We start from the raw sequence: 115,343 nt of genomic DNA, 5'->3' as shown, positions 1-115,343 counted from the left end.
ACATTTTCTAATCTAGCTAATACAGAACGTAATCTATCATCCAAGGGTGCAAAATTTTCATTAATGATTTGGGCAAAACCACCTGAAACGTTATAGCTTGAAGGATCCCACTGCCAAGACTTAAAGCTATTAATTTCCCACGCCATGCTACCAAGCAAGTTATCAATAAGATGATAATCAATCAGTTCATTCGGTGTTAGCGACTTCTGCTCGAACTGCGTCAGTTGCGCTTGCTGTGCTTTAACAAAATCGAGGGTTTTTATACGACCTGCAGCATCAGGAATTTCAAGATAACCGTCATTGACGTGCTTGCCGCTGTATAAAGCCCAAGTGGGCGATAATTCCCACAAAGAATCAATAAAATTCGCTGAAAATTGCGAAAATGAAGCCGCTTTGACGTCAGCTGCGACCACTGGCGTTGTTTGAACAGTTGGTGATTGACAACCAGCAAGGCCGGCTAGCGATAATATTATCGCAAGGGAAATAGCAGTTTTCTTCATTATTATTAATCCTTTTTATATTAAGTAGGCGCACAAAAACTACCTAAGTTAAGCATATTGTTCCAACAATTGCAGCAGTGTTACTTGTTAATACACGCGCAGTTACAAATTTGTGAGATATTAATGTACGCAATATCTATCCTCTAGATATTACGCATCAATACGGACAAATATCCTAATAAACTCAAAACAGAATTTGACGATAATGATAATCGCCTATTTTGTTGCACCTCCTGCTATAATATTGCCCAGCTCCGCTGTTAACGCTTTAGCGTTCAGTTTGTTTAACAATGATTGACCTGACCCTTTACCTGAGACATTCAATGCCATTTTCCAAACTTGGATTAAGCGATCCGATTTTAAGAGCCATCACAGAGCTCGGCTATACAACACCGACTCCTATTCAAGAAAAAGCCATTCCAGTGATCTTGAAAGGTAAAAACCTGCTCGCCGGCGCGCAAACCGGTACAGGTAAAACAGCGAGCTTTGTATTGCCGCTACTGCAAATGTTCGCCGATGAGCCAAAAATCCGCGCTAAACGAGTGCGTGCACTAATCCTGACGCCGACCCGTGAATTGGCCGTTCAGGTAGAAGACAATATTGCTAAATATGCTAAATATCTACCCTTAACATCGATGGCCATGTATGGCGGTGTTGATGCAGCACCTCAAAAACAGCGCCTCATCGAAGGCGTGGACATTTTAGTGGCGACGCCGGGCCGATTGCTCGACATGTATACCCAAAGAGCGATTCATTTTGATGAAATATCGGTCTTAGTGTTAGACGAAGCCGATAGAATGCTCGACATGGGTTTCATCGAAGATATCAATAAGATCATCGAGCGCCTGCCTGCTGAGCGACAAAATCTATTGTTTTCGGCAACCTTATCTAAGCAAGTACGCTTTTTAGCGAAAACTGCCGTTGAAAACCCCGTCGAAATTGAAATTGCCCGCGATAGCGCCAACGCGCCGCAGATTGATCAATGGTTGATCACCGTTGATAAAGACAAAAAATCAGCATTGCTGAGTAAGCTCATTACAGAGCAAGCTTGGGAACAGGCTCTAATTTTTATCCAGACCAAACAAGGCGCTGCCAAACTCGTCAGCCAACTCGAAAAACGCGGTATTGCCGCCGAAGCGATTCACAGTGGTCGTAGCCAAGCAGTGCGCGAACAGCTATTAGTCGATTTTAAATCCGGAAAATTACGCTTTTTAGTTGCCACTGGCGTTGCCTCACGCGGCATCGATATTGACGCCCTTACTCGCGTAGTTAACTACGACTTGCCCGATGAAGCCGATGATTATATTCACCGTATTGGCCGAACCGGTCGTGCTGGTGCCTGTGGTGAAGCTATCTCTTTTGTATCTAAAGATGATTTTAGAAACCTGTGTGCTATTGAGCGCCGTTTAGGCCACATTATCGTACGCAAAGAAATAGAAGGTTTTGTACCTAGTAAAGAGGTGCCAATTTCAATCCTCGATTTCGTGCCGAAAAATATCACACCAAAAACCTTTAAGCCACGTGCACCTGAAGCTAAACCGCAGCGTCCAGCTAAAGAAGGCTCCTTTGAAACTGCTCATGCGAAAAAACATCGTAGTGCTAAAGCCAAGCCTGAAGCCAAAGCCACACTCAGTCGCGCAGCATCGGTGCCAATAAGTGATGGTGAAACGGGTCGCAGTGCACCATTTAATCCTTGGACTAATGGCCCTAAAACAAAGTAATGACTCTATAAAAGTCTTAACTTATAAACGTGATAACTCACTAAGACAGAAGATATTCGTATGATTACATTCAGCACCAATTTAGGCGACATCAGTATAGAACTCGATTTTGAGCATGCGCCAGTTAGTTCAAAAAACTTTGTGCGTTATTGCGAAGAAGGTTTTTTTGAACACACGATATTTCATCGAGTGATCAAGGGCTTTATGATCCAAGGTGGCGGTTTTACTGCAAAAATGAAAGAAAAGCCGACCCATGAGCCCATCGTCAACGAAGCCAATAAAGGCTTAAGTAATACCTTAGGCACTATCGCCATGGCACGTACTGATGCACCTCACTCTGCTACCGCTCAATTTTTTATTAATACTGCTAATAACGACTTTTTAGATCACACCGCCACCACCAATAATGGTTGGGGCTATGCGGTATTTGGTAAGGTCACGGCGGGAATGGACATTATCCAGCAGATTGAGAAAATCAAAACCACCACAGTGGCTGGTCACGAAGACGTACCTCGCGAGCCTATTGTGATTGAAAAGGTAACGATTAACCTCTAAGGTCTGTTAGATAATTTATCGCGCGATAATGTTACCCTTATTAAGAATATAGCCCTTATTAGGCCAGATTTATGACCTAATAAGGGTTAAGCCAGCAGTAATACCCCTTCACTAATCGCTTTACCCACGATTATTATCATCTCAATTGCTAATAAACCTGAACTCGGGATAACGAGTGTCGAACAATCTAAATTTAACAATCTAAATTTAACAAACTAAATTTAACAAACTAAATCAATGCTATAAATAATTATTTTGAAACGAAAAATCTATTTTATAACTGAATGCGCAGATTTTTGCACATATCAAGGCGCTCTGTCGTACACCATAGCCAGTTATGGTTAGACAGACCAACGCAGAGAGGCCAAGCAACTTCCTGCCAGATTTGGTAATAACCAAGGCAAAATTTAATAATCAAAAAGGATTTAGGATGGTAATTTTTAATTAGAGGGGGGTAAATCATTTAATATTAGATCTGATGATAAAAGGAGATTCTGTATAAAGCATCCATCATATCAATAGATATTTCATTCTTACCATACTAAATAACCTAGAAAAGCCACACTAATAAACAATAAAAAAACGCAGAACGCACAAATCATTTACATATGCATATTTGAGGTAATAGGTTTAAGGTTATGCATAAAATGCGTTATTAAAAAGCGCTGTAACTCTAAGCATTAATATTTAAGAGTACTAGATTAAGAGCACGGGGTAAGAGCATAAGTTAAACATTATCGTCATGCACAATAACTATATATAACTATGCCGCAACCACATGACGCTGTGCACGCAGCGGATGTAAACGATTATGCATCACTTTGATGGTTTCAAACTGTTGCATGATTTTCGCACTCGACAAGACACATTCAGGTGACAATAACATCACGAGCGCCGACTGTAGGGTATTTTCAATGACTAAGGCGAGCACTCGTTGCTTTTGGCATTTAAGCTCAAATACTTTACCGACATCGCTATAAACACACACATCACTGTTATCAAAAAACCAAGATTTAGGCATTTGTGGCGTTAACATAAAATGTGCAGCAGTTGCATTAAGCGCAATTTGGACAATTGCAGCATCAGTCAAAGATAAGGCTTTAGGTAGCTTATCAATCAAGGTCATATAAAATTTGGCGTGCTCAATACTAAACTCCATACCAGATAATGCATCGGGTATGAGTGATCTCGCTTTATAAGCCGTCAGAAACTCTATCTCGGAACCTAACGATACGCCTAATAAACCATAGGAATCGTTATATTTCCATTGCCAATCCTTTTGAGGCATTAATAACATAACATTGACCCAATATTTGAACACTGTGACATATTAGTAGATATTTTATCCAATATCAAAATAAATATAATAAAATACAAATTATTTAACAAACACTTAGTTTAAATGTTGCAGGATCCTAACAGCGATCTAAGGATCTTTTTAGATCGCTATTATTAAAAAGATCTTATTGAGATCGTTATATTGATCATAAGATGATTATTTCAGGCGATAAGCGTCAACGATTTCTTTAATTAGTTTTGGACCTTGATAAATAAAACCAGAATAAATCTGTACCATAGTTGCACCCGCATCAAATTTTGCCAGCGCATCTTCTGTGCTATTAATTCCTCCAACACCAATGATCGGGATCTGTCCTTTTAAACAGCTCGCTAATTGTTTGATCACTTTAGTCGATAGCTCTGTCAACGGTTTACCACTTAAGCCACCACTTTCATTCGCATTAGCAAGACCGCTAACACCATCACGTGTTAACGTCGTATTGGTCGCAATGGCACCATCAAATTTATTATTAATTAAAGCTTGTGCAATATTTTCTATTTCTTCGCTGGTTAAATCAGGTGCAATTTTAAGCGCGATAGGCACGTATTTTTTATGTTTTTCAGCAAGCTCAAGTTGCTTAGTTTTAATCGCACTTAACAGTTCATCTAATAGATCGCCATACTGTAGCGATCGTAACCCTGGAGTATTGGGAGATGAAATATTCACCGCAATATAGGCGGCATGCAAGTATACTTTGTCCATACAGATCAAATAATCATCTTTGCCTTGTTCAACAGGCGTGTCTTTGTTTTTGCCAATATTAACGCCAACCATAATATCAGTCTTTTTAGCGAGCAAATTTTTGACTAGATTATCGACACCTTTATTATTAAAGCCCATGCGATTAATAATACCTTTAGCAGGTTTTAATCTAAATAAACGCGGCAAATCATTGCCCGGTTGTGCTCTTGGTGTCACGGTGCCCACTTCAATATGACCAAAGCCCATCGCATGAAAAGCATCAATCGATTCACCATCTTTGTCCATACCCGCAGCAAGTCCTACTGGATTAGGAAACGTTAATCCCATAAAGGTAACTGGTGCTGGTGTAATATGTTGGCCATAAAAACAAGTTAGTGGGCTATTGCTGGTCATGTGCAAACCACCAATGGCGAGATTATGCGCTCGCTCAGGATCCATCTGAAACATGATTTTCTGTGCGATTTTATAGAACATAGATTTTCCTCAGCCTAAAAAAAGCCCCGGCTATCGCCAGGGCTTTTTATAATAATAAAAGTTTACTTTTGACCTTCACACTGAAGGATCATCAGATTAAGTTCACGTAGGGCGACGGAGAACTTAGCAAACTCATGGTTTTGCGATGTTTTGAAATCAGCCAGCATATGCAACCATCTTTCAAGCAGCGTTTGGTTGGTTTCAACCCACTGTGAAATCACGGTTTGCGCATCACAGCTTTCGCTACAGGTTCTTAATACCACTGAACTTAGTGCGCGTTGCTGCCAATCTAACTCTTCTCTAAAGGCTGCACGGGCAAGTGCTTGCCAATGGTTAGCGACTGGTTGCGCGCTAATTTGTTCTAGGAACCAATGTAGCTCAATACGCGCACCCAATTTAAAGTAAGTTTCAGCAACAAGCGCAACACTGCGGTCTTCAGCTTGCGCAATTTGTGCAATATCAAGTGCGGAGAACAAGGTGCTCATGTTAGCAACAACCGTAGCAAGATCTTGCGGTACATTCTCTTTGACCAACGCATTGATCTCAGTTTGAATACCCGCAGCTTCATCTTCTGCTAGATATAAATGCACATTAGCTTTTAGTTGTTCAAATACCGGCTTGAAGAAAGCAACAGTTTGTTCAATGCTCGATGCGCGATTACGATGACGTAAGAACCAGCGACATGCACGACGCATATTTCGACGTAACTGGTGCAACATCTCGCCTTGAACAACGGCTGGAACAATACCATTTAATTGGCTAATCGATTCAGTTAACTCAGCTAAACCAAACACTTCGCGAGCCATAGTGTAACAAATCGCCGCATCAGCAACTGAGGCACCCGTCTCATCTTGCATACGCTGAACAAAGTTAAGCCCCATATCATTAACAATTTCATTGGCTAATGAAGTTGCAATAATTTCACCGCGTAATGGGTGTGTAGCCATTCTATCGCTATACTTTTCCTGAAGTTTTTTAGGGAAGTAAGCAATTAATAATTGACTTAACAAGCTATCTTCAGTGATTTCAGGAGTGACTAATTGCTCTTTCAACACCATCTTAGAATAAGCACCTAGTACCGCTAGCTCAGGGCGCGTTAATGAACGACCATTGGCTAAACGTTCAGCAAGCTCGTCATCAGATGGTAAGAACTCTAATGCTCTATCTAACTTACCTTCTTTTTCAAGGTATTGAATAAAGCGTATTTGTTCTTTTAACTGCTCAGCACCGCGTACTTGGGTAACAGAAAGTGTGCGAGTTTGATCCTGACAATCCTGTAACACGATTTGACGAACTTCTTCCGTCATTTCTTCCAGCAAACGGTTACGCTGTTTCAGCGTCATTTCGCCATCATGCACTAACGCATTTAATAGGATTTTGATGTTAACTTCATTATCTGAACAGTCAACGCCACCGACGTTATCCACAAAATCGGTGTTAATACGGCCACCGTTCATCGCGTATTCAATACGGCCTAATTGAGTACAACCTAAGTTACCGCCCTCACCGACTATCTTAGCGCGCAGTTCTCCGCCGTTAACACGCAGAGCATCGTTAGCACGATCGCCCACTTCAGCATGTGTTTCGCGAGACGATTTAATATAAGTACCAATGCCGCCGTTCCAAATAAGATCAACGGGCATTTTCAGCAGTTCTTTCATCAGCTCAGTGGGGGTCATAGAGGTTTTCTCTGTGGCCAACATCTGCTGTATTTCTGCCGATAATGGAATTGATTTAGATGAACGTAGGAAAATACCGCCACCTTTTGAAATCAACTTACTGTTGTAATCTTCCCAGCTTGAACGGGGTAGTACAAATAAACGCGCTCGTTCAGCGTGGCTTAGCGCTGCATCTGGATTAGGATCAATAAAGATATGCATGTGGTTAAATGCAGCCACTAACTTAGTGTGCTCAGACAACAACATACCATTACCGAATACGTCGCCCGCCATGTCACCAATACCAATACAGGTAAAGTCTGTGGTTTGACAATCAATGCCCACTTCGCGGAAGTGGCGCTTAACCGATTCCCATCCACCTCTAGCGGTAATACCCATTTTCTTATGGTCGTAACCGTTACTGCCACCCGATGCAAATGCATCACCTAACCAAAAACCGTATTCAATGGCGATTGAGTTAGCGATATCAGAGAAGGTCGCGGTGCCTTTATCGGCTGCCACCACTAAATATGGGTCATCTTCATCGTGACGGATAACATCAAGCGGATGGACGATTTCACCATTAACGATGTTGTCGGTAATATCCAGTAATGCACGGATGAACAAGCGGTAGCAATCTTGACCTTCGGTGAAAAAGGCTTCACGCCCGCCTTCAGTAGGCAACTGTTTACAAACGAAACCACCTTTTGCCCCCACGGGTACAATAACGGTGTTTTTCACTTGCTGAGCTTTAACCAAACCTAATACTTCGGTACGGAAGTCTTCACGACGATCTGACCAGCGCAAACCACCACGAGCCACTTTGCCGTAACGTAAATGCACACCTTCAACCCGTGGCGAATAAACGAATATTTCGAATTTCGGCAATGGACGTGGCATTTCAGGGATCATTGAAGGCATGAATTTGAACGAGATATAACTCTTCGCTTCGCCTTTTGCATCCTGTTGATAGAAGTTAGTACGTACAGTGGCATTAATCAGGTCTAAATAACGGCGAATAATACGGTCATCATCTAAGCTAGATACTTCGTCTAAACGTAGATTAATTTGTTCCATAAACTTGCCCAGAGTGCGGGTTTTTAGTTTAGGATTAAACTTACGGACGAACATTTTAACTAGCAAATCAGCGATTTGTGGGTAACGTCCGAAGGTTTCTTCGATATAGGCTTGGCTAAATGTTGCATCAATTTGGCGCATGTATTTAGCATAAGCACGTAATACTGACACTTCACGGCCCGTCAAACCTGACGCCAGAATAATACGGTTGAAACCGTCATCTTCTAATTTCTTTTGCCACACTTGTGACAAGGCAGTTTGGAATCTATCTTGGCTATCGGCGATGTTGTCTGTGTTGACGACTTTAACTGTCATCAAGAAGTCTAAAATCCAGAAAGTAGAACCATCAGAGGTTTTCACTTCATATGGACGCTCGTTAATCACACGCAGACCAAAGTTTTCGAGCATTGGCAGCACGTCAGACAGATGAATAGGCTCATCTTTGTGAAATAGTTTCAAGCGTACTTTGTTGTCATTTAACGCAGCTTCCTGCGGTTGATAGAACAACATGCCCAGTTTGTGTTCGTCATCCAGCGCTTCAAGCTGTTGCATGTCAACAACAGCTGAGCTTGGCAATACGTCTTCTTTATAACTTTGCTCAAACGCATTGAAATAGCGTTTAGTCAGATGTGTGCCGGCTTCTTCGCCCAGTGCACTATTAAGCGCTGTGCTTAACTTATCTTCCCATGAACGCGCCGCTTCGATTAAATTGTTTTCTATGGCAGCCACATCTACATCCATATTATTGTTATCAACTTTGACAATGTAGTGAGTACGAGCAAGCGTTGACTCAGAAAAATAAGTCGTAAACTCTACATCTTCTTTGCTGTTAAAATGTTGAGCCAAAATACGTTGAGTATCTTGACGAAGTTTAGTGTTGTAACGATCTTTGGCAACATACACTAAGCAAGATAAGAAACGACCAAAACCATCTTTGCGTACAAAGAGTTTCAATTTATCTCTGTCTTGCATTTCTAACACGCCATACGCCATGTGCGCTAAATCATCCATATTGGCTTGAATTAGCTCGTCACGAGGTAGATTCTCCAAGATGTTTAGCAGGGCTTTATAGTCGTGCGAACGTGGAGTTAAGCCAGAACGATCTAATACACGCTGCACTTTCTCATTCAGCAGTGGGATTTCTCGTGGGCTGCGGTTATAAAGATTTGATGCATATAAGCCGATGAATCTATCTTCACCAACCACATTACCTTGCTTATCAAAACGCTTGATGCCGATATAATCAACATAGGCTGGACGATGAACACGGCTCTTGGCACTACTCTTCGTAAGGATTAGCAAACTGTGATCTAACGCTTCTTTACGAGCGCTATCAGAGAAGCTAGATAGCAATAAACCTTGTTCTGGTTGAGCTTTAGTGTGCTTGTTCATCAAACCTAAACTAGAGGCGATATTTGGCACTAACTCAACGTCACCCTCGATACGCTTTAAATCGTATTGACGGTAACCTAGCAGGGTGAAGTGATGATTATTCAAGTAGGTTAAGAAGTTAATCGTTTCTTCTAACTCTTGCTGATCACCTGGGAACGGGCGGGTTGGCAAGTCCTTGATGGTCTCACTCAACTTAGCCGACATAGCTTCCCAATTGTTGACTGAAGCAGCAACGTCGGCCAGTACTGACTGAATTTCGCGCTCTAATGCTTTAATGTCAACGGTACTGCTTTGACGGTCAATTTCAATCAGAAAAACGGCAACATGCTCAGTGCTTTCAGGGCTCTGATTAAGATAAGCCACATTGCTCACACTGCTTTCTGAGCGCTCAATGGCCAGAGGTGTATGCAACATCATGTGTGCCGTAATACCCATACGATTCAATGCCATACCAACTGAATCTACCAAGAATGGCATGTCAGGTTGGATTATTTCAATGATTGAGTGAGTAGATTGCCAGCCGTGTTTGGCCTGGCTAGGGTTGAACACTCGTAGGTGAGTGTTACCTTTGGGCGTTTTATTTAGGGCGTTCCATAAACTCAGAACCGCACCATATAAATCACTGTCATTACGCGCATTGAGATCATCTTTCGACATGTGGGCATAAAGGCAGGTGGCAAACTGTTCAACTTGCTTGACGTGTGAATTAGGGACTTTAGCGTGAATTAAACTGACTACCTTTTCAAGTAGTACTGAAGGCATTGCATCTTTCAAGGCCATGTTGCTGTTTCCTTAAGCGTCTATGGCAGCGCTTTTTTTCATTATTTGGATGCTTCGGCTTAATAATCTCAGATTAATTTAGTGTGATCTGGATCATCGGGCAAAGTCTATTACTAAACTCACTGTAATTCGAGCAAAATTTTAGTGGTACATCCTGTCTAAAGTCAGTATTGACGTAAACCCATAATAAGATATGACCAAATAATCGATAAAGCAGACTAAGTATTCAAAAGCAAATGGGGAGCTCATGCTCCCCATTGATAGTATCTACTTAGGTTGGCGCCAGAAAACAGCGGACAATGCCGGCAATATAATGATTGCACCGAGCATATTTACCACAAACATAAATGTTAACAATATACCCATGTCCATTTGGAATTTAAGTGCGGAGAAGAACCAAGTGCTCACACCAATTGCTAATGTGAGGCCAGTAAAGATCACTGCACTACCCCGCTCAACCAATGCCTCATAATAAGCCTGCTGTACTGGCATCCCTTCTGACAATTTAGGCGACATGGTCGAAAGGATATAAATACCATAGTCCACACCTATGCCTACGCCAAGCGCAATAACGGGTAAGGTGCTGACAGCTAAGCCAATATCAAGCTGAGTCATCAAGGCTTGTGCCAATGTCGACACCACATAAAGTGGAATAATCACCGCCACCGTCGCTTTAAAAGATTTAAAACTGATTAAGCACAGAACAAACACAGCACCATAGACGTACAACATCATAGGTAACTGCGCCTGCGCAACCGCTTCATTGGTTGCAGCCATAACGCCCACGGGTCCAGATGCCAATTTAAACTGTAACTTATCGTTATCCATTTTAGCCGCAACCGTTTTGACTTTCGCGACCACAGTTTCAATGGTTTCAGCTTTGTGATCTTTCATAAATAGATATACGGGCATCACAGAACAATCACTATTTAATAAACCCGAAGTGGTAGGAATCTGACCAATGGCCTGTACTAAGCTTGCTGTTGTGCGCGGCAACACTTCCCATCTTGGATTACCTTCGTTAAAGCCGGCATTCACTTTTTTAGCCACAGAGGCCAAACTCACTGTTGATTCAACTCCGGGAGCATTACGCACTAACCATTCAAACTCATCAATTTGTGTCAGTACATCATGGTAAGTACAAGCCTCAGGCGCCGCCTCAACAATCACAGTCATAACATCTGTGGTAATCGAGAAATGATCGGTAATAAAGAAGGTGTCTAAGTTATAGCGTGAATCCTGATGTAACGCTGGCGCCCCACCTTGTAAGTCACCAATCTTCATTTTATTAGCTTGTTGTAGGCCAATAAAATACAGCACCACGGTGGCAATAATGACTACCACTGCATATTTAGGTGTTGCAAACCGTGCTAAGAAACGCCAAATGGCATCACTGCGAACTTCTTCAGTCGTCGGCACAGCATGTTTGTTGACTTTGATTTCAGTAAAGGAAATGACTAACGGTAATAGAATAAGGTTAGTGAAAATAATCACGCCCACGCCCAGTGATGCCGAAATTGCCAACTCACGAATGATACCAATATCAATAGATAAAAGAGTAATAAAGCCAACAGTGTCAGACAGCAATGCTACGCCGCCAGGGACTAATAAACTGCGAAATGCCGAGGCAGCTGCCGCTCTTGTAGTTTGCCCATCGATAACGCGATGCCTTACCGCATTGATGATCTGCACTCCATGGCTCACCCCAATGGCAAACACCAAAAACGGTACCAAAATTGACATAGGATCAAGGCCAAACCCTATCACAGTCAACAAACCGAGTTGCCATACTACAGCCGTTAAGCTACAGACGAGGGGTAAAATAGTCAGGATCAGTGATTTAGAAAACAGGTAAACCATAACGGCTGTAATCAAAATGGCGATCACAAAAAACAGCAATACACCCTTAGCGCCATCGGCCACATCACCGGCCATTTTAGCAAAACCGATGATATGAATTTTAACTTTATCTGTTTCGAACTTGCCCCGAAGTTCTTTTTCAAGTTGCGCCGCAAAGGCAATAGTATCGAGCGGTTTTCCCGTTTGTGGATCAAAATCCATTAACTGTGCCGATACCATAGCCGCACTATAATCGTTGGCAATTAATCGGCCGACAATGCCGGCTTTTTCGATATTATCGCGAACGGTTTCTAAGCCCTCTACCGAAGTTGAAAAATCAGCGGGGATAACCGGCCCGCCAGCAAAGCCGTCTTCAACAACCTCGGTAAAGCGAGTCGATGGCGAAAAAACGGATTTCACCTGCGCACGATCAACACCTGGAATAAAAAATAGCTGATCGTGCACATTTTTTAAGGTATCAAAATAATTAGCATTAAAAATATTGCCGCTAGTATCTTCTACCGCCACCATAATGCTGTTAGCCCCGCCAAAATCTTTTTGGTGTTTAAGATAGGTCTGCATATAACTGTGATGCAGTGGAATATTTTTAATAAAAGCAGCATCCATTTTGAGTTGACTGGCTTGATAGCCTAGAAACAACGTCAAAAATATAAAAATACCAACAACCCACGCGCGGTTGCGAAATAAAAATGATTCAAATCCGTTGACCAGTTTCTCTAACATCTTCTCGGCCCTGTTATTGTTGTTTTAAAATTTTATGGCTTAAGAATAAACAATCCTTGACTACCAGATAACCAAATATCACCTTGCTTATCCTTCGCAATTGAGACTAAGTTTTCCCCTTGGCGACGAGTGACAATACTGCTGCTATCGTCCTTATTCAGTTTTATAACGATCCCCGCATTGCCAACTAAATATAGTGTATCGTCAGCGGCAGACATGACGCCATTGATTGAGGATTGCACTGGTAAGGCGATTTCAGTCCACTGGTTTAAACTCACGTCGGCCTTAAATACATGCCCGCGAAGCCCCATCACATACACAGTATCTTGAGTTTCTATGGCATTAAACATCGAACCATCGTAAGCAAAACTGGTACGTGCAAATGTTTTGCCTTGGTCGCTAGAAACAGCCACTAAGCCCAACTCACCAACCAGCAATAAACGTCCATCGGTTAACGTTAAAACGCGATTAAAATGTGGCAATAAAGACGTGCGCGCACTTAAATAAGCAGAGGGGTCGCTATCCTTTAACTCTGCTAAATAAGATACGTCTTCTTCAGCTAAAAGTTCTTCATGGAACTCATCGTTCCAATGAGCGCCACCATCGCTAGTGCGATAAAACAAACCATAAGCGCCAACAGCAATACCATTGTTTTCACTTAAAAACATCACATCGAGGAAGGGTTTTTCTATCTCGGGCGAATGCATCTGTAATTGCCAAGTTTGGCCGCCATCTTGAGTATGCAAAATCGTTGCATCATGGCCAACAGCCCAACCCAATTTCTGATTAATAAAAAATACTTTCGTTAACTGCGAGCTAACGGGCGTCGCTACTTGCTGCCAACTACCGTCATACACTAATACATGACCGCGTTCACCAACAGCAACTAAACCATTGCCAACGTTAGCAATATCCAAAATCAAGGACGATGCAGCAAGAGGTTGAATTTGAGAAAAAAGCAGATCTGATGAAGTTGCTGATAGCGTAGAAGGAAAAAAAGTACTACCCAAACAAAATACAGCAACACACTGAAGGATGCGAAACGGCATACAAACTTCCTTAAAACGGATGAGGGGCGCAAAGCGCCCCTTTATACATGGCTTATTAACGAATACCTTCACGACGTAATGCATCGGGGGTAAAGTTAGCTTCTGGCAATTTGGCATCGAAGTTATACATACCACTTTGATTATCTAAGCCCATAGCAAGATAGCGACGAGATTGCAAATCATGGAATACTTCTAAGGTGTCCCATTGAGTCGGAACTTCGTAGTAGTTCAAGCCATGTGCAACGGCCACACGATACATCTGATCTCGGTTATCATAAAGATCGGCAATCGATACTTGCCAAGAATCTTCATCAAGATACATGTCGCGTACTTTATAAATGTGGCGCATACCTTCTTTCAGCGTTGCCCTCACCTGCCATACACGGTGTTTTTCCCAGCGCACATATTCAGGATTCACATGACCCGGTTTTAATATTTGGTCATATTTCAGCTTGTCTGAATGCAATTTATAGTCGTTATACGGAATATAAATTTCTTTCTTACCCACAAGCTCCCAGTTGTAACGCGATGGTGAGCCGTTAAACATGTCTAAGTCATCTGTGGTACGTAAACCATCGGACACTGTACCAGGTGTATCAAATGCTACGTTTGGCGCTTTGCGTACACGTCGCTGTCCGGTGTTATAGGTCCAAGCTTGACGAGGCAATGCCTCCTGATCCATGGTTTCTTTGACTAACAACGCGGTTCCAGCGAGACGCGCAGGCTGGGTTACCACTTGCTTAAAGTAAAATAAGGTATTGTTAGCTTTCAGTTGTTCTAAGGTGATTTCAGGGCGAGAATATTCAAATCGAATTTCTTCGGCTGTTTCGACTAAGCTGTAACTCCCATTGGCTGTCGGGGCAGCTTGGCTACGTGAAGTCGAAATTTCAACACCGCGAAAACGTAAAATATGGTTCCAAATCGCTTCTAAACCATTTGCAGGGATCGGGAATGGAATACCAATGGTGGCACCTGAAATTCCATTACCTTGGGCAATCAATTCTGCACGGGTAGCATTCACCTTAGTCGCATCATAGACATATTGCGGCACAGAGGCGCTACGGCGAGTTTGATACACATTCATTTTGTAGGTTTCAGGATAAAGCTCGAATAACTTTATCTGACCCGGCGTTAAAAAGTCTTTATATTGCTCTTTATTAGCATTGGTGATGGTAAATTCAATCTTATCTTCAGGGAAAGGATCGGGATGATGCATCCCCTTGGTATAACCCGCTACAGGTTTAGTAATGCCCCCATCCCACGCAGGAATAGAACCGTCAGCATTACCAGCTTTTTCAGCCCCTAAAGGCGTTAACTCATTGCCAAGTTTAGCGGCATCGGCTTCAGAAATTTTCGCCGTAGCCACTGGCACCACAAGCGCCATCATTACCGCGCTCGCCAATATCGTCAGTTTCTTCATTGTTTGAGTCCTTTTAGATCGAATACTTGATATTGAATGAAACATAATCACGATCTGCCATCGCATTTGTCGTCCCGACACCACCAAAGAAATTATTATAGGAGATATCTGCACCCCAACGGTTTTGATAGTCGAAGTTAACACCTAACGCGACAGACTTACGTCCTTCCGTGAACAGGAACATAGGATCGGGCGTAATACCGTCAACGTCATGGGAGAAAATCATTCGTGGTGACATGTTGACCCCAGCGAATATATTATTGAAATCGGCTTTAGCCACTACGCGGTAACCCCAGGCAAAATCAGTAGGGAATGGATTAGTTTCAGGGCCGTTATGCAGAGCTTGAATAATCCCCGGCATATCTGGATTGCCACCAGAACGAGATGTACCTGGACCATTAAGACGCAATTCATCAAAACCAGGCATATCGTGGATCCATACACCACCGACTTCGGCCAGCATTGTCAAATTATCGAGTCCCAAAGTTGGGCCAAATAAATGGGTCAATGTCACCTGTGCCTGTGTGGTGTCAAGGCGAATAAAGCCATCGACGGTTTCACCCGGTTGAACATCTTTAATCTGTGAAATACCATCAAGATCGGGACGAATTCCTGCATTGGCTAACTGCTGCGGCATACCTGCAAACAACAATTCAACGTCATCGATTTGCAGTGGTTCATCTTGACGATGAGCAATTTCGCCCGCGACAGAGGTATCACCAACAAGCGTGTTAAAGCTAAAACCATAAAGTTTAATATCTTCTGGATAGACGACTTGCGCTTTAGAGAAGCTCTTCAAACTCAATAATAGTTCGCGGTTAATATCCCCCGCGCTTTGACCAAGTGCTGCCATATCAGATAACAGCGCACCCGTACTAAAATCAGCAGCTGTACCACTAATAAGTGGGCGACGGCTATGGTAATTCATAAAATAGAACCCAAACTCGGTTTCACCAAGTTGTGGCGCGTAATAACCTAACTTGATACCGTATTGACCATCATCACTGGGTTTTTGCTCATCCTGTACCAGTGTTAATTTAGTTGGATATGCTAAAGCCATAGCCACTAACTGCTGTGTTGGAATTGATTGACCGCTGGCTATCATGCCCGCTAGAAGTTCATATTCCTGCGTCATAAAATCTAAATTGATATCAGGGTTAGAATTAAATCCTAGCTGCGCATTTTGTGCGTAACCGCCATAGCCAACAAAATCATTCGTTGCGAAGATAGAACCCGCTGTAGGCACCCAAATAGGTTCCCAGTCATACTGATAGAAAGCCTCAACGGTTAACGAATCTGTCAAACCAAGAGATGCCCACACCATACCTTGAGGTCTGAATGCTTCTTTTAGTTCAGCACCTGGCGCGTTAAGTATGTTCAAATCAACCGCGTTGATTTCACTGATCCCGTGGGCAATTAACGTACTTTCACCCCACGACACCACTTGATTACCAACACGGATTGAAAGTGGGTTAGCACCATTGTTTAAATCAAAGTTGCCATACACAAATGCATCTAATAAACGAATATCTTTACATTGTACTTCTGAGGCGCGGCTATCTTCACACGGGTCAAACTCTTTACCCGTTATTGGATCGCTGTAGTCATAGTTGCCATCGTTCAATTTGCGATCGTAAAAATACATACCACGTGCGAATAAACCGAAGTTTTCGTATTTCAATGATAACTCATGTAAACCTTTGACGATTTCAGAGGTAGTGTCACCTTGAGAATAGAGTAAATTACTTAAATCGTTGTTGCTTGAATAGGAACCTGGTTGAGCCCAAATTTCAGCTGAAGTATATTTATTATTGTTAAATGCACTGTAATTAGACCAATCGAATTGAGGTTGATTCACCTTACCAATTTGACCTTCCCAATCACGTTCCCCTACACGCCAGCTCGCACCAGCAGTCCAAGTTGAGTCAAATGTACCCTCAACTTCTCCCCAATCAAATGATATAGCATTAACACTTGGGATCATTAATAAACTCAATGCCGACGCCACCCCCAAAGCAAGTGCCGACTTGTTAAAACTATTTTTAACAATTTTCATTTTAGCTCTCCGTACCCTGCTGGATTTTTGTTTTAGGAATTACGCTCAACATCTTGTTATCTCACAGGCAACAATATTGTTACAGCAAATATTCTCCTTGAGCAAGACACTGTTAGAGATAATTTTCTAAAGAATTAAGCATGTAGGTACATTTGTGCTGTAGATTTATCAGAAGTGATTTAAATTAGGGAAAAGAAGGATATAAATTAAAGCATTAAAAGTTTAAAAAACACTTTAAATTCATGTGCATACTTTTAAGCTAAGTATTCAAGAAGGTGTGTAATAATCAATCGCCCGTTTAAAGTAATTACTCTAAGTTAAAATAAACAAATTATCGTTAAATACGATTTAATGAAACAAACTGACCCTTGTTATCTAAAACTAATTTGAAATAGCCCTGAATACCATTTTCAGTCAAGAAACGTCTAAAATGCCGACCATTAATCCACAGAATTCTTCCTTGAGTTTCATGGACCTCTATTTTATCAGCAACACCTTGATAATAAGGTAAAAAATCTCTATAGCTTATAGAAAGTTTGAAATGTAATTCCATAATATTAGGGCGGCATTCACTGCCACCCTCCTCCCACAAACGGTTAGCTTGCTAACGTCTTCGACACTTTCTCGTACATATCCTTGGATAAATCAGGTAAGGCTAAAAGTTGTTCTAAACACGCTTTAATCAAGGTTTGACGACCTAAATCAAACTTATGGAACTGAATTAATGGCGTCACCAATCGAGCGGCAATCTGTGGGTTTAAGTGATTAAGGGTAATTAAACATTCGGTTAAAAACGCATAACCTTTACCATCTTTACGGTGGAACTGATAAATATTGCCCGCCGCAAAACTCCCAATTAATGCCCGCACTCGGTTTGGATTGTTCATACTAAAACTCTTGTGTTGCTGTAATTGACGAAGACATTCAATGACCTCATCTGAATCACGGTTAGCCTGCAGCATAAACCATTTATCCATGACTAAAGGTGTATCTTGCCAACGCAATTCAAATGCCGACATTAGCTCATCACGGCAAGGTAAATCGCCCATATTCGCCGCCGTCAGTGCGCCGAGTGAGTCTGTCATATTACTCGCGTTCTCAAACTGAGCTATCACTAAATTATTAGCCTCATCCGATACCTTTGCTAGCCAAATAAGACATTGATTTTTTAACGCTCTTGCCTGATTTGTATCCTCTCCAATCAATGAACGATATAAGGTAACTAACTCATCTTCACAATATGAGGCTAACTCTGTTAACACAAATTCACGGGCTAGGGCTAAGGCATCTAAATCAACACACTCTGTTTGCTCAATCAGAGCAGATGCTGTCGGTATCGCTAATATTTCAGCGATTAACGCAAGGTCGAGTTTGGTATCTAATAATACGCCTTTAAAGCTATCGCGCACTCGAAGGTCGAGTGTCATGGCTTGTTGCTGTTGTAAACTCGCCACATTTTGCCAAATAGCTTGGCTCACTAAAGTGACAGAGGCTTCCCAGCGCGCGACTTCACTGCTGGCAAAACGCATTAAATGAACCAGTTGTTCAACATCAAAGTCATAATGTAATTTAACAGGCGCAGAGAAGTCTTGTAGTAATGAAGCTACCGGTTTGCGGGTTAATCCCTCAAAACTAAACACTTGCTCAGCTTGAGTAAAGTTAAGCACTTCAGTCACTAAAGACTGTCCATTGGCATCTAAAAGTTCAATACTGAACGGAATATGTAAGGGTGATGGGCAGTTTGCGAGACTTTGTTTAAGGGTTAATTGATAGGTGCCTGTTTGTGCATCGAAATTATCCATTGCAGTCACAATTGGTGTACCTGCTTGGCTATACCATAAACGGAATTGGGTTAAATCTACGCCGCTGGCATCTTCCATTGCTGCCACGAAATCATCGCAGGTAACGGCTTGGCCATCGTGGCGTTTAAAATACAACTTCATCCCCGCCTGAAACTTTTCTTCGCCTAGTAAAGTGTGCATCATACGGATCACTTCAGCACCTTTGTTATACACAGTCACAGTATAAAAATTATTCATCTCTATCACCGATTCTGGACGAATCGAATGAGACATAGGGCCTGAATCTTCGGCAAATTGCTGATTTTTTATGACTTTAATTGCATGAATTCGATTCACTGCACGTGAACCCACATCGGAACTAAATTCTTGGTCACGAAATACCGTTAGGCCTTCTTTTAGGCTTAACTGGAACCAATCACGGCACGTTACGCGGTTACCGGTCCAATTATGGAAATACTCATGGCCAACGACAGACTCAATACCGTGATAATCATCATCAGTAGCGGTTAAGGTATCTGCCAGCACATATTTAGTGTTAAAAATATTTAAGCCTTTGTTTTCCATAGCGCCCATATTGAAAAAATCGACCGCGACTATCATATAAATATCTAAATCGTATTCGAGATCAAAACGGCTTTCATCCCATGCCATTGACTTTTTCAGTGACGCCATTGCATGGTGGGCTTTATGTAAATTCCCTCTATCGACAAACACTTGCAAAATTACTTTACGGCGGCTGCGGGTAACAAACTCATCTTGTAATAAGTCAAAATCGCCAGCGACCAAGGCAAACAAATAGGCTGGTTTTGGAAACGGATCTTGCCAGCAAACATAATGGCGTCCTCCTTCTAATTCACCTTGATCGATTAAATTACCGTTACTCAGTAAAAATGGAAACGCAGCATTATCAGCTTCAATACGCACTGTATATTTAGCTAATACATCGGGACGGTCGAGAAAATAAGTGATACGTCTAAAACCTTCGGCCTCGCATTGTGTGCAATAGGCACCATCAGACATATACAGCCCTTCAAGGCTCGAATTAGCCTCAGGATCGAGCTTAGTAATGATGTTAAGCTCAAACTCATCAAGCGTCGTTTCTAAGACTAACTGGCCCGCACTCACATGATAAGGCACAACCTCACCATCGACAGTTAACGATACAATGTTTAAATCATCGCCATCTAACACTAACGCTTGTTCATGTTTAGCAGTGCGCTTTACTCGGCTTATCGCCTGTACTTGAGTTTCGTTACCCGCCAAATTAAAGGCTAAATCAATGGTTTCTATCGTAAAAAGAGGGGCTTGATAATCTTTTAAGTATTTTGCTTGAGCTGTCATTTTGATCCCTTTAACGCTGATCTAAATAAGAAAAAACGCGCCATAAGCGCGTTTTAATATTGGATAAATCGATTTGACTAGCGCCTATTTAGTAGCACTGGTTTTAGCCAGTTTTTGCACATCAGCCATATCTAGAGTGATATAGGCTGTTTCATCTAAAAATGCGTCTGGTAATTCGGCGTCGTCTTTAATGTCTTCCATTGATTTAACCGGAGCTAGACCATTGGCAACGCGGCGCTCATTAGTTCTATCGAGGGCTTTTTTCTCGTCTGCTTCACGAGAAGCAATACGTTCACTTTCAACCAGAGAAACCGTTTTCTCTTTATGATGCTTTTTAAAGTCGGCAATATCTTGATTGATATAAGCAAATTCTACACTATTTTTAATACGGTTTAAGTGCTTAGTCTCAAGACTCGCTACGAGCTCGGGTGTAACATCATTAAGAGTACCATATTGCGCCATAGGCACCTTATCCCAAGGTAAGGCATTCTTCTCTTCCGCTTCACCGTATTCACCTGGCTCTAACGCACTCGGGAAAGCTACATTAGGCGTAACACCCTTAAGTTGAGTGCTGCCACCATTAATACGATAGAACTTTTGAATCGTATATTGCACATGACCCAATGGTTTTTCATACATATCATAGATACGACCTAGGCTCTTATGTTGCTGCACGGTGCCTTTACCAAAGCTTGATTCACCAACTATCAGCGCGCGATCATAATCTTGTAGCGCGGCGGCAAAAATCTCAGAGGCAGAAGCACTATAACGGTCAACCATTACCGTCAATGGTCCAGCATAACTGGTTTTACCATCGTTATCGCGGTGCGCAGATACTCGGCCATCTGCATCGCGAATTTGTACCACTGGACCCATATCGATAAAGAGACCCGTCAGCAATACGGCTTCGGTTAATGCACCACCGCCATTACCGCGTAAATCAATTACGATACCTTCAACTTTGGCTTCATTTAACTTCACCAGTTCTTTTTCAACGTCCTGTGACAAATTCATGTAGAAACCAGGAATATGGATCACGCCGACTTTGCGATTAGCGTACTCACCGTCTTTAGGTTCAATCACTTTAGAGGTTGCCGCTCGGTCTTCCAGACGAATTTTATCGCGAATTAAGGTGACATTGAATGGCTTAGCATTCGAGCCACCTTTCTTAGGTAAAATTTGCAGCACAACTTTACTGCCCTTTGGACCCTTGATCAGTTCGACAACGTCATCTAAACGCCAGCCGATAACATCAACTATCTCTGCACCTTCTTGACCAACGCCGACAATCTTGTCTTCCGGTGACAGTTTTTCACTGCCAGCCGCTGGGCCGCCAGCAATTAAGCTTTTAATAACCGTGTAATCATCTTCCAGTTGCAGCTGTGCACCAATACCCTCTAGGCTTAAATTCATTTCCATTTGGAAACGTTCAGCATTGCGGGGCGAAAGGTAACTAGTATGCGGCTCAATGCTACGTGAAAAAGCGTTCATTACGCCTTGGAATACGTCTTCACTGTTAGTCTGAGTCAAACGTTTAATGGCATTGTTGTAACGCTTTTGCAAAACTTCTGCAATTTCAGGCCATTCTTTACCTGTGAGTTTTAGATTTAACGCATCGTATTTAACTCGTTGGCGCCATAACTCATTAATTTCTGTTTGATCTTTTGGCCATGCCGCTTCGTCACGGTCGTACTCATAGACATCACCGGGGACGGAGAAATCGATCGGTTTATCCAATAGCGATAAAGCGTAAACAAAGCCTTCGTAACGACGCTTTTGAACAATATCAAACATTTTATAGGCTGGTTCAAGTTCACCAGAACTGAGCATGTCATCAAATTGAGTCGCGTAAGGCTTAAAACTATCGACATCAGCTTGCGTTAATACATTGCGACGATAATCCAATTGCTGCAGATAACGATCGAAAATTTGCGCAGAAAAGGCATCATCAAGGTTAAATCGGTGATAATGCGAGCGAGTATATAAATCCGTTACCCGTTTGCTAGCAACCTTATGTTGCGCTTCCTGCTTGAGAGTGGGTAACTCGCTGATTTGAATAGTAGGTGGTACGGCCCAAGCCGAAAATCCGACAAAAACTGTGGCGATAGAGGTAGCCAAAGTGAGGTTTCGCATCAACAAGTTACTCCGTTTTAATAAATGATTACAGCAGGATATGTTCTGCTCTAACTTTGATCGTTAGGCCACTATCAAGCTGAACATGAATATCTTCCTTGTTAATATCAGTAATGACGCCGGCTACGGGAGTCATACCTAATTTAACATTGACGCGTTGTTTTTTCGTTAAATCAGTCAATTGAGCCTGAACATAATTAATCACTGGCGCAGCTTTAGGTGCTGGCTTAGCTGGACGTTCAGTTTTAGGGCGTTGAGGAGTCGTCACCTTTTTAGGCGCTTTCTTTGCCGCAGGCTTTGGTGCTTGTGCAGCACGTTTTGCTTTGGCCTTCTCTTGGCTCTCTTTCAACATAGCTTGAGCATGGTCAATATGCTCTTGCTCTAACTCACCGCAAGGTTCGCCATCCAGATTAACGCGTTGTGCGCCTGTTTTAACAGACTTCAAATAGCGCCAGCTACTGGTGTAACGTCTTAAGGCAACTCTGAGCTGAGTTTTACTGACTTTAGAATCATCAGCCAACCTTTCAGCCAAATCTTGAAACAACCCGATTTTTAATGGCTTAGTTTCACCTTCAGCAATAAAGCACAAAGGAAATGTTTCATACAAATACGCCAAAATTGCATTGGTGTCGGTCAACTTTTCTGTTGATTCCATCATTACTTCCACAGTCAAAAAATAGACATCGATTCGAGGTGATATTGATCAACTTCTTACGAGTCATTTATCTTCGTTAAACTCAATAGTGAGTCAACGTACAAATTAGCATCCTAGCTGCGTTTACTAAAGTTAAAAAATAGACCTTAACAAATTTTTTACAGCTCAAAACACTAAGCTTATTTATTGCATGCTAATCAAACCAGCTTAATGCGTGCAGGCACATATTATAAGGCGCACGCCACCGATTGCGACTATGAATTATGCATTATTGTACGCAAATTAATCAAATAGGCAGTTTTCAAAACTTTTAACCAATAATTCGAGCCCTTTTTGGTCTTCTTCATCGAAACGATCCAAGATAGGGCTGTCAATATCCAGCACTGCAATCACTTTGCCTTGTGCTCTAACCGGCACAACAATTTCTGAATTACTGGCAGAATCACAAGCAATATGACCATCAAATTGATTAACATCGGCCACTCGCTGAGTTTGATTGGTCAATGCTGCCGTACCACATACCCCTTTTCCGAATGGAATACGCGTGCATGCGACTTTGCCTTGAAACGGACCAAGCACCAGTTGTTCGCCACGCATCACGTAGAATCCAACCCAGTTAAGCTCAGTTAAGTTATCATTAAGTAAGGCTGAAAAATTTGCCATGCCCGCGACAAGGTCATCTTCACCGTCCAGCAAAGCTAATACTTGACGATTAAGTGATTCATAGAATTTCGATTTCATTACATTTCCTAACACTTTTATTCTGCTGCTTCGGTCTTTTTAGCCGCTTTTTTCGCAGTAGATGGATTCGTTGGCGTACTATTAACCTGAACGACCCCTTTAAGCAAGTTCGTCAGCTCATCTTTATTATTAGCGAAGTAAAATGCGAGCTTTTCGCTCACACTTTCATCTATACCCAAATCGGCTTGTTGAATAAAAGGGATCAAGTTATCGGCGATATCGAGCATCTTATCGTAGGCATCAGCCTCCCTCTTAGATGTGAATGTCATCTTTTCAACCCCTTCTCTGACCACGACAAACTGTGTTATTACTGCCATGACTGCCTCGCACTGTTTTTATATACAGTGGCTAGAGTGACATAGATTGAACTTGTGATGCAAGTGTTCTGATTAATCTGATATTATTGGTCTACTTTCGTTGCCAAAATAATATAAACGTTAGCGTGTGTTAAACGATCATTAACACGACATCACGTATGAACCTCGCTGTTACTACTCAACATTAGGTTAATAATATTTTTATATGCATGAAAACGCAGCAGAAAATTCAATAACCTTATGCCGTTCCTGTGATTTGGCAATTCGCAAGCGAGCTTTGCCTAGCGGCGTAAGAGCACTTTGTCCACGTTGTAGCACTGCACTTTATGACACACCCTATTGCTCTGTAAATGGTATGTTAGCCCTGTGTATTACAGCGTTAGTATTTTATTTTCCAGCAAACTTCCTGCCTGTGCTTGAGATCCATTTTCTTGGCAGCATTCGCACCACCACGGTGTTTCAAGGGGCATTTGCCGTATTTGATCAAGGTTATTGGTTAGTAGGATTAGCCGTACTCACCGCCGCAGTGGTTGGTCCGGGCTTATTACTGTTATCTATTTTGGCACAAATTTTAATTGTCAAATGGGGTTTGAATAGTGTTTTTTGGCGTAAATCTTTAAAACAGTTATTAAAATTTCATGGTGCACTATCGCAGCTTTCAATGTTAGAAATTTATGTGATCAGTTTTTTGGTGTCTTCATTCCAGCTTTCTGATTTTTCAGATATTTACTTTGGAATGGGTACGTTTTGCTTCACCATGCTATTTCTTGTCACCTTGTTCTTACAACGAGAATACCACTTAGAACACATGTGGACATTATTAGAAGGTCATTGCTGATATGAAGCAACAAGGTAAAGATATCGGCCTATGTTTATGCAAGATGTGCCGACAACTAAACAGTACTGAGCTCACTCACTGCCAGCGCTGCCAAGCAGAGCTGCATATTAGGGACTATTCCAGCCTACAAAAAAGTTGGGCACTACTGATCACTGCCGCTATTTTGTTAGTGCCTGCCAATATTTATCCTATCACCATACTGACAAACCAAGGGCAAGTGCGGCACGACACTATTTTTTCAGGCATTTTACATTTAGTAAATTCTGACATGCTCCCCATTGCCATGATTGTCTTTACTGCCAGTATTTTAGTGCCATGGATTAAAATTATCGGTTTATCCATTTATCTGTGTGCAATTAGTTTCGATATTCCCATTTCAAAAAAGAAATTGATGGTGGGCTTTCATGCTATTGAATGGATTGGCCGCTGGTCTATGCTCGATTTATTCGTTATTTCCATCACAGTGGCATTAGTGAACATGGGGCAACTACTCGACGCAAAGCCCGCCCCCGCCGCAACTGCATTTGCCTTGGTTATTCTGTTAACTCAGCTAGCCGCCAAAGTGTTAGACACTCGTTTACTCTGGGATCGATTGGAACCTCAAGATGACACAAATTGAATCGCCAAAAGTTGTAAAGAAAAAACTCTTCTCGCCTATTTGGCTACTGCCTATTGTCGCGTTGGCATTAGGGGCTTGGCTGGGTATTAAGAGTATTAAAGAATCGGGTATTGAAATTCAAATACATTTCCCGAGTGCGACTGGGATTGATGTCGGTAAAACCTTAGTCAAATACCAAGGCTTAACTGTGGGTAAAGTGAAAGACATCGGCATCGATGAGGATTTAAAAGGCGTGAACGTCAAAGTCATGATGGACTATCGCGCCAAACCTTTTTTAAATAAAGAAACCCTATTCTGGCTCGTTACCCCTAAAGCCAGCATAACTGGTGTTGAAGGTTTAGATGCATTGTTCTCGGGTAACTATATTGCAATTCAGCCAGGAAAAGGCAGTGACGCCACTTTCTTTGAGGCCGAGCGACAACCGCCACCAATGCTAATTGGTTCTGAAGGTGTGATGGTTGAACTCTCTTCAGATAAACTCGGGTCACTCGATGTTGGTTCGCCAATATTCTTCCGCCAAATACCTGTGGGTAGCGTAGCGAGCTATCGTTTAGACGGTAATCAAAGAGTACTGATAAGCGTCTTTATTCAAGAACAATACGCTCGATTAGTGAAGAAAAACTCACACTTTTGGAATGTCTCTGGCGTAAAAATTGATGCTTCGCTTACGGGTATTCAAGTCAACTCTGAAAGCTTGGCATCAATCCTTGCTGGCGGTGTAAGTTTTAGCTCTGACGATGCAGCACCTATCGCCCAAAATGGCGATACGTTTACGCTTTTTGACTCAGAAACCACCGCCCTTGGCGGCATTGAAGTCAACCTAACAATGGCCGACGGTAGTGGTGTTAATAAAGGCACTCGCATCGTTTATCGCGGTATCAATATTGGTAGTGTGTTAAATAAACAACTTAGTCACGATGGCATAACGGCTGTAGCTAAATTTGAACCTCAATATGGTTCGCTCTTAACCAACGATGGCGTGTTTTGGCTTGAGGGTGCCGATATTTCACTTTCTGGAATTAAGAATCCAGAACGGTTACTGACGGGTAGTGTGATCAACTTCTTACCGGGCATCAAGGCTCAAACAGCTATGCCAACGAGCTTTATTTTGCAATCGAAAGCGCCTGATTTACTGCAATCAAAAAAGCGTTTATTAACCTTAACCTCTAGTGAAAACATGGGCATTGCACCAAGTGCTGAAGTACGTTACAAACAAATTCCTATTGGTAAGGTGCTTAGCGTTAAGTTAACTAAAGATTTATCCGCGGTGGAATACCAACTGGAGCTACAACCTGAATTTGCCAGTCTGCTACGCAGTGATAGCTATTTTGTGCCTGAATCGGCTTTAACAGTAAATGCCTCTTTAGACGGTATATCCGTTAAAACCAGAGATTTCACCACCTTCACCCAAGGTGCTATTAGTTTATTCCAAGGTCACGGTGATACTCCTTTAACCGCTAACAGCAATCTTACTCTGTTTAGTTCTGTGGATGCTGCGACGGATTTTTATGATCGCCAACAGCAAACGCATGTAACATTAGTCAGTCAAGATGGCGCCGATGTCAGCCAAGGCTCACCGATTTACTATAAAAAAATGCAAATAGGGTTAGTTGAGTCTGTGAACTGGCAAAGCAAAACCGAAGACTTTGCCATTAAGCTCGCGATTGATAAACAGTTCCAATCCTTGCTGAAAAAGCCCAATGTATTCTGGCGTAACAGCGCCATGGACATCAGCGCCAGCCTTGCTGGTATTGATGTGGCGGTTGCGCCGCTTCAAGGAGCATTGAAGGGCAGCATTAGTCTGGGATTACTTGATGATAGTGACAAAACTAGCAGTGCAGCCCACTTAAAGCTCTATGAGAGCAAGCAACTGGCATTAGCGCAAGCCCAGGCGATTCGCCTCACCTTACCCGCATCATCAAAACTTGCAGCAAAGGCCGCGATCCGTTATCAAGGGCATCAAGTGGGTGAAGTATCGCAGGTGAAGCTTAATGCCGATCTAAATACCCTCACCGCGACTGCCTATCTATATGGAGAATATGCCGAACATTTCAGCCGCAGTGATTGTGAGTATCATTTAGTAGACGCGCAAATTTCCCTTGCGGGAATTAAAGCGCCAGCAACCTTAATAACGGGCCCCTATATCGGTGTGCTGCCAGGTAAAAGTAATCAGAAATCGACACAGTTTGTTGCCAACCTCACAGCCAGCAGCTATGCCAATGTTGTCGAAGATGCGCTTAAGTTTACCTTAGAAGATAAAAACTTAGGCTCGATGAAAATCGGCACGCCGATTTTCTTCCGTGGTATCAAAGTCGGTCAAATTGATGGCTACAGCCTATCGACACAGGGTAATAGCGTGCTGATGCAGGCGCATATTGAGCCGCAATACAAACACTTAGTGAATCAAAGCAGTCAGTTCTGGGATGCCTCAGGCATTAAAGTTGATGTGGGCTTGTTCTCTGGTGCGCAAATCGAAGCAGGCTCGCTAGAAACCTTACTCGCGGGCGGCATCAATGTCGCGACTAAGGATACGACTCAAGCGAATAATCGCTTAGCAGCAGGGGCAATATTAACGTTACAACATAAAGCCGAAACTGAATGGCAAGATTGGACTCCTAGTCAGTAATAGTACCAAGTTAAACCTTTATAAAAAAATCAGGCACATTAGCGCCTGATTTTTTATTACTACTATCTCAACCCTTCTCCACCATACATGGCATAAACGCACTTATCTTAAAACGCTAAGCTTTTTAACCATAAAACCAATAACAGACAGCGATGGCAGCACTTATACCCGCAAAATCGGCGGTTAATCCACAGGCTAAGGCATGTCGTCCATGACGAATACCCACAGATCCAAAATACACCGCTAAAACATAAAAAGTAGTTTCAGTACTGCCCTGAAAAATCGCCGCTAATCGGCCTGCAAAAGAATCGACGCCATGGTGATCCATGGTTTCTAACATCATAGCTCTGGCGCCTGAGCCACTAAAAGGTTTCATCAGTGCAGTTGGCATAGCATCGACAAAACGAGTATCGAAACCTAATAAACGCACGCCAGTGGCAATCAGTTGCAACAAATAATCCAGAGCGCCAGATGCGCGCAGCAAACCAATGGCCAATAACATAGCGAGCAGATAAGGAATTAGCTGAATTGATTGAGCAAAACCTGCTTTTGCCCCATCAATAAACTCATCATAAACCGCCACTTTGCGAATACCAGCAACAATCACAAAGGTAAACACCAGTAACAGTAAAATGCCATTACCCATTACTGTCGATACAGTGCCTATCGCCTGTGCACTTAAGGTCATTAAATAAAACCCACTCGCCACTAAGCCAGAGAGCATCAAGGCGCCATAACCGAGCACGACCGAATTCAATAGCGAAATCCGCTGCACTAATGCCACCACCAGCAAGCCCGCTAGTGTTGATGCTGAGGTTGCCAGTAAAATCGGCAGAAAAATATCCGCAGGGGCAGTAGCACCTTGCTGGGCGCGGTAAAGAAATACCGTTACTGGCACTAAAGTGACAGAGGAAGTATTGAGTACTAAGAATAAAATTTGCGCATTGGTCGCCACGGTTTTTAATGGATTTAAACTCTGCAAATCATGCATAGCCCTTAAACCAAGCGGCGTGGCTGCATTATCCAAGCCAAAAATATTCGCGGTTAAATTCATGGTAATGCTGCCAAAGGCAGGATGTCCCTTAGGGACTTCTGGCATCAAACGGCGCAGTAATGGCTCAAACATAAAGGCGATAGCACCAACAACACCGGCCTTTTCACCGACCTGCATCAATCCCATCCACAGAGAGAGTACGCCAATCAGCCCAAGGGATATTTCAGCGGCAAGCTTAGCGCTAGCAAATAATGCAGCTACCGAAACCGATAAAACGTCAAAGTGACCATTTAACAACTGCACCGCAATTGCGAGCAGTGCCGTGATAAAAAAAGCTAACCACACACGATTTAGCACACCTATCCCCTTTATTTTACTTATTTTTATTCTATTAAACTTAACGCTGCAGTGCGTTAACTTTGGTGGTTCAATTCAATATCTGTACGATTGTCAGTGCCTATCGCGTTAAGTGGCCACATCCACAGAGTATCAAAGGAGAAAATCTCAGCCCTAATAAGGGATTATGATATACTTGCGCCCGTTGAAACACAGTCTATTTCCCTCTCGTGCAATGAAATCAATGGTCCAATAACGTCAATGGTTCAATTAAATCAAAATTTTATCAACACAATCACCCAAGAACTCCCCGCCCATTTATCCATGGACGAGTTTATTGCCGCCTGCGACAGGCCGCTTAGACGCTCCATTCGAGTTAATACCTTAAAAATCAGCAGTGACGATTTTAAAACGCTGATGCAGCCTAAGGGTTGGAGGTTCGAGTCGATTCCTTGGTGCGCTGATGGTTTTTGGATAAGCTACGACGAAGAAGAACAACTCGGCAATGCTTTAGAGCATATTCAGGGCTTATTCTACATTCAAGAAGCCAGCTCTATGTTGCCGCCAACAGCACTTTTTACACACAATGCAAATTGGCAATGCGTACTCGATCTCGCATCAGCGCCAGGTTCAAAAACCACTCAAATGGCTGCACTAATGCAAAACCAAGGTTTATTGGTGGCCAATGAGTATTCGGCAAGCCGCGTGAAAGTCTTACACGCCAACGTACTGCGTATGGGCGCAAGCCACTGCGCACTGACCCATTTTGATGGCCGTGTGTTTGGTGAATACTTGTATGAAAGTTTTGATGCTGTGCTCATCGATGCGCCATGTGGCGGCGAAGGCACAGTGCGTAAAGACGTCGATGCGCTAAAGCATTGGAGCCTAGACGATGTGGTGGCGATTAGCGAAACTCAAAAAGCCTTAATAGAATCCGCTTTTCTCGCCCTGAAACCCGGCGGCAGTTTAGTTTACTCGACCTGCACCTTAAATCGCCTCGAAAACCAAGGCGTATGTGAGTATTTAAAACAAGCCTACGGCGATGCCGTGCAATTTGAATCCTTACATGATTTATTTGATGGTGCAGAAAAGGCCACAACTGCTGAAGGTTTCTTACATGTCTGGCCACAGATTTACGACAGTGAAGGTTTTTTCGTCGCAAAATTAACCAAAACCGCCTCAGTGCCGCGTTTACTGCCCGAGCCTAAACAGCAAAAAAACTTTCCTTTTACGCCCGCTTCAGCAAAACAAGCTCAAGGAATTAAAGAGTATTTTCAGCAAGATTTAGGCATAAACTTGCCGGACGAACTCATTATGATTCGCGATGACGAATTTTGGTTATTTCCGCACGTGTTCAACAACTTTATCGGTCGTATGCGATTTCAGCGTATTGGTATTAAACTCGCCGATAACAGTAAGCACGGCTTTAAAGTGCGCCATGAAGCAATTATTGCATTAGCGGGAAAGCAGCTTAGCCCAGCGGCAAAAACGGTTGATGTAAATGATGTTGAAGCCAAAGAGTATTTAATGGGACGAGATATTCCTTTAAATACAGCAGTAAAAGCCCAAGGTGAAGTGATTGTTTGTTATGGCGGCGCCCCATTAGGCATGGCGAAACACTTAGGCAATAAATTAAAAAACAACCTGCCCAGAGACTTAGTAAAAGATAAAGTGTTACTGCTGCCAGAACAGATAAAATCGTTATAGTATCGCTGTTTTTTAGCGATAAATAACCTAAAAAAGGGGAAGGATAAAAAACTCGAGGATAAAAACTCAGCTACACTGAATCTATTGTAAAGCGTGCTGTATGGCGCTTTCATCTGTAGCGCACGGCTCTTCAATGAGCCATTCCCCTAGGCCCAAACAGCTTTAATCGTTTTGGGCCTTTTTTTATACCTGTATAGGGCAAACACGCCAACATATCGCCTTGGGTAAAGCACACTACTATCGGCCAACCAAACGCGCCGCATCTTTGAATAAATTAAAGAAGTTATTGCTGGTGTACTCTGCTAGCTCTTCGTAACGCTCACCTCTAAGCTCGGCTACGAACTCCGCGACATCACGCACATAGGCAGGCTGGTTCTCTTGTCCACGGTGCGGAATAGGTGCCAAATAGGGGGAATCCGTTTCAACTAGCAGGCGATCCTGAGGCACTTTACGAATCACGGTACGCAGTTCACCAGCATTTTTAAAGGTGACTATGCCTGACACTGAAATATAAAAGCCCAAATCAATCGCCGCTTTCGCCATTTCCCAGTTTTCAGTAAAGCAATGCAACACACCGCCAACTTTATCTGCGTTGCCCTGCTTTAACATATTGATGGTGTCTTCACGTGCATCACGGGTATGCACAATCAAAGGTTTATTTACTTCTACTGCTAGGGCTATTTGTTGTTCAAAACATTGTTGTTGCAGTAATTTTGTATCATCAGCATAAAAATAATCTAAGCCAGTTTCACCAATCGCAACCACTTTAGGATCAGTAGCGAAGCGACGAATTTGCTCAACATCGAGCCCTTCTTTCACATCTAAAGGATGCACACCCGATGATAAAAATACCTGTTCAAAGGCTGCCACCTTATCTCGCATCGACTCAAATCCTTGCTGACGCACATTGACGCACAACATATAATCGACGCCACGAGCTTTAGCACTAGCAAGAATATTTTCTAAGGTTTGTTGATCTGGCGCCGCTTTGAGGCGATCAAGATGACAGTGTGAATCAATAAGCACAGAGATTTCCAAGCAGAGTAATAAAAGGACGACAAGGATACCCAGCCAAAGGATCGAGGTCAAATTCCATAGACATTAACAACAGGTTTTGACCGCGAGTAAGCGTTAACAAATGAGTTATAGACCTACATAGTGCAGGTTAAATCGCCAGATGCGAGTTCACGGGAAAGTAACTTTTCGATATGATGTTTATGACTATCGGGCTCAGATACTATTTTAATACCAATGCCCACAGGACGGCCGCCAGAAGCGCCTAAAGGATTTATCCAGACCACGATACCGCGAAATTCATTCATGAGTGTTGCGCCCGGCAAACGATATGAAATCGTCAGTGGCTGACCGAGATAATGGCTTTCACTGGTTGCAATGAACAATCCTGCCGGCTTAATAAACGGCATATAGGCGCGGTATAGCTGATGTAAGGTATCAAAATTAACGACGAGATCTACCATGGTATATTTCTTATTTTATTATCTCTCTATATTCTAAGACATAACTTTGACACAAGGCCAGATAATTGACGCTCGGCATTGTACTCAAACTATGACACATTCCCATGATCTTCGCCGCCAAGTTCCCGATCTGCGCTTGGATAAACGCATCTTGATGGCTGTTTTTTAATAAAACTTGTCGCATCAGTAAGTATAAAACCTTAAGAGCATCAATTATTTGTTGTTCACTTATTATTAACAAACTAGCACACAGATGACCCGACGACAAACTTTGAGCCCAATCTTTGCGAAACTGTAGCAAAGATTGATAGCGACTTTGCTGCACGTCGTTAGTTAGCAAACTCTCTGCCAGCTTTAATGGCCCACCCACTACGCTAAGGCACCAAGTCACATCTTCTTGGATGGCGCACTGTTGCGCTAACCAATTTTTAATCGTTTCTCTGTTCGGTACCACAAAAGGAATCCGCTGACAGCGGCTGCTGACAGTCGCCATCAAACGTGCAGGCGTATCTGATTGCAATATGAGTAAAGTGTCTTTACCGGGTTCTTCAAGGGTTTTAAGTAGCGCATTGGCAGCGGCGGAGTTAAGTCGCTCACTATGATGAATAACAGCGACACGTCGGCCATTTTGCTGTGCAGTGGCGGTTAGGCGAGTGCACAGTTCACGAATTTGATCGACCTTAATTTGATTACCATCAGCGGCAATATGGTAAAAATCGGGATGATTACCCGCATCAAACAGCTGGCAAGACTTACAAAAACCGCAGGCTCCTACTCGCGTGGGTTGCACACACATGGCCGCACGCGCCATAAAAATAGCCAGTAATTCGCCGCCATAGGCAGAATCAATACCGACGAGCTGAGCATGGGGGATTTTTTGTCCGATTAATTGCGCTAAAAATGCTTGCCTTGGCGTTTCAAGCCAAGGCAATTGCTCAGCCGTATATGCTAACTCGGCTACCATGTCATCGCCTGTAGCACGGCTAAAATATCCTTATGAACTTCGGCCATGGTTTGACTCGCATCAATAACAATAATGCTGTCATCTTCGCTGGCAAGTTTAAGATACGTGGCACGAGCCCGCTCGAAAAAATCAATCGCTTGTTGCTCAATTCTATCCAGTTCACCGCGCTTAGCTGCGCGTGCGAGCCCAAGCTTAGGATCTAAATCTAGGTACAAAGTCAAATCAGGTTTAAATCCTTTTAACGTGGCATGGCTCACCGCCTCCACTAACGGCATTAAGCCCCTGCCACCACCTTGATAGGCCAGTGACGATAAATTATGCCGATCGCCCAACACCCACAGTCCTTGCGCGAGCGCAGGTTTAATCACATTAGCAATCAACTGTGCTCTAGCGGCATAAATCAATAAACACTCGGCCTCATCACATAGTGGATCGCTAGCATCGGCTATTTTGACTAAATCGCGGATGCGTTCAGCGAGCGGCGTACCGCCTGGTTCGCGGGTACAAGTTGGCGCCTGACCGCTATGTTTTTCAATAAAATCACGAATGAGGGCAATGGCGCTCGACTTACCCGCACCTTCTAACCCCTCAATAACAATAAACTTTGCATGAACTGACATGGGATTTCTCTGTTTTTACTTAGGTGACTTTACTGGCGCTACTGGTTTTTTCTTGCGCTGGTATATATCAACGGCATTATTGTGTTCTTCAAGCGTACTGGAAAACACATGGGTGCCATCGTTGCGCGATACAAAATAAAGATAACTCACGCTGGCAGGTTTAGACACTGCAGCTAGTGACGCTTTACTCGGCGCTGCAATCGGGGTCGGTGGTAATCCAAAGATACGATAAGTATTAAACGGCGTTTCTTCGACTAAATCTTTACGGGTAATATTACCCTTATAGCGCTCACCCATACCGTAAATTACAGTCGGATCGGTTTGTAGGCGCATGCCTTGATTAAGACGATTAACAAATACTCCCGCTATTTGCTCCCGTTCATGGGCCTGACCAGTTTCTTTTTCAACTATCGATGCCAAAATTAACATTTCGTAGGGTGATTTTAACGGTAAATTGGGCGCTCGTTCTGCCCACGCTTTGGCAAGCTCCTGCTCCATCATTTTATAACTTTGAGTCAGTAGGACTTTAACATCTGCCTCAGCAGTATAATGGTAAGTGTCGGGGAAAAATTTACCTTCGGGCAACGCGGAGTCATCACCCTGCTCCATCAATACCGCCACAAAGACCTCTGGCGACATTTTTAAATGCGGAGCACTGGCTAATTGTTGTTCCCACTCAGCGATAGTTTTCCCTTCAACTAAGGTTAAACTGAAGGTTTTAACCTTGCCGACAATCAAATCATTAAGTAAATCAGTAACGGTTTGTAATGGTGACATTTCGTAAAGCCCGCTACGAATATTCGCCAGCTCAGGGCGAAACTTTAGTAACCATTTGAGTTTCCAAGTATCTTGGATCACGCCGTCATCAGCGAGTTGTTGTGCCAATTGATTCACACTGGTACCGCGGGCAACAGTCAACTCTCTAGGCTCACTTAAACTTAGCGGTGTTTGGCTGTATTCAATCACTGTTTGATAGCCCCAAAAAGCTCCCACACAGGCTAACGTCAGCAAGGTCAACAGGGTTGAACTGGCAATAATAATGATTTTTTTCATAGGATAAGTGAAAGTGTCTGTCTAAGTTGCGCAGTAATAGGAGTACGAGTGAATGTGAGCGAATCAATCGCTAGCACATCCACTATGCCTAAAATGCTGTTAGTGATAAACGCTGAGTCAAATTCGATTAAACGCTCGGCGCCAACGGGCAAACATTCAATATTGATGTTCTGTTCAAGCAAGGCGAGCATAACCTGCTCACGCATCACGCCCGCCACGCCACACAGCGCTAATGAAGGAGTAAATACGCAATTACCTTTGATAAAAAATACATTCGCCATTGAAGACTCAATCACATTATCTTCAATATCAGTCACTAGCCAGTCGTCAAAGCCCTGCGGTAGCGGATGAGATTTTATCAACACCTGCTCGAGTCGATTTAAGTGCTTTACTCCAGCCAATAAAGGCTGCAAACCTAAGCGTATCGACGAGGTTTTAAGGCAAATACCCCGTTGTTGCCACTGGATATAATGGCTCGGAATAGTATGCACTGAAACAATTTCAGTAGGTTTAACTGTTTCTGGTGGTGTGTAGCCACGGCCACCAACACCACGGGTAACGATTAACTTAATACAATGCTGTGGATACTCAATGGCTAAAGCCTGAAGCTGTTGTTGCAATGCTTCACTCATTTGCCATTGAAATCCAAGTCTTGCGGCGCCTGCAGTTAAACGAGCTTGATGGGTTTCAAAAAATAAAACCCCCTCAGCGCCGGTTCGCATGGTCGCAAACAGGCCATCACCGTAGGCAATGCCTCGATCGGTAGGATCGATATTCGCCTGCGCTACGCCGTTTACCCAAATCACCAGACTTAGTCCTGACTGATACGGCTAGCCACCGCTTCTTGTTGATCTTTGTATTTAGCATTCTTGCGAGTGTTATAAGGACGGGCGACCGCATGATTTAGGCGTTCAAAATTAAGCGCGCCTATGGTCATACGCGGGCGTAGGGCTAAAGGTAACTTGCCGCTGTTAAAAAACTCGAGCACAATTTTCCCCTGCCAACCCGGATCGATTCGGTGCGCAGTCACATGCACCATTAAGCCTAAACGTGCCAGTGATGAACGGCCATCAAGCCAACCGACGATATCGGCGGGTAACGTCACGCTCTCATAGGTGACGGCCAGCGCTAATTCGCCAGGATGCAAGAAAAAGGCTTCTCCATCGGGGATTTCGATAATCTCACTCATCACCCGATCGAGCGCCGTTTGCATTTCAGCACTAGGGCCACTCAAGTCGATAAAAGGCGCGGTATGATCTTTAAAGACTCGAAACTGTCCACCTAAGCGCACGTCAACACTGACGCCTGAAATAGCCTCAATGCCGGGGCGAGGTTCTATTACAATAGTGCCGTTATCAAGGGCTTGTTCAATTTCGATATCAGTTAAGCGCATCTTGCCTATTACTCCTTGAGTTGCTATTTCGTTATTTCGCCAGTAAATGTTGAATACGCGTTTTTAAAATATCGGTCGCTATACGATTTTTACCGCCACGGGGCACGATAATGTCGGCGTATTGTTTCGATGGATCAATAAACTGTAAGAACATTGGGCGCACGGTTTTTTTGTATTGAGAAATCACCGATTCCATAGTACGGCCGCGCTCTGCCACATCACGGGTTAAACGACGTAAGAAACAAATGTCTAGTGGTGTATCCATAAACACACTCGCATCCATCAGTGCACGTAACTTAGGGTCAGTCAGTAACAAAATACCTTCTAAGATAATGACCTTTTTAGGGGTCATAGTAAGCGTTTCTGCGGTGCGGGTGTGTTCAGTATAACTATAACAAGGGATATCAACAGCTTCGCCAGACTTAAGTAACTGTAAATGGGTACACAGCAGTTGGTGGTCTAGCGCTTTGGGATGATCGTAATTGGTTAATATCCGTTCATCCATGGATAAATGACTCTGATCGCGATAATACGCATCTTCATTAATTACCCCTATTTGATCTGTGCCTAAATCGCGACGTAATTCGTCAAAAATCGTTTTGGCAATTAAACTTTTGCCCGATGCTGACGCGCCTGCAATTGCAATAACGACACACTGCTGAGAATTCATACCCTTAAACCTTACTCGTCGTCTGACATGCTGATAGAAACTGCTTTTTGGCTCTGTTTGAGTGCCAATTCGGCGCCCACTTTACGGGCAATTTCCCGATAAAGTGCGGCTACTTCGCTGTCAGGATCCGCTACCACTGTAGGAGAACCGATATCCATTGCTTCACGAATATTAATATGTAGCGGCAAAGCCCCTAACAATGGCACGTTATAACGCTCGGCCATTTTACTGCCACCGTGCGTACCAAATGGGTGTTCTTTATGGCCACATTCAGGACATAAATGAAAACTCATATTTTCGACAATACCCAGCACTGGAATGTTCACTTTTTGGAACATGTTGATGCCTTTTTGGGCGTCAGCCAGCGCGATATCTTGTGGCGTTGTAACAATAACTGCGCCACTTACAGGCACTTTTTGCGACAACGTTAATTGAATATCCCCAGTACCTGGCGGCATATCAATCACTAAATAATCCAGCTCTGGCCATTGGGTTTCGTTCAGCAATTGTGCCAGTGCGCCAGCAGCCATAGGACCACGCCATACGGCGGCCTCATCACCACTGAGCATAAAACCAATCGATTGCGCGGCAATGCCATGGGCACTGGCTGCGGTCATATGTTTGCCATCGGGTGAAACCGGTTTGAAATTAGGAATGCCTAACATCATAGGCACGGACGGACCGTAAATATCCGCATCGAGGATACCGACTTGTGCGCCTTCTGCTGCTAACGCTAAAGCAAGGTTAACCGCAGTAGTTGATTTACCTACACCACCTTTACCTGATGCAACTGCAATCACTTGTTTTACATTAGCAATAGGCGCAATAGCAGATAAAGCGGAATAGACTTTAGGTTGAAAATCAATTTCGCATTCAACCTCATCGATAGCATCAAGAACGGCTAACTTGTTCGTCAACGCCATCACAGTATCGCGATACTGTGTCATGCAAGGGTACGGATAAACTAAGCCAAGCAACAAACGCTTACCTTCCAACGCAAGTTTGTTTACGCATCCTGCGCTCACTAACCCCTTTGATAAATACGGGTCAACAAATGAATCGAGAATAGCCAGAACAGGCTCGAGAAGATCGTCATTTAGACGATAATCGGTTTGTATTGAAGACAAAAGAATTACCCCCACTGATAAATTTGTGCAAGTGTACCAGATAATGCTGAAAACATTAGCGCAGTTTTAGCTCAATCGACTCAGGTTTTGATGAAAATCATCCTGTAATCAGTTAGTATCTCTACCAATATTTTTGGCCCACCACGATATTTGAGAACAGATGGCAACTTCACAACGTAAAATTCTCGTGACCAGCGCACTTCCCTATGCAAACGGACCGATACACTTAGGTCACATGTTGGAATACATCCAAACTGATATCTGGTCGCGTTATCAAAAACTTCGTGGACATGAGTGCCACTATATTTGTGCCGATGATGCCCATGGCACGCCAATCATGCTCAAAGCACAGCAATTAGGCATCGCGCCTGAAGATATGATTGCCCAAGTGAACACTGAACATCAGCAGGATTTTGCTGATTTCAATATTGCTTTCGATAACTATCACAGCACCCACAGTGAAGAAAACCGCGTATTGGCGAACGATATTTATCTTAAACTACGTGCCAATGGTTACATCAAGAGCAAGAGCATTTCTCAGTTGTTCGATCCTGAAAAATCCATGTTCCTGCCCGACCGTTTTGTTAAAGGGACATGCCCTAAGTGTAAGTCGCCTGACCAATACGGCGATAACTGCGATGCCTGCGGCGCAACTTATAGCCCAACCGAACTGATAAACCCTAAATCAGCGGTATCGGGTGCAACGCCAGTAATGAAAGATTCTGAGCACTTTTTCTTTGACCTACCCGCCTTCGAAGGCATGCTAAAAGAGTGGACCCGCTCGGGCGCTCTGCAAGTCGAAATGGCTAACAAACTCGACGAATGGTTTGAGCAAGGTTTAAAACAGTGGGATATTACCCGTGATGCACCGTATTTTGGTTTCGAAATCCCCGATGCGCCGGGCAAATATTTCTACGTTTGGCTAGATGCGCCAATTGGTTACATGGGTTCATTTAAAAATCTATGTGACAAACGTCCAGAGCTGAGCTTCGATGAGTTTTGGGGTAAAGATTCTACAGCCGAGGTTTATCACTTCATTGGCAAAGATATTGTTTACTTCCACAGCTTGTTCTGGCCCGCCATGCTGCACGGCTCAGGCTATCGCCAGCCAAATAGCGTCTATGCCCACGGCTACGTGACAGTCAACGGCGCGAAAATGTCAAAATCCAAAGGCACTTTCATCAAGGCGCGCACGTATCTAGAACATTTGGATCCTGAATATTTACGTTACTACTACGCCGCAAAACTCAGCAGTCGTATCGACGACTTAGATTTAAATCTTGAAGATTTCGCCCAGCGAGTTAACTCAGATCTAGTCGGTAAATTAGTGAACTTAGCCTCACGTACCGCCGGCTTTATCACTAAACGTTTCGACGGCAAGCTCGCAAAAATTAGCGATACCAGCTTAACTGAAGTGTTTTTAGCCAAACAAGACGTGATTGCCGAATTTTACGAGACTCGCGAATATGGCAAAGCCGTGCGCGAAATCATGGCACTGGCAGATATTGCTAACGGTTTTGTGGCTGATGCCGCGCCTTGGCAAATGGTGAAACACGATGACCAACAGGAAGCCGCCCATCAAGTATGTTCAAACGCCTTGAATCTGTTCCGTATTTTGGTGACTTATCTAAAACCTGTATTGCCACGTTTAGCGCAAGATGTGGAAGCCTTCTTCCAATTGCCACTGACTTGGGATGCATTGAGCCAAGATTTAGCGGGCCATGAAATCGCGCCATTCAAAGCCATGATGCAGCGTGTTGAGTTAGATAAAGTTAATGCTATGGTCGCTGATTCTAAGGATAACTTGCAAGTCACGGCCGATGCGCCAAAGACAGCAGTAGCTGAAAAGACGGCTGAGGCTTCAGTTGTTAGCGGTGAGCCGCTGGTTGACGATCCTATCAGTGAAACCATCAACTTTGATGATTTTGCTAAAATCGACCTGCGTATCGCTCGCATCGTTAAAGCTGAACATGTTGCTGATGCCGATAAACTGCTGAAGTTACAACTCGATATTGGTGGCGAAACACGCCAAGTGTTTGCAGGCATTAAATCAGCCTATTCGCCAGAAGATCTCGAAGGCAAACTGACGGTGATGGTAGCGAACTTAGCACCACGTAAAATGCGTTTTGGCATGTCAGAAGGCATGGTACTTGCCGCAGGGCCAGGTGGCAGCGACCTTTGGATTTTAGAACCCCATGAAGGCGCCCAGCCTGGCATGCGCGTTAAGTAATCCGCATTAGACCATACTCAAAAAATCAGTAAGGCCGCATTTTATGTGGCCTTATTTGTTGTTATCGTTCGTGGGCACTGAGTATCTCTTATTTCTTAAGCTGTTGAATGTAAAGATTGAGTTTAAGATACCAAGTTTACAACACATAGTTTAAGGGATTAAGTTGATGCGCGTATCTCTATCACCACAACATTTGCTGCAGTGTGGTATTCATATTTTTGACAAGTCTAAAATCGACAGGATTTTAAGTGAATAATTCAAGGAATAACTATGGAAATGATCATTGAGCAGTTACTGTTTTCTGCATCAATAACAGGTCCTATTTGTTTAATGTTAGCACTCGGCGTGCTCCTAAAACGCACCCAAATCATCAATGAAAACTTTATTGATGTCGCATCAAAATTAGTCTTTAACGTAACACTGCCGGCGTTACTGTTTCTCAGTATCATCAGCTCCAATCACAGTCTTGCCTCCAGCGCTCACTTGATTGGCTATGGTTTGGTAGCCAATCTATTGTTTTTTATACTCTCCACTTATGCAACTGGGCGGCTTTTTCCCAAGCACAAAGACCAAGGTGTGATCATTCAAGGGGGATTTAGGGCCAATACCGCCATTATTGGCTTAGCTTATGTTTCTAACGCTTATGGGAGTTCTGGCGTTGCCTTAGCCGCGGTCTATGTCGCCTCGATGACACTGCTGTATAACATTCAAGCGGTTATTTGCCTAAGCCCTAAAGGCGAAGAATCCAGCCAACGTGCATTTGGCGTGATCATCAAGACCATCACCAAAAACCCACTGATCATTGCTATTATGGTCGGTATGTTGTTCTATTTACTTGCTATTCCAGTACCGAAAATGGTGCTCGATGCGGGACACTACTTTGCCAATATGACCCTGCCCTTAGCACTACTGTGCACTGGCGGTTCGCTCGATATTGGTTCACTCAAGCATGAAAAACATTCGACTTGGTTCTCGACCTCATTAAAACTGATCTTTGCCCCATTTTTTATCACGATTGGAGCCTTGCTGTTGGGCTATCGAGAAATTGAGTTAGCACTGGTCTTTTTAATGAGTTCTGCGCCCACCGCAGCCGCAAGCTACGTGATGGCGCGTGCCATGGGTGGAAATGCGCCCCTTGCGGCCAATATTATAGCCCTAACCACAGTCTGCTCGCTGGTCACTTGCACTTTAGGCATCTTTATATTATCCGCTTTGCGGCTGATTTAGTTAACTAGTTACCTAGTTACCGCTAATCTTGGCCAATAGCAGTTTGTATAAACTGCTAAATAGGTTTTAGTGACAATAAAAGAAACCAAGCCAAACCAGCTTTTCTACTAAAGATCAACTAGTTAGATTGGTATCGTAGCCGTCTAAAGATATGCGTTAAACTGGATTAGTAATATCAACAAAATGATGCACTAAACCAAACTCGCGGGCGAGATGGCGACCTAAGGCTTGAATACCGAAACGTTCAGTCGCATGGTGTCCAGCCGCAAAATAATGTATGCCTTGCTCCACCGCACTGTGGAAAGTGCGTTCGGACACTTCACCACTGATAAACGCATCCACGCCTAAACTTGCCGCAATATCGATATAGTCCTGCGCGCCGCCAGTGCACCAAGCTAAATGTTGAATTTTACCATCACCATTACCGATATGCAGTGGTGCTCTGCCTAAAGCATTTTCGAGGGTTTTAGAAAATTCGCTAGCACTAACGGCAAGATCAAGTTTGCCACGCCACAACAGCCCCTGAGCCACCTCTTCGATGGCTTCTGCATCGATGATCCCAAGTTGTCTGCCTAACGTCGCGTTATTACCCAGCATGGGATGAGCGTCTAAGGGTAAATGGTAACCCAATAGGTTGATGTCATACTTGAGCAGCGCTTTGATTCGGCGTTGCTTCATCCCAGTGATCACTTCCGGCTCGTTCTTCCAAAAAAAACCATGATGGACCAAAATCGCATCGGCATTTAAACGAATCGCTTCATCTATCAAGGCCTGACATGCCGTCACCCCTGTGACTATGGTGCGAATTTCATCCTTGCCTTCTATTTGCAACCCATTAGGTGCGTAATCTTTAAAAGCCGACACATGTAAAAAATCAGCTAAATATTGGATTAGTTCTATCCGTGTCATTGCAGCACCACTTATTTTTACTGAAGATAATAATTTTTTACTAAGGATGATAATTGAGCCTACATGGCCAAGTCGACACGCACACCACTTTGCAGATAGACCACTCGCACTCTGTCACCCGCATTAAAGACCATGCCAGAGTCGTAATCTTGAATCACCATAACTTGCGTACCATCTTCTTGATTAATCATTAATTCAACCAGCTTTAACGATTGCGTCGTGGTGCCGCTACCATATCGATTACCAATGCCACCACCAATTAACGCGCCTAGAATGGTTGCCACATCTTGGCCTGAACCACCGCCAAACTGATGGCCTATCACTCCGCCCGCCAACGCGCCACCGAAGGTTTTCCAACCTTGATTGCGATCTTCAATTAACTGGGGTTCAGTAATATTACGCACTGAAGTAATATCGCCATAGAGCACTTTCTCAACAGGTACAGCTTGATTACGCTCATAACCCGCAATAGCGGGGTTGATGAGAAAAGCAAAAATAAACATAAAGCTTGCTAGAGTAGGTTTCCACATATCTGAATTTCCGCTAACGTAGTAATAAGGCCAATAACTAAATCATACTCAATTGTGAAGTCTCTGTCTTTTTTGAATCACGAATTTGAAGCTTTTCCTTCACCCGAACTCGCCTTAACTGATCCTAATGGTTTATTGGCTATCGGCGGTGACTTGCGTCCAGAACGTTTACTCTCGGCTTACTATAACGGTATTTTCCCTTGGTTTAATGAAGACGATCCCATTTTATGGTGGTCGCCCGATCCCCGCGCAGTGTTCATTCCCGATGAAATCCACATCAGCACCAGTCTGCGCAAGTATTTAAAAAAGCAACCTTGGCGCATTACAATCAACCAAGCGTTTACCGATGTGATGGCCGGATGTGCTCAGCCCCGCCTAAAACAGGACGGAACGTGGATCTCTCAAGAAATTCAAATGGCCTATCGCGAGCTGCATAACACCGGTCACGCCCATTCCATTGAAGTCTGGGAAGGTGAAGGTTTAATCGGTGGACTTTACGGCTTAGCAATCGGCCAAGTGTTTTGCGGCGAATCGATGTTTCACCGTAAAACCAATGCTTCCAAAGCCGCTGTTGCAGCACTGCAACAGCATTTAGTTAAAATGGGGTTTAAACTAATAGATGCGCAAATCATGAATCCCCACCTAGAAAGTTTGGGGGCGAAAGCCATTAAACGCATTGATTTTATAACGTTACTGAGCGAACTGAGAAACAACCCCGTGAACCCAATGACTTGGACCACTAAAGAGGTCATTCTTGAACTCGAATAAAGCATCGATTGCTATTGGTATCAGCCAAGTATTTCCCTGCAGCTACCTCGATGGTCAACAAGAGCAATTATTGGTTATCCAAGAAGAGACCCTCGACCCACTTTTATTTGAGCGTTTACTCGCGGTGGGGTTTCGCCGCAGTGGCAGCTCCATTTATAAACCTCGATGCCCACATTGCAGTGCGTGTCAGCCTATCCGTGTGCCAGCGTATGAATTTGTGCCATCTAAGCGCCAAAAACGGACTTTAGCCAAAAACCAAGATCTGACATGGCGGGTGACCTCTGAGCAAACTGCTGCGCAATACGCACTGTATGAACATTACATTCGTGAGCGACATTTTGACGGCCCTATGTTTCCGCCAAGTGAAGATCAATATAACCACTTTCTCTTTTGCGACTGGCTGCCGCCCACGTTTATCGAAGTCTATGAAGGTAATAAATTATTGGCAGTGGCTGTCACGGATACATTACCCCAAAGTCTGTCGGCGATTTATAGCTATTTTGACCCTAATGAAGAGCATCGCTCACTTGGCGCACTGTTAATTTTAATTCAGTGTCGGCTGGCAAAACTGATGGGCAAAGAATTTGTTTATCTCGGATATCAAATAGATGAAAACCGTAAGATGTCTTACAAGCGTTTATACCGTCCTTATCAAATTCTGACTCCTAAGGGCTGGGAGTATTCCCAAGTTTGCTAAGTACTTCCCCTTTACAGCAAGGTGAATTTGGGGCATGATACGCCCGTTTTTTATATTCGAAGGCTAATGGGATAATTATTAATGGCGAAAGAAGACAACATTGAAATGCAAGGCACTATCCTTGAAACCTTGCCAAACACAATGTTTCGTGTAGAGCTTGAAAATGGTCATGTGGTGATAGCCCACATTTCAGGCAAAATGCGCAAAAACTACATCCGGATCCTCACTGGCGATAAAGTTACCGTCCAGCTGACTCCTTATGATCTGACCAAAGGTCGCATTGTCTTCCGCGCACGCTGATATAGCCTCTTAGATTTAAAAACCCGGAAAGACCGGGTTTTTTTGTTTGCGAAAGATGAAAAAATGGCTGCAATTGCAGCCATTTTTATGCCTAAAAATAATGATTAATCAATTACTAAGCTTTTGTCGTCGTTTTTTCAAGGCGTTCAGTGCGAATAACAATCTCGCCCTCTTTCACATCCACATGTGCAACACCGCCAGACTCTAACGCACCAAATAAGATCTCGTCTGCCAATGGACGTTTGATCAATTCGGTCACGACTCGTGCCATAGGGCGCGCACCCATGTTCTTGTCGTAGCCTTTCTCGGCAAGTAAGGTCCTAGCTTCGTCGCTGACATCTAAAGTAACGTGCTTAGCATCTAATTGAGCCTGTAGTTCCACCACAAACTTATCAACCACTTTAGCGATAATCGTCATATCCAAATGATTGAACCACACGATAGAATCGAGACGGTTTCTAAATTCTGGTGAAAATACCCGATTAATTTCAGCTAATGCATCTTGGGTATGATCTTGCTGAGAAAAACCAATCGATTTACGAATGGTCTCTTGTACACCCGCGTTAGTGGTCATCACTAAGGTGACGTTTCTAAAGTCCGCCTTACGACCGTTATTATCGGTCAATGTACCGTGATCCATTACCTGCAATAGTAAGTTATAGACATTAGGGTGGGCTTTTTCGATTTCGTCTAGTAACACAACGCAATGCGGATTTTTAATCACTGCGTCTGTTAGTAATCCACCTTGGTCATAACCTACATAGCCTGGAGGCGCACCAATCAAACGTGACACTGTGTGGCTTTCCATGTACTCAGACATATCAAAGCGTATCAGTTTCATCCCTAGGCAGTTAGCCAGTTGATTTGTGACTTCAGTTTTACCCACACCAGTTGGGCCAGCAAACAAAAAACTGCCTACTGGTTTTTTATCTGTACCTAAACCACTGCGCGATAAGCGAATCGCCGAACTCAAACTCTCAATGGCTTTATCTTGTCCAAAGACCACCATCTTCAAATTACGCTCAAGATTACGCAGTAAGTCTTTATCCGTAGCCGATACCGATTTTTCAGGAATTCGTGCCATTTTTGCCACAATGGATTCAATTTCAGCTTGGCCTATAGTCTTTTTGCGCTTACTTATCGGCAACATCACCATACGCGCACCCGCTTCATCAATTACATCAATGGCTTTATCAGGTAAATGCCTATCATTGATATGCTTCGCCGATAATACCGCTGCGCTACTGATAGCGGCTTGAGTATAACGAACCCCATGATATTCTTCGTATTTAGACTTAAGCCCCATCAAAATCTTCGTGGTTTCTTCCACTGAAGGCTCATTGATATCCACCTTTTGGAAACGACGGGCAAGCGCGCGGTCTTTCTCAAAAATACTTTGATATTCTTGGAACGTCGTCGAGCCCATACAGCGCAAATTACCGCTAGATAATAAAGGCTTTAACAGGTTGGAGGCATCCATTACCCCGCCAGAAGCTGCGCCCGCACCGATAATGGTGTGAATTTCATCGATAAACAAAATGGCATGTTTATCGGCGGCTAACTCTTTTAGTAGGTTCTTAAAGCGCTTTTCAAAATCACCGCGATATTTTGTCCCTGCCAGTAGTGAGCCTAAATCTAAGGAATAGACCGTCGCTTCTAACATTACATCGGGCACTTGTTTATTAACGATACGATACGCTAGGCCTTCAGCAATCGCAGTTTTACCTACGCCAGCCTCACCCACTAACAGCGGGTTATTTTTACGGCGACGGCATAGGGTTTGAATAGCGCGCTCAATTTCTTGATCGCGACCAATTAAAGGGTCGATATCCCCTTGTTTAGCCAGCTGGTTTAAGTTGGACGCAAATTGTGACAACATGCTGCGCTCTTCACTGCTTTCGCCCTGTTCTTCGACACGTTCTTGATCTTGTGGCGATTCAGCATCGTCATTTTTCGCAAAACCATGGGAAATAAAGTTCACCACATCTAAGCGACTGATATCACAGCGGCGTAATAAATATACGGCTTGGGATTCTTGTTCACTAAAAATAGCGACTAAAACATTAGCACCATTCACTTCATTGCGGCCCGATGACTGCACATGGAATACTGCACGTTGCAGCACTCTCTGAAACCCAAGCGTTGGCTGAGTTTCTTTGTCATCGTCAATATCGGCAATGATTGGCGTTGTTTGTTGGATAAAGCTTGCCACTTCATCTCTGAGTTTATCTAGATTTGCGCCACAAGCGGTTAACGCTTCTTGAGCAGCAGGATTATCGATCAGCGCTAATAACAGATGTTCCACTGTCATATACTCGTGACGCGCGTCTCTGGCTTGCTGAAACGCCAGATTCAAGGTGACTTCCAGATCTTTGTTCAGCATAAGCACCCCCAAAAAATTAACAACAGACTACAGAGTTAAGCGATTTTATGCTTTCTCTAATGAACACAGTAACGGATGTTGGTTTTGTCTTGCAAATTGATTTACTTGTATCACCTTAGTTTCTGCAATCCCAAAAGGGAAAATTCCGCAAATACCTTTCCCTTGGTGATGGATCATTAACATAATATCGGTCGCTTCCTGCTCATTCTTGCGAAAAAAAACCTGTAAAACTTCAATCACAAAATCCATTGGTGTGTAATCATCGTTATTGAGTACTACCTTATACATCGAAGGTGGCATCAACTCTGATTCGATACGTTCTTCAACGTGTTCAATATTTCCTATCTTCGCCATTTTTAATACTAGCCTCTCGTGTTGGCCTCTTCCAATTTGTTCCGATCAAATTAATTAGTTGTTGCTTACTTGTTAATTTTAGCTTGACTTCCGCTTTTACTCCTTACATTCTGTTGTTCTGACGGTGAAAGAATAACCGTCTACAGCAGTTTTACTATCTTACTGGTAAGTAAACAACAGAAGGAAGTTGAAGTATGGCAAGCGGAACTGTTAAATGGTTCAACAACGCCAAAGGATTCGGGTTTATTTGCCCTGATCAAGGTGGTGAGGACGTTTTTGCACATTATTCTACCATTGAAATGGAAGGCTATCGAACTCTAAAAGCAGGCCAGCCAGTTCACTTTGAAGTAGAAGCAGGCCCAAAAGGGATGCATGCGTCAGCCATTTCACCAACAAAATAACGTTTGGTGAGGCCAATGATCTAAAAGGCAGGGATATATCCCTGCCTTTTTATTAGTGCACATAATATTCCACTGCGGCTTCATCCGGTCATATAAAAAAGGATCTGCATTACAGATCCTTTTTCGTTATCTTCGCAGTTAAAATTAACCCACTAACAGTTTGTTCAACGTTTCGCTTGGACGCATGGCCTTTTCAGCTTTTGCCGCATCTAAACGGTAATAACCGCCTAAATCGACAGGTGCACCTTGTGCCGTCGCTAACTCGGCGACAATCACTTGCTCCTCTACCGCTAACGCGTGCGCTAATGGAATGAAATGCGCTTGTAACTGCTCATCACTCGCTTGCGCTGCTAGGGCTTGTGCCCAATACATGGCTAAGTAGAAATGACTACCACGGTTGTCGAGCTCGCCCACTCTTCTTGATGGTGATTTGTTACTATCTAAGAATTGGCCAATGGCTTGGTCTAAGGTATCGGCCAATACTTGTGCTTTAGGATTACCCACTGTTTGGCTCAAATGCTCTAAAGACGCCGCCAGTGCTAAAAACTCACCCAATGAGTCCCAACGCAAATGACCTTCTTTCTCAAATTGCTGCACGTGCTTTGGTGCACTGCCGCCCGCGCCAGTTTCAAATAAGCCACCACCGTTCATTAACGGAACAATTGACAGCATTTTTGCACTGGTGCCCAGTTCGAGAATAGGGAATAGATCGGTTAGGTAATCACGTAAAACGTTACCTGTAACAGAGATAGTATCTTGGCCATCTTTGATACGAGTCAAAGAGAAACGAGTCGCTTCTTCAGGTGACATAATGCTGATATCTAAGCCATTAGTGTCATGTTCTGGCAGATATTGCTGCACTTTAGCTATGATTTCTGCATCGTGGGCACGCTTGCTGTCTAACCAAAATACGGCTGGAGTATTGCTTAAACGAGCACGGCGCACGGCCAGTTTTACCCAGTCACGAATTGGCGCATCTTTAACTTGGCACATTCTCCAAATGTCACCCGCCTCAACGTTGTGAGTCATTAATACTTTACCGCTAGCATCAACAACGTTCACCACTCCGTCAGCTGGGATTTCGAAGGTTTTATCATGGCTACCGTATTCTTCTGCTTTTTGCGCCATCAAACCCACGTTAGGCACGCTGCCCATGGTTTTAGGATCAAAAGCACCGTGTTCTTTACAAAACGCAATAGTTTCTTGGTAGATACCGGCGTAACAACGATCGGGGATCATGGCTTTCGTGTCATGCAGTTGACCGTCTGGTCCCCACATTTGACCAGATGAGCGGATCGCAGCAGGCATAGAGGCATCAATAATGATGTCACTTGGTACGTGTAAGTTAGTAATGCCTTTATCAGAATCCACCATAGCCAATGCTGGGCGCGCAGCATAAACGGCGGCGATATCGGCTTCAACTTCAGCGCGGCTATCTGCTGGTAATGTGGCTATTTTGGCATACACATCACCAAAACCATTGTTAACATCTACGCCTAATTCAGCAAAAAGCGCGGCATGTTTGTCAAATACTGGCTTGAAGAATACCTTCACAGCATGACCAAACATAATAGGATCAGACACTTTCATCATAGTGGCTTTCAGATGTAGCGATAACAACACATCTTCTGCTTTGGCATTTTCGATTTCACGCTCATAAAAGCTCACTAAGGCTTTTTTACTTAATACTGCCGCATCGATAATTTCGCCAGCCAATAACTTAAGGCCTGATTTAAGCACGACTTCTTGACCATCTTTTTGCGTCAGCACGATATTCACGCTGCCAGCATCTGACAAAGTCACTGACTGTTCGCTACCGTAGAAATCACCGTCGGTCATATGAGCAACGTGTGACTTAGAATCGCTAGCCCATTTACCCATAGAATGTGGGTGCTTTTTGGCAAAGTTTTTAACTGATAACGGTGCACGGCGATCTGAGTTACCTTCACGCAGCACTGGGTTAACTGCACTGCCTTTGATCTTGTCGTAACGGACTTTAATTGATTTTTCAGCGTCGGTTTTAGGCTCATCCGGATAGTTAGGGATGTCATAACCTTTTTGCTGCAGTTCAGCGATACACGCTTTTAATTGTGGAATCGAAGCACTGATATTAGGTAATTTAATAATATTGGCTTCAGGCTGATTAGCTAACTCGCCAAGTTCAGCCAAATGATCTGCAATTTTTTGAGCGTCGGTCAGTTGCTCAGGAAAACTGGCAATAATACGGCCCGACAACGAGATATCACGGGTTTCAACCGCAACCCCTGCAGCGTTAGTAAACGTTCTGATAATAGGTAAAAGTGAAAGGGTAGCCAATGCTGGCGCTTCGTCTGTTTCAGTGTAAATAATTGTTGATGAGTTATCTTTCATGTTACATCCTACATTATTGTAAAATTTAATATTTTTTTATAATAATTTTATAGCATGGCAATCAAATTGGGGCACGGTAAAAATATCAATCAAGGCAATCGAGTACGCCTAAAACGATTGAATTTTCAATGCCCGTCAACTAATCGCTCACGCTAAACGTGTTACAACGACTCATTAAAAGCGATATACCCAAACCACCACTGAATACTAGATGAGGGAGTTTGGCTATAAAACTTTAGGCACAGATCACATTTTCTGGCCGACATCATAGAGCATTCGCAACAATATTCAAATTCCACTAAGGGCGAATGCCAAGTACACTAGAGCGACATTAACCGCCAATCAAGTTAGGTAAGCGTGTCTCAACCTCCTGTTAGCAAAAGTATCAACAAAAATAAGTTATCACCTAAACGTGCCAATACTGGTGCAGGCTCCCCTGCTAAGCCTTCGGCAAAGCCGACTAACAAAAGCTCAGCTAACAGAGCCACTGTGGCTGAAAGTAAAGTACTTCCGGCGCGTAATGCTAATGGCAGTTTAAAGAAAGAACCGTTCAAAAATCCTAATCGTCGTGCGGTTGCCGCTGCTAAACCGGTCGTAAATCAAACTATTGCGCCAGTTATCGTGCTGTTTAATAAGCCTTTTGACGTACTTTGCCAGTTTACCGATGAACAGGGCCGTAAAACGCTAAAAGATTATATTCCTATCGCTGATGTATATGCCGCAGGCCGCTTAGACCGAGACAGTGAAGGCTTATTACTGCTCACCAATGATGGGCAATTACAAGCAAGACTGACTGAGCCGAAAAAGAAAACCTTTAAAATTTATTGGGTGCAAGTAGAAGGTGTTCCAAGCGAAGATGTGCTAACAAAATTACGTCAAGGTGTTGAATTAAATGATGGTATGACATTACCCGCTAAAGTCAAAATCATGGACTCGCCCGATATTTGGCCACGTAATCCTCCAGTAAGAGAACGTAAAAATATCCCAACCACTTGGTTAGAGATTCAAATCCATGAGGGCCGTAACCGTCAAGTTAGACGCATGACCGCACATATCGGTTTTCCGACCTTAAGATTAATCCGTTATAAAATAGGTCAATGGAGTCTAGATAATTTACCGTCAGGTGAGCACAAGTGTATTCGCCTCGGTGATCAAGTCTAAATATCTGTCATATTTTTGCTGCTGAAATCCACTCAAAGGAGCCACTATGAGTCAAAGATATAAACCCAATGTGACTGTCGCTTGTATTATTCATGCAACGTCACAGGACAAATATCTCATGGTAGAAGAGTGGATTGATGGCGAGCAGCGCTTTAATCAGCCAGCGGGTCACTTAGAAGCGAATGAAAGCATAATTCAAGCCTGTGAGCGTGAAGTATTTGAAGAAACGGGGTTATCACTCAAGCCCCAAGGGCTCGTCGGTATCTATCAATTTAGCGCCAGTGAAGACTTAGCCTTTGTGCGCTTTACCTTTTTCGTGCAGCTTAATGATATGCCCTCACCCACACCGCAAGACAAAGCTATCCATAGTGCACATTGGTTGAGTTTTACTCAAATTGAAGCGCAGCAATCTTTACTACGCAGTCCCTTGGTACTCGATTGCCTAAAAGACTATCTTAATAACGTGCAAATAGGCCAAAGTTACCCCCTCAGCTTACTTAATAGTGACCGCCTCACGATAGCCCAAGCGAGTAAGGCGTGATAGAATACTGCCCCGCATAAAGTGCTCGTTAAACTTATGCATGTGCTAGTGCCTGTCGGTCTCAACGTGACTAAATAGTCAGCCAAAAATGTGAGTCGTCGGCCGTAAATGCGGATTTTAATAACTGCTCGCACTACATACATTTTTCACCCATATTTTTCAGTTAGGTTAAGCATTTTTGTTACACGTGCTATTGCGCAGTTTAAATTTAGCCACCTAACCAACACACATACTCAATGGTTTTAGGATTTATGACATCAATCGAACCCACTCATACAGGAAAAAAAGTCATTGTCGGCATGTCTGGCGGTGTAGATTCATCTGTTTCAGCTTATTTGCTTATGCAGCAAGGCTATCAGGTTGAAGGCCTTTTCATGAAGAACTGGGAAGAAGATGATAATAGCGAGTATTGTGCCGCCGCTGATGATTTAAAAGATGCCCAAGCCGTATGCGATAAACTCGGAATTAAGCTTCACACAGTGAATTTTGCTGCCGAATATTGGGACAATGTGTTTGAGTATTTCCTCGCCGAATACAAAGCGGGCCGCACACCAAATCCCGATATCATGTGCAACAAAGAAATTAAATTTAAGGCATTTTTAGAATTTGCTGACGAAATCCTCGACGCCGATTACATCGCCATGGGCCACTATGTGCGCCGCCGAGACAATAGCGATGGCAGTACGCAAATGCTGCGCGGCGTTGATGGCAATAAAGATCAAAGCTATTTCCTTTACACGCTCAGCCACGAGCAAGTGGCTCGTAGTCTGTTCCCTGTGGGTGAACTCGAAAAACATGAAGTGCGTGAGATTGCTAAAAAAATGGGCTTAATTACCCATGATAAAAAAGACAGCACTGGCATCTGCTTTATCGGTGAGCGTAAATTTACTGAATTCTTAGGTACTTATTTACCAGCGCAGCCGGGCAATATCGAAACCCCAGAAGGCGAAATCATCGGCACCCACCAAGGGCTGATGTATCACACCTTAGGCCAACGTAAAGGCTTAGGTATCGGCGGTATGAAAGATAGCAATGACGACCCATGGTATGTGGTTGATAAAGATCTTGAACGCAATGTATTGATCGTGGGTCAAGGCGGACACCACCCTCGTTTAATGTCTACGGGTATGACGGTTAATCAACTGCATTGGGTAGATAGAACCGGCCCCGTCGATGGCTGCCATATCGTAGTGAAAACCCGTTATCGCCAACAAGACGTGCCTTGTACACTGACCTACAGCGATGAACACACCTTAAAAGTCATATTCGATGAGCCTGTTGCGGCGGTAACGCCTGGGCAATCTGCGGTATTTTATGATGGTGAAGTCTGCCTAGGTGGCGGCATCATAGATCAACTGATCCGAGGATAAAGCGTGAACGAACAACTCGTTAATCGGACTATGGCTTTTGCAGGTATATTGCAAGCCATTGCCCAAGTTCAACATTTAGCACGTCATGGCGAATTAGATAAAGCCGAGCTTGCGGCGAGCTTAAATACCATTCTGGTCACCAATCCAGACAATACTGCTGATGTCTATCAAGACAAAATGCTATTGCAAAAAGGCTATAAACTGATCTTGAATCAGCTCGGTGACGGCAGCCAAAAAGATGTAGAAATCACTCGCTATTTAGTTGGCGTATTAGCCTTAGAGCGTAAATTAGTTCGCTCAAGCAGCGGCTTAGCTATGCTAGCCGAGCGCATTAACCAAGTGAATCGCCAGCTACATCATTTTGAAATCACTGATGAGCAAGTGATCGCCAATCTTGCCAGCATATACAGCGATATTATCAGTGATATAGGGCCAAAAATTCAAATAACTGGCAACCCGGTGTGTTTGCAACGCCCTATTGTGCAACAAAAAATTCGCGCTCTGCTGCTTGCAGCCATGCGCAGTGCTGTCTTATGGCGCCAACTGGGCGGAAAGCGTAGACACTTAGTTTTCGCCCGCAAAGCCATCATAGATACAGCTCAGAAAAGTCTTACCCTATAATAAAATTAGCGTTCATCAAGGAGCTTCACATGGATCTTTCCGCACTAACGGCAATCTCTCCGGTAGACGGCCGTTATGGTAGTAAAACCGCATCATTGAGAGGGATTTTCAGCGAGTTCGGTCTTACCAAGTACCGTGTTCAGGTTGAAATCAATTGGCTAAAGCTGTTAGCCAATTGCCCTGATATTAAAGAAGTACCAACATTAAGCGAATCAGCTATCGCTGTGCTTGATGGTATTAAAGATAATTTCAACGAACAAGATGCGCTGCGTGTTAAGGCTATAGAAAGCACCACTAACCACGATGTGAAAGCAGTTGAATACTTCATCAAAGAAAAAATCGCGGGCAATGCTGAATTAGCCGCTGTAGGCGAGTTTGTTCACTTTGCCTGTACTTCTGAAGATATCAATAACTTAAGCCATGGTTTAATGTTGACTGAAGCCCGTGAGCACGTATTGCTACCCTACTGCAACGAGCTGCTAACTGCGATTAAAGAGCTGGCGATTGAATATCGCTCTGTGCCATTAATGTCACGCACCCATGGCCAGCCCGCTTCTCCATCAACACTGGGTAAAGAGATGGCAAACGTAGCAGTACGTCTTGAACGCCAAATCAAACAAATCGCCAGTGTTGAAATCATGGGCAAGCTGAACGGCGCAGTAGGTAACTACAATGCCCACATCTCAGCTTATCCTGAAGTTAACTGGCATGAACTGTCTGAACGTTTTGTGACTAGCCTTGGTCTGCATTGGAATGCGTACACCACTCAAATTGAGCCACATGATTATATTGCTGAGCTATTTGATGCGGTTGCCCGTTTCAACACTGTGCTGATTGATTTTGACCGTGATATTTGGGGTTACATTGCCCTTGGTCACTTCAAACAACGCACTATCGCTGGTGAAATCGGTTCATCAACCATGCCGCACAAAGTAAACCCCATTGATTTTGAAAACTCTGAGGGTAACTTGGGTATCGCTAACGCAATAATGCAGCATTTAGCGTCTAAGCTGCCGTTATCAAGATGGCAACGTGACTTAACTGACTCAACGGTACTGCGTAATTTAGGTGTGGGTATTGCCCATGCGTTGATCGCTTATCAAGCGACCTTAAAGGGCATCAGCAAGTTAGAAGTAAACGAAGCGCACCTGCGTGATGAGTTAGATCATAACTGGGAAGTGTTAGCAGAACCCGTGCAAACGGTAATGCGTCGTTATGGTATTGAAAAACCATACGAGAAATTAAAAGAACTGACGCGCGGCAAACGTATCGACGCGCAGCAACTGTCAGTATTTATTGACGGACTGGAATTACCAGATTCAGTGAAAGCTGAACTGAAGAAAATGACGCCAGCCAATTATATTGGCCGCGCCGAAACGTTTGTCGACGAACTGAAGTAAGTTTTTAACTGAAATTGGCGATGGACAATACTCTTTCATAAACAGAAATAAGGATTAAGGCGACTCACATCTTCGCGATGTGGTCGCCTTTTTTAACACTATGTATACACTTAATCTCGATATCGCCCAGTTTCTTAGTGAGTACTGGCAAAAGAAACCTCTGCTAATCAAAAATGCTTTCCCGCAGTTTGAAGATCCGATCAGCGCCGATGAATTAGCAGGTCTGGCCTGTGAAGAAGAAATCTCCTCACGTATCGTTGTCACTAAAGATGATAACTGGGAAGTGGTGCAAGGCCCGTTTGAAGATTACGACAACTATGGTGAAACCCATTGGCAATTATTAGTGCAAGCGGTCAACCATTGGTATCCCGATTCCCAGCCATTGGTTGAAGCGCTACGCTTTTTACCAGACTGGCGCTTTGATGACTTGATGGCATCTTTTGCCACCCCAAGTGGCGGTGTGGGCCCACATGTTGATAACTACGATGTATTTATTATTCAAGGCGAAGGTCAGCGTCGCTGGACTGTGGGCGACAACACGCCGCAACAACGCCGTGGTGGCAATCCCAACTCGCCGCTGGTTGAAGACTTCACGCCAATTATCGATGTGGTGCTAGAAAAAGGCGACATGCTTTATATTCCGCCTGGTTTCCCGCATTGCGGTGAAACTCTGACAGTAGCAATGAGTTACTCGATTGGTTTCCGTGCACCAAGCCAGCAAGAATTGGTCAGTGAAGTCGCCGATTACCTGCTCGATAATAACTTAGGTCAGCAACGTTTCACCTCGCAAACTGAACCGAGTTCAGCCGGTATCGTCAGCCAAGATCATCAAGTGGGTATCATGTCACTCTTGAGCGAGCTGAGCCAAGATCCCAATAGCTACCAAATCGTGTTAGGTAAACTACTGAGCCAGAACCGTTTCGAGCTTGATTTGTGTGAAGGCGAAGAAGCTTACAGCATTGAAGATTTGCAAGATGCGTTTGCCCAAGGTGCAGGCGTCAGCCGTATTGGTGGTTTGAAAGTATTGCGCCTTGAAAATGACTCCGTGCCGCGATTATTCATCAATGGTGAAGTGTATGAGCTGCTAAATACACCAGCAGATATCATCACGCTATTAAGCGATAAAGTGAGCTTAAACGCCGATGAAGCAACAGAGCTATGTCAGCACGAAGAGGTCCAAACCTTACTATTGAAACTCATCAATCAAGGTTTTTATTACTTAAGTGATAGCGACTTAAACGATAGCGAAGAGTAATACACATAGCGCATTCGTCTGTGACAAGTTGAAAATAAAACAGCATTAAAACAAATGCCGCTCACTATTCTGAGCGGCATCTTTGTTAATTATTTGCAACTGATTTGATTTAATTACTCATCAAAGCTTTGTTTTTGCGTGCGCATAAGATGAGTTTTTTAGCATACGATTATCGGGCTAGCCAAGATTGTATTATTGTCTTAGCAAATTAACGGCCAGCTTGAAGCCACCTGATGAGAAAAAGCCGACACCCTGCCCCACCGCACAAACCTAACCATATATATCTAAAGGTAAAACAGAAAATCCATTAACCGTGTTTAGTTACCCGCCATCAATCCCTCTGCATTATTGACGATAAAAAATCTTGCTTAACCGAACATTTTATAAAAAGGACGATGCCAACATCTTAACTTGGTATTTTGAAGTCAAAACCGTGTTCCTGTATGCTGTAGCCAAATTGTTATATACGGAGTAACACGATTGAGTGCTTGTTTTGATCGCCCCATAATTATTCTGTCTGCGCCTCGCTCTGGTAGTACCTTGCTCTTTGAAGTGCTGTCCCAGAATACCGCTCTATGTACGATAGGCGGCGAAAGCCATGCTGTTATTGAAACGATTCCTGAATTAAATGTAGCAATACGTGGTTTTCACTCCAATGCGTTAAATCAAGAAGATGCAACGACAGATATTATTCAACAGTTGCAAGAAGGGTTTACTGCACAACTGCGCCACGCAGACGGCTCTGGTGTTTCATTGTCTGATGCGCCCATACGCTTTTTAGAAAAGACCCCTAAAAACAGTTTACGTATCGACTTTTTAAACCAAGTATTTCCTGATGCCTTGTTTATCTATTTAGTCAGAGATCCTAAAGAAAATATCAGTAGTATCATGGAAGCATGGCGCTCTAATCGCTTTGTAACATATCCCCAATTACCAGGATTTGGTGATTGGTCTTTATTACTGCCAGCGAATTGGGCGCAGCAAAAAGGCAACACGCAACAGGAAATCGCCGCGTTTCAGTGGCAGCAGGCAAATGATGCCATCATGGCAAGTTTGCTCAAGCTGCCTAAATCCCGTTGGCACCTATTAACTTATGCTGATTTAGTGGCGAAACCTAGCCAGCAACTGGCCGCGATTTGCCAGTTTTGTGATATTCCCTTTGATAGCTCATTCCAGCAAATTTGTGCAACTAGCTTACCCTACTCTCGATATACCGTTTCAGCGCCGACACCCAATAAATGGCTTACTAATGCAGCTGCAATACAACATGTATTTCCCAAGATTAAATCGACTTTAAGACAAATTAATCAATTACTAGTAGAGCGAGCAATTGAACCATTATCTGAGGAAGGCATTACGCTAAAGGACCATCAAGAGTCAATTCATCCCAAAGTGTTATATCAGGACATAAGTCGAAATGCGTTGTGCCCATGCCATTCGGGCAAGCGTTATAAACATTGCCATGGCACATTTATTTAACCGGTAAGATGACGAGATAATAATAATGAAACTTAAACGTGAATTTTACCGACTTCCGCTGCAGTTTGATGTAGCAAGAATGCAACAAGAAATAGCACAATTTACCGATGCTGAATGGGTACCACACCATGAAAATTTTGCGGGAAATTCGGCAATACCACTAATTTCCGTCAATGGTGAATTCAACAATGATTTTAAGGGTGCCATGTTACCAACATCGGCATTGCTGCGGTGCGAATACCTGCAGCAAGTCATTGCCTCATTTGGCGAGGTGATTGGCCGCACTCGATTAATGCGATTAGATTCAGGATGTGAAGTGCCTTTACATTCAGATATTAACCATCACTGGTATAAGCGCGTCAGAGTGCATATTCCCATCGTAACGACTGAAGATGTAGTGTTCCAATGTAATGATAAGCGCGTACATATGGCGGCAGGAGACTGTTGGATTTTTGATTCATGGAAATTTCATAAAGTTGAAAACAACAGCGACCAAACTCGCATTCATTTAGTCGTAGACTTTGCGGGTTCAAGTCGTTTTTGGGCCATGGTTGAGCAAATGGATGAACAGATTGCGACGTCAGCTAAGTTCACTCACTATCAACCGCAGCACACCGTTAATATTCGTACTGAAAAACATAATTACCAAATCATCATGTCACCAGGCGAAGTCGAATTGTTAGTCAATGACTTAGTAGCTGACGTGCAATCTTGTCAGCTAAATACTACGCCAATAAAAGCATTATTTAGCCAATTGTTAAAGGGATTTGTCGCTGATTGGCGCGAGTTATGGTTCTTATATGGTGAAGAAAACACTGGCTGGCCTTTATTTCATCATTTACGAGATGAAACACTGAAGCAAGCAAGTCAGTATGACAAAGAAGTGTTTATTTCAAATGGTACTTCAGCAGTTAAAATTTTGGCGCAGTTAATAATAGGCCCATCAATGAATGTAGCACTGGCGCCACAACATACTATTAGTGTTGAAAAATCGATGGACACGCCATTACCCGACAAGCGGATTGGTACAACTACTGGGATCCCTATCGGATTAACTCGGAATAGCCCATGCCACTGTGGTTCTGGCGATAAATATAAAAACTGCCATGGAAAAATAACCTAGTTTTGGATTAAGAAAAGGGCGTTAACAAGCCCTTTTCTATTAGTTTTACTGACCTAATAAACGATGGCGAACGTTAATATTAATCTGTTCAAAATCGAGATAATCTTGCCCCATAAATGCTTGATATTTTTCGCATTGACCTATTGCTTTAGTATTCATGGGTTGTCTAACTTGGCTTGCACTCGGGGTTAAAACCGGCCGTGTCGATTGATAAAAATGCAGGCAAGCAGTTTCAAAATCAACACCACAATAGCCGAGTAACTTAGGTATCTCATCATCAGGCTGAATGACCAGTTTCTCAAAACTGAGATGATAAATATCCTGCGGAAATTGACTATCCCAATGTTCCATTAGTGTTAGGTAATTCTCCCAATAGACTTTGATGTTCTCTAACGAGTAGGAATAATCATGTCCAAAGCTAAAGTATTGTTTAAACACACTCAACGCATTATCCGTCGTATGTCGAATCACATTAATAATTTTAGCTTGTGGAAAAAGGGTTTTAATTAAACCAATATGGAGAAAGTTATTAGGGTTTTTATCAATAACATAATCAGGAACTGTTGAAAAATACTGCGCCGATTGTTGCAAATATTCTTGCTGATATTGATTGATTTTCTCTTGGCTCAAATGTGCCAACTGCTTGGCGTAGCCGCCAGTTTGTTCAAGTGTTAACGCAATTCTTTCTATATAAGGTAGCTCGTCCGTAGCACCTATTAAGCTATGACACGCAAGGATCTGCTCGACTAACGTGGTACCAGAACGAGGCATGCCGACAATAAAAATAGGCACTATTTGTTCAGCAACAACTTTCCGTGCCGTCAGTTCTGTATGTCGCAGTGACTGCACAATATTAATAAATGAAGATTTTTTAAATGGCTTTAGTGGCGCCAACAATTTATTCGCGTGTGCCATCGCCTCAAACGCTAATTGATGCTGATTTGACTGCTCATAAATCCGATTCATGGTGTACAGCAATAACGCTCGACTCGCATCTGACAGCGATGGAGAATTTAAGGCTGAGATAACTACCGATTTATCACTTTCTGAAAATGTATAATTTTTTAGATCCGCTAGACTCCAAAATCCGGTAGCCATTTTATCTGGGTTTTCGATGATAAATTGGTGATAAAAATCCGTAGCGAGCTGCGTATTACCGGTTGCTTTATAAATATGCCCTAAATTTAATTTTACCGCAGAATGGTTATAATGGCTCACGGTACAAAGCGTTAACTTGTCGATTGCCAATGCCATATTGCCAGTCTGTAATGCTGCCATACCTTGCTTAAATTGCAGCTCTAACTCATCAGGAAAGAGAGTAATAAGACGATTAAGCATATCAACTTGTTCAAAATAACGTTGTCTTACTTCGAGTAAATGCAATTTACCTCTCAGCGCACGCTCAAAGTTGGGATCGAGTGTTAAAATAGCATCAAATTTATATTCTGCATCTTTGAAATCACTGGCTTTAAATGCAAGCTCCGCCAAAATCAATAATGCATCTAGGTTATGAGGTTGGCGACGAATAACCTTACGCGCATACATACCCGCGGATGAAAATTGCTGTGAAGCAAAGTAGGCCTTGGCATTTTGTAGATATTGTTCTTCTCGGCTCAAGGAACACGCCCCTATTTTGTTGGTTAGTATTTATCGCAATGTAAAATAATTTAGATAAATCCAGTATAAACAGGTTTGTCTTTAGGATGAAGTCTTAACTGATTTGGATCTAATACAGTATGTTTTAACATCATTATTTAATGTGCAGAACTATTTCAGTGCGAATAATCATTCGTTTAGATTATCGGTAGCACTTAAAGCTTGAGAAATATCCATAAAAAAAACCGAATATATAATCACATTCGGTTTTAACGTATTACGCTGTTAATTTCACTTAATTTGTCAACTGTAACAACCTGACTATAAACGCATAATAGCTAAGTTTAAACGATAAAACAGTGGCAACCTTAAGCTTCTACATTCCATAGTTTATCGTCATTGTGCACAAGATATAAACTTTCAGCGCGCGATACCAGCAACTGTGCAAATTTAGCCTGAGTCGCATCACGGGTAGCACCAGAACGGGTTAAGTTTTCCGCTTGCATTTGCCACATCATAGAGAAATGGCGCACCGCATCACGGGCAGTGGCTGCGACCTTGACATCAACGAAGTCGGACGGTAAATCACCCGACATCACCCAGTAGGTTTTATTGGTTGGGCGTTTTGATTCAATTTTCCAAATTGCCATATAAGGCACAAGATAGCGGCTTTCATCGGCCAACACTTTACTTGGGATCACCCCTTTTTCAGCCAAGAAACGATTCGCTTTTTGAAATTGAGTTCTGACCCACTCTTGACGTCGTGCTTCCATTTCTTCTGCAGAAACATGTTGCTGAGTCTGGTCGACAGCTTGTTCAGTCATACTTCCATCCTATCTTATTGTTATAACGCGAAACCCGCTCTTGGGCCAGTGCGCGATTTATTCTATTGATTGCGGCAAAATTAATGCAATTCATCTGGATCACAAAGCTTACGTTTACGTAAGGTGGAAAGCTAAATTGCCACATATAATGTATTTATTCATTCATTATGCGTGGTTGAGAGTATCGCTAAATGCTATGGTTCTGCAATAAATATAACAAACTGTCGATGGGACTGTTCTCGTCGGCTTTTTCATTGTGTATAGCGGAGAAATTCACGTGGCTGTATTTAATCATGTATCCTTTGACGAGCATGAACAGGTTGTATTCTGTCATGATAAAGAAAGTGGCTTAAAAGCTATTGTCGCCATTCATAACACCAACTTAGGTCCTGCTGTTGGTGGCTGCAGAATGTGGAATTACCAATCGGATGATAAAGCCCTGACTGACGTGTTACGCCTTTCTCGTGGCATGACGTACAAGAATGCGCTTGCAGGTTTGAAGATGGGCGGCGGTAAATCAGTGATCATCGCCGATCCCAAAAGACAAGACCGCGAAGCGCTATTTCGCGCCTTCGGCCGTTTAATTAATAGCTTAGGTGGCTGTTACTATTCAGCTGAAGACGTTGGCACCACGACTGCTGATATCATGATAGCCCACGAAGAAACCCCTTATATGGCAGGTCTTGAAGGCAAAAGTGGCGATCCATCCCCCTTCACCGCCCTTGGTACTTTTTTAGGCATAAAAGCCGCTGTTAAACATAAGCTAGGGCTAGACAGTGTAAAAGGGCTTAAAATTGCTGTTCAAGGTGTCGGTCACGTAGGTTATTACTTATGTAAGCATTTACATGAAGAAGGTGCGCTACTCACGGTTACCGATATTCATCAAGCTTCATTAGATAAAGTCGCTACAGACTTTGGTGCAACCGTTGTGGCACCACAGGATATCTACTCACAGGATGTTGATGTATATGCACCTTGCGCGCTTGGTGCCACATTAAATGATACGACACTGCCTCAATTAAAAGCCAAAATTGTAGCTGGCTGTGCCAACAACCAATTAGCCGAAGTTCGCCACGGCGAACAACTGAAAGAAATGGGCATATTATATACGCCTGACTACGTGATCAACGCTGGCGGCATTATTAATGTCTCGTTCGAGAAAGATTACGACGTAGCTAAATCAACCGCTAAAGTGAAAGAAATTTACAATACATTATTGAAAATTTTCAACCAAGCCGATGCCCAAAACCGTACTACTGGTGCAGTAGCTGATGAAATGGCTAAGGCCATTATTGAAGCGGCTAAAAAATAATTTTAACGCTCTTCTTTATATGCTAAAAGCGACCTTAGGTCGCTTTTTTATTATCTAAAACTCAATTTATCTGCTTGAATTAGTCAGGTCTGGTACCGGCAAAAGATAACGTTGAGACGCATTTAAAGCACTATATCAACCACCAGGTAGTAGAACGATAAATACCAGCCAAACTCATTTTATCTATAATGGTTCTAGGTTAATCGATTGATTTTATTTAGCAGTAAAATGAATTGCTGCTGCTCATCATCACTAAGGGTTGAGAGAAATTTTTCATTGACTCGTTCAGCCTCACACACTAGATCTTGCTCTAACGCTTTGGCTTCATCGGTTAGAAAGATTTGAAAGGCACGGCGATTATCAACTTCTTGATGACGGGTAATAAGGCCTTGTACCTGCAACTGATCGAGCAAACGCGTCATAGTGTAGTTTGCCACATCACAACGTTTTGATAATTCAGTTTGGCTTATCCCCTCTTCTTGCCATAAAGCAAACAACACAGGCCACAGCTTTATATCAAGGTGATAACGCTTAAGTTGCAGGTCAAGCTCGTTTTGCAGCTCAATATTTAAGTGGGATACTAGATAACCTAAGCTTTCATAACGATTCAAACTGCACCTCCTACAGCAAAAATTTACTGTTTTGGGGTTAACTTAAAACACTAATAACCTAACCCAAAGCCTGTTTTAATACTATCACCTAACCCTAATAAACTCGCTAACACAAAAACAGATGATGATGCTATTAATCTACGAACTTATTCTTCATCTAGATCAGATAAATTAAATTCATTCACAAAATTATAGTAACAAGCGCGGCCTAGTTTTCCCCATAAGCCACGTTCAAGCGGCAAATAAATACTGTTTTCGGTGAGTTTCATCTGTTTGATATCAATATGATGGTGCTCAGTTTCAATACTGGTTCGCACATCAAGCCATGTATGACATTGCGAAAGCTCAAAATCGATTATCAACAACGGCGCGTCTTCTACTTGCACTCGCACTTTTTCAACTGGGGTAATTAAGAAATACTCGCTCTCAATACAATGTAAAATGCTGGCGAACAACTTAGCAAATTTTGTCGGCAACGATGTGCCTAGATAGGTCCAATCACCCAAGGCGTTAATATTAAACAATGGCACTTCACTACACAATGGTGCTGTCGTTAACACGCTATCGGAGGCCAATTGTGTAAGTGTGTGTTGAATGCTTTGCGTTATTTGTTCCATCCGCTGTCTCCGTCATCCATAAAAAAACCAGCCTTGCGGCTGGCTTTAGTGTGACATTCCTCACTGGGATATACCAGCAAGGATAATAACGACCTTGAGGGTAAATTTAAGTGGTTAACCCCCTTATATATTCGCTAACTCGAGCAGTGCTTCAAGCGGATGCTTTGGTTTATAACCCGCAAAGCGCTTTACTTGGCTGCGACAAGAATACCCAGAGACCAACACTTGTGGCTGCTCAATTTTTGCCAAGGTTTGCTGCCAAGACATATCAAATAATGCCTTAGAACGCTCGAGATTTTCGGCCTCATGGCCATAGGTCCCTGCCATGCCACAACAACCTAAATTAACTGCGGTTAACTTAGCGCCAAAGTGAGCAAATATTTTAGTCCACTCATTGGCGGTATTTGGCTTGGCCGTCGATTCAGTACAATGACTAAACCAAGTGTATTGCTTATCTTGCTCAGCTTTTGCGGGTAAATCCTTGATGATATTAAGTAACCACTCATTGGCAAGCTTCACCTCGAAATTACCGCGATTGCCCCCTAATACTTCACGGTATTCATCGCGATAACACAAGACTAAGGCAGGATCGATACCGACCATAGGCATGCCTAATGTATGCACTTGATTTAAAAAGTCAGCACTCGACTGCGCCGTTTTTGCAAACTTATCTAAAAAACCTTTAATATGCGTTGGCTTACCATTGGGTTTATAGGGTAACAACACAGGTTTTAAACCAAGCTTTTCAATTAACTGAATAAATCGATAAACAAGGCCTGAGTCATAAAAACTGTTAAAGGGATCTTGCACCACCAGCACAAACTGCGCGCGCGCTTCTTCTGGAATCGCTTGTAATGCTGCTAAGTCATACCCACGGCTCGCATGACCATCGAGTCTTTGCTTTAAGGTTGGCACCGATAACGCGGGGGCATCCACATAGCCAATAGCTTTTTTAATCACCCATTGGCTTAGTGGATTTTGCGCAGCAAAGTTAGTCAGGCGCGGCGCAGCGGCCATCAATGGCAAGCTGTCTTCTATACCCGCAACGAGATAGTCCTTCGCTGGCCTTAAATAGCGTTGATAGTAAATATTAAAAAATTGCGCTCTAAATTTTGGCACGTCCACTTTAACCGGACACTGCCCAGAGCAAGCTTTACAGGCTAAACAACCCTTGAGCGATTCCATTACTTCATGGGAATAATCATAATCACGTTTTGCATTAAAGGTATTTTGCACGCGCTGCAACAAGCCTAGAGGCTTGGCTTTTGCCAGTGCGTTTACATCTACTCCTTCACCCTCAAGTAGCCTTAGCCACTCTCTCATGAGCCCTGCGCGCCCTTTGGGAGATTGGACTCTGTCACCTGTCACCTTAAATGACGGACACATGGGCGAATAACTGCTGTAGTTAAAACACAGGCCGTTACCGTTACAGTTCATTACATCGGGAAATGCATCGCGAATTTCGATAGGAATTTGTCGGTCAAACTTACCGCGCTTAACACTATCGATATCGTAGTAAAGCGCGCCCACCTTTTTAGGTGCTACCAGTTTACCTGGGTTAAGACGATTATCGGGGTCAAACCAGCCTTTGATATCTTGCAATACACTATAAAGTTCATCACCAAATACCGATGGACCGTATTCACCGCGCACACCTTTACCGTGCTCGCCCCACATCAAGCCGCCGTATTTAAGCGTGAGCGCCGCAACTTGATCTGAAATCACTCGCAGCAATTTTTCATCTTCAACATCGCACATATCAAGCGCGGGCCTAACATGTAATACGCCCGCGTCTACATGACCAAACATACCGTATTGCAGATTATGCCCATCTAATACTGCGCGAAATTCCATAATATAATCGGCGAGTTTTTCGGGCGGTACAGCGGTATCTTCGGCAAAGGCGATAGGTTTACGTCGGCCTTTTGTCGCGCCCAATAAGCCAACGGCTTTTTTACGCATGCCATAGATTTTTTCAATACTGGGCTTATCTTGCGTTACTTGGTAACCCAATACGCCGCACTCACCATTACTGATTTGTGCCGTTAAAACGGCTTCAAGACTCGCCAGCCTTTGCTCAACGTCCGCGGTATCACCCGCAAACTCAACCATATTAAGGCCATCGATGACTTTACCTGGCACTTCTTGAATTAAGTCAGCAACGGAATGCCAGACAATGTCTTCACGGGCTAGGTTAAGCACTTTTGAATCGACAGTTTCAACCACAGTCGCGCGCGCAGCCACTAGCGATGGTGCATGACGTAATGCTGATTGAAACGAATCATACTTAATATTCACCATGGCACGCTCAGTCGGCAGTGGGGTGATATTCAGTTTCGCTTCGGTGATGACGGCAAGTGTGCCCTCTGAGCCGGTCAAAATTCGAGATAAATCAAATTGAGTTAGGCTATCGTTCCACACGTGTTTTAAGTCATAACCCGTGAGGAAACGATTGAGCTTAGGAAATTGCGTTTCAATCTGGGCTCGTTTTTCGTGGCATACCGCCGCTACTGCAGAAATCAGTTTTTGCCCAAGGGGATTTGTACTCACTTCATTGAGGTTAGATAGTAATTGCGCATCTAAAGGCTGAGTATCGAGCACACTGCCATCAATTAATACACTGCGCAGCGCCAGCACGTGATCGGATGTCTTACCATAAACCAGTGAACCCGCACCCGAGGCATCGGTATTGATCATTCCGCCAATCGTGGCACGGTTTGAGGTGGATAAATCGGGACTAAAAAAATAACCATGGGGACGCAATGCATCATTGAGCGCATCTTTAACCACGCCCGCTTCTACTCGCACCCAACCTTGCTCAGCATTTACTTCGAGCACACGGTTCATGTAACGCGACACATCCAAAATCAAACCATGGGTTAACGACTGTCCATTTGTGCCTGTACCGCCGCCCCGCGCACTAAAAGTTACACTGCGATACTCATCGGTAGCAGCAAGCGTTAAGGCAATTTGGATATCCAACTGGGTTTTAGGATACAGCACGGCTTGAGGCAGAAATTGATACACTGAGTTGTCCGTTGCTTGCACTAAACGGGCACTGTAACGTTTGTCTATGTCACCGGAAAAGGTGCTTTGCTCTAGCGCATCAAGGTACGCCAAATACACGGGCTCTAATGTTTGTTGATGTGATAGCAGGGGTAACATGGCTGGCTTCTGTCAATTATAGTTATAGCGCCATTATAAACAAAAAAAAGCCGCTAAAAAGCGGCTTTTTTAACATCTTTATAAAATTACGCTACAGATCACCCGTGTGCTTCAGCCAAATATAGCCAAGTATCAATCACGGTATCAGGGTTAAGTGACACAGTATCAATACCCTGCGCGACTAACCAAGCTGCAAAATCGGCGTGATCTGAAGGACCTTGACCACAAATACCAATGTACGCGCCCTTTGCTTTAGCCGCTTTAATCGCTAAAGAAAGTAACATTTTAACCGCTTCATCACGTTCATCAAACAAATGGCTGATAATACCTGAGTCGCGATCAAGGCCGAGTGTTAGTTGAGTTAGATCGTTTGAGCCGATAGAGAAACCATCGAAGTGCTCAAGGAATTGCTCGGCTAATAGCGCGTTTGAAGGCACCTCACACATCATAATGACGCGTAAACCATCTTTACCGCGCTCTAAACCTTGTTCTTTAAGCAGGCCGATCACTTGTTCAGCTTCTTTTACTGTGCGTACGAACGGGATCATCACTTCAACGTTCGTCAAGCCCATGTCATTACGGACACGTTTGATCGCTTCACACTCTAGGGCAAAACAGTCACGGAACGATTCAGAGATATAACGGCTTGCACCGCGGAAACCCAGCATTGGGTTCTCTTCTTCTGGCTCATATCTGTCACCGCCCACCAAGTTGGCATATTCGTTAGACTTAAAGTCTGACATACGCACGATAACTTTCTTAGGATAGAAAGCCGAGCCGATAGTCGCGATACCTTCAACTAAACGAGCAATGTAGAATTCAACTGGAGAATCATAACCGGCGATCATCTCGTTAATTTCAGTCTGCAGCGCAGCATCTTGTTGATTGAAATCAAGCAGTGCCTTCGGATGAATACCAATCATACGGTTGATGATGAATTCTAAACGCGCTAGACCCACACCTTCGTTTGGCAAACGGGCGAAATCAAATGCTCTGTCTGGGTTACCGACGTTCATCATGATTTTCATTGGCAGTTCAGGCAACGAATCAACACGATTTGAAATTATTTCAAAATCTTGTTTACCTTCGTAAATAAAACCTGTGTCACCTTCAGCGCAAGAAACCGTCACAATTTGACCGGTTTTGATACGGTCAGTCACATCACCACAACCTACTACCGCTGGCACGCCTAATTCACGAGCAATAATTGCCGCGTGACAGGTACGGCCGCCACGGTTGGTAACAATCGCGCTAGCGCGTTTCATGATAGGTTCCCAATCGGGATCGGTCATGTCAGTCACTAACACATCGCCAGGTTGTATTTGATCCATATCAGCAATAGACGTTAATACTTTAGCAACGCCAGTACCCACTTTATGACCAATAGCGCGCCCTTCACAAATCACAGCGCCGCGGCTCTTTAAGTGATAACGCTCAATCAATTGTACGTCTTCACGGCTACGTACCGTTTCTGGACGCGCTTGAACGATATACAGCTTGCCGTCATTACCGTCTTTTGCCCATTCAATATCCATGGCGCGACCGTAATGTTTTTCGATAATCATGGCTTGTTTTGCTAACTCTTCAACTTCGGCGTCGTTGATAGAGAATTGACGACGCTTATCTGCAGCGACATCTTCAATTTTGACTTGTTTGCCGTGAGCAACGTCATCTGAATACACCATTTGGATGAGCTTGCTACCGATATTACGGCGCACAACAGCCTTATGACCTAAGGCTAAAATAGGTTTGTGAACATAAAATTCATCAGGGTTAACTGCACCTTGAACAACCATTTCACCTAGGCCAAAAGATGAAGTGATAAATACCACATCGTTATTGCCAGATTCAGTGTCCATAGTGAACATCACACCTGAGGCCGCTTTGTCTGAACGTACCATACGTTGTACGCCAGCAGATAAAGCCACACCGTGGTGCTCGTAACCTTGGTGAACACGGTAAGAGATAGCGCGATCGTTAAACAGCGATGCAAATACGTGTTTAACAGCAACGAGCACAGATTCATAACCTTTCACGTTTAGGAAGGTTTCTTGCTGACCCGCAAAGGATGCGTCTGGCATATCTTCTGCAGTAGCTGAAGAACGAACGGCAAATGAAGCTTCGCTCGTTTCTGCGGCAAGTTTATCGTAAGCTTCACGAATGGCTTGCTCGAATGCAGGTTGGAATGGCGTGTCGATAACCCACTGCCTGATCTGTGCGCCTACTTTAGCCAACGCATTGACATCATCTACATCCAATGTGGCTAGAATGTCATAAATCTTCTGGTTAACTCCGCTTTGTTCAAGGAACTCATTGAAAGCATAGGAAGTTGTCGCAAATCCGCCAGGTACTTGAACGCCGGCATTAGCCAGATTGCTGATCATCTCGCCTAGAGAAGCATTTTTGCCGCCAACCAAGTTGACGTCACCCATGCCTAATTCTTGATACCAGAGTACGTATTGCTGCACAGTTCTATCTCCGCAAGTTTATTTCAGTGGCCCCTTCACACGAGGGCAGCGGCATTTTACACTCCAGCTCAACACGCGTAAATCTATAATTTTATTTGTAATTTTATTACTACAAGAGGTCAGTATGGCACCAAAAGTATTCTATATTTCTGATGGGACAGCAATCACTGCTGAGGTCTTTGGTCATGCGGTTCTCTCGCAATTTCCACTAGAATTTGAGTCACTTACCATTCCTTTCGTCGAAACCCCGACCAAAGCCGAGCAAGTTAAGCGCCAAATTAATGATTGTTTTATTACAACAGGTGAGCGGCCGTTAGTGTTCCACTCGATCGTAAAACCTGAAATTCGCGACATCATCTACTCCAGTGAAGGCTTAGATTATGATTTTTTAAATACCTTTGTCGCACCTCTGGAGCAACATTTAGGGGTTAGCGCCTCTCCAGTGCTACATCGAACTCATGGAAAAGCCAATCACGGCTATGAGGCACGTATCGATGCGATTAATTTTGCGATGGATAATGATGACGGCCAAACCATGAAACATATGGATAAAGCCGATTTAGTGCTGCTTGGCGTGTCGCGTTGTGGCAAAACGCCATCGAGCCTGTATTTATCGATGCAGTTTGGGATTAAGGCGGCTAACTATCCGTTTACCGAAGATGATATGGATGATCTTAAATTACCTGAAGCGCTTAAACGCAATAAGAAAAAACTCTTTGGCCTGACAATCGATCCCGTGCGTTTACATGAAATCCGCCAAAGCCGTATGGAGAACAGCCGCTACTCATCGCTCAAACAGTGCCGTTTAGAGGTCAAAGAAGTGGAAATGCTATTTAAACGCGAACGTATTCCCTATATCGACACCACCAATCATTCTGTCGAAGAAATAGCGACCAAGATATTGGATGTCACGGGCCTTGAACGGCACATGTTTTAAGATAAAAGAACAAAACTCACCCCGATAATCCGAGTGAATTTAACGTAAAGAGGTCTAACTTAAATTAAATTCATTGCACGGTTGCCGATAATTAACGCAATTGGCACTGTGCAACTCGGTTCGATTCGTTATAATCCGAGGCAATCTGGCGAAAAAGCGCCGCACGCAAGCTCGGTATTTTGAATGACCATTAAAACAGACGAACTACGCACTTCCTTATTAGCAAAAGTCATCTCACCTGCGCAACTGGCATCTGAGTTCCCATTAACTCAAGATGCGGCCGATTATCTAGTTCAACAACGCCGTGAAGTCGAAGCCATTATTAGTGGTGAAGATCAGCGTTTATTGGTCATCATCGGCCCATGTTCAATCCACGATACTCAAGCAGCGTTAGATTATGCGCAGCGCTTAGCAGCGTTACATCAAGAATTGAAAGATGATTTGTGTATTTTAATGCGCGTCTATTTTGAAAAACCGCGCACGATAGTCGGCTGGAAAGGATTAATTTCAGATCCTGATCTTGATGGCAGTTTTGAACCCAATAAAGGTCTACGCATTGCCCGCGAGTTACTGCAGCAAATCACCGAATTAAAATTACCGATTGCCACCGAATTTTTAGATATGGTGAACGGTCAATATATTGCAGACCTTATAACTTGGGGCGCGATTGGTGCACGCACCACTGAAAGCCAAGTTCATCGTGAAATGGCTTCTGCATTATCGTGTCCAGTTGGTTTTAAAAATGGTACCGATGGCAACATCAATATCGCCGTCGATGCCGTACGTGCTGCACAAGCACCACATATTTTTTATTCACCGGATAAAGATGGCGTAATGGCCGTTTATCGCACCCACGGTAACCCGTTCGGACATATCATTTTACGTGGCGGTAAAAAACCGAATTACCATGCTGCCGATGTTGAAAAAGCACGCCAGCAACTCGAATCCGTTGGCATAACTCAACGTATGATAGTCGATTTCAGCCACGGCAATAGCGAGAAAAACCATCTTAAACAGCTCACGGTTGCCGATGAAATCATGGCGCAAATGCGTACCGGCAGTAGCGCCATTGCCGGCATTATGGCCGAAAGCTTTATTGAGGAAGGCAATCAAAAAGTCATTGCTGGCGAGCCATTATGTTATGGCAAGAGTATTACCGATGCCTGCTTACATTGGGACGACTCTGAAAAACTGCTACGCAATTTAGCCAGCGCCTCACGTGACAGACGCGCCTTGCTTAACAACATCTAACTGGCGATAAAGCAATAAAAATGGCCATAAAGCTGCTATTAATCAGCGACTTTATGGCCATTATTCTTTTTAGTATTGACTCAGTATTTTTGAAGCTTAGGACAATAATGACATAAACCGCCACAGCCCTTTCAACTCAACTAGCAACTCAGTCTTAGCTCAATCAACATGACTTGTATCCACCAGCGCTAACGCCATAATCTCATGCAAAAAGTCATTCAAACAATAATTAAGGACAAACATAAGCGCCTTTATCTGCCCAAGCAGAGCTTGCACCCGGCACTTCATTACGGCTCCACCACTTAGCTTGCCATAATTTGTCTTGATAACTCACCTGTGCGCCCTGCGGATAACCCATGCTCGCCGACCAAGGTTGAGTCACCACACTCACCAGCTGCCACGCCTCATTATTGCTGCTTGGCTCACTACCTTGTTGCCACCATTTGGCCTGCCACACCAATTGTGCATGAGCGACTTTATCACCCATTTGATAGGCATTACTGGCATTCCAAGCTGCATGTGGATCGCTTATCCCACAGGCCGTTGGCGGCGTTGTCGCCTCAGCATTCACTTTAAAAGCAAACTGCTGCGCTTGACCGCTAACAGCTTGGTTAATGTGCAGCACATAATCGCCCGCTTGCGTCAGTGAAATAGCCAGTGCTTGCACTGTTTCGCCGACGTTCAGATTTTGCTCAAACACCCAAGTGCCCGCTGGCGCGCCAAGGGTTTGCACCCTAACTTGGGTTTCAATCGCTTGGCTAGGACTATTAGTGGCACTTAAGCTCAGCTGTAATTGTGCTTTTCCTTCGGCCAAAGTGTATTCACTGGCTAACCCGGTCAACGCAACGATGGCGCTTGGCGCGGATTTAAGATCTAAGCGATAGCTTTGATCTGCCGCTTGCAGCCACACTTGGTTGGTCACGATGTCGGTGGCCGAAAACACGATTGCGCCACTGGTTTGCTTCACGCCGACTTGTACCTGCACACTGTGACTTGCGGCAATCACGCCCGCCAATTCCTGCGCCCAATTTGCCACATTGCTTGGCGTGATGGTTAACCGCTCAAACACGCGCTCATCGCCTTGGGCCGAAAATACCCTAAACCATATTTCATCGCCAGCCTTAGGATTAACGCCTGTGGGCACATACGCGCCAGCGGCTACCCAAGCATCGGGAGTCGGTGTTGGGATTGGATCAGGTGTGGGATCAACTGTGCCCGCTCCAATACGGATATCGCTACAATTATAAAATCCCTCGCCCACCACATCATCACGCTGCCAGCGAGTATATAAGGTCGCATCGCCGCTACGACTCGCAGGTAATGTCACCATAATACGATAGAACTTTTTACCATTGATAATCACAATCGGCTGATCTTGCAGTTCATCGACTAAAGTGAGTTTTTCCCAACTTAACGATTCATTGGCGCTGTTGAAGTCGCTATTGGATAAAAAAAACTGCCAAAAGCTCGGATTGTGCGGCGTATGAGCATCAAACAAGAGTTCAATTTGGTTATTCGCGTCGGGCGTAACTGTGCTGCGCTGGTAATGCGCCGAGGGTAAATCAAGCCCGCGTTTAGCAGTGTCGCCACCTGCACATAACAAACCGTTAGGGATCGCAGCTTTAACGGCGGCTAAATTGTTATAATCGCTCACATTGATTGAAAATTCATTATTTTGCACAAATTGCACTGTGCCGGCTTCGGTAAACGCTTGGCGACAGGCAAGGTTTGGAATACCTGAGCCGTCGGCTGGCCACCAATAACCGCCATCGTTAACACAAAATTGCTGTCTGGCTTTAGGGAACTCGACAAAACCATGGGCTAGTGCTTGCTGGCTAATGCCGATTAATATGGCCGCGCTGACAAGGCTACGCACTGAAAAAATTGCTGACATAACAAGATTCCTTCTGTTATTCATATAATAAATGGTTGTTCTAAAAAAATGCGCCAGTCGCAAACTAAGTACGACTGACGCAGACATTCATCCTATCGCGCCGCGTTAGAATGAACAATTTGACGAATGTTTACAGACTGCACAAAGACTTCCAAGAGCTTGTGCTGCCAGGTTTATCCTGCGTCCACCACAGCGCTTCAAACACGCTGCTGGCATCCTTCATTTTATCGCCCGTGGCGGCATGGCTTGGATTGCCCTGCCAGTCCTTTTGTGGGAAATCAGGATACGCTGCAATTGTGCTGGCATTAATGCCCTTGGCTGCACAGCTATTGCCAACAGGTGGCGTAACGCATTCTGGCAGGCTTGGATTAAGTTCGCAGGCAGTAGGGTCTGTTGGCGTTACGCTCACACTGTCTTTATTGGCAAATGCATAACGTTGGCCATTAAAGCTTACTGTGAAGTTAGACGGCATAGACACAGGTAAATAGTACTTGATCACGCCTTCAAAATTCGCGCCAGGTGCGATGTTCTTCCACGTCGGCAAAGTAAACTTGATGTGATGGAAATCGTTTTCCAACCCACCAATATTATTGCCCGCGGCGTTAGAGCCATCGACCATCACAGTTAAGCCCATACCCGATTGATCGCTAATTTCAGCTGAGGTTGAGGTTGAAATATCAAACTCAAACACCGCGCCGCCAGGAATGGTGACGCTGCTGTTGTTGGTGATAACCAAATCAGGCGTAATTGGATAATTACTGTCGCCCACTTTAAAGCCTTTAAGTTCAGCACTTAAGGCTAACGTTTGTGTTGGCGCCGCGCTGTTGCTAATGCGATTACCGTAAGGCGTTGCCGTCGCAAAACCGTTATAGGCAATAGTTGTCATTGTGTCGCCGATGAAATATTCACCTTGACCGTTGTTACGGCTTGGATACCAATCAAAGTCACCCGCCAGTTCCCAGAACATCACGCCGCCAATGCCTTTATCGACAACGTATTGCACTTTACGCGCCATGGCTTGCTCATCTTCTGTCGATAAGAACACTTTTTTAGTTGGGTTCCATAACCAAGATGATTCCGCAACGCTATCGTAATGACGCTCATATACGCCCACTAATGCATCAGCAGGAGCGGTATCAGGTTTTAAACCGTAAGCGGCAAGATAGCTGCCGCTAATACCTTGCTCAAGGTTTTTGGCATGCCACATGGGGTTAGAACCGGCGAACATTTCGTCACCGCGAATATCCGAATCATGCCATAGGTTATCAATGCCTTGTGCGCCATTACCACAGTTTGATGTACCATCGCCCGTACCTGTAGGGCAAGCACTTTGATTAGGATAAGCCGCTAAGCCCCACAAACCGTTAGTGCCGCCTTGTACGTTTTGCCAACCGCGGGTGTAATACGGAATACCTATGTTGATACGACCGGCAGGCATAGCGCCGCGGAAATAATGGTAAGCCCAATCGGTATTGAGGTAACCAATATTGCCGTATTGCACTGTGCTGTACACATCCCAAAATGCCAGTTCGGCATCGCTACCTGTGTCGAACAGCGCCGCGTTATGGCCAACAAAGTCATTCCACGCACCGTGTAAGTCGTAGCTCATGATGTTAACGTAATCCAAATAACGGGTCATTTGGTACGCTTCCATCCCGCGCAGTAAATAGCCTGAAGCCGGTGACGCCACGGTTAACATATAATGTTTACCATCGGCAACACCCGCTGCATCGAGTTTTTCACGCAGAGTTTTCATCAATACATCGTATTGTTTGAATAAGCTCGCGCGCAGTGGCTCGGAAACCGCAAAGTCATCTGGATTACCCGATTTGGCCATAGATGTTGCATATTCATAATCGATATCTGCGCCATCAAAACCATAGGTACGAAGAAAAGTCACCACAGAATCGGCAAACGTATCCATGGCTTGCTGTGTTTTGGTCATTTCATAGAAACCACCCGACGCCACACGCGTACCATCATCGGCAAAGAAACCACCAGTTTCTGCCCAGCCGCCAATCGAGATCAGCGTTTTGACATTAGGATGTTGTTTCTTGTATTTGTTCAGTAAGTTGAAATGCCCTTTATAGGCAAATTGCGGATCCATTTCGGCGCCCGCAATCCCTTCCCATGTCATGCCAGTCGCAGCATTATTAGGATTGGTTGGATTGCCAATAGACACTTTGTTGCTAGCATCAACATGCGCAAACGCATAGTTAATGTGGGTGATTTTATCCCACGGGATATCGTTAGCTAAATAGGCAGGTTGATTGTTTTTACCCGTACGCCAAGACGTAAAGTAACCGATGATACGACGCGCATGATCAGCGCCCATTTTTTCACGGCCTTCAGAATCATACACTTGGCAATAAGGTGAATTACCCAATAACCCTTCTGGACGACAGCTTTCATCATCTGTGCTTGGCGTGCCAGCAAAACCTGTTACCGCGCCAGACATCGCGCTCAAGCCTAAATCATCAATTGCTTCAACCTGTAAACGTACAGGTCCATCAATTACAGCGCTATATTCAGCGCTGTAGGGTGCTGTGGTGTCTTCGCTAACGAGTTCACCATTGGCCCAAAAGCGCACACTGCTGATGCTGCCATCGGCATCACTCGCAGTGGCATTGAGCGCCAGTGGCGTATTGAGCGCCATTACAAAGCCTTGCTCGATACCGCTTAAACTCACCGTTGGCGCTACGTTGGCGGCATTAACAACAAGATTTATTGCTGCTGATGTGCCTACTCCGCCGCGGGTATCATAGGCTTTGGTCGCCAGTTGATATTGTCCCGCCACACTTGGCGTAAAACTTAATTGATATGGCGCGCTGTTATCGCTCACCTTGAGCTGACCATTCACCCACAACTCCACTCGTGACACGCTATCACCAGCATTACTGTCACTCGCTTGTGCTTGTACTAATACGCTCTCCCCCACATTGACAACGCTGTCATTTGTTGGTGACAAAATAGTCGTCACAGGTGCTACGTTTGCCTCCTGCGTATCAGCAACTAACACACTGATATTTTGCAGCGTTTCGGCGCCTTTATCGTCCACTGCACGCACTTGAAATACCACTGTGCCTGCCGTTGTAGCCGCCCAAGGGCTTGCAACCGCCACGCCATTAATCGACCAAACTAAACTTGCGACTGTGCCATCGGCATCTGTTGCACTGGCCGCTAATACGACGCTGTCGCCAACGTTAACATTCGCGCCTGCGACAGGAGATGTGACGGTAATAACAGGTGCTTGATTCACGACGCCCGAATCACAAGTACCAAGGTTCTTCCACACATTTCCCTGCGCAGCCGTAGATGGCGATTCATTGGTGGTCCACCACTGGTTTTTATACAGCGCATTTTGGTGGGTGACTTGGGTTGGTGTGGCATACACTTGACCTGCTGACCAAGGCGCAATGCCTTCGCAGCTAACCGCAGCTGCTTGCGCGTGCAAACTCACGCCAAACAGTGATAGACCAATTGCCATCGCAAGCGGTGCTCGCGTAGACAATCTGGATGTAACGTTACTCATGGGTAAATTCCTTATGACTATTTTTATTGTTTTATATTGATGTCAACTACCCAAAGTGAGTCCAAAATCAAACTCCCCAACTGCAAGGCAACAGCCGTGACATTGACAACCTATACTCATGTTTCATTTTTGTTAACCCATTGGTTATAACTATTTTACATATGATATATCAAATGTCTAATTTATATTTAATCCGAAAAAATAGTCACTTACTGTATTCACAATCTAGCAATGAAGAGAACACGCTTTTTTTTCACACTATCAACTGTATTAAATTTAGGCTACATAAGCGTTTCAGCATATTGCTAAAATGTTATTTTCAGGGGCGTAAAAGTGCGATTATCGATAAGTTTTGGCTAATTCTAGGCAAGTTTTATTGATGTCGTTATACTCCGCCCCTCTTAGACTTTTATCGTATAACTTTAGGTTAATGTATGTCGAACGCACTAGAACAAACCCAAACTGATTATTCTGATATTATCGAACAACGGATAAATCAATCAGAAGCTCGAGTCATTAAAGCGGTTTTCCCAGCAATAACTAACCACCACAATACGCTATTTGGTGGCGAGGCATTAGCTTGGATGGACGAAACCGCTTTTATTGCCGCTACACGCTTTTGTCGCAAAACATTGGTTACCGTCAGTTCAGATAGAATCGACTTTAAAAAACCGATTCCTGCCGGCACATTAGCAGAGCTTATCGCTCGGGTGATCCATGTAGGTAATACTTCTCTAAAAGTAGAAGTTAATATTTATGTCGAAGATATGTACCAAGATCATCGAGAGCATGCAATACGAGGTGTATTTACCTTTGTTGCGGTTGACGAACAACGAAATCCTACTCAAGTGTGGCCTAACAGATAGTTTTTAAGCCTTATAAAGATACAGATTAGTCCGTTATCCTAGGCTTTTTATGGCTACGTTACGCTGCGTATGTTGCTTAGCAATATAGCGATCGAAATCTAACAACCAGAAACATATCAAAATTTTGTTCTTCTTGGCGAATAAAGCAATAGGATCCTTGATTACTTTTCTGTTACATTGAGTTCAATCTTCACGCGCAACGAACATAATCATAAAAGCCATGAAGCTAGAAAACTTAAATATAATTATCGCAGATGATCATCCATTGTTCAGAAATGCACTACGTCAAGCACTCACAAGTGCCTTTGAGCATGCACAATGGTTTGAAGCCGACAGTGCTGATGCACTGCAAGTAGTACTTGATGATCGTCATGTTAATTACGATCTCGTGTTACTGGATCTGCAAATGCCTGGTTCACACGGCTACTCTACCCTTATCCATTTACGCTCACATTACCCTGACTTACCGGTTGTGGTAATTTCAGCTCACGAAGACATTAATACTATCAGCCGTGCGATTCATTACGGTAGTAGCGGATTTATCCCCAAATCGTCCTCCATGGAAGCCCTTAAAGAGGCTCTCACAGCGGTATTATTCGGCGATATTTGGCTGCCCAAAGGCGCTGAAATTATTCCAATTGAAGATGATGCAGTTGATAAAATGGCCAGTAAATTATCTGACTTAACACCACAACAATATAAAGTACTGCAAATGTTTGCTGAAGGTTTATTGAATAAACAAATTGCCTATGATTTAGGCGTATCAGAAGCGACAATTAAGGCACATGCCACTGCAATTTTTAGAAAACTCGGCGTTCGCAATCGTACACAAGCCGTTATTGCACTGGCACAGTTGGAAATGTTAGATAAAATGGATATCTCTTAACTCGGCCATAATTCTTTATCTTGAGCTGATGGCGAAGAATTTATTCTGTCGTAAAACAATCCATAAATATCCAATCTATTATAAATATCCATCCATAAAAAATGCCGCTTATTCAGCGGCATTTTTTATGGATTATTTTTGTTAACTGCGAGAACGATATTTACCTTACTATCGCATCGGTAAATTTTTATCCGCAAACATTTCATCAATAAGTTGTTGATCCCGTAACGCTACAGCTTTTTCAACTACATCGCGGGTTAAATGTGGTGCAAAATGTTGAATAAAGTCATACATATAGCTGCGTAAAAAACTGCCTTTTCTAAAGCCAATTTTAGTCGTACTGTGCGCAAATAAATGTCCCGCATCAATAGCGACTAAATCTTTATCAACAATAGGGTCAATCGCCATTGAGGCAATCACACCAACACCTAAACCCAAGCGCACATAGGTTTTAAGCACATCGGCACTGGTTGCACTAAATACAACACGAGGTTCTAAATTAGCATGGTTAAAGGCTTTCTCGATTTCAGAAGCGCGGTCAAAACCAAAAACATACGTGACCAGTGGAAAACGTGCTAACTCTTCAATACTTATTGGAGAATTTTGATTTCGCGTCGCAAGAGGATGATCTTTAGGTACGACAATAGAACGATTCCAGTGATAACAAGGCAACATAATTAAATCTGAATACAAATGCATAGCTTCGGTTGCTATGGCAAAATCGGCATCACCACGAGCCGCTTGTTCGCTGATCTGCGACGGTGTGCCCTGATGCATATGCAAGTTCACTTTAGGATAGCGATCAATGAACTGACGAATGATCGTCGGTAATGCATAACGCGCCTGTGTATCGGTAGTAGAAATATTTAACTCGCCTTGATCAGGCTTAGTGTATTCTTCAGATACTTTTTTAATGCTATCAACTTTTCCCAAAATGTCATTGGCAATACTGATCACTTGTAGACCCGCAGGTGTGACATGGGTTAAATGTTTACCGCTACGACCAAATATTTGGATCCCCAACTCATCTTCTAGCATACGAACTTGTTTGCTGATCCCAGGCTGGGATGTATACAAGTTTTCAGCTGTTGCCGATACATTAAGGTTATGCTTGACGACCTCGGCAATATATCTGAGTTGTTGCAGTTTCATTTTATTTCCTTGTATCTAACCACGAAAAATGCCATTAACAACTGAGTCATAAATGAGCTCAGCTATAATCAATCGTTATAGTATATAGTAAAAACTAAAGTAAATTGGAATATAGCGCGCAAGTCTGCAGATTCATACGACAGAAATGATAACCTAGGCTAAGATAACTATGCTAGTTTATTGATTTATTGTAGCATTAGTTCAATTGGATAAATAATGGAACATCTATGTCATTCACCTTGGTTCTGATCCTTATCGGTGCACTTTTATTACTTGTTATCGGAATTAACGTTTTACAACAACAGAGAGAACGTGCGGAAGCAGAGCGGCGCACCGAATTTGCTCGCCAAAGGGCAATTATTGATGAAACAGAAGTTGTTTTATCAAACACAGGTATGATGCCCTGCAGCACCAATATCGTCTTAGTATTGTACCGTCGAGTGCAAGATGCGTTGCAAGCTGCTACGGCAACAAGTAATGGTCAGCAGCAAGCGGATTATCAACGACGCCTAGCCGATATCAACAATCAAATAACGACTTTGCAATCTGGCCAACCTCAAACGCCACCGATTGAAAACTTTAAATTACCAGATAATGACAAACAGATTTTAGCGTTAGTACAAACCTTAAAGAAGTTAAAAGCCATACTCAGGGCTGAACATAATAAAGGCAAAGTTGATCCGAATATTTTTGCTCAGGAAGAAAGCCGCATTGATAGCTTGCAGCTCAGAATTAACGTTGACTCAATGCTTTCTCGCGCACGAGCTGCCAGTTTCATGAAGCAATATGGCTCATCAAAACAAATGGTTACCAAAGCTCTGGCAACTTTACATGCTATCAAAGCACAGACACCTAATGATCCTTTTATTGCTCGTAAGGTAGATGAAGCCAAGCTATTACTCGACGAAATTATGGGCGCCCAGAAACAATCTGAACCCCGAGTAGCGAAATCTAAAAATGAAGATGATGATATTGATATGCTGTTTCAACCGAAAAAGAAATGGTGATCGATTGGCATGTTGTGGTTGTATAAGAAGCATCAGCGCTCTATCGTCAACAAGCTCAAGTTAGTGTTTCATTTGTTAGTAATCTAATCTTGTTTATCATTACAATAACGATAAAAAAACGTAATTACAAAAAAAGCCAAGTCACATGACTTGGCTTTTTTCATTTTAAATCTGAGCTCATAGAAGTTAGCTTTTCTTGGCCTTCTTCGTTGTTGCTTCACTTACCCACTTACCATTGACATAATGTGCGGACCAGCCTGTCGCTTTACCGTCAACTTCAGTGGCAACATATTGCTCTTTAGTCTTACGGCTAAACTTAACGACCGCCTTATTACCCTCATCATCGGTAACAGGAGCATCGGCTAAATATTGATACTTAGGCCACAGTAGTTCACGGTATTGAACGAGCTCTTCAACCAGAGGTGCCCGAGTTTCCCGTGATTTAGGGAACGTACTGGCTGCCAAGAAAATGCCTGCCGCGCCATCACGTAACACAAAATGGGCATCAGACTTAGTGCATTTAAGATCTGGCAAATAGATAGGATCTTCTTTTGGTGGCGCAGCTTCACCGTTCTTTAATAATTTACGGGTATTTTTACATTCGCTATTCGTGCATCCAAAGTACTTACCAAAACGACCATTTTTAAGCTCCATATTGCTACTACAGCGATCGCACTCAATCAGCGGGCCTTCGTAACCTTTTATCTTAAATTGGCCTTCTTCGACTTCATAGCCTTCACAAAGAGGGTTATTACCACAGACATGTAGCTTACGCTTCTCATCAATCAGGTAACTATCCATCGCCGTGCCACAGATACTACAACGATGCTTTGCACGTAGCGCATCGGTTTCAGCATCTTCACTGTTTTCGCTAATAGCCTCAACGCCAGGCGTTAAATTCATCGTCGTTTTACAGCGCTCTTTTGGTGGTAGCTCGTAACCAGAACAACCGAGGAACACACCCGTTGTACCGGTGCGAATACCCATTGGACGACCACAAGTGGGGCATTTAATATCCGTCATCACCATTTGGTTAAGACGCATGCCGCCTTCTTCAGGATCGAGCTCTGCTTTTTCTAATTGCTTAGTAAAATCGGCATAGAAACCATCAAGAACTTTCTTCCAATCGAGTTCACCGCGAGCCACATCATCTAATGTTTGCTCCATACTGGCGGTAAAATCATAGCTCATTAAATCAGCAAAACTACTGACTAAACGTTCACTGACTATTTCACCCATTTTTTCAGCATAGAAACGACGATTTTCAACCTTCACATAACCACGGTCTTGAATAGTTGAAATAATTGTTGCGTAGGTCGATGGGCGGCCAATACCACGTTTTTCTAATTCTTTCACTAAAGACGCTTCGCTGTATCGTGCTGGCGGCTTAGTAAAGTGCTGCTTAGGCTGCAACTCTTTTAATGCTAATACATCGCCTTGTGCTACAAATGGCAAAGTACTATCTTCTTCATTTTTCTTTTTAAGTGCAGTTTGCACGCGAGTCCAACCATCAAAACGTAAGGTACGTCCGGTGGCTTTAAGCTCATAGTCACCCGCTTTTACAGTTAACTTAGTTGCATCATATTGCGCTGGTGTCATCTGACACGACACAAACTGGCGCCAAATCAACTCATACAGACGCTGAGCATCACGTTCCATGTCTGATAATGTGGCAGCTTGCACATGCACATTAGATGGACGAATCGCTTCGTGAGCTTCTTGTGCACCTTCTTTAGAACCATAACGAATAGGCTCTGCAGGGAGATACTTATCACCAAACTCTTTGGCAATCATCTCACGTAGGTTCTCTACCGCCTCTTGACTTAAATTAGTCGAGTCAGTACGCATGTACGTGATATGACCAGCTTCATAAAGTCGCTGGGCCATCATCATGGTTTTCTTCACACCAAAACCAAGACGTGTACTCGCAGCCTGTTGTAATGTAGAGGTAATAAAAGGAGCTGATGGTTTACTTTGGGTCGCTTTATCTTCACGGGCAAGCACTGTGTAACTTGCTGCTGATAACGCTTGAACCGCGGCCATTGCTTGTTGTTCATTGACAGGGTTAAAGGCAGCATCTAAATGCTTAACCACTTCCATCCGCAAGGCTTCTTGAGCGGGCGTGCTGAGCTCAGCATGGACATCCCAGAACTCTTCTGGCACAAAGGCTTTAATTTCACTTTCGCGTTCAACCACTAAGCGAACAGCTACCGATTGCACTCGTCCTGCAGATAAGCCGCGGGCGACTTTTTTCCACAACAAAGGTGACACCATAAAACCCACCACTCGGTCTAAAAAGCGACGAGCTTGCTGGGCATTAACCATGTTGGTATCGAGTGTTGACGGTTTACTAAAAGCATCTTGAATTGCTGTTTTAGTGATCTCATTAAAAACGACGCGTTGATACCGCGAAGGGTCGCCACCAATCACCTCCTGCAAATGCCAGGCGATAGCTTCTCCTTCACGGTCTAAGTCGGTTGCGAGATAGATGGTGTCAGCAGAATCCGCCAGCGCCTGTAACTCTTTAACTACTTTTTCCTTACCAGGAAGTATTTGATACTTGGCCGCCCATCCCTTTTCGGGATTTACGCCCATGCGAGATACCAGCGCTTGCTGATCTTTCACCTTTTTATATTGAGCTTTTTCTTCTGGCGACATTTTCTTTACTTCGGCAGCGGATTTAACCTTTTCATTGCCTTCGGAAGTCGATGATGTCGGCAAATCACGGATGTGACCTACGCTCGATTTAACGATGAATTCTTTGCCAAGATATTTATTAATAGTCTTAGCTTTGGCCGGTGATTCGACAATTACTAGCGATTTACCCATAGTTTACTTTGCGCCAAAAAATCTCAAGAAGGTGGAAATTGGCACCATATATAGAGGGTTGTGTGAATAGTTTCAAGTTAATCCCTCTTTTATATGTGCCAGCGAGTCACTTTTTAATCAAAGTTGAAAAAATGTAAAAATATATATGCGTAATTAAAAACTAATATTTCATTATTGGCCAGCAAGCAAGAAATAGTTATGCATTTATGGCCAAAAAGCTGCTTTAAGCACAAAAACCTGCGCTTGTGCGCCCAAAAAGCTTCACAGTATACTGGCCCCCTCAGGGACACTAAACAAATAATAACCTTCCCTATCACAAGGATAAGCAATGAAGCACTTTGAAGCGAATTTTGATGGACTCGTTGGACCAACACACAATTACGCAGGATTGTCTTTTGGCAATGTTGCGTCACTGAGCAACGCCGCTTTAGCCTCTAATCCCAAAGCCGCTGCGAAACAAGGGCTACAAAAAGCCAAAGCCCTTGCTGATATGGGTATGGTTCAAGGTATGTTAGCCCCTCAAGAGCGCCCAGACCTTTATACATTGCGCCGAATTGGATTTTCTGGCTCAGATGCTAATGTTATACAACAAGCCGCGAAAGAAGCGCCTATGTTGCTTAATGCCTGTTGCAGTGCATCCAGTATGTGGACAGCCAATGCCGCAACAGTCTCACCGAGTGCCGACACTCGTGACGGAAAACTGCATTTTACCCCAGCCAACTTAGTTGATAAGCTGCATCGCAGCATCGAGCCCCTCACAACGGGGCGCATACTAACAGCAACTTTCAATGATCCCCACTATTTTCATCACCATAGTCATCTACCTGAGCATAATAGCTTCGGTGATGAAGGTGCGGCAAACCACACAAGGCTTTGTAAAGAATATGGTCATGCTGGCGTAGAGCTATTTGTTTACGGGCAGGAAGCCACCAACCCCAGTGCACCTAAACCACAAAAATATCCAGCAAGACAGACCTTAGAAGCGTCGATGGCTGTGGCGCGTTTACATCAACTTGAAGAGGATAATTGTGTCTTTATTCAGCAAAACCCCGATGTAATTGACCAAGGGGTATTTCATAATGATGTTATTGCGGTTGGTAACCAGAATGTGCTGTTTTACCATGAACAAGCTTTCTTAAATACACAACATAAAATCGATGAAATTAAACGTAAGCTTGATACTGAACTGTATTTCATCGAAGTGCCAACTGCAAAAGTCAGTATTAATGATGCCGTAAAAAGTTATTTATTTAATACTCAAATCATCACGCTGCCCTCTGGCGAAATGGTTATTGTTGCTCCAACAGATTGCCAAGAAAACCCCGCAGTATTTGCCTATTTGAATGAACTACTGACGCTAAACACCCCCATTAAGCAAGTGCTTTACTTCGACGTAAAACAGAGTATGCAAAACGGCGGCGGCCCCGCCTGCCTGCGTTTACGAGTAGCGATGAATGACATGGAAGTTGCTGCAGTAAATCAACATACATTAATGAATGAGGGCTTATTTGGGCGCTTAAATACTTGGGTGGATAAACATTACCGCGACAGATTAACCACAGCAGACTTAGCCGATCCGCAATTGATTAATGAATCACGCACCGCATTAGATGAACTGACTCAGATCATGAAACTAGGTAGCGTTTATCAGTTTCAGAGATAGAATAACGCTGGCAATTTATATTTTACACTAACCAAACATAATAAAGAAAAACGCCCGAATGCTAGTCGGGCGTTTTCGCTGTACTAACTAGAGTAAATCATCAACCAGCATCTATCACGTTGACAGACACAGTTAATGGTTCACCCAAAGGGGTTTTAACCGTAATCGTTAGCGGTCCAATTGTTTTCTTATTTGGAGATGTTTCTAAACCAATAGTAAAAGGATATAGCAATGGTTTACTAGAGGTATTATGTCCTACTGTATATGTTGAGGTCACTGAACTTAATACGCCATTATCTGCTGTTCCAGTTATCGTAGTTCCAAACGGAAGCGTATTATTGTTTAAATCTGAAAGGAATAAATAAACGGTTTGTGATGCATCGACTGTTAAATCAATCGGTTGCACTGGGGTAATATTTCCAGTTACTGCATCTATATTCACCAGTCTCATGAATGGAGTACTGCCAGACATGACTAATGGAAGATTTCTAAATACATTCAACTGAGCTTTAAAATTATCACTCCCTGTATCAGTACAGTTTGCCTCAGAACCTTGCGCACAAAGTAAACCAGTATACTTACCATCTGCACCATCAAAAGAACCGCTTACATTGTAATCAATAAATTCTTCTTTAACCGCTCCTGCTGGTAATGGTGAACCTCGATATTTACCATCTTCGTTATGATCTGTGAACGCTTCAGATAAATCACTAAAATCTTCATCTTTATCAAATAACCCATTTCCATTTAAATCAACAAAACTCTCTTCACCTATCGCGTAAGCCGTAATTGTCGTTCTACCTGGACGTGGTTCTGCAATAACGGAATTAGTACCGTCAAGATAGCGAGCATAACTATTACCCGTACATGGCGGAGTGATAATTCCATTAAATCCACCATTAGGACAAATCACAGTCGTTCCTTTGAAAGGACGAGAATCTTGACTTCGCCAAGTCACAGAACAACCACCATTAGGTATTAATACACCTGCACCATTATCTTTGGAGCCAGTAACACATGAACTGTCAATACCACCGCCTTCAGTTCTAAAACTGATTCGAGTACCAGAAGGTACAAGGTTGTTAAAATGATCCGCAGCTAACACATTGATTATTGACTGTTCATTATCATGATCCCATCCTTCAGGATTAAGAATGGTGGCAGATAAAGAGAAACTCTCATTATCAGCAAGTCCTGTAGATACAACTAACTCATCTGAAATATTAGAAATAGTTGCATCATGACCGTTGCCAGTACTACCAGACCATAAAGCAAATACTTTTACAGGTGTAGGAATATCACCAGCTTTTACCGTAACAGAAACTTGGCCAAATGCATCCGTGTAAGCCACTGCATATTTATTCGGTAAACTCAGGTCTGAAGGGTACTCAGCATCTCCAGGCTGAGGCATATTGCTACATGCCAAATAATCCTCAGCAAGAGGTGATGGTGATAACGTCATGCCTCCTACTTCGGTACTCAATTCAAAACAAACTCTTTGCTGACTAGCCGGTTGGCCAATTTCATTTAATAACTTGAACTGAACAACAGATGTCTCACTACGTGCACCTACTCCTGCAATTCCACCAGTGCCACTCAGAGCCAACTGATTAGGTGTTACAGAAACAAACTCAATAGCTCCAACTTTTACTGTATCAACTGTAATTTGAGTCGTCTTAGACACTGAGCCGCCACCAGTAACAGCTGAAACAGATATTGTATCTAAACCACTACATCCTGTTGAACGATAGGTCGAATAGCCTTTACCAGCGTTAGTAACTATCGGCGAATCAATGACAGCTTTACCAGCAGCAACACATTCTGATGAAAATTCTATAGTGAAAGGTTGGCCTGTCGATAATGAACCATCAGGATTGAAAACCGTGACTTCAACAATAGTAGAACCACCTGCTGGTAAAGAGTTATTGCCTACACTTGTTTTTATATCGAGGCTAATATTTACTCTACCAATATCAAACGCTTTTGTAGATACAGTCTCTTTGACTTTTAAGGATACTTCGCCAGCCCCAACGTTACTATTCGCGTACAAGTCGAGAATAGCTTTACCCTCAGCATTCGTAATTGCTGTACCTGAATTAGGGCTAATAGCACCTAATGTTGTCGCGGCAGTAACAAGAACTTGTTTTAGGGCTTGCGTACTGCCAGAACGAGTCACTTTAGCACCAATAATGCCAGGTTTATCGTTTGTAATACGATCGGTTGGATTACAAACCTCAAAGTTCTTTAGTGTTTTGTCCCAAGCAGCAACACCATTACAATCATATATATTAAAATTGATCTCAGGGCTTGCTTCTACAGGATCAATATCATCACCAGCGGTAACAAAACCGACAATAGCCTTCGCGGCACCATAACTTGCAGTGACCTCACCAGCACCTTCAATGCTACCAGCGGTTAAAATAATAGAAGCACGACCAATTGTATCTGTTAGAGCAGTCCCTTTGGCTGGAAGGAAGTTTCCTAAGGTACTACTAAAACTCACCACTTTACCAACCAATGGAGTAGCATCTTTATCTATTAAAGTAACCGTAACCTTGCTCGGTTGTGCTGCACTGACATTCGTGGTTGGCAAACTCGTCTGACTATTTGTCAACTGTATTGATAAAGAATTAGCTTCGCCATTTCCACCAGGTGCATCACCCACGACGTCAAAATTAAAACTATCGGTGATTATTTCATTTTCAAGTGAAAAACTAACAGTTACAGTGCCAGCACCTGCATCAGTACCAGTCACTAATGTTACCGAAGCATTACCTGCTAAGTCAGTGAGAGCGGTTCCTGATGAAGGATTTAATATGCCCTGGCCAGTTAAATTGAATGAGACAGTTTGATAACTGGTAGGTACTCCGTCTTTCAATAACGAAGCCGTTACGGTACCAGGAACAACATGACTAATCGTTCTTAATTCTTGACCTTGTGAATCAGTAATTATTAATGCAATGCTATATGCATCGATTGGTTTAACATCAACCTCATCACCTGTAGTATTAAATCCAAATGGTTTTGACTCTGTATCGTCTACTTTCGCAATTATTTTACCAGCACCAGCGACTGTTCCGGCCGTGATGATTACTGTAGCTAGGCCGTTTGTATCAGTTAGCGCGGTACCTGATTCAGGTATGAATTTACCTAATGTTGAGGTAAAAGTAATAACCTTACCAGCAAGAGGTTCGTCGGTACTATTTGTATATATTGCACTCACGGTTCCCTGTATAGCGGAACTAATGTCAGTAATAGCCTGTCCCTGAGCATTAAAAAGAGATAGGTTAAGTTTATTCCCCGTTCCCGGCTGAACAACACCATCTCCCTTTGAATAAAAGCCCTTAGTTATATAAGCCCCGCTCGCAACACTTGCCGTTATATTACCTGCCCCCGCTAAGGTTGCAGTATTAAGTTTAAGTGTTGCAACTCCAGATGAGTCCGTTAACTGCGTCCCTGTTGAAGGGGTAAAAGAGCCTAAATCTTCATTATCTAACTTGAATGAAACAACAACGCCAGCTAGGGGACCAGTCTTGGAGTCAATAACTGTTGCTTTAACTTCAGCAGGCGTCGCAACAGAAACACTATCACTATTAGAAATACTAAGAGTAACTGTCACAACACTTGGTTTAGGCTCAGTGCCATTACCAGTGCCATCATCCGAGATACTGCCTCCACCACCACATGCAAATAAGAAAAGTGAACACATTCCTGCGAGAAAAACTTTATACGCTGACTTCATTGTCAGGCTCCCTGTTACTCTGATGATAATACCTAAGCAAAACGCTTATGACTTATAGCTTAATATTACACTTTTTTCACATAACATAGCTATTTTAATATCATTTTCCATCGATTTTACACGCAATACTTTAACGTGAAATGACATTTCATATTCTAGTTTTTCTTGCTAGTCTTGGGCACGCGAAAAAATAAAACTTATAAGCACCCACAGGACTCTCTATGGCAATTTTGAAAAAAAATAAACTAGGCCTTACAAGTAAAATTCTAATTGGCATGGGAGCAGGCATTGCTTTGGGCCTCGTACTGCGCATTGCCTTCCCGGAAAGTGATATTGTTAATGACTATATTACTGAAGGTTTCTTACACGTTATTGGCACTATTTTCATCTCTAGTTTAAAAATGCTCGTGGTTCCCTTAGTTTTTATTTCCTTAGTTTGCGGAACTTGCTCACTGAGTGAACCTTCAAAATTGGGACGTTTAGGAGGTAAAACTCTCGCCTTCTATTTATTCACCACCGCAATTGCTCTCGTAGTTGCGATTGTTAGTGCCGTCCTCATACATCCAGGGAATGCTTCACTGGCTACAGAGAAAATGGAGTACATAGCCAAAGAAGCGCCAAGTCTTTCAAGCGTTCTTATCAATATAGTGCCCACTAATCCGATGCAGGCATTGAGCGAAGGGAATATGCTGCAAATTATTATTTTTGCAGTTATTTTTGGCTTTGCAATTGCACATATTGGTGAGCGTGGTAAACGCGTAGCTGCTTTATTTGAAGATTTAAATGAAGTCATCATGCGTGTCGTAACATTAATCATGCAGCTTGCACCTTATGGTGTGTTTGCGCTGATGGCAAAACTTGCGTTAACGCTCGGTTTAGGAACATTTGAGAGTGTCGTTAAGTATTTTTTCGTGGTTCTCGGTGTTTTACTGGTTCATGCCTTTATTGTTTACCCTACACTTTTAAAACTCTTCTCTGGTCTCAATCCCTTAATATTTATTCGGAAAATGCGTGATGTGCAGTTGTTTGCCTTTTCAACGGCAAGTTCAAATGCCACTTTACCCATTACCATAGAAGCCTCAGAACATAGACTAGGTGTCGATAATAAGATTGCCGCTTTTACGCTGCCCTTAGGTGCAACCATTAACATGGATGGCACAGCAATCATGCAAGGTGTGGCCACTGTATTTATTGCACAGGTTTTTGGTATTGAGCTCTCACTCACTGATTATGCTGCTGTAGTAGTTACCGCAACGTTGGCCTCTATTGGCACCGCAGGCGTACCAGGTGTAGGACTTATTATGCTGGCAATGGTACTTAACCAAGTCGGTTTACCTGTCGAAGGTATTGCTTTGATTATTGGTGTAGATCGCCTGTTAGATATGGTGCGCACGGCAGTTAACGTAACCGGTGATTGTGTGGCTACGGTGATCATTGCTAAATCTGAGGGCGAATTTAACGAAGCAGTATTTAATAATACTCAAGCTGGTAAAATTTCGGCTAATTTCGATGGTTCATAACCTCGCTTAAATACCTTAATTTTGATATACACATTACGCCCACACCATGTTGGGCGTTTTATTTCATAACCAATTAAACCGACATCTTCAGATTAATAAAACGTGAACATACCAATAGAACGGTAAGTTATTTTTCGATACATTATCTTTTTTTAGTTTTATACGCAAAATGGAGTAAAAATATGTGGTGGAGAGTTATTTGGATCTTGCTAGCGTGCTGGTTATTGAGCGCACATTTTCTACGTTATGAACAAATTAATTTTGCTATTCCTTTTGCGCTAGCGCCTCTAGCCTTACTATTCAGATCATTATATTTACTCAGATTATTACAAATTGTTCTGTTTATTAGTGTGTTTGCCGTTTGGGGCGTTACAGCCATCGAAGCCGTTCAAATTCGGCTAGTACAAGAAACGCCTTGGCTAAGATTATCTTTTATTATGATGGCGGTGATGCTATTTACCTTTGGAGCGATTATGTGTGTCAATGGTATTTTGCGCATTAGAAAACAAAAGTTCTCCTGGGGTCCATCTTCGCTACGTTAACCTTTGTATGTAGCCTGCGTTATCAAAGAGTCTTTATTTTAATCATTGCTTCAGCTCGGTCAGCAGAGGTTAAGTTCTGCTGGCATATGCTGGCATTCTAATTTGGTTATTGATGTGATTTTGCGTAAACTTATTTGCAAAGATTTAACTCATCCACTTTAAGGCATGCATATATGAGAATTTTAGTCGTTGAGGATGATCTAATTTTATCCCATCATTTAAAAGTACAGTTAAGCGATCTTGGTAATCAGGTTCAAGTGGCGTTAACCGCCAAAGAAGGATTTTATCAGGCTACAAATTATCCCATTGATGTTGCTATCATCGATTTAGGCCTCCCGGATCAAGATGGTATTAGCTTAATTCAACAATTACGTGCAGCCGAACTTAAAGCGCCAATATTAATCCTTACAGCGCGAGTGAACTGGCAAGACAAAGTTGAAGGTCTTAATGCGGGTGCCGATGACTACTTAGTAAAACCGTTTCAAAAAGAAGAGCTGGTTGCAAGGCTTGATGCTCTCGTGCGCCGTAGTGCAGGGTTTGTCAAACCGGTTATTTGTAGTGGCGAATTAAAACTCGACCTCGCGGCTAAGCAAGTCACGCTTGGTGATGAAATAATGGAAATCACCGCCTTTGAATATTTAATCCTTGAATACTTAATGCGGCATTGCCATGAAGTGGTAGCGAAGCAGCGCTTGCTCGATGTTATTTATGGTGACAAGGAAGGTGATCCCAACACAATTGAAGTGATGGTCAGCCGCCTACGTAAAAAACTCACCCACGATAGTATTGATAACCCGATATTAACCATTCGTGGCCAAGGATATAAATTTAATCTGCCATGCCATTAAGAGTGAAATTTAAAAAACGCCTACTGACGCGCATGTTTATCACCTCCCTCTCGATTATTGCCTTAGTGGGTTTTGGTCTAGCTTGGATGGTAAACATTTTGCACGCGCAGAATAGTTATAACGAAGAAACCGCGCAACTGATTGCCGAAATTCCCCAAGTGGCCGCAGAATTACGCGAGCATGATTTGATCCCTGATACCAGTGCTTGGCTAGAAGAAAATAATAAACAAGAGCGCTATGTGATTGCCAGCTGTGATGAAAAGTTTAAACAGGTCTGGACTTCGTCATTAGCTGTCGATCGCGGCCTATTTGATACCTGCGAGCGTTTTAACGAAATTCGTAATGATTCCCCGCCCTACTATCTCACTATGGCTGATGACAGAGGTTACTTTGTTTATCTGCTCGCGGTAGATATTGCAGGCGAGCATTATAATCTGCTCGTAATGAAAGATGCGGCTAAACTCGAGCAAGAATACAGTAAATTTAGTAAACGTACCTATATCCGCTTGGCCATGGTTTTAGCTTTAGCTCTCATTCTATTAATTAGCGCAGCCTATTGGGGAATGCGGCCGCTAGTGCGAATGAAAAATGAGTTGCAATCGATTAACCAAGGTAAAAGCAAATCACTTTCAGAAGGTTATCCTGTCGAGCTAGAAGGCGTCACCCAAGCACTTAACCAGATGTTACAACAATCCAGTGCCCAGCAAGAACGTTATCAAAATGCGATGAATGACCTAGCACACAGCTTAAAAACTCGCTTAGCCGCGGTGCATGCCATTACTGACGACGCCAGTTTAAATAAGCAATCTGCGAGTGAAAAGATCATGGAACAGGTGAGCCAAATGGATCAGTTGGTAAAATATCAACTTAAACGAGCCATGCTTGGTCGCCAAGGTCTAAAACAAGAACAAACAGCTATTGCGCCATTAGTCGATCAACTGGCACAAATGTTATTTAAGATTTACCGCGATAAACAAGTTCAGTTTAGTGCCAATATCAGCCCTAATTTAATGTTTCCGGGTAACAAAGGCGATTTAATGGAATTATGTGGCAACCTCATGGAAAATGCATTTCGGCTATGTATTAGCCAAGTTCACGTAAGTGCGCACATTAATCCACTGGGAGAATTTGAGTTGATTGTCGAAGATGACGGGCCAGGTGTTGAAGAAAAACTGAAACAAAAAATTATTCAGCGCGGTGTCCGTGCAGACACTCAATCACCGGGACAAGGTATTGGCCTAGCCGTATGTGATGAAATCGTCCACAGCTACGGTGGTAGCTTAAGAATAGAAGAAAGCCGTTTAGAAGGGGCACTCTTTAGGATCTGTATTCCTCCTGCCTAATTCAACTAGAATAGGTTCAAGCAATAATGGCATATAACTTTTCAGCGCGATTAAACATAAGCCAAGAGGTGACAATGTATTTATCACCACTGATGGGTCTATTACCTCGATGTGAGTGAGTAAATCCTGCGGGGGCGATGACCATAGTGCCTTTTTTAGGAGATATTTTACGTTGTTGATAGTAGAATTCAGTTTCACCACCCTCTTCAACATCATTTAAATAAAACATATACAATACAACACGGTGCAAAGCTTCGTTATGACCATTCTGTGGAAACTGCTCAGAATGCCAATGGGGATAGCCGCCCTTATTTTGCTGATACTTCTGAATATTAATACTACCACTACGATATAAATATCTTACCAGTCCATCGGCTCTAGGCACGCCAAGCGTAGTAAAGTTAGCCGGAGTTAATGTCGTTGGCTGTCCTTGTTCATCATTTACTGACACAGCAACCGCGCCCATTAACGCCATCGAATACTGAGAAAAATAATCCACAGCCCCCACTAAGGTGTGACCTAAAAGCTCATTTTTCAAAGGCTGTAAATCAGTAAAATTGTCTAAAGTTAAATCACGACTGATTTTCTTTTCTGGATCAACACCGTTGCCCGTTTGCCCATCGACAACGCCGTTATGTTGCTCGAATGCCGCGATGAGGCGGTCGCACAAATCATCAGGCAACGCATTGGGGTATATTTCAATAAAGTCCATACATACTCAAAGAATTGATTAATAATAGGCTTATGCTGGCATGTTCGTTAACTAATTGTAAAGTAATACTAATGAGATTATGTTCATCTTAGATTACTCGATATTTAGCACATATTAAGTATTGAAAGCCGTTATGCATTAATTACAATGGATAAATTGATTTATTTTTAATCAGTCATATTCTGGGCTGGAGCCAAATCTCTAGCGTAACTCTGCTATTTAGGCATGCCAATTATTGAATAAAAAGGGCGAATTAATTATTCGCCCTTTTTATTGCTATTCTAATGTTCGCCAACCACCGCCAGCAAGATTAAGGTATTGATTTACAACCAATGTTTACGTTTGAAGAAAAAGTACGTGCCTGCTGCACTGGCTACCATCATCACAATCGCCATAGGATACCCGTATTGCCACGCAAGCTCGGGCATAATCGCAAAGTTCATCCCATAGCTACTGGCGATTAATGTCGGGGGTAAAAATACCACCGCGGCAACCGAGAATATTTTAATAATTTTATTCTGTTGCAAACCACTAAAACCCATAGCTGCATCAAGTAAGAAGTTTAACTTGTCGAAAATAAACTGGCTGTGGGGCATCAAGGATTCGATATCCGACAACATCTCCCGTAAATCTTTCAAGTGTTCATCGGATAACTGACCACGGTAGTAACGCTGCATATAGCGCAATGACCGCTGGGTATCGAGCAAACTTAAACGAATTTTCCCATTAGAATCTTCTTGCAAAGTAATGAGCTTAAATACATCGTCTAATTTATCATTATCAAATACCTGCTCACCGACGTTTTCCAGCACTGTGTAGACATCTTCGATTAAATCAGACAGATGTTCCACTTTCAGATTAAAGAGTTCGAGAAATAGCTCCTGTGGCGTCGATACCTCTAGCCGTCCTAGACGCAAATAGTTACGCAATAATCTGATTAAACCGACGTCATCCTCACGAATGGTGAGTAAAAAATTAGCCCTGAGGTTAAAAGAGATGTTTACGCCGCGCACATCCTGACCGACACGCTGGGGGAATAATGAATTGATATGTAACCCATCACTGTTTTGATAAAAACGTGCCGATGCCTCAATTTCATTAATATCTTCTTCGTCTGGTACTTCCTCAACAGAAAAATGACTTAACCATGTACGCTCAGCATCATCCGGTTTATACAGATCTAACCAAATGGTCGATGAGGGAATACTGTCCAGTACCCCAAGCTCAGTCACGCTAAGGTGACGATTTTCATAGACATAAGCAGTTATCATTTGTCCTCCTGAAAACAACTTAAGTTAAAGATTCTACTTAAGTGCAGGCTAAAAAATTGTCGCTAGTTTACCGCATAAGTTGGTAATGAAAAGGCGGGGAGGATAATTTAGTAAAATAAATGTGCCCTAGTCCGTTTCAATAATGGCCAACCGTTCTTGGGTTGAAAAGCGAATATGGATACCATCAAGTGTCACCATTTTAGAATCTGAAATATCACCTTTTCGCACACGATACTCACCATTATTAGCCGCATTTGGTGACACTATTTTTACTGTAACAACACGATGTTGATCGCGCCAATACCAGACACTGTAGCTCAATAAACCAAGTCCGAGTACCACAAATATGCCTGTGAGTAGATATCGACGCCACAGAGAGCTGCCCAATGGCTTGTCAGCGATGTTAATCACCTGGGGTTGTATAAGACGGGTACGCTTTAGCAGCAAAAACCAAGCTCCCGCAATCACTAGGATTGTTAATAATATTTTAGTTAGCACGCCCTTTCCTCTTATTCTAATGCAACTTACGCGCTATCGTGTATGCAAATGCTTGTAGTTATTGAAGTATTATTCATATGAACCCACATATTATACGCTGACTTCAGTGAATAAACTGTCTTTGGGATCAAGCTTAAGCTCCATCGTCAAAGAGATAAGACAAATATCACAGTGATAGATGCATATGAAGCAAAGTATTGAGACGAAATATACAGGCTTAATTAGGATAAAACATCACAGGGTGCGTATCACATCGGTTATGCCAATAGCATCGCAATTTTGAGCATAATAGCCGTTACCGTTAAAAATCTTCAAACATTGCTGCCATTCGCTGAATTTGTACCAAGGGAACGCCATGTCGGTTTCGCGCTGCGCACTCAAGTTGATGAGCCCGATTACTAGGTTCACCTACAAGCACAATTCTCACTTGATAACCTAAGGCCTTAGCAGCAGCCTCATAGGCAATGTACTCCCAGCGACATAGATTTGTATTATCACAAATCACGATAGGTTCACTTGATGACAGCGCTTGAATAAAGCCAGCTAAGTTACATTGGTGATACTCAGGTAACTTCTTCGCGTCGAACAGATATCTATCTTGGTGATAGAAAAAACTATCGGTAGAAAAAATACCGCGCTGCCGCACACTAATAGCGTTATCTAAAGGTAGAGATAATATAAAGCGCTCAACCCAATGTGACTTACCACTACCCGGTAAGCCGCGCATAATGATGGCTATGTTTTCACTCATAAATTTGGCTCACTACTAATCACCCTTCCGGCTAAAATTGTATTAACTAACTGAGGCACCAATTCTCCAGCTTTACCTGTAAGATGGTATTGAAACTGACAGTGTCTATCGGGGGGGATCATATTCACTTCAACCGTTTGTGCGCCGTGATGATTAGCCGCATCCACAAAGCCTGCTGCTGGATATACCGTACCCGAAGTGCCAATAGCGATAAATAAATCACAATGATCTAGCGCATCGTGGATCCTATCCATGCCTAAGGGCATTTCACCGAACCAGACTATATGGGGGCGTAAGCGCTGGGCAGGAATACAACAGGTACAACAATTTTTCGGTCCAAACGGATCACGTAAAATAAACGTTTGCCGCGAACGTGGACAGCGTCCTTTAGAAAGTTCGCCATGCATGTGCAATAAACGTCGCGAGCCTGCACGCTCATGCAGGTCGTCAACATTCTGCGTAATAATGAGTAATTGTCCTGTAAACTCCGCCTCTAGCCTAGCCAAGGCTAAGTGCGCTGCATTAGGCTCAACCGTTCCACTGTGTAATTGCTGCCAACGACTATTATAAAATCGCTCAACCAATTCAACGTCACGCTCATAGCCCTCAGGCGTGGCAACGTCTTCAATATGATGTTCCTCCCAGAGACCATCTTGATCACGAAAGGTGCGTAATCCTGACTCAGCAGAGATCCCCGCGCCAGTTAACACGACTATTTGCTGGTACATGCTAATTCCTTATAATTTTTATTAGGGTGATTCTCACTGATGCTAAGCGCCGTGAATACTATTCCTTGGTATAACCATACAAAAACTATGCTTGAATTGCCGTAAAATATTGTGATTCAACGCCTATTGATACAATTTATCTGCATATAGCGCCATAAAGCCAGAACAAAGGTTTAAGTTTCTAACCCAAGCCCCTATAATGGCAAACACTATACACGGATGAACCTATTGGTTCTGCAATCAAGAGATTAGCAATGACAGACGGAAATCAAGCGCTAAAAAAAGCGGGTTTGAAAATTACCCTGCCACGAGTTAAGATCCTAGAACTGATGCAAGGACCTGAAAACCAACATATCAGTGCAGAGGATTTGTACAAAAAGTTGTTGGATTTAGGCGAGGAAATTGGTTTAGCTACCGTTTATCGCGTGTTAAATCAATTCGATGATGCCGGTATTGTCAGCCGCCACCATTTTGAAAGTGGTAAAGCCGTATTTGAACTTTCAACTCAACACCACCATGATCACTTAGTTTGCTTAAGTTGCGGCAAAGTCATTGAGTTTTCAGACGACGTGATTGAGCGCCGCCAAGATGACATAGCCAAGAGACACAATATCAAGCTATCAAATCACAGCTTGTATCTCTATGGTCACTGCACCAATGAGACTTGTGAGCATAACGACGAATAATCGGCCACTACTTTGGATACCGATTAAAACAAAAACCAGCCTAAGCTGGTTTTTTATTCACTTTATATCGCGTAACTAGGGTGATAGTAATCGGCCGTAAATATTAACCTTATGCCCCATAAACTGATTTTGTTCACGCCAGTGCATCCCCACACGTTGAGCAACCCTTTCTGAACCAATATTTCCTTCTAGGATCAGCGCGATAAATTGCTCAATTCCCAAACGGCTAAATTCAGCCACCGCCGCTAATGCGGCCTCAACACCAATACCCTGTCCCCAATATTCGGGAAAATAACGATAACCGAGTTCAACTTCGTTAAATTCTGGAATAAATTTAGGACCACAAAAACCGATCACTCGCTTATCGGCTTTGTGTTCTACCGCCCAACGCCCAAAACCATGTAGTTGGTAATCAACTTTAATAACCTGATGAAATAACTCAACTGCCTGCTCAGGAGATGCAAAAGCTGGCGTAGGAATAAATTTCAACATTGCAGGATTACTGTTCATTAAGAACAACGCATCACAATCTTGCTCGGTAAATGGCCGAATAATTAATCGTTCAGTTTGGGTAATCATTGTTGTACCTTCTAAAAATAATATTTAAAAATCCGCGAATGATTAACACACAAAAAAATGGCGTAAAGTCAGTGACGCTACGCCAATGCAAGTTTAGCGGTGAAAATCACCACTACGCTCAGGTTGATACAATATTTCTTCAATACGCACTTTAATAACAGAACCGCCGGAACCTGGCCATTCAATCTCTTCTCCCTGAGATAGCCCTAATAATGCGCCACCTACTGGAGCTAAGATTGAAATCGTCCCTGCACCATTAACATCTTTTGGGTACACTAAACGCAAACAAAAGGTTTCATTACTGGATGAAACGCTAAACTTTACTTCCGAATTCATAGTGACAACATTTGCAGGCACTTGAGCTGCGGGTACTATGTCTGCACGGTCTAATTCTGCTTCTAATGCTGCTTTACCCGGAAACGCATTTGCCGGGAGTGACTCTAATAATCGTTCTAGCCTTTCTAAATCGATTTCAGAAATAATGATTTTAGGTGTGTTCACAGTCTTTCCCTCATAAAAGCGTGATGTTTAAGCCGATTATTATGGCTAACATCAACTTAGTGGCTTACCTGCTTTAATGCAGTAAGCATCCATAAAACAAATACGCCCGCAGCCAAGGGCTGCAAACGTGTGACATAATTAAACAAAAGATTTATTTCTGAGACAGCACTGAAGCCATAATCATGTAGATTACGGTTAATGGTTCAACTGGAGATGACCCCCGCCACAGATAAAAGCAATTGTCTCTCCGAGAGACATCAATCTAACCTTTATAAAGAAAAATATCTAGTCTTCAAAATGTTAGCTTAGTCCTATTTCATTTAAGCTAAGTCACATAAATCAAATTAAGCCCAATAAAAAAGGCGCCTTAGGCGCCTTTTGGTATCGAACGGTTTAACTTACCAACCAGTGCGAATACGCAGCGCTTTGCCGATATCAGCAAGCGAGCGGACAGTTGTCACACCCGCTGCTTCTAGTGCAGCAAATTTGTCTTCTGCAGTACCTTTACCGCCAGCGATAATCGCGCCAGCGTGGCCCATACGCTTACCAGCAGGTGCAGTAACACCAGCAATGTAAGACACAACAGGCTTAGTTACGTGTGCTTTGATGTAAGCAGCCGCTTCTTCTTCAGCATTGCCACCGATTTCACCGATCATCACAATCGCTTCAGTCTGTGGATCGTTTTGGAACATTTCCAATACGTCGATGAAGTTAGTGCCTGGGATTGGATCGCCACCGATACCTACGCAAGTAGATTGGCCGAAACCTTCATCAGTCGTTTGCTTAACCGCTTCATAGGTCAGCGTACCTGAACGTGAAACGATACCCACTTTGCCGCGTAAGTGAATGTGACCAGGCATGATGCCAATCTTACATTCACCTGGGGTGATAACACCTGGGCAGTTAGGGCCAATCATGCGAACGCCAGTTTCTTCAAGTTTAACTTTAACTTGCAGCATATCCAGCGTAGGGATGCCTTCAGTGATACATACGATAAGCTCAATGCCACCGTCGATAGCTTCAAGAATGGCATCTTTACAAAATGGTGCCGGTACATAGATCACAGAAGCAGTCGCGCCAGTAGCAGCTACAGCGTCTTTCACAGTGTTAAACACTGGCAGACCTAAATGCGTTTGACCGCCCTTACCAGGAGACACACCGCCCACCATTTGCGTACCGTAATCGATAGCTTGTTGTGAGTGGAATGTACCTTGACCGCCAGTGAAACCTTGGCAAATTACCTTAGTATCTTTATTGATTAAGACAGACATTATTTGCCCTCCGCAGCTTTAACAACTTGCTCAGCCGCATCAGTCAGACTGGTCGCTGCAATGATATCAAGACCTGATTTAGCCAGTACTTCACGGCCAAGTTCAGCGTTAGTACCTTCTAAACGGACTACAACTGGTACTTTAACGCCGACTTCTTTAACGGCGCCAATGATACCTTCTGCAATCATGTCACAACGGACGATACCGCCGAAGATGTTAACCAGAACTGCTTTCACATTGCTGTCAGACAGAATGATTTTGAAAGCTTCTGCTACACGTTCTTTAGTCGCGCCGCCGCCTACGTCTAGGAAGTTCGCTGGCTTGCCACCATGCAAGTTAACGATATCCATGGTACCCATAGCCAGACCAGCACCGTTAACCATACAGCCAACGTTACCGTCTAATGCAACGTAGTTCAGTTCGAACTTAGCCGCATGAGCTTCGCGGGCATCATCTTGTGATGGATCGTGCATGCCTTTGATTTTTGGTTGACGGTACAGAGCGTTACCATCAATACCGATTTTACCGTCTAGGCAGTGTAAGTTGCCTTCAGTGGTAATAACCAGTGGGTTGATTTCTAAGAGTGCAAAATCATGCTCAACGAACATGTTCGCCAGACCCATGAAAATCTTAGTGAACTGCTTCATTTGCGTTGGGTTTAAGCCTAACTTGAAGCCAAGATCACGGGCTTGAAAGCCTTGTGGACCAGTCAAAGGATCAATAATTGCTGTGTGGATGAGTTCTGGCGTTTCTTCTGCCACTTTCTCAATTTCCACGCCACCTTCAGTCGATGCCATGAACACAACGCGACGAGTCGCGCGGTCAACAACCGCACCTAAGTACAGTTCGTTAGCGATGTCGGTGCAGCTTTCTACTAAAATTTTAGCAACTGGCTGACCTTTCTCGTCAGTTTGGTAAGTCACCAGATTTTTGCCTAACCAGTGTTCGGCAAAGGCTCTGATTTCTTCTTTATCGCCAGTGACTTTAACGCCACCTGCTTTACCGCGGCCGCCTGCGTGTACTTGACACTTAACAACCCATAAATTTCCGCCAATATGGCCTGCCGCTTCTACAGCTTCTTGGGCTGTATCACATGCAAAACCTTCTGACACTGGTAAACCATATTCGGCAAATAGGGATTTTGCCTGATACTCATGCAAATTCATGATGATCTATCCGTATACTTCTAATCAAATCCAACTGGCCCAATTGGGCCAGTCACGAGGGTATGTCTGGCTATTTCGTTAAGCGCAATCTCTTATCGAGTTGGCTTACAGATCAAGCAGCAGACGTGTTGGGTCTTCAAGGAAGTCTTTAATCGCTACCAAGAAACCAACAGACTCACGGCCATCAACAATACGATGGTCATATGAGAGTGCTAGGTACATCATGGGCAGGATTTCAACCTGACCATTGACTGCCATAGGACGATCTTTAATGGCATGCATGCCTAAAATCGCGCTTTGTGGCAGGTTAAGAATTGGTGTCGACATCAGTGAACCGAAAACACCACCGTTAGTCACAGTGAAGTTACCGCCAGTCATGTCAGCCACAGTCAGCTTACCGTCACGACCTTTAAGCGCTAAGTCACGGACTGCTTTTTCGATTTCAGCTAAGTTCATGGTATCTGTGTCACGTAATACTGGTGTTACCAGACCACGTGGCGTTGATACAGCGATGCTGATGTCAAAATAGTTGTGATAAACGATATCATCGCCATCAATAGACGCGTTGACTTCTGGGAAGCGTTTTAGCGCTTCAGTCACCGCTTTGATGTAGAAAGACATAAAGCCTAAACGAATACCATGGCGCTTTTCAAAGATATCTTGGTATTGCTTACGGATATCCATAATAGGCTTCATGTTCACTTCGTTAAACGTTGTGAGCATAGCGGTAGAGTTTTTAGCTTCTAACAAACGGTTAGCGATGGTTTTGCGTAAACGTGACATAGGCACACGTTTCTCGCTACGACCAGCCGCTAACGGCGCCACTGCTGGCGCTGCTGTAGAAGCGGCCTTTGGAGCCGTCTTAACGAAAGCTTCAACGTCTTCTTTAGTAATACGACCACCCACACCAGTGCCTTTTACTTTACTGGCATCAACATTGTGCTCAGCCAGTAAACGGCGTACTGATGGGCTTAAGGCATCACTGCTTTCATCGCTTGTTGCAACAACAGGTGTTGCCGCTTCAGCTTGTGCTTTAGTGACTTCTTTACCCGATACGGCGCCAGCGATGAATTTAGCAATCACTTGTTCACCCAGAACAGTGGCGCCTTCTTCAAATAGAAACTCACCAATGTAGCCATCTTCTGGCGCGACCACTTCAAGAACCACTTTATCGGTTTCAATATCAACCAGGTTTTGATCACGAGAAACTTGCTCACCCACTTTGACATGCCAAGTGGCAATTGTGGCATCGGCAACAGATTCTGGTAGTACAGGTACCTTGATTTCGATACTCATGAAAAACTATCCTTTTATAAAATGTCTATTACTACAGTGCAGTTGTAAATTTTAGGGCACTGTTCACTAAAGATTCTTGCTGATGTGCGTGCAGCTCAGGATAACCACATGCGGGCGCAGCTGACGCTTCACGACCGGCATAAGTTAACTGTGCACCAACAGGAACCGCGGCCCAGAAATGGTGTTGACTAGAGTACCAAGCACCTTGGTTCTGAGGCTCTTCCTGACACCAAACAAAGTCTTTCACATGTTGGTAATCCGCCAGAGCAACGATCATTTCATCATGTGGGAACGGATATAACTGTTCAACACGAATTAGCGCGACGTTAGTGATATTTTCTTTACGGCGTTTTTCCAGTAGTTCAAAGTAAACCTTACCACTACAGAATACGACGCGGTCAACTTTGCTGGCTTCCAACGTATCGATTTCACCAATCACGTTTTGGAAACTACCGTTTGCCAACTCTTCTAAACTAGAAACCGCTAATGGGTGACGTAGCAAAGACTTAGGAGACATAACGACCAAAGGTCGACGCATAGGACGCACCACTTGGCGGCGCAACATATGGTAAACCTGTGCAGGCGTAGAAGGCACACACACTTGCATATTGTGGTTAGCGCACATCTGCAAGAAACGCTCTAAACGAGCGCTTGAATGCTCAGGGCCTTGACCTTCATATCCATGGGGTAACAGCATAGTCAGACCACATAAACGGCCCCACTTTTGCTCACCCGAGGATAAAAATTGGTCGATAACCACTTGGGCACAGTTAGCAAAGTCACCAAACTGCGCTTCCCAAATGGTTAAACCGCCAGGTTCAGTCGTGGCATAACCATATTCAAATGCTAATACAGACGCTTCAGATAATACTGAGTCAGTAATATCAATCGGGCCTTGTGTTTCATTTACATTGCGCAGAGGCATGTAAGTCGTGCCATCATTTTGATTGTGCACTACCGCATGACGATGGAAGAAAGTACCACGGCCAGAATCTTGACCAGTAATGCGCACGCGCTTGTTGTCTTCAACAATCGAGGCATAAGCCAAGGTTTCTGCAAAACCCCAATCAAGGAGCTTCTCGCCTTTAGCCATTGCTACCCGATCGCTATAAATCTTAGCTACACGTGACTGTACGGGGTGGTTTTCTGGCACATAACTCATTTTGTCAGCAAGATTCTGTAGACGCTCAACCGACATAGCAGCTTGATACGTCTCATCCCATTCACGACCGATAAATGGTGCCCAGTCAACAGAATGTTTCGTCATTGGACGCCATTCTTTAACCACACAGTCACCTTGATCTAATGCATCACGGTAATTGTTGATTAAGCCTGTCACTTCATCGGCAGCAATCACATTGTCAGCGATAAGCTTGTCAGCATAAATCTTACGTGGAGTGGCATGTTTTTTAATCTTGGCATACATCAATGGCTGAGTTGCACTTGGCTCATCGGCTTCGTTATGACCATGACGGCGATAACAGACTAATTCAATCACCACATCACGTTTAAATTCATTACGATAATCAACCGCTAACTGTGACACAAAGGCCACCGCTTCAGGATCGTCAGAATTTACGTGGAAAATCGGTGCCTGAACCATCTTAGCAATGTCAGTACAGTATTCAGTCGAACGCACGTCCGCATGGTTAGACGTAGTGAAACCCACTTGGTTATTCACTACAATGCGAATACTACCGCCCACTTTAAAGCCACGGGTTTGAGACATGTTAAATGTCTCTTGTACTATCCCTTGACCTGCTATCGCAGAGTCACCGTGAATAGTAATCGGCATAACTTGTAAGCCATCTTTGCAACCGCGGCGGTCTTGACGGGCACGAACAGAACCAATTACCACAGGGTTAACAATTTCAAGATGCGATGGGTTAAAGGCCAGTGCTAAATGCACATTGCCACCTGGCGTTTCGAAATCTGAAGAGAAACCTTGATGGTACTTAACGTCACCAGAACCATGAGTATCGGCATGCTTACCGGCGAACTCGTCAAACAGTTCGGCTGGACGCTTACCTAACACGTTCACTAATACGTTTAGACGACCACGATGCGCCATACCAATGACGATTTCTTTGGTGCCCGCTTCGCCTGCACGATAAATAATTTCGCGCATCATAGGTACTAATGCATCGCCGCCCTCTAGCGAGAAACGTTTCGCACCAGGGAATTTAGCGCCTAAGTATTTTTCAATGCCCTCTGCAGCGTTTAAGCCTTCAAGAATGCGTGTCTTAATACTTTTATCGTAACTGGCTTTACCTAGGGAAGGCTCGAGGCGTTGCTGGATCCAGCGTTTCTCATCGGTATCGGTAATATGCATATATTCAGCACCGATAGAACCACAATAAGTGGCTTTGAGCGCTGTTACCAAATCCGCGAGTTTCATGGTTTCACCATCATGAGCAAAAGAACCGGTATTAAACTCGCTAGCCATATCTTCTTTAGTCAAGCCGTGGAAGGCGGGATCTAAATCAGCAACGGGCTCGCGTTTCCACAGTTCAAGCGGATCAAGGTTCGCACCTTGGTGACCACGAAAACGATGGGCGTTAATTAATTGCAGGACTTTTACTTGCTTAGCATCCATATCAGGATCGGTCACGCGAGCAGAGCTCTTATGGCGTCCTTCTAACGCTAAACTGCGAAAATAATCACGTACTTTTGAGTGAGCAGCTTCAGGCGCATCAACAGCAGCACCATTCACAGGAGGGAGATTATCAAATACCGCACGCCAGTCATCAGCAACTGATTGTGGGTCTTCTTGATAGGCTTCATACATCTCTTCTACGTAGGTCGAATTAGCGCCACTTAAGTGAGATGATTCGAGCCAGGCTTTCATGATGCCTTGGTGCATTTCTATTCCTTTCAAACTTTATACACGTGCTTAGCCATAGTATTAAATATGCAGTCAGTAGAGATTACCTTCGACGCATAATTCTGCCGCCCCTAGATATCCAGATATACGGCGCGTTGTCATCCATTACATACGCAAAAGAGCCACCTTCTGCTTCCAGAAAGTGACTCTTTGAGAGCTATATTATTATTGGTTTCAGCTCGGGTTCTCGCATTACACTGCTCGCTTCAACAGCATGGACTTAATATGACCAATTGCTTTAGTCGGATTAAGACCTTTTGGACACACGTCAACGCAGTTCATGATGCCGTGGCAACGGAACACGCTATAGGCGTCGTCCAGCTCAGATAAACGTTCTTCTGTTGCTGTGTCGCGACTGTCGATCAAGAAACGGTAAGCATGAAGCAGACCGCTTGGACCGATAAACTTATCAGGATTCCACCAGAATGATGGGCAAGCCGTAGAACAACAGGCACACATGATACATTCGTACAGACCATCTAAATGAGCACGCTCTTCAGGTGATTGTAAGTGTTCACGGGCTGGTGCTTTCTCATCATTGATGAGGTAAGGCTTGATCTTCTCATACTGCTTATAGAACTGAGTTAAATCAACAACTAAGTCACGAACAACTGGCATCCCTGGTAATGGACGTATTTCTAATTTCTTACCTTTAAAGGTTGAAATTGGCGTAATACAAGCCAAACCATTTTTACCATTCATGTTGACGCCATCACTACCACACACACCTTCACGGCACGAGCGACGGAATGACAAAGTTGGATCTTGCTCTTTCAACTTGATCAGTGCATCAAGCACCATCATGTCTGAGCCTTCAGCCACTTCTAAGTTGTAATCCTGCATATACGGTTTAGTATCTACATCAGGATTGTAGCGATAAACTGCAAATGTCAATTTCATCTTTGCAACTCCTAGTAGGTACGTTTCTTCGGCGGGAATGCTTCACGTAGCTTAGGTGCCATGTTGACTGCACGACGATCCATCATTTCAGTCGCAGGATCAAATAAGCTGTGGCATAACCAGTTCTCATCATCACGTTCTAAATAATCTTCACGTGAGTGAGCACCGCGGCTTTCAGTACGGAAGTTAGCTGCATAGGCCGTTGCGATTGCCGTTGCCATTAAGTTATCTAACTCTAAGCATTCAATACGTTGAGTATTGAACTCACGAGAGTTATCAGACAATTTAGCATTCGCAAGACGTTCACGGATCACTTTCAACTGCGCTAAGCCTTCAGCCATAGCATCGCCACGACGGAATACCGAGAAGTTTAACTGCATACACAGTTGCAGATCCTTACGGATTTGCGCAGGATCTTCGCCATCTTTGTTGCTTTCCCAACGATTTAAACGCGCGAGTGATGCTTGAACATTGGCATCGCTTGCGTCTTTTGGATCGTCAGTTTCATCTAAGGCTTTACCTAAATGCTGACCCGCTGCGCGGCCAAAGACCACTAAGTCGAGCAATGAGTTACCACCTAAGCGATTAGCACCATGTACCGATACACAGGCAATCTCACCTACAGCAAACAGGCCAATGATGTCATGTTCAGTGCCATCTTCATTCTTGCGAATAACTTGACCACTGACCTTAGTTGGCAAACCGCCCATCATATAGTGACAGGTTGGCAATACAGGGATTGGGCCATCAGCCGGATCGATATGAGCAAAAGTACGAGACAATTCACACACGCCTGGTAAACGTGCCTCAAGTGTTTCTTTGCCTAAGTGATCAAGCTTAAGTAACAGATGTGGACCTAATGGACCGTCTAAACCACGACCTTCGCGGATTTCAGTCATCATTGAACGTGCAACCACGTCGCGTGATGCCAAATCTTTCGCGTTAGGGGCATAACGCTCCATAAATCGCTCGCCGTCTTTGTTCAGCAGATAACCGCCTTCACCACGACAACCTTCAGTCACAAGTACACCCGCACCGGCGATGCCCGTTGGGTGGAACTGCCACATTTCCATATCTTGCATTTGTACGCCAGCACGCATCGCCATACCTACGCCGTCACCGGTGTTGATATGTGCGTTAGTGGTAGAAGCGTAGATACGCCCTGCTCCACCTGTTGCTAGAATTGTTGCTTTAGCTTTGAAATAAACGATATCACCCGTTTCAATTTCAATCGCAGTACAACCCACAACGACATCATCCTCGTTTTTAACGAGATCTAATGCATACCATTCTGAGAATACTTGCGTTTTATGCTTAACGTTTTGCTGGTATAAACAGTGAAGCAAAGCATGACCAGTACGGTCAGCCGCGGCTGCAGTACGTGCAGCTTGCTCGCCACCAAAGTTTCTAGATTGACCACCAAAAGGACGTTGGTAAATAGTGCCGTTATCAAAACGAGAAAAAGGTAAACCCATTTGCTCAAGTTCAATAACCGCTTCAGGACCGGTTTTACACATGAATTCAATCGCTTCTTGGTCGCCGATAAAATCGGAACCTTTCACGGTATCGTACATATGCTGTTCCCAATGATCTTCATGGGCGTTACCTAATGCAACGGTAATACCACCCTGCGCAGATACGGTATGAGAACGTGTTGGGAATACTTTTGATAAAAGCGCACAGCTTTTACCTTCTTTAGAAATTTGCAGCGCTGCACGCATACCAGCGCCGCCGGCACCGATCACTACAGCATCAAATTCGCGTACTGGAATACTCACTTAGACACCCCACACAATAACAATGCCGGCCGCTAAATAACAAAATACGGTAACGACAAAGATGAACTGTAAAACACCACGTAACGACGTGCACTTGACGTAATCTGTCAGCACTTGCCATACACCAATCCAAGCGTGTACGAGCAATGCTACCAACGCAAGAAGTGTAAACACTTTCATTGGTAGCGTGCTAAATAGACTATGCCAGACATCGTAAGTGAGAGGGGAACTACATGCAATAAAGCCTACTAAAAATATAGAATAACAGGCGAGGATCACTGCACTAGCGCGTATAAGAATAAAGTCATGAACTCCACTGCGTCCAAAACTTGCTGCATTGGTTACCATACCCATATCCCCGCTACAATTGAAAAGGCTACCGTCAATACAAACACAGCTTTCGCTGATACGGTACCCGAAGCCAACTCTTCCCAACGTCCGGTATCCATTACTAAGTGGCGCAGGCCACCAAATAAATGGAAGGCTAATGCCGTCAAAATACCCCATATGATGAACTTCATGATGAAGTGATCAAATAGAGACTGAACGCCAGCAAAGCTTTCTGCGGATGCTAAAGATGAATTTAGCAACCAAATAAGAATGCCAACTGCGAACAGCATGATGACACCGGAAACACGGTGAAGAATTGACACAATCGCTGTTGCAGGAAAGCGAATGGTCTGCAGATCTAAATGGACAGGTCTTTGCTTTTTCACGTTCTGCTCACTCAGCTCCATTGAGCATTTTTTTGTTATGTGAACCGCTTTTGTACAAACTTTAAACCAATAGGTAATTTAAGGCAAAAGTAAACACAAAAGCAAAGTTTAAACAAACAGTTAACTATCTGGGCACAGATTATTTAATTTCTAAATAAAGCGTGTTTTATAATCGTTGTTTGCGGCCATTATTAGGCGGAGGCAAGTATACTCGCGGGAAATGTCAAATACAAACATCACAGAATGCAAATTATGTTTTTTTTGTGCAGATATCCTCGTAAGTGCCAGTTGCAGCAAGGAAAGTAAAGAGTTTTATACCATGGTCTAACAAATTTAAACGCTTATTTAAATTGAAATGTGATCTAGAATAGCTGTACAGTAATGGCGTTTTTGAAGTACCGCACTCACAGAGTAAGAACTAAGTAAGGAGAACGGGGTATGGCTGATTTAAAAGCCAAATTAGAATTACCAGGGAACGACTCGATAGAATTGCCAATAAAGCAAGGATCAGCTGGTTTTGACGTAATCGATATTAGTAAGCTTGGCAGCAAGGGTTACTTTACCTTTGACCCAGGTTTTCTAGCGACTGCTTCTTGTGAATCTGCAATTACCTTTATTGATGGTGATCTGGGCATATTGCTACATCGTGGCTATCCAATCGATCAACTTGCTGTTGACTCCGATTACCTAGACCTATGTTATCTGTTGCTTTACGGTGAACTACCGACAAAAGCACAATATACTGAGTTTGTACATACAGTAAAAAATCATACAATGGTGCACGAGCAGCTAGCTTTCTTCTTTAGAGGCTTCCGTCGTGATGCTCACCCTATGGCCATGTTATGTGGTGTAACGGGCGCGCTATCTGCATTTTATCAAGACTCTTTAGATGTTAACGATCCACGTCACCGTGAAATCGCTGCTTATCGCTTGGTCTCAAAAATGCCGACTATTGCAGCAATGTGTTACAAGTATTCTTCAGGCCAGCCATTCGTTTACCCACGTAATGACTTAAGCTATGCGGGCAACTTCCTAAGCATGATGTTTGCAGTGCCGTGCGAAGAATACGTTGTTAATCCGATTGTTGAACGTGCCATGGACAGGATCTTCATTTTACATGCTGATCATGAACAAAACGCATCGACTTCAACCGTGCGTTTAGCGGGTTCTTCAGGCGCTAACCCATTTGCGTGTATCGCAGCGGGTATTGCGTCACTTTGGGGCCCTGCACACGGCGGCGCTAACGAAGCTTGCTTACAAATGTTAGAAGAAATCGGTTCAGTTGACCGTATTCCTGAATTCATTGAACGTGCTAAAGATAAGAATGATCCATTCCGTCTAATGGGCTTCGGACACCGTGTTTACAAGAACTTTGACCCTCGAGCCAAAGTTATGCGTGAAACCTGTCATGAAGTGCTGAAAGAGCTAAAAGTAAAAGATCCTCTATTGGATGTCGCCATGGAACTTGAGCGCATTGCGCTTGAAGACGAATACTTTATTTCTAAGAAGCTATATCCAAACGTCGATTTCTACTCTGGCATCATCATGAAAGCCATTGGTATTCCAACCAGTATGTTCACTGTGCTGTTTGCACTGGCACGCACTGTTGGCTGGATTGCTCACTGGAAAGAAATGTTAGATCAACCAGGGCACAAAATCAGCCGTCCTCGTCAGCTTTATACTGGCGAAAAAACGCGTAATTTTGTTGATTTAGATAAACGTTAAATCCCAGACTTTATGCATTTAAAAGCGCCTCAGGGCGCTTTTTTTATATCTCAATTCCCCTTAAATCAGCCCTTCCTCACACAAAACATATTGTTATAAATTATCACACCATTAACTATGCATGGTTATTTTCATCATTTATTAAACTTTTTGGCTACATTTGATGGTATCCACTAATAGCACGCCATCAACATCCAGAATAAGTAATTGAAATAAAACAAATTATAACATTGGCATATTTTGTGCTTTTACATGTCATCACGATAAATACAACCGGTAATACTCTTATGAGAAAGTCAAAAGTTGCTAAATTCATTCTGCCATTATTTATGATTTCAATGCTGGCAGCCTGTGGTGGAGAGGAAGTGGCCAAAAAAGAAGAAAAATATGCCATTCCCGTCGAAACCACTACAGTGAAGCAAGGAGACGTTTCCTCTTTTTATAGCACGACCGCCACTTTAGAAGCGCCGCAAGAAGCCAATGTCGTCAGCCGTATTTCTGGATTGATTGAATCACTTACTGTTGAAGAAGGCGATCGTGTTCAAAAGGGTCAAGTGCTCGCTGTTATCGATGCAAAAAGGCAACAATACGATTTAGACCGCTCAGAAGCTGAAGTAAAAATTATTGAGCAAGAATTAAACCGTCTTAAAAAGATGGGCAACAGAGAATTTATTAGCGCCGACTCAATGGCCAAGCTCGAATATAACTTGCAAGCGGCTATTGCAAAAAAAGATCTCGCCAAGCTGCAAGTCACAGAAAGCCAAGTGGTGTCACCCATCAGTGGCGTAGTCGCTAAGCGTTATGTAAAAGCGGGCAATATGGCCAAGGAATACGGCGATCTTTTTTACATCGTTAACCAAGATGAGCTGCACGGCATCGTACATTTACCAGAGCAACAACTGGCAAGTTTAAAACTCGGCCAAGAGGCTCAAGTGTTTAGCAATCAACAAAGCAAGCGTGCTATTCATGCCAAAGTGTTGCGGATAAGCCCAATTGTTGACCCACAAAGCGGCACTTTTAAGGTAACACTCGCTGTACCTAACCAAGATGCACGTCTTAAAGCGGGCATGTTTACCCGTGTTGAACTTAAATATGATACCCATGAAAATGTTATCACTATCCCCTACAGCGCCTTGATTAACCAAGATGATAAACAAGCGTTGTATGTGATTGATGGGGCGAACGCTAATCGCCGAGAAATTGAAATTGGCTACCGTGAAGGGGATTTAGTCGAAGTTATTACTGGCATTAAACCCGGAGAGCAAGTTGTGACTCGTGGCCAGCAAAACCTGAAAGATCAATCATTAGTCGAAGTGATCACTCCACTCAATCTTATTTCTGCTAAAAACTGATTGGAGTCATTTATGTCAATTATCAGCACTTCAGTTAAACGACCCGTTACAGTGTGGATGTTCATGCTGGCGGTGATGTTATTCGGTATGGTGGGGTTTTCACGCTTGGCGGTTAAGTTACTGCCAGATTTGAGCTATCCCACGTTAACTATTCGCACTATGTATGACGGTGCAGCGCCTGTAGAAGTCGAGCAACTCGTCTCAAAACCAATTGAAGAAGCCGTTGGCGTGGTCAAAGGCTTACGCAAAATTAGCTCTATTTCACGATCGGGCATGTCAGATGTGGTGCTTGAGTTTGAATGGGGCACCACGATGGACATGGCGAGTTTAGATGTGCGTGAAAAGCTCGACACTATCGCCCTGCCATTAGATGTTAAAAAACCTTTATTGCTGCGTTTTAACCCTAACCTTGACCCAATTATGCGTCTGGCCTTATCGGTACCCAATGCCTCAGAAGCCAATCTTAAGCAAATGCGTACCTACGCAGAAGAAGAGCTTAAACGGCGCCTAGAAGCCCTTTCGGGTGTGGCTGCGGTGCGTTTATCGGGTGGTTTAGAGCAAGAAGTGCATATTCTGCTCAATCAAGAAAAACTATCGCAGCTCAATCTCAATGCCGATGACATTAAACGTCGCATTAACGAAGAAAACATTAACCTCTCTGCGGGTAAAGTCATCCAAGGTGATCGTGAATATTTAGTCAGAACACTCAATCAATTCAATTCATTGGAAGAACTTGGCCAAGTTATTGTCTATCGTAATGAACAAACCTTAGTGCGTTTATTTGAAGTTGCTACCATCACTGATGCCTATAAAGAGCGCAGTGATATCACCCGCATCGGTAGCCAAGAATCGATTGAGCTGGCCATTTATAAAGAAGGTGATGCTAATACCGTGGCCGTTGCCAAAAAACTGCGTGATGAACTGGCTAAAATCAATCAAGATCCGAAACAAAACAAACTCGAAGTGATTTACGACCAATCTGAGTTTATCGAAAGTGCCATCAGTGAAGTGACCTCTTCAGCGCTAATGGGCAGCGTATTATCTATGCTAGTGATTTACTTGTTCCTGCGTAACATCATCCCAACACTGATTATTTCTATCTCGATTCCTTTCTCCGTCATCGCCACATTCAATATGATGTATTTTGCCGATATCAGCTTAAACATCATGTCATTAGGTGGAATTGCGCTGGCCATTGGTTTATTGGTCGATAATGCCATTGTAGTATTAGAGAACATTGACCGTTGCCGTAGCGAAGGCATGAGTAAGTTAGATGCCGCAGTAACAGGCACAAAGGAAGTAGCTGGGGCGATTTTTGCCTCAACCCTCACCACTCTTGCGGTATTTGTGCCATTAGTATTTGTCGATGGTATTGCTGGCGCTCTGTTCTCAGACCAAGCGCTAACCGTTACCTTTGCGCTTTTAGCATCGCTGTTAGTTGCACTCACTTCTATTCCTATGTTGGCATCTCGCGAAGGTGTTAAAACCTTACCCGCACTGGAAAAAAAACCATCTACGGATAAACCTACCACTAAAATGGGTAAGTTTAAGCACTACAGTAAGACAGCATCTAGCTTCCCTATTCTTCTTATATTTAGTTACTTACCCAGAGCACTATTAACCTTAGTGCTTATTTTAAGCCGCTTATTTTCTTGGCTTATTGGGCTAGTCATGCGTCCTTTAAGCTCAGGGTTTAACTTTATCTACCACAGTATCGAGAAGGTTTATCACAAACTATTAGCCTTAGCGCTGCGCCAACAAATAATCACGCTACTGCTCACTATTGCGATAACGAGCGCGTGTATTAGCCTGTTACCTCGCCTAGGTATGGAGCTTATTCCGCCGATGAATCAGGGTGAGTTTTATGTAGAGATCCTGCTTCCGCCAGGAACTGCGGTGAGTGAAACCGATAAGGTATTACAACAACTCGCGTTGTCCATCAAGGACAAACCCGAAGTTAACCATGCTTATAGCCAAGCTGGTAGTGGTGGTTTGATGACATCAGACACCGCTCGCGGAGGTGAAAACTGGGGCCGTTTGCAAGTGGTACTCACAGATCACAGTGCCTATAACGCCATCACTCAA

90 protein-coding genes (2 of these 90 running past the window's edge) are annotated in these 115,343 nt (G+C 43.5%); 35 read left to right on the top strand and 55 right to left on the bottom strand.

Features of this window, described 5'->3' with window-relative positions; genetic code table 11:
• Positions 1 to 500, bottom strand: partial view of a DUF885 domain-containing protein gene (locus BW947_RS11680; RefSeq protein ID WP_076499761.1) — the start only. It extends 1,273 nt beyond the left edge of the window; the window shows 500 of its 1,773 coding nt (coding positions 1-500); its start codon is at positions 498 to 500; its stop codon lies off the left edge, out of view.
• A gap of 323 nt (positions 501 to 823) precedes the next feature.
• Between BW947_RS11680 and BW947_RS11675 the strand changes: the two genes are divergently transcribed.
• On the top strand, positions 824 to 2,221 hold the full coding sequence (locus BW947_RS11675; RefSeq protein WP_076499759.1) for a DEAD/DEAH box helicase: 1,398 nt from the start codon (positions 824 to 826) through the stop codon (positions 2,219 to 2,221).
• 60 nt (positions 2,222 to 2,281) lie between these two features.
• Positions 2,282 to 2,776, top strand: a complete 495-nt coding sequence (locus BW947_RS11670) for a peptidylprolyl isomerase (RefSeq protein WP_076499757.1) — start codon at positions 2,282 to 2,284, stop codon at positions 2,774 to 2,776.
• Between the two features lie 763 nt (positions 2,777 to 3,539).
• Here BW947_RS11670 and BW947_RS11665 read toward each other — a convergent pair.
• From BW947_RS11665 to BW947_RS11605, 13 genes are all read right to left on the bottom strand, one after another.
• Complete coding sequence (locus tag BW947_RS11665; RefSeq protein ID WP_076499755.1) at positions 3,540 to 4,073, bottom strand: cell division protein ZapC; 534 nt, start codon at positions 4,071 to 4,073, stop codon at positions 3,540 to 3,542.
• Positions 4,074 to 4,271: 198 nt separating this feature from the next.
• Positions 4,272 to 5,291, bottom strand: a complete 1,020-nt coding sequence (gene pyrD, locus BW947_RS11660; protein WP_076499753.1) for a quinone-dependent dihydroorotate dehydrogenase — start codon at positions 5,289 to 5,291, stop codon at positions 4,272 to 4,274.
• Between the two features lie 62 nt (positions 5,292 to 5,353).
• A complete protein-coding gene (locus BW947_RS11655; protein WP_076499751.1) occupies positions 5,354 to 10,198 on the bottom strand; it encodes an NAD-glutamate dehydrogenase in 4,845 nt (1,614 codons plus the stop codon).
• 267 nt (positions 10,199 to 10,465) lie between these two features.
• The gene (locus BW947_RS11650; RefSeq protein WP_076499749.1) at positions 10,466 to 12,781 is read right to left on the bottom strand and encodes an efflux RND transporter permease subunit; all 2,316 of its coding nucleotides are present in this window, start codon (positions 12,779 to 12,781) and stop codon (positions 10,466 to 10,468) included.
• Between the two features lie 32 nt (positions 12,782 to 12,813).
• Entirely contained in the window at positions 12,814 to 13,830 is a 1,017-nt protein-coding gene (locus tag BW947_RS11645) for a WD40/YVTN/BNR-like repeat-containing protein (RefSeq protein WP_076499748.1), read from the bottom strand.
• A 55-nt stretch (positions 13,831 to 13,885) separates the two neighbouring features.
• Complete coding sequence (locus tag BW947_RS11640) at positions 13,886 to 15,250, bottom strand: DUF1329 domain-containing protein (RefSeq protein ID WP_076499746.1); 1,365 nt, start codon at positions 15,248 to 15,250, stop codon at positions 13,886 to 13,888.
• 13 nt (positions 15,251 to 15,263) lie between these two features.
• Entirely contained in the window at positions 15,264 to 17,306 is a 2,043-nt protein-coding gene (locus BW947_RS11635) for a DUF1302 domain-containing protein (protein ID WP_076499744.1), read from the bottom strand.
• A 337-nt stretch (positions 17,307 to 17,643) separates the two neighbouring features.
• Positions 17,644 to 17,859, bottom strand: a complete 216-nt coding sequence (locus BW947_RS11630) for a DUF2835 domain-containing protein (RefSeq protein WP_076499742.1) — start codon at positions 17,857 to 17,859, stop codon at positions 17,644 to 17,646.
• Between the two features lie 43 nt (positions 17,860 to 17,902).
• Entirely contained in the window at positions 17,903 to 20,449 is a 2,547-nt protein-coding gene (gene pepN / locus BW947_RS11625; protein WP_076499741.1) for an aminopeptidase N, read from the bottom strand.
• A gap of 84 nt (positions 20,450 to 20,533) precedes the next feature.
• Positions 20,534 to 22,582, bottom strand: a complete 2,049-nt coding sequence (prc, locus tag BW947_RS11620) for a carboxy terminal-processing peptidase (protein WP_076499740.1) — start codon at positions 22,580 to 22,582, stop codon at positions 20,534 to 20,536.
• A gap of 28 nt (positions 22,583 to 22,610) precedes the next feature.
• Positions 22,611 to 23,237, bottom strand: coding sequence for an RNA chaperone ProQ (gene proQ / locus BW947_RS11615; RefSeq protein ID WP_115405803.1), 627 nt, complete (start codon positions 23,235 to 23,237; stop codon positions 22,611 to 22,613).
• Positions 23,238 to 23,519: 282 nt separating this feature from the next.
• Positions 23,520 to 23,978, bottom strand: a complete 459-nt coding sequence (locus tag BW947_RS11610) for a GAF domain-containing protein (protein WP_076499738.1) — start codon at positions 23,976 to 23,978, stop codon at positions 23,520 to 23,522.
• A 17-nt stretch (positions 23,979 to 23,995) separates the two neighbouring features.
• The gene (locus BW947_RS11605; RefSeq protein WP_076499737.1) at positions 23,996 to 24,295 is read right to left on the bottom strand and encodes a YebG family protein; all 300 of its coding nucleotides are present in this window, start codon (positions 24,293 to 24,295) and stop codon (positions 23,996 to 23,998) included.
• Between the two features lie 205 nt (positions 24,296 to 24,500).
• On the opposite strand from BW947_RS11605, the gene BW947_RS11600 reads away from it, so the two are divergent.
• Genes BW947_RS11600 through BW947_RS11590 form a run of 3 tightly spaced genes read left to right on the top strand, consistent with a single transcriptional unit; the run spans position 24,501 to position 28,378 of the window.
• Positions 24,501 to 25,133 carry a paraquat-inducible protein A gene (locus BW947_RS11600; protein WP_076499736.1) on the top strand — a complete coding sequence of 211 codons (633 nt, stop codon included), beginning with the start codon at positions 24,501 to 24,503 and terminating at the stop codon, positions 25,131 to 25,133.
• Between the two features lies 1 nt (position 25,134).
• Entirely contained in the window at positions 25,135 to 25,752 is a 618-nt protein-coding gene (locus tag BW947_RS11595; protein ID WP_076499735.1) for a paraquat-inducible protein A, read from the top strand.
• The gene (locus BW947_RS11590; protein ID WP_076499734.1) at positions 25,739 to 28,378 is read left to right on the top strand and encodes a PqiB family protein; all 2,640 of its coding nucleotides are present in this window, start codon (positions 25,739 to 25,741) and stop codon (positions 28,376 to 28,378) included. The genes BW947_RS11595 and BW947_RS11590 overlap by 14 nt, the downstream gene beginning before the upstream one ends.
• Before the next feature lie 124 nt (positions 28,379 to 28,502).
• On the opposite strand, the gene BW947_RS11585 is transcribed toward BW947_RS11590, so the two are convergent.
• The gene (locus BW947_RS11585) at positions 28,503 to 29,729 is read right to left on the bottom strand and encodes a nucleoside recognition domain-containing protein (protein WP_076499732.1); all 1,227 of its coding nucleotides are present in this window, start codon (positions 29,727 to 29,729) and stop codon (positions 28,503 to 28,505) included.
• 240 nt (positions 29,730 to 29,969) lie between these two features.
• On the opposite strand from BW947_RS11585, the gene rsmF reads away from it, so the two are divergent.
• On the top strand, positions 29,970 to 31,415 hold the full coding sequence (gene rsmF, locus BW947_RS11580) for a 16S rRNA (cytosine(1407)-C(5))-methyltransferase RsmF (RefSeq protein WP_076499730.1): 1,446 nt from the start codon (positions 29,970 to 29,972) through the stop codon (positions 31,413 to 31,415).
• Positions 31,416 to 31,652: 237 nt separating this feature from the next.
• Here rsmF and BW947_RS11575 read toward each other — a convergent pair whose 3' ends face one another.
• The 9 genes from BW947_RS11575 to apbC form a co-directional block, all read right to left on the bottom strand.
• Complete coding sequence (locus BW947_RS11575) at positions 31,653 to 32,441, bottom strand: TatD family hydrolase (RefSeq protein WP_076499728.1); 789 nt, start codon at positions 32,439 to 32,441, stop codon at positions 31,653 to 31,655.
• A gap of 125 nt (positions 32,442 to 32,566) precedes the next feature.
• On the bottom strand, positions 32,567 to 32,893 hold the full coding sequence (locus BW947_RS11570; RefSeq protein WP_076499726.1) for a PilZ domain-containing protein: 327 nt from the start codon (positions 32,891 to 32,893) through the stop codon (positions 32,567 to 32,569).
• Between the two features lie 10 nt (positions 32,894 to 32,903).
• Positions 32,904 to 33,857, bottom strand: coding sequence for a DNA polymerase III subunit delta' (gene holB, locus BW947_RS11565; RefSeq protein WP_076499724.1), 954 nt, complete (start codon positions 33,855 to 33,857; stop codon positions 32,904 to 32,906).
• On the bottom strand, positions 33,851 to 34,477 hold the full coding sequence (gene tmk, locus BW947_RS11560) for a dTMP kinase (protein WP_076499722.1): 627 nt from the start codon (positions 34,475 to 34,477) through the stop codon (positions 33,851 to 33,853). Before tmk ends, holB begins: the two co-directional genes overlap by 7 nt.
• A gap of 15 nt (positions 34,478 to 34,492) precedes the next feature.
• Positions 34,493 to 35,530 carry an endolytic transglycosylase MltG gene (gene mltG, locus BW947_RS11555; RefSeq protein ID WP_076499720.1) on the bottom strand — a complete coding sequence of 346 codons (1,038 nt, stop codon included), beginning with the start codon at positions 35,528 to 35,530 and terminating at the stop codon, positions 34,493 to 34,495.
• The gene (gene pabC, locus BW947_RS11550; RefSeq protein ID WP_076499718.1) at positions 35,527 to 36,336 is read right to left on the bottom strand and encodes an aminodeoxychorismate lyase; all 810 of its coding nucleotides are present in this window, start codon (positions 36,334 to 36,336) and stop codon (positions 35,527 to 35,529) included. The genes mltG and pabC overlap by 4 nt, the downstream gene beginning before the upstream one ends.
• A gap of 5 nt (positions 36,337 to 36,341) precedes the next feature.
• On the bottom strand, positions 36,342 to 36,923 hold the full coding sequence (gene dcd, locus BW947_RS11545; protein ID WP_076499716.1) for a dCTP deaminase: 582 nt from the start codon (positions 36,921 to 36,923) through the stop codon (positions 36,342 to 36,344).
• Between the two features lie 31 nt (positions 36,924 to 36,954).
• Positions 36,955 to 37,593, bottom strand: a complete 639-nt coding sequence (gene udk, locus BW947_RS11540) for a uridine kinase (protein ID WP_076499714.1) — start codon at positions 37,591 to 37,593, stop codon at positions 36,955 to 36,957.
• Between the two features lie 11 nt (positions 37,594 to 37,604).
• Positions 37,605 to 38,720: an iron-sulfur cluster carrier protein ApbC gene (gene apbC, locus BW947_RS11535; RefSeq protein WP_076499712.1), complete on the bottom strand. Its 1,116-nt coding sequence runs from the start codon at positions 38,718 to 38,720 to the stop codon at positions 37,605 to 37,607.
• A gap of 160 nt (positions 38,721 to 38,880) precedes the next feature.
• Here apbC and metG point away from each other — a divergent pair, with 160 nt between their 5' ends.
• Both metG and BW947_RS11525 read left to right on the top strand, forming a co-directional pair.
• Complete coding sequence (metG, locus tag BW947_RS11530) at positions 38,881 to 40,950, top strand: methionine--tRNA ligase (protein WP_076499710.1); 2,070 nt, start codon at positions 38,881 to 38,883, stop codon at positions 40,948 to 40,950.
• Between the two features lie 270 nt (positions 40,951 to 41,220).
• Positions 41,221 to 42,177, top strand: a complete 957-nt coding sequence (locus BW947_RS11525) for an AEC family transporter (protein WP_076499708.1) — start codon at positions 41,221 to 41,223, stop codon at positions 42,175 to 42,177.
• Between the two features lie 156 nt (positions 42,178 to 42,333).
• On the opposite strand, the gene BW947_RS11520 is transcribed toward BW947_RS11525, so the two are convergent.
• Together BW947_RS11520 and BW947_RS11515 are read right to left on the bottom strand one after the other, a co-directional pair.
• Positions 42,334 to 43,086 (bottom strand): Nif3-like dinuclear metal center hexameric protein, encoded by a 753-nt coding sequence (locus tag BW947_RS11520; protein WP_076499706.1) that lies wholly within the window; start codon positions 43,084 to 43,086, stop codon positions 42,334 to 42,336.
• A 59-nt stretch (positions 43,087 to 43,145) separates the two neighbouring features.
• A complete protein-coding gene (locus BW947_RS11515; RefSeq protein ID WP_076499704.1) occupies positions 43,146 to 43,616 on the bottom strand; it encodes an outer membrane lipoprotein in 471 nt (156 codons plus the stop codon).
• A gap of 54 nt (positions 43,617 to 43,670) precedes the next feature.
• On the opposite strand from BW947_RS11515, the gene aat reads away from it, so the two are divergent.
• The 3 genes from aat (at position 43,671) to infA (ending at position 45,381) form a co-directional block, all read left to right on the top strand.
• Complete coding sequence (aat, locus tag BW947_RS11510) at positions 43,671 to 44,384, top strand: leucyl/phenylalanyl-tRNA--protein transferase (protein WP_076499702.1); 714 nt, start codon at positions 43,671 to 43,673, stop codon at positions 44,382 to 44,384.
• Entirely contained in the window at positions 44,371 to 45,081 is a 711-nt protein-coding gene (locus BW947_RS11505) for an arginyltransferase (protein ID WP_076499700.1), read from the top strand. The genes aat and BW947_RS11505 overlap by 14 nt, the downstream gene beginning before the upstream one ends.
• 81 nt (positions 45,082 to 45,162) lie before the next feature.
• Positions 45,163 to 45,381, top strand: coding sequence for a translation initiation factor IF-1 (infA, locus tag BW947_RS11500; RefSeq protein ID WP_006081934.1), 219 nt, complete (start codon positions 45,163 to 45,165; stop codon positions 45,379 to 45,381).
• Positions 45,382 to 45,496: 115 nt separating this feature from the next.
• Here infA and clpA read toward each other — a convergent pair whose 3' ends face one another.
• Together clpA and clpS are read right to left on the bottom strand one after the other, a co-directional pair.
• Positions 45,497 to 47,764 (bottom strand): ATP-dependent Clp protease ATP-binding subunit ClpA, encoded by a 2,268-nt coding sequence (clpA, locus tag BW947_RS11495; RefSeq protein WP_076499698.1) that lies wholly within the window; start codon positions 47,762 to 47,764, stop codon positions 45,497 to 45,499.
• A gap of 45 nt (positions 47,765 to 47,809) precedes the next feature.
• The gene (gene clpS / locus BW947_RS11490) at positions 47,810 to 48,118 is read right to left on the bottom strand and encodes an ATP-dependent Clp protease adapter ClpS (protein ID WP_076499696.1); all 309 of its coding nucleotides are present in this window, start codon (positions 48,116 to 48,118) and stop codon (positions 47,810 to 47,812) included.
• A 194-nt stretch (positions 48,119 to 48,312) separates the two neighbouring features.
• Here clpS and cspD point away from each other — a divergent pair, with 194 nt between their 5' ends.
• Positions 48,313 to 48,519 carry a cold shock domain-containing protein CspD gene (gene cspD, locus BW947_RS11485; protein WP_076499694.1) on the top strand — a complete coding sequence of 69 codons (207 nt, stop codon included), beginning with the start codon at positions 48,313 to 48,315 and terminating at the stop codon, positions 48,517 to 48,519.
• A 144-nt stretch (positions 48,520 to 48,663) separates the two neighbouring features.
• Here the strand turns inward: cspD and BW947_RS11480 are convergent, their stop codons facing one another.
• Positions 48,664 to 50,889: an NADP-dependent isocitrate dehydrogenase gene (locus BW947_RS11480; RefSeq protein WP_076499692.1), complete on the bottom strand. Its 2,226-nt coding sequence runs from the start codon at positions 50,887 to 50,889 to the stop codon at positions 48,664 to 48,666.
• A gap of 357 nt (positions 50,890 to 51,246) precedes the next feature.
• Here BW947_RS11480 and rluE point away from each other — a divergent pair, with 357 nt between their 5' ends.
• The 8 genes from rluE (at position 51,247) to BW947_RS11440 (ending at position 59,839) form a co-directional block, all read left to right on the top strand.
• Entirely contained in the window at positions 51,247 to 52,050 is an 804-nt protein-coding gene (gene rluE, locus BW947_RS11475) for a 23S rRNA pseudouridine(2457) synthase RluE (protein WP_083948186.1), read from the top strand.
• A gap of 46 nt (positions 52,051 to 52,096) precedes the next feature.
• Positions 52,097 to 52,591 carry an NUDIX hydrolase gene (locus BW947_RS11470; RefSeq protein ID WP_076499690.1) on the top strand — a complete coding sequence of 165 codons (495 nt, stop codon included), beginning with the start codon at positions 52,097 to 52,099 and terminating at the stop codon, positions 52,589 to 52,591.
• Between the two features lie 251 nt (positions 52,592 to 52,842).
• Positions 52,843 to 53,961 (top strand): tRNA 2-thiouridine(34) synthase MnmA, encoded by a 1,119-nt coding sequence (gene mnmA / locus BW947_RS11465; RefSeq protein ID WP_076499688.1) that lies wholly within the window; start codon positions 52,843 to 52,845, stop codon positions 53,959 to 53,961.
• A gap of 3 nt (positions 53,962 to 53,964) precedes the next feature.
• Positions 53,965 to 54,582, top strand: coding sequence for a high frequency lysogenization protein HflD (gene hflD / locus BW947_RS11460; RefSeq protein WP_076499686.1), 618 nt, complete (start codon positions 53,965 to 53,967; stop codon positions 54,580 to 54,582).
• Positions 54,583 to 54,611: 29 nt separating this feature from the next.
• Positions 54,612 to 55,982: an adenylosuccinate lyase gene (gene purB, locus BW947_RS11455; RefSeq protein WP_076499684.1), complete on the top strand. Its 1,371-nt coding sequence runs from the start codon at positions 54,612 to 54,614 to the stop codon at positions 55,980 to 55,982.
• A 100-nt stretch (positions 55,983 to 56,082) separates the two neighbouring features.
• Positions 56,083 to 57,237: a ribosomal protein uL16 3-hydroxylase gene (locus BW947_RS11450; RefSeq protein ID WP_076499778.1), complete on the top strand. Its 1,155-nt coding sequence runs from the start codon at positions 56,083 to 56,085 to the stop codon at positions 57,235 to 57,237.
• Positions 57,238 to 57,717: 480 nt separating this feature from the next.
• Positions 57,718 to 58,716, top strand: a complete 999-nt coding sequence (locus BW947_RS11445) for a sulfotransferase family protein (RefSeq protein WP_076499682.1) — start codon at positions 57,718 to 57,720, stop codon at positions 58,714 to 58,716.
• Between the two features lie 25 nt (positions 58,717 to 58,741).
• A complete protein-coding gene (locus BW947_RS11440; RefSeq protein ID WP_076499680.1) occupies positions 58,742 to 59,839 on the top strand; it encodes an aspartyl/asparaginyl beta-hydroxylase domain-containing protein in 1,098 nt (365 codons plus the stop codon).
• A 45-nt stretch (positions 59,840 to 59,884) separates the two neighbouring features.
• Here the strand turns inward: BW947_RS11440 and BW947_RS11435 are convergent, their stop codons facing one another.
• Positions 59,885 to 61,456 carry a tetratricopeptide repeat-containing sulfotransferase family protein gene (locus BW947_RS11435; protein ID WP_076499678.1) on the bottom strand — a complete coding sequence of 524 codons (1,572 nt, stop codon included), beginning with the start codon at positions 61,454 to 61,456 and terminating at the stop codon, positions 59,885 to 59,887.
• A gap of 347 nt (positions 61,457 to 61,803) precedes the next feature.
• A complete protein-coding gene (locus BW947_RS11430; protein ID WP_076499676.1) occupies positions 61,804 to 62,259 on the bottom strand; it encodes a DUF4826 family protein in 456 nt (151 codons plus the stop codon).
• A 277-nt stretch (positions 62,260 to 62,536) separates the two neighbouring features.
• On the opposite strand from BW947_RS11430, the gene BW947_RS11425 reads away from it, so the two are divergent.
• Positions 62,537 to 63,571: a Glu/Leu/Phe/Val dehydrogenase dimerization domain-containing protein gene (locus BW947_RS11425; RefSeq protein WP_076499674.1), complete on the top strand. Its 1,035-nt coding sequence runs from the start codon at positions 62,537 to 62,539 to the stop codon at positions 63,569 to 63,571.
• Positions 63,572 to 63,765: 194 nt separating this feature from the next.
• On the opposite strand, the gene BW947_RS11420 is transcribed toward BW947_RS11425, so the two are convergent.
• From BW947_RS11420 to ppsA, 4 genes are all read right to left on the bottom strand, one after another.
• Positions 63,766 to 64,182 carry a MarR family winged helix-turn-helix transcriptional regulator gene (locus tag BW947_RS11420; RefSeq protein ID WP_076499672.1) on the bottom strand — a complete coding sequence of 139 codons (417 nt, stop codon included), beginning with the start codon at positions 64,180 to 64,182 and terminating at the stop codon, positions 63,766 to 63,768.
• Positions 64,183 to 64,328: 146 nt separating this feature from the next.
• Entirely contained in the window at positions 64,329 to 64,799 is a 471-nt protein-coding gene (locus tag BW947_RS11415; protein ID WP_076499670.1) for a DUF1285 domain-containing protein, read from the bottom strand.
• A 123-nt stretch (positions 64,800 to 64,922) separates the two neighbouring features.
• Positions 64,923 to 67,964, bottom strand: coding sequence for a D-2-hydroxyglutarate dehydrogenase YdiJ (ydiJ, locus tag BW947_RS11410; protein WP_076499668.1), 3,042 nt, complete (start codon positions 67,962 to 67,964; stop codon positions 64,923 to 64,925).
• A 98-nt stretch (positions 67,965 to 68,062) separates the two neighbouring features.
• Positions 68,063 to 70,432, bottom strand: coding sequence for a phosphoenolpyruvate synthase (ppsA, locus tag BW947_RS11405; RefSeq protein ID WP_076499666.1), 2,370 nt, complete (start codon positions 70,430 to 70,432; stop codon positions 68,063 to 68,065).
• Between the two features lie 124 nt (positions 70,433 to 70,556).
• Between ppsA and ppsR the strand changes: the two genes are divergently transcribed.
• Together ppsR and BW947_RS11395 are read left to right on the top strand one after the other, a co-directional pair.
• Positions 70,557 to 71,369 (top strand): posphoenolpyruvate synthetase regulatory kinase/phosphorylase PpsR, encoded by an 813-nt coding sequence (gene ppsR / locus BW947_RS11400; RefSeq protein WP_076499664.1) that lies wholly within the window; start codon positions 70,557 to 70,559, stop codon positions 71,367 to 71,369.
• Positions 71,370 to 71,552: 183 nt separating this feature from the next.
• Entirely contained in the window at positions 71,553 to 72,620 is a 1,068-nt protein-coding gene (locus tag BW947_RS11395; RefSeq protein WP_076499662.1) for a 3-deoxy-7-phosphoheptulonate synthase, read from the top strand.
• Between the two features lie 229 nt (positions 72,621 to 72,849).
• On the opposite strand, the gene BW947_RS11390 is transcribed toward BW947_RS11395, so the two are convergent.
• Both BW947_RS11390 and BW947_RS11385 read right to left on the bottom strand, forming a co-directional pair.
• Positions 72,850 to 74,514, bottom strand: a complete 1,665-nt coding sequence (locus BW947_RS11390; protein WP_076499660.1) for a lytic polysaccharide monooxygenase — start codon at positions 74,512 to 74,514, stop codon at positions 72,850 to 72,852.
• 130 nt (positions 74,515 to 74,644) lie between these two features.
• Entirely contained in the window at positions 74,645 to 78,046 is a 3,402-nt protein-coding gene (locus tag BW947_RS11385; protein ID WP_083948182.1) for a chitinase C-terminal domain-containing protein, read from the bottom strand.
• Positions 78,047 to 78,480: 434 nt separating this feature from the next.
• Between BW947_RS11385 and BW947_RS11380 the strand changes: the two genes are divergently transcribed.
• Positions 78,481 to 78,912, top strand: coding sequence for an acyl-CoA thioesterase (locus tag BW947_RS11380; RefSeq protein ID WP_076499658.1), 432 nt, complete (start codon positions 78,481 to 78,483; stop codon positions 78,910 to 78,912).
• A 220-nt stretch (positions 78,913 to 79,132) separates the two neighbouring features.
• On the top strand, positions 79,133 to 79,798 hold the full coding sequence (locus BW947_RS11375; RefSeq protein WP_076499656.1) for a response regulator transcription factor: 666 nt from the start codon (positions 79,133 to 79,135) through the stop codon (positions 79,796 to 79,798).
• Positions 79,799 to 79,966: 168 nt separating this feature from the next.
• Here the strand turns inward: BW947_RS11375 and cysB are convergent, their stop codons facing one another.
• The gene (gene cysB / locus BW947_RS11370) at positions 79,967 to 80,950 is read right to left on the bottom strand and encodes an HTH-type transcriptional regulator CysB (protein WP_076499654.1); all 984 of its coding nucleotides are present in this window, start codon (positions 80,948 to 80,950) and stop codon (positions 79,967 to 79,969) included.
• Between the two features lie 227 nt (positions 80,951 to 81,177).
• Here cysB and zomB point away from each other — a divergent pair, with 227 nt between their 5' ends.
• Positions 81,178 to 81,957 (top strand): flagellar motor control protein ZomB, encoded by a 780-nt coding sequence (gene zomB / locus BW947_RS11365; protein WP_076499652.1) that lies wholly within the window; start codon positions 81,178 to 81,180, stop codon positions 81,955 to 81,957.
• Positions 81,958 to 82,143: 186 nt separating this feature from the next.
• Here the strand turns inward: zomB and topA are convergent, their stop codons facing one another.
• Positions 82,144 to 84,786 (bottom strand): type I DNA topoisomerase, encoded by a 2,643-nt coding sequence (gene topA, locus BW947_RS11360; RefSeq protein ID WP_076499651.1) that lies wholly within the window; start codon positions 84,784 to 84,786, stop codon positions 82,144 to 82,146.
• Between the two features lie 328 nt (positions 84,787 to 85,114).
• Here topA and astB point away from each other — a divergent pair, with 328 nt between their 5' ends.
• The gene (gene astB, locus BW947_RS11355; protein WP_076499649.1) at positions 85,115 to 86,449 is read left to right on the top strand and encodes an N-succinylarginine dihydrolase; all 1,335 of its coding nucleotides are present in this window, start codon (positions 85,115 to 85,117) and stop codon (positions 86,447 to 86,449) included.
• 100 nt (positions 86,450 to 86,549) lie between these two features.
• Here the strand turns inward: astB and BW947_RS11350 are convergent, their stop codons facing one another.
• Positions 86,550 to 90,191 carry an Ig-like domain-containing protein gene (locus BW947_RS11350; RefSeq protein WP_076499648.1) on the bottom strand — a complete coding sequence of 1,214 codons (3,642 nt, stop codon included), beginning with the start codon at positions 90,189 to 90,191 and terminating at the stop codon, positions 86,550 to 86,552.
• Positions 90,192 to 90,412: 221 nt separating this feature from the next.
• On the opposite strand from BW947_RS11350, the gene BW947_RS11345 reads away from it, so the two are divergent.
• The 4 genes from BW947_RS11345 (at position 90,413) to BW947_RS11330 (ending at position 94,444) form a co-directional block, all read left to right on the top strand.
• Positions 90,413 to 91,711 (top strand): dicarboxylate/amino acid:cation symporter, encoded by a 1,299-nt coding sequence (locus BW947_RS11345; RefSeq protein ID WP_076499647.1) that lies wholly within the window; start codon positions 90,413 to 90,415, stop codon positions 91,709 to 91,711.
• A 182-nt stretch (positions 91,712 to 91,893) separates the two neighbouring features.
• Positions 91,894 to 92,253 (top strand): hypothetical protein, encoded by a 360-nt coding sequence (locus tag BW947_RS11340; protein WP_076499646.1) that lies wholly within the window; start codon positions 91,894 to 91,896, stop codon positions 92,251 to 92,253.
• A gap of 173 nt (positions 92,254 to 92,426) precedes the next feature.
• Complete coding sequence (locus BW947_RS11335; protein ID WP_076499645.1) at positions 92,427 to 93,101, top strand: response regulator; 675 nt, start codon at positions 92,427 to 92,429, stop codon at positions 93,099 to 93,101.
• On the top strand, positions 93,092 to 94,444 hold the full coding sequence (locus BW947_RS11330; protein ID WP_076499644.1) for an ATP-binding protein: 1,353 nt from the start codon (positions 93,092 to 93,094) through the stop codon (positions 94,442 to 94,444). The genes BW947_RS11335 and BW947_RS11330 overlap by 10 nt, the downstream gene beginning before the upstream one ends.
• Positions 94,445 to 94,460: 16 nt before the next feature.
• On the opposite strand, the gene BW947_RS11325 is transcribed toward BW947_RS11330, so the two are convergent.
• The 5 genes from BW947_RS11325 to cobB all read right to left on the bottom strand — a co-directional run bounded on the left by BW947_RS11325 (position 94,461) and on the right by cobB (position 98,404).
• Positions 94,461 to 95,156, bottom strand: coding sequence for a 2OG-Fe(II) oxygenase family protein (locus BW947_RS11325; protein WP_076499643.1), 696 nt, complete (start codon positions 95,154 to 95,156; stop codon positions 94,461 to 94,463).
• 323 nt (positions 95,157 to 95,479) lie between these two features.
• Positions 95,480 to 96,427: a magnesium/cobalt transporter CorA gene (gene corA / locus BW947_RS11320; protein WP_076499642.1), complete on the bottom strand. Its 948-nt coding sequence runs from the start codon at positions 96,425 to 96,427 to the stop codon at positions 95,480 to 95,482.
• A gap of 126 nt (positions 96,428 to 96,553) precedes the next feature.
• Positions 96,554 to 96,925, bottom strand: coding sequence for a hypothetical protein (locus BW947_RS11315; protein WP_076499641.1), 372 nt, complete (start codon positions 96,923 to 96,925; stop codon positions 96,554 to 96,556).
• A gap of 301 nt (positions 96,926 to 97,226) precedes the next feature.
• Positions 97,227 to 97,676, bottom strand: a complete 450-nt coding sequence (locus BW947_RS11310) for an ATP-binding protein (protein WP_076499640.1) — start codon at positions 97,674 to 97,676, stop codon at positions 97,227 to 97,229.
• Complete coding sequence (gene cobB, locus BW947_RS11305; protein ID WP_076499639.1) at positions 97,673 to 98,404, bottom strand: Sir2 family NAD+-dependent deacetylase; 732 nt, start codon at positions 98,402 to 98,404, stop codon at positions 97,673 to 97,675. Before cobB ends, BW947_RS11310 begins: the two co-directional genes overlap by 4 nt.
• 254 nt (positions 98,405 to 98,658) lie before the next feature.
• Between cobB and fur the strand changes: the two genes are divergently transcribed.
• A complete protein-coding gene (gene fur / locus BW947_RS11300) occupies positions 98,659 to 99,090 on the top strand; it encodes a ferric iron uptake transcriptional regulator (RefSeq protein WP_076499638.1) in 432 nt (143 codons plus the stop codon).
• A 75-nt stretch (positions 99,091 to 99,165) separates the two neighbouring features.
• On the opposite strand, the gene BW947_RS11295 is transcribed toward fur, so the two are convergent.
• The 10 genes from BW947_RS11295 to sdhC all read right to left on the bottom strand — a co-directional run bounded on the left by BW947_RS11295 (position 99,166) and on the right by sdhC (position 110,202).
• Entirely contained in the window at positions 99,166 to 99,669 is a 504-nt protein-coding gene (locus tag BW947_RS11295; RefSeq protein ID WP_076499637.1) for a GNAT family N-acetyltransferase, read from the bottom strand.
• 93 nt (positions 99,670 to 99,762) lie between these two features.
• Positions 99,763 to 100,170: a nucleoside diphosphate kinase regulator gene (gene rnk / locus BW947_RS11290; protein ID WP_076499635.1), complete on the bottom strand. Its 408-nt coding sequence runs from the start codon at positions 100,168 to 100,170 to the stop codon at positions 99,763 to 99,765.
• Between the two features lie 398 nt (positions 100,171 to 100,568).
• Positions 100,569 to 101,441 carry a succinate--CoA ligase subunit alpha gene (gene sucD / locus BW947_RS11285; protein ID WP_076499633.1) on the bottom strand — a complete coding sequence of 291 codons (873 nt, stop codon included), beginning with the start codon at positions 101,439 to 101,441 and terminating at the stop codon, positions 100,569 to 100,571.
• On the bottom strand, positions 101,441 to 102,607 hold the full coding sequence (gene sucC, locus BW947_RS11280) for an ADP-forming succinate--CoA ligase subunit beta (protein ID WP_076499631.1): 1,167 nt from the start codon (positions 102,605 to 102,607) through the stop codon (positions 101,441 to 101,443). The genes sucD and sucC overlap by 1 nt, the downstream gene beginning before the upstream one ends.
• A 105-nt stretch (positions 102,608 to 102,712) precedes the next feature.
• On the bottom strand, positions 102,713 to 103,903 hold the full coding sequence (gene odhB / locus BW947_RS11275; protein ID WP_076499629.1) for a 2-oxoglutarate dehydrogenase complex dihydrolipoyllysine-residue succinyltransferase: 1,191 nt from the start codon (positions 103,901 to 103,903) through the stop codon (positions 102,713 to 102,715).
• A gap of 31 nt (positions 103,904 to 103,934) precedes the next feature.
• Positions 103,935 to 106,766 carry a 2-oxoglutarate dehydrogenase E1 component gene (gene sucA, locus BW947_RS11270; protein ID WP_076499627.1) on the bottom strand — a complete coding sequence of 944 codons (2,832 nt, stop codon included), beginning with the start codon at positions 106,764 to 106,766 and terminating at the stop codon, positions 103,935 to 103,937.
• A gap of 213 nt (positions 106,767 to 106,979) precedes the next feature.
• Positions 106,980 to 107,687 carry a succinate dehydrogenase iron-sulfur subunit gene (locus BW947_RS11265; RefSeq protein WP_076499625.1) on the bottom strand — a complete coding sequence of 236 codons (708 nt, stop codon included), beginning with the start codon at positions 107,685 to 107,687 and terminating at the stop codon, positions 106,980 to 106,982.
• A gap of 11 nt (positions 107,688 to 107,698) precedes the next feature.
• Positions 107,699 to 109,465, bottom strand: coding sequence for a succinate dehydrogenase flavoprotein subunit (gene sdhA, locus BW947_RS11260; protein WP_076499623.1), 1,767 nt, complete (start codon positions 109,463 to 109,465; stop codon positions 107,699 to 107,701).
• Positions 109,466 to 109,813, bottom strand: a complete 348-nt coding sequence (gene sdhD / locus BW947_RS11255) for a succinate dehydrogenase, hydrophobic membrane anchor protein (RefSeq protein ID WP_076499621.1) — start codon at positions 109,811 to 109,813, stop codon at positions 109,466 to 109,468. It lies immediately after the preceding gene.
• Positions 109,807 to 110,202 carry a succinate dehydrogenase, cytochrome b556 subunit gene (gene sdhC, locus BW947_RS11250; protein ID WP_076499620.1) on the bottom strand — a complete coding sequence of 132 codons (396 nt, stop codon included), beginning with the start codon at positions 110,200 to 110,202 and terminating at the stop codon, positions 109,807 to 109,809. The genes sdhD and sdhC overlap by 7 nt, the downstream gene beginning before the upstream one ends.
• 417 nt (positions 110,203 to 110,619) lie before the next feature.
• On the opposite strand from sdhC, the gene BW947_RS11245 reads away from it, so the two are divergent.
• From BW947_RS11245 to BW947_RS11235, 3 genes are all read left to right on the top strand, one after another.
• Positions 110,620 to 111,906: a citrate synthase gene (locus BW947_RS11245; RefSeq protein ID WP_076499618.1), complete on the top strand. Its 1,287-nt coding sequence runs from the start codon at positions 110,620 to 110,622 to the stop codon at positions 111,904 to 111,906.
• A gap of 287 nt (positions 111,907 to 112,193) precedes the next feature.
• Positions 112,194 to 113,258, top strand: a complete 1,065-nt coding sequence (locus tag BW947_RS11240) for an efflux RND transporter periplasmic adaptor subunit (protein ID WP_076499775.1) — start codon at positions 112,194 to 112,196, stop codon at positions 113,256 to 113,258.
• A gap of 12 nt (positions 113,259 to 113,270) precedes the next feature.
• Positions 113,271 to 115,343, top strand: partial view of an efflux RND transporter permease subunit gene (locus BW947_RS11235; protein WP_076499616.1) — the 5' portion only. It continues 1,185 nt past the right edge of the window; the window shows 2,073 of its 3,258 coding nt (coding positions 1-2,073); it begins with the start codon at positions 113,271 to 113,273; the stop codon falls past the right edge of the window.

The organism is Shewanella morhuae, from assembly GCF_900156405.1.
Classification (GTDB): domain Bacteria; phylum Pseudomonadota; class Gammaproteobacteria; order Enterobacterales; family Shewanellaceae; genus Shewanella; species Shewanella morhuae.
Note: the sequence above shows the minus strand (reverse complement) of the source record. Positions and strands in the feature narration are given on the sequence as shown.

Coding starts and splice junctions, on each gene's coding strand:
- BW947_RS11675 (WP_076499759.1), top strand. CDS start 824: ATGCCATTTTCCAAACTTGGATTAAGCGATCCGATTTTAAGAGCCATC.
- BW947_RS11670 (WP_076499757.1), top strand. CDS start 2,282: ATGATTACATTCAGCACCAATTTAGGCGACATCAGTATAGAACTCGAT.
- BW947_RS11665 (WP_076499755.1), bottom strand. CDS start 4,073: ATGTTATTAATGCCTCAAAAGGATTGGCAATGGAAATATAACGATTCC.
- pyrD (WP_076499753.1), bottom strand. CDS start 5,291: ATGTTCTATAAAATCGCACAGAAAATCATGTTTCAGATGGATCCTGAG.
- BW947_RS11655 (WP_076499751.1), bottom strand. CDS start 10,198: ATGGCCTTGAAAGATGCAATGCCTTCAGTACTACTTGAAAAGGTAGTC.
- BW947_RS11650 (WP_076499749.1), bottom strand. CDS start 12,781: ATGTTAGAGAAACTGGTCAACGGATTTGAATCATTTTTATTTCGCAAC.
- BW947_RS11645 (WP_076499748.1), bottom strand. CDS start 13,830: ATGCCGTTTCGCATCCTTCAGTGTGTTGCTGTATTTTGTTTGGGTAGT.
- BW947_RS11640 (WP_076499746.1), bottom strand. CDS start 15,250: ATGAAGAAACTGACGATATTGGCGAGCGCGGTAATGATGGCGCTTGTG.
- BW947_RS11635 (WP_076499744.1), bottom strand. CDS start 17,306: ATGAAAATTGTTAAAAATAGTTTTAACAAGTCGGCACTTGCTTTGGGG.
- BW947_RS11630 (WP_076499742.1), bottom strand. CDS start 17,859: ATGGAATTACATTTCAAACTTTCTATAAGCTATAGAGATTTTTTACCT.
- pepN (WP_076499741.1), bottom strand. CDS start 20,449: ATGACAGCTCAAGCAAAATACTTAAAAGATTATCAAGCCCCTCTTTTT.
- prc (WP_076499740.1), bottom strand. CDS start 22,582: ATGCGAAACCTCACTTTGGCTACCTCTATCGCCACAGTTTTTGTCGGA.
- proQ (WP_115405803.1), bottom strand. CDS start 23,237: ATGGAATCAACAGAAAAGTTGACCGACACCAATGCAATTTTGGCGTAT.
- BW947_RS11610 (WP_076499738.1), bottom strand. CDS start 23,978: ATGAAATCGAAATTCTATGAATCACTTAATCGTCAAGTATTAGCTTTG.
- BW947_RS11605 (WP_076499737.1), bottom strand. CDS start 24,295: ATGGCAGTAATAACACAGTTTGTCGTGGTCAGAGAAGGGGTTGAAAAG.
- BW947_RS11600 (WP_076499736.1), top strand. CDS start 24,501: ATGCATGAAAACGCAGCAGAAAATTCAATAACCTTATGCCGTTCCTGT.
- BW947_RS11595 (WP_076499735.1), top strand. CDS start 25,135: ATGAAGCAACAAGGTAAAGATATCGGCCTATGTTTATGCAAGATGTGC.
- BW947_RS11590 (WP_076499734.1), top strand. CDS start 25,739: ATGACACAAATTGAATCGCCAAAAGTTGTAAAGAAAAAACTCTTCTCG.
- rsmF (WP_076499730.1), top strand. CDS start 29,970: ATGGTTCAATTAAATCAAAATTTTATCAACACAATCACCCAAGAACTC.
- BW947_RS11570 (WP_076499726.1), bottom strand. CDS start 32,893: ATGGTAGATCTCGTCGTTAATTTTGATACCTTACATCAGCTATACCGC.
- holB (WP_076499724.1), bottom strand. CDS start 33,857: ATGGTAGCCGAGTTAGCATATACGGCTGAGCAATTGCCTTGGCTTGAA.
- tmk (WP_076499722.1), bottom strand. CDS start 34,477: ATGTCAGTTCATGCAAAGTTTATTGTTATTGAGGGGTTAGAAGGTGCG.
- mltG (WP_076499720.1), bottom strand. CDS start 35,530: ATGAAAAAAATCATTATTATTGCCAGTTCAACCCTGTTGACCTTGCTG.
- dcd (WP_076499716.1), bottom strand. CDS start 36,923: ATGCGCTTAACTGATATCGAAATTGAACAAGCCCTTGATAACGGCACT.
- udk (WP_076499714.1), bottom strand. CDS start 37,593: ATGAATTCTCAGCAGTGTGTCGTTATTGCAATTGCAGGCGCGTCAGCA.
- metG (WP_076499710.1), top strand. CDS start 38,881: ATGGCAACTTCACAACGTAAAATTCTCGTGACCAGCGCACTTCCCTAT.
- BW947_RS11525 (WP_076499708.1), top strand. CDS start 41,221: ATGGAAATGATCATTGAGCAGTTACTGTTTTCTGCATCAATAACAGGT.
- BW947_RS11520 (WP_076499706.1), bottom strand. CDS start 43,086: ATGACACGGATAGAACTAATCCAATATTTAGCTGATTTTTTACATGTG.
- BW947_RS11515 (WP_076499704.1), bottom strand. CDS start 43,616: ATGTGGAAACCTACTCTAGCAAGCTTTATGTTTATTTTTGCTTTTCTC.
- infA (WP_006081934.1), top strand. CDS start 45,163: ATGGCGAAAGAAGACAACATTGAAATGCAAGGCACTATCCTTGAAACC.
- clpA (WP_076499698.1), bottom strand. CDS start 47,764: ATGCTGAACAAAGATCTGGAAGTCACCTTGAATCTGGCGTTTCAGCAA.
- clpS (WP_076499696.1), bottom strand. CDS start 48,118: ATGGCGAAGATAGGAAATATTGAACACGTTGAAGAACGTATCGAATCA.
- cspD (WP_076499694.1), top strand. CDS start 48,313: ATGGCAAGCGGAACTGTTAAATGGTTCAACAACGCCAAAGGATTCGGG.
- BW947_RS11480 (WP_076499692.1), bottom strand. CDS start 50,889: ATGAAAGATAACTCATCAACAATTATTTACACTGAAACAGACGAAGCG.
- BW947_RS11470 (WP_076499690.1), top strand. CDS start 52,097: ATGAGTCAAAGATATAAACCCAATGTGACTGTCGCTTGTATTATTCAT.
- mnmA (WP_076499688.1), top strand. CDS start 52,843: ATGACATCAATCGAACCCACTCATACAGGAAAAAAAGTCATTGTCGGC.
- purB (WP_076499684.1), top strand. CDS start 54,612: ATGGATCTTTCCGCACTAACGGCAATCTCTCCGGTAGACGGCCGTTAT.
- BW947_RS11450 (WP_076499778.1), top strand. CDS start 56,083: ATGTATACACTTAATCTCGATATCGCCCAGTTTCTTAGTGAGTACTGG.
- BW947_RS11440 (WP_076499680.1), top strand. CDS start 58,742: ATGAAACTTAAACGTGAATTTTACCGACTTCCGCTGCAGTTTGATGTA.
- BW947_RS11430 (WP_076499676.1), bottom strand. CDS start 62,259: ATGACTGAACAAGCTGTCGACCAGACTCAGCAACATGTTTCTGCAGAA.
- BW947_RS11415 (WP_076499670.1), bottom strand. CDS start 64,799: ATGGAACAAATAACGCAAAGCATTCAACACACACTTACACAATTGGCC.
- ydiJ (WP_076499668.1), bottom strand. CDS start 67,964: ATGTTACCCCTGCTATCACATCAACAAACATTAGAGCCCGTGTATTTG.
- ppsR (WP_076499664.1), top strand. CDS start 70,557: ATGGCACCAAAAGTATTCTATATTTCTGATGGGACAGCAATCACTGCT.
- BW947_RS11395 (WP_076499662.1), top strand. CDS start 71,553: ATGACCATTAAAACAGACGAACTACGCACTTCCTTATTAGCAAAAGTC.
- BW947_RS11390 (WP_076499660.1), bottom strand. CDS start 74,514: ATGTCAGCAATTTTTTCAGTGCGTAGCCTTGTCAGCGCGGCCATATTA.
- BW947_RS11385 (WP_083948182.1), bottom strand. CDS start 78,046: ATGAGTAACGTTACATCCAGATTGTCTACGCGAGCACCGCTTGCGATG.
- BW947_RS11380 (WP_076499658.1), top strand. CDS start 78,481: ATGTCGAACGCACTAGAACAAACCCAAACTGATTATTCTGATATTATC.
- BW947_RS11375 (WP_076499656.1), top strand. CDS start 79,133: ATGAAGCTAGAAAACTTAAATATAATTATCGCAGATGATCATCCATTG.
- cysB (WP_076499654.1), bottom strand. CDS start 80,950: ATGAAACTGCAACAACTCAGATATATTGCCGAGGTCGTCAAGCATAAC.
- zomB (WP_076499652.1), top strand. CDS start 81,178: ATGTCATTCACCTTGGTTCTGATCCTTATCGGTGCACTTTTATTACTT.
- topA (WP_076499651.1), bottom strand. CDS start 84,786: ATGGGTAAATCGCTAGTAATTGTCGAATCACCGGCCAAAGCTAAGACT.
- astB (WP_076499649.1), top strand. CDS start 85,115: ATGAAGCACTTTGAAGCGAATTTTGATGGACTCGTTGGACCAACACAC.
- BW947_RS11350 (WP_076499648.1), bottom strand. CDS start 90,191: ATGAAGTCAGCGTATAAAGTTTTTCTCGCAGGAATGTGTTCACTTTTC.
- BW947_RS11345 (WP_076499647.1), top strand. CDS start 90,413: ATGGCAATTTTGAAAAAAAATAAACTAGGCCTTACAAGTAAAATTCTA.
- BW947_RS11340 (WP_076499646.1), top strand. CDS start 91,894: ATGTGGTGGAGAGTTATTTGGATCTTGCTAGCGTGCTGGTTATTGAGC.
- BW947_RS11335 (WP_076499645.1), top strand. CDS start 92,427: ATGAGAATTTTAGTCGTTGAGGATGATCTAATTTTATCCCATCATTTA.
- BW947_RS11330 (WP_076499644.1), top strand. CDS start 93,092: ATGCCATTAAGAGTGAAATTTAAAAAACGCCTACTGACGCGCATGTTT.
- BW947_RS11325 (WP_076499643.1), bottom strand. CDS start 95,156: ATGGACTTTATTGAAATATACCCCAATGCGTTGCCTGATGATTTGTGC.
- corA (WP_076499642.1), bottom strand. CDS start 96,427: ATGATAACTGCTTATGTCTATGAAAATCGTCACCTTAGCGTGACTGAG.
- BW947_RS11310 (WP_076499640.1), bottom strand. CDS start 97,676: ATGAGTGAAAACATAGCCATCATTATGCGCGGCTTACCGGGTAGTGGT.
- cobB (WP_076499639.1), bottom strand. CDS start 98,404: ATGTACCAGCAAATAGTCGTGTTAACTGGCGCGGGGATCTCTGCTGAG.
- fur (WP_076499638.1), top strand. CDS start 98,659: ATGACAGACGGAAATCAAGCGCTAAAAAAAGCGGGTTTGAAAATTACC.
- BW947_RS11295 (WP_076499637.1), bottom strand. CDS start 99,669: ATGATTACCCAAACTGAACGATTAATTATTCGGCCATTTACCGAGCAA.
- sucD (WP_076499633.1), bottom strand. CDS start 101,441: ATGTCTGTCTTAATCAATAAAGATACTAAGGTAATTTGCCAAGGTTTC.
- sucC (WP_076499631.1), bottom strand. CDS start 102,607: ATGAATTTGCATGAGTATCAGGCAAAATCCCTATTTGCCGAATATGGT.
- odhB (WP_076499629.1), bottom strand. CDS start 103,903: ATGAGTATCGAAATCAAGGTACCTGTACTACCAGAATCTGTTGCCGAT.
- sucA (WP_076499627.1), bottom strand. CDS start 106,766: ATGCACCAAGGCATCATGAAAGCCTGGCTCGAATCATCTCACTTAAGT.
- BW947_RS11265 (WP_076499625.1), bottom strand. CDS start 107,687: ATGAAATTGACATTTGCAGTTTATCGCTACAATCCTGATGTAGATACT.
- sdhD (WP_076499621.1), bottom strand. CDS start 109,813: ATGGTAACCAATGCAGCAAGTTTTGGACGCAGTGGAGTTCATGACTTT.
- sdhC (WP_076499620.1), bottom strand. CDS start 110,202: ATGGAGCTGAGTGAGCAGAACGTGAAAAAGCAAAGACCTGTCCATTTA.
- BW947_RS11245 (WP_076499618.1), top strand. CDS start 110,620: ATGGCTGATTTAAAAGCCAAATTAGAATTACCAGGGAACGACTCGATA.
- BW947_RS11240 (WP_076499775.1), top strand. CDS start 112,194: ATGAGAAAGTCAAAAGTTGCTAAATTCATTCTGCCATTATTTATGATT.